Annotated in this window: 107 protein-coding genes, 2 tRNA genes and 3 pseudogenes (1 of these 112 cut by a window edge); 30 read left to right on the top strand and 82 right to left on the bottom strand. The window is 40.2% G+C overall.

The genetic code is table 11. The annotated features are described in order from the left end of the window. Window positions 1-252 precede the first annotated feature (252 nt). Window positions 253-823: pseudogene (locus ACTJJH_RS14210) on the bottom strand (TetR/AcrR family transcriptional regulator). An 87-nt stretch (window positions 824-910) separates the two neighbouring features. On the opposite strand from ACTJJH_RS14210, the gene ACTJJH_RS14205 reads away from it, so the two are divergent. Next, the gene (locus ACTJJH_RS14205) at window positions 911-2,125 is read left to right on the top strand and encodes an oxygenase MpaB family protein (protein WP_440601317.1); all 1,215 of its coding nucleotides are present in this window, start codon (window positions 911-913) and stop codon (window positions 2,123-2,125) included. 67 nt (window positions 2,126-2,192) lie between these two features. Here the strand turns inward: ACTJJH_RS14205 and ACTJJH_RS14200 are convergent, their stop codons facing one another. The 4 genes from ACTJJH_RS14200 to def all read right to left on the bottom strand — a co-directional run bounded on the left by ACTJJH_RS14200 (window position 2,193) and on the right by def (window position 5,635). Next, window positions 2,193-2,399 carry a hypothetical protein gene (locus ACTJJH_RS14200; RefSeq protein WP_039766350.1) on the bottom strand — a complete coding sequence of 69 codons (207 nt, stop codon included), beginning with the start codon at window positions 2,397-2,399 and terminating at the stop codon, window positions 2,193-2,195. Window positions 2,400-2,448: 49 nt separating this feature from the next. Continuing rightward, window positions 2,449-4,563 (bottom strand): TonB-dependent copper receptor, encoded by a 2,115-nt coding sequence (locus tag ACTJJH_RS14195; RefSeq protein ID WP_440601316.1) that lies wholly within the window; start codon window positions 4,561-4,563, stop codon window positions 2,449-2,451. Between the two features lie 72 nt (window positions 4,564-4,635). After that, on the bottom strand, window positions 4,636-5,061 hold the full coding sequence (locus tag ACTJJH_RS14190) for a DUF2946 family protein (RefSeq protein WP_002114087.1): 426 nt from the start codon (window positions 5,059-5,061) through the stop codon (window positions 4,636-4,638). Window positions 5,062-5,104: 43 nt separating this feature from the next. Further along, entirely contained in the window at window positions 5,105-5,635 is a 531-nt protein-coding gene (gene def / locus ACTJJH_RS14185; RefSeq protein WP_078225483.1) for a peptide deformylase, read from the bottom strand. A gap of 122 nt (window positions 5,636-5,757) precedes the next feature. On the opposite strand from def, the gene ACTJJH_RS14180 reads away from it, so the two are divergent. Genes ACTJJH_RS14180 through ACTJJH_RS14170 form a run of 3 tightly spaced genes read left to right on the top strand, consistent with a single transcriptional unit; the run spans window position 5,758 to window position 8,687 of the window. Next, the gene (locus ACTJJH_RS14180) at window positions 5,758-6,912 is read left to right on the top strand and encodes a LysM peptidoglycan-binding domain-containing protein (protein WP_440601315.1); all 1,155 of its coding nucleotides are present in this window, start codon (window positions 5,758-5,760) and stop codon (window positions 6,910-6,912) included. 20 nt (window positions 6,913-6,932) lie between these two features. Continuing rightward, a complete protein-coding gene (gene dprA, locus ACTJJH_RS14175; protein WP_440601314.1) occupies window positions 6,933-8,066 on the top strand; it encodes a DNA-processing protein DprA in 1,134 nt (377 codons plus the stop codon). Window positions 8,067-8,117: 51 nt separating this feature from the next. Next, a complete protein-coding gene (locus ACTJJH_RS14170) occupies window positions 8,118-8,687 on the top strand; it encodes an L-threonylcarbamoyladenylate synthase (RefSeq protein WP_032005616.1) in 570 nt (189 codons plus the stop codon). Between the two features lie 392 nt (window positions 8,688-9,079). Here the strand turns inward: ACTJJH_RS14170 and ACTJJH_RS14165 are convergent, their stop codons facing one another. Further along, window positions 9,080-10,000 (bottom strand): DMT family transporter, encoded by a 921-nt coding sequence (locus tag ACTJJH_RS14165; protein WP_440601313.1) that lies wholly within the window; start codon window positions 9,998-10,000, stop codon window positions 9,080-9,082. A gap of 103 nt (window positions 10,001-10,103) precedes the next feature. Then, window positions 10,104-10,757 carry a TetR/AcrR family transcriptional regulator gene (locus ACTJJH_RS14160; RefSeq protein ID WP_440601312.1) on the bottom strand — a complete coding sequence of 218 codons (654 nt, stop codon included), beginning with the start codon at window positions 10,755-10,757 and terminating at the stop codon, window positions 10,104-10,106. 135 nt (window positions 10,758-10,892) lie between these two features. On the opposite strand from ACTJJH_RS14160, the gene ACTJJH_RS14155 reads away from it, so the two are divergent. The 4 genes from ACTJJH_RS14155 to ACTJJH_RS14140 all read left to right on the top strand — a co-directional run bounded on the left by ACTJJH_RS14155 (window position 10,893) and on the right by ACTJJH_RS14140 (window position 14,297). Further along, on the top strand, window positions 10,893-12,107 hold the full coding sequence (locus ACTJJH_RS14155) for an MFS transporter (RefSeq protein ID WP_104080469.1): 1,215 nt from the start codon (window positions 10,893-10,895) through the stop codon (window positions 12,105-12,107). Between the two features lie 21 nt (window positions 12,108-12,128). After that, entirely contained in the window at window positions 12,129-12,893 is a 765-nt protein-coding gene (locus tag ACTJJH_RS14150; protein ID WP_104080468.1) for an AraC family transcriptional regulator, read from the top strand. A gap of 120 nt (window positions 12,894-13,013) precedes the next feature. Further along, on the top strand, window positions 13,014-13,559 hold the full coding sequence (locus ACTJJH_RS14145; RefSeq protein ID WP_440601311.1) for a glutathione peroxidase: 546 nt from the start codon (window positions 13,014-13,016) through the stop codon (window positions 13,557-13,559). 141 nt (window positions 13,560-13,700) lie between these two features. Beyond that, window positions 13,701-14,297, top strand: coding sequence for a hypothetical protein (locus tag ACTJJH_RS14140; RefSeq protein ID WP_087090527.1), 597 nt, complete (start codon window positions 13,701-13,703; stop codon window positions 14,295-14,297). Between the two features lie 46 nt (window positions 14,298-14,343). Here the strand turns inward: ACTJJH_RS14140 and ACTJJH_RS14135 are convergent, their stop codons facing one another. The 11 genes from ACTJJH_RS14135 to ACTJJH_RS14085 all read right to left on the bottom strand — a co-directional run bounded on the left by ACTJJH_RS14135 (window position 14,344) and on the right by ACTJJH_RS14085 (window position 23,153). Then, window positions 14,344-14,826, bottom strand: a complete 483-nt coding sequence (locus ACTJJH_RS14135; RefSeq protein ID WP_069141671.1) for a DUF2846 domain-containing protein — start codon at window positions 14,824-14,826, stop codon at window positions 14,344-14,346. A 150-nt stretch (window positions 14,827-14,976) separates the two neighbouring features. Beyond that, window positions 14,977-15,396: a F0F1 ATP synthase subunit epsilon gene (locus tag ACTJJH_RS14130; protein ID WP_002114076.1), complete on the bottom strand. Its 420-nt coding sequence runs from the start codon at window positions 15,394-15,396 to the stop codon at window positions 14,977-14,979. Window positions 15,397-15,413: 17 nt separating this feature from the next. After that, entirely contained in the window at window positions 15,414-16,808 is a 1,395-nt protein-coding gene (gene atpD / locus ACTJJH_RS14125) for a F0F1 ATP synthase subunit beta (RefSeq protein WP_002114045.1), read from the bottom strand. Between the two features lie 30 nt (window positions 16,809-16,838). Beyond that, window positions 16,839-17,708: a F0F1 ATP synthase subunit gamma gene (gene atpG / locus ACTJJH_RS14120; protein ID WP_002114131.1), complete on the bottom strand. Its 870-nt coding sequence runs from the start codon at window positions 17,706-17,708 to the stop codon at window positions 16,839-16,841. Window positions 17,709-17,785: 77 nt separating this feature from the next. Further along, entirely contained in the window at window positions 17,786-19,330 is a 1,545-nt protein-coding gene (atpA, locus tag ACTJJH_RS14115) for a F0F1 ATP synthase subunit alpha (protein WP_002114049.1), read from the bottom strand. A 46-nt stretch (window positions 19,331-19,376) separates the two neighbouring features. Then, entirely contained in the window at window positions 19,377-19,913 is a 537-nt protein-coding gene (locus ACTJJH_RS14110; RefSeq protein ID WP_002114070.1) for a F0F1 ATP synthase subunit delta, read from the bottom strand. 12 nt (window positions 19,914-19,925) lie between these two features. Then, window positions 19,926-20,396: a F0F1 ATP synthase subunit B gene (locus ACTJJH_RS14105; protein ID WP_001024691.1), complete on the bottom strand. Its 471-nt coding sequence runs from the start codon at window positions 20,394-20,396 to the stop codon at window positions 19,926-19,928. Window positions 20,397-20,434: 38 nt separating this feature from the next. Continuing rightward, a complete protein-coding gene (gene atpE / locus ACTJJH_RS14100) occupies window positions 20,435-20,680 on the bottom strand; it encodes a F0F1 ATP synthase subunit C (protein ID WP_000424060.1) in 246 nt (81 codons plus the stop codon). 84 nt (window positions 20,681-20,764) lie between these two features. Further along, entirely contained in the window at window positions 20,765-21,640 is an 876-nt protein-coding gene (atpB, locus tag ACTJJH_RS14095; RefSeq protein ID WP_002114072.1) for a F0F1 ATP synthase subunit A, read from the bottom strand. Window positions 21,641-21,744: 104 nt separating this feature from the next. After that, a complete protein-coding gene (locus ACTJJH_RS14090) occupies window positions 21,745-22,143 on the bottom strand; it encodes an ATP synthase subunit I (protein ID WP_005072004.1) in 399 nt (132 codons plus the stop codon). A 170-nt stretch (window positions 22,144-22,313) separates the two neighbouring features. After that, window positions 22,314-23,153, bottom strand: a complete 840-nt coding sequence (locus ACTJJH_RS14085; protein ID WP_057086148.1) for a metal ABC transporter solute-binding protein, Zn/Mn family — start codon at window positions 23,151-23,153, stop codon at window positions 22,314-22,316. Between the two features lie 127 nt (window positions 23,154-23,280). On the opposite strand from ACTJJH_RS14085, the gene ACTJJH_RS14080 reads away from it, so the two are divergent. The 3 genes from ACTJJH_RS14080 to znuB are packed head-to-tail and all read left to right on the top strand — an operon-like array spanning window position 23,281 to window position 25,352. Further along, window positions 23,281-23,778, top strand: a complete 498-nt coding sequence (locus ACTJJH_RS14080) for a transcriptional repressor (protein ID WP_002114130.1) — start codon at window positions 23,281-23,283, stop codon at window positions 23,776-23,778. Further along, window positions 23,751-24,539, top strand: coding sequence for a zinc ABC transporter ATP-binding protein ZnuC (gene znuC / locus ACTJJH_RS14075; RefSeq protein WP_320539514.1), 789 nt, complete (start codon window positions 23,751-23,753; stop codon window positions 24,537-24,539). Before ACTJJH_RS14080 ends, znuC begins: the two co-directional genes overlap by 28 nt. Before the next feature lie 3 nt (window positions 24,540-24,542). Beyond that, complete coding sequence (gene znuB / locus ACTJJH_RS14070) at window positions 24,543-25,352, top strand: zinc ABC transporter permease subunit ZnuB (RefSeq protein ID WP_017401863.1); 810 nt, start codon at window positions 24,543-24,545, stop codon at window positions 25,350-25,352. 1 nt (window position 25,353) lies between these two features. On the opposite strand, the gene ACTJJH_RS14065 is transcribed toward znuB, so the two are convergent. Further along, window positions 25,354-25,980: a LysE family transporter gene (locus tag ACTJJH_RS14065; protein ID WP_002114069.1), complete on the bottom strand. Its 627-nt coding sequence runs from the start codon at window positions 25,978-25,980 to the stop codon at window positions 25,354-25,356. Between the two features lie 158 nt (window positions 25,981-26,138). Here ACTJJH_RS14065 and ACTJJH_RS14060 point away from each other — a divergent pair, with 158 nt between their 5' ends. Next, window positions 26,139-27,059, top strand: coding sequence for a Dyp-type peroxidase (locus ACTJJH_RS14060; RefSeq protein WP_161283079.1), 921 nt, complete (start codon window positions 26,139-26,141; stop codon window positions 27,057-27,059). A 100-nt stretch (window positions 27,060-27,159) separates the two neighbouring features. Here the strand turns inward: ACTJJH_RS14060 and ACTJJH_RS14055 are convergent, their stop codons facing one another. Both ACTJJH_RS14055 and ACTJJH_RS14050 read right to left on the bottom strand, forming a co-directional pair. Next, the gene (locus tag ACTJJH_RS14055) at window positions 27,160-27,612 is read right to left on the bottom strand and encodes a hypothetical protein (protein WP_262440736.1); all 453 of its coding nucleotides are present in this window, start codon (window positions 27,610-27,612) and stop codon (window positions 27,160-27,162) included. Window positions 27,613-27,701: 89 nt separating this feature from the next. Further along, the gene (locus tag ACTJJH_RS14050) at window positions 27,702-29,399 is read right to left on the bottom strand and encodes an NAD-dependent malic enzyme (RefSeq protein WP_002114135.1); all 1,698 of its coding nucleotides are present in this window, start codon (window positions 29,397-29,399) and stop codon (window positions 27,702-27,704) included. Window positions 29,400-29,893: 494 nt separating this feature from the next. Between ACTJJH_RS14050 and argS the strand changes: the two genes are divergently transcribed. Both argS and ACTJJH_RS14040 read left to right on the top strand, forming a co-directional pair. Continuing rightward, window positions 29,894-31,684: an arginine--tRNA ligase gene (gene argS / locus ACTJJH_RS14045; protein WP_017387379.1), complete on the top strand. Its 1,791-nt coding sequence runs from the start codon at window positions 29,894-29,896 to the stop codon at window positions 31,682-31,684. Window positions 31,685-31,841: 157 nt separating this feature from the next. Next, window positions 31,842-32,456 (top strand): SPOR domain-containing protein, encoded by a 615-nt coding sequence (locus ACTJJH_RS14040; protein ID WP_032063709.1) that lies wholly within the window; start codon window positions 31,842-31,844, stop codon window positions 32,454-32,456. Window positions 32,457-32,496: 40 nt separating this feature from the next. Here ACTJJH_RS14040 and ACTJJH_RS14035 read toward each other — a convergent pair whose 3' ends face one another. From ACTJJH_RS14035 to guaA, 7 genes are all read right to left on the bottom strand, one after another. After that, a complete protein-coding gene (locus ACTJJH_RS14035; RefSeq protein WP_440601310.1) occupies window positions 32,497-33,165 on the bottom strand; it encodes a glutathione S-transferase in 669 nt (222 codons plus the stop codon). Window positions 33,166-33,278: 113 nt separating this feature from the next. Next, window positions 33,279-33,686 carry an OsmC family protein gene (locus ACTJJH_RS14030; protein ID WP_002114081.1) on the bottom strand — a complete coding sequence of 136 codons (408 nt, stop codon included), beginning with the start codon at window positions 33,684-33,686 and terminating at the stop codon, window positions 33,279-33,281. Continuing rightward, complete coding sequence (locus tag ACTJJH_RS14025) at window positions 33,683-34,630, bottom strand: pirin family protein (protein ID WP_039766218.1); 948 nt, start codon at window positions 34,628-34,630, stop codon at window positions 33,683-33,685. The genes ACTJJH_RS14030 and ACTJJH_RS14025 overlap by 4 nt, the downstream gene beginning before the upstream one ends. Before the next feature lie 158 nt (window positions 34,631-34,788). Further along, complete coding sequence (locus tag ACTJJH_RS14020) at window positions 34,789-35,094, bottom strand: DUF3861 domain-containing protein (protein ID WP_039766217.1); 306 nt, start codon at window positions 35,092-35,094, stop codon at window positions 34,789-34,791. A gap of 60 nt (window positions 35,095-35,154) precedes the next feature. Continuing rightward, on the bottom strand, window positions 35,155-35,661 hold the full coding sequence (locus ACTJJH_RS14015; protein ID WP_017399727.1) for a PadR family transcriptional regulator: 507 nt from the start codon (window positions 35,659-35,661) through the stop codon (window positions 35,155-35,157). A gap of 227 nt (window positions 35,662-35,888) precedes the next feature. After that, complete coding sequence (locus ACTJJH_RS14010) at window positions 35,889-36,233, bottom strand: SMI1/KNR4 family protein (protein ID WP_032005633.1); 345 nt, start codon at window positions 36,231-36,233, stop codon at window positions 35,889-35,891. Window positions 36,234-36,405: 172 nt separating this feature from the next. Next, window positions 36,406-37,974 carry a glutamine-hydrolyzing GMP synthase gene (guaA, locus tag ACTJJH_RS14005; RefSeq protein ID WP_002114136.1) on the bottom strand — a complete coding sequence of 523 codons (1,569 nt, stop codon included), beginning with the start codon at window positions 37,972-37,974 and terminating at the stop codon, window positions 36,406-36,408. Between the two features lie 385 nt (window positions 37,975-38,359). Between guaA and ACTJJH_RS14000 the strand changes: the two genes are divergently transcribed. Continuing rightward, entirely contained in the window at window positions 38,360-39,577 is a 1,218-nt protein-coding gene (locus ACTJJH_RS14000) for a DUF445 domain-containing protein (protein ID WP_014208114.1), read from the top strand. Window positions 39,578-39,641: 64 nt separating this feature from the next. Here ACTJJH_RS14000 and ACTJJH_RS13995 read toward each other — a convergent pair whose 3' ends face one another. Then, the gene (locus ACTJJH_RS13995) at window positions 39,642-40,079 is read right to left on the bottom strand and encodes a DoxX family protein (RefSeq protein WP_039766215.1); all 438 of its coding nucleotides are present in this window, start codon (window positions 40,077-40,079) and stop codon (window positions 39,642-39,644) included. 194 nt (window positions 40,080-40,273) lie between these two features. Between ACTJJH_RS13995 and ACTJJH_RS13990 the strand changes: the two genes are divergently transcribed. Further along, complete coding sequence (locus ACTJJH_RS13990; protein ID WP_005071971.1) at window positions 40,274-40,915, top strand: DedA family protein; 642 nt, start codon at window positions 40,274-40,276, stop codon at window positions 40,913-40,915. 8 nt (window positions 40,916-40,923) lie between these two features. On the opposite strand, the gene ACTJJH_RS13985 is transcribed toward ACTJJH_RS13990, so the two are convergent. The 5 genes from ACTJJH_RS13985 to ACTJJH_RS13965 all read right to left on the bottom strand — a co-directional run bounded on the left by ACTJJH_RS13985 (window position 40,924) and on the right by ACTJJH_RS13965 (window position 43,757). Further along, the gene (locus tag ACTJJH_RS13985; protein WP_017399730.1) at window positions 40,924-41,514 is read right to left on the bottom strand and encodes a LysE family translocator; all 591 of its coding nucleotides are present in this window, start codon (window positions 41,512-41,514) and stop codon (window positions 40,924-40,926) included. 214 nt (window positions 41,515-41,728) lie between these two features. Next, window positions 41,729-42,115: a hypothetical protein gene (locus tag ACTJJH_RS13980; protein ID WP_002114091.1), complete on the bottom strand. Its 387-nt coding sequence runs from the start codon at window positions 42,113-42,115 to the stop codon at window positions 41,729-41,731. A gap of 10 nt (window positions 42,116-42,125) precedes the next feature. Continuing rightward, on the bottom strand, window positions 42,126-42,968 hold the full coding sequence (locus ACTJJH_RS13975) for a ParA family protein (RefSeq protein ID WP_005071966.1): 843 nt from the start codon (window positions 42,966-42,968) through the stop codon (window positions 42,126-42,128). A 76-nt stretch (window positions 42,969-43,044) separates the two neighbouring features. Further along, on the bottom strand, window positions 43,045-43,437 hold the full coding sequence (locus ACTJJH_RS13970) for a SirB2 family protein (protein ID WP_005071964.1): 393 nt from the start codon (window positions 43,435-43,437) through the stop codon (window positions 43,045-43,047). Window positions 43,438-43,448: 11 nt separating this feature from the next. Next, window positions 43,449-43,757 (bottom strand): BolA family protein, encoded by a 309-nt coding sequence (locus tag ACTJJH_RS13965; protein ID WP_032038538.1) that lies wholly within the window; start codon window positions 43,755-43,757, stop codon window positions 43,449-43,451. 230 nt (window positions 43,758-43,987) lie between these two features. Between ACTJJH_RS13965 and ACTJJH_RS13960 the strand changes: the two genes are divergently transcribed. After that, window positions 43,988-44,063 (top strand) — tRNA-Gly (locus tag ACTJJH_RS13960). 45 nt (window positions 44,064-44,108) lie between these two features. Beyond that, a tRNA-Gly gene (locus ACTJJH_RS13955) sits at window positions 44,109-44,184 on the top strand. 163 nt (window positions 44,185-44,347) lie between these two features. Here the strand turns inward: ACTJJH_RS13955 and ACTJJH_RS13950 are convergent. From ACTJJH_RS13950 to abaR, 9 genes are all read right to left on the bottom strand, one after another. After that, window positions 44,348-45,109, bottom strand: a complete 762-nt coding sequence (locus ACTJJH_RS13950) for a 4'-phosphopantetheinyl transferase family protein (protein ID WP_311082236.1) — start codon at window positions 45,107-45,109, stop codon at window positions 44,348-44,350. Further along, window positions 45,102-46,967, bottom strand: a complete 1,866-nt coding sequence (locus ACTJJH_RS13945) for an alpha/beta fold hydrolase (protein WP_130625803.1) — start codon at window positions 46,965-46,967, stop codon at window positions 45,102-45,104. Before ACTJJH_RS13945 ends, ACTJJH_RS13950 begins: the two co-directional genes overlap by 8 nt. Before the next feature lie 55 nt (window positions 46,968-47,022). After that, on the bottom strand, window positions 47,023-48,297 hold the full coding sequence (locus tag ACTJJH_RS13940; protein WP_130625802.1) for a DUF1302 family protein: 1,275 nt from the start codon (window positions 48,295-48,297) through the stop codon (window positions 47,023-47,025). Continuing rightward, complete coding sequence (locus ACTJJH_RS13935) at window positions 48,294-52,040, bottom strand: outer membrane lipoprotein-sorting protein (RefSeq protein ID WP_440601309.1); 3,747 nt, start codon at window positions 52,038-52,040, stop codon at window positions 48,294-48,296. The genes ACTJJH_RS13940 and ACTJJH_RS13935 overlap by 4 nt, the downstream gene beginning before the upstream one ends. Before the next feature lie 24 nt (window positions 52,041-52,064). After that, window positions 52,065-56,024: a non-ribosomal peptide synthetase gene (locus ACTJJH_RS13930; RefSeq protein ID WP_440601308.1), complete on the bottom strand. Its 3,960-nt coding sequence runs from the start codon at window positions 56,022-56,024 to the stop codon at window positions 52,065-52,067. Next, window positions 56,021-56,281, bottom strand: a complete 261-nt coding sequence (locus tag ACTJJH_RS13925) for an acyl carrier protein (RefSeq protein ID WP_002118032.1) — start codon at window positions 56,279-56,281, stop codon at window positions 56,021-56,023. The genes ACTJJH_RS13930 and ACTJJH_RS13925 overlap by 4 nt, the downstream gene beginning before the upstream one ends. After that, a complete protein-coding gene (locus ACTJJH_RS13920) occupies window positions 56,278-58,053 on the bottom strand; it encodes an acyl-CoA dehydrogenase (RefSeq protein WP_440601319.1) in 1,776 nt (591 codons plus the stop codon). Before ACTJJH_RS13920 ends, ACTJJH_RS13925 begins: the two co-directional genes overlap by 4 nt. A 50-nt stretch (window positions 58,054-58,103) precedes the next feature. Beyond that, window positions 58,104-59,993 carry a fatty acyl-AMP ligase gene (locus ACTJJH_RS13915; protein ID WP_440601307.1) on the bottom strand — a complete coding sequence of 630 codons (1,890 nt, stop codon included), beginning with the start codon at window positions 59,991-59,993 and terminating at the stop codon, window positions 58,104-58,106. A gap of 698 nt (window positions 59,994-60,691) precedes the next feature. Beyond that, on the bottom strand, window positions 60,692-61,408 hold the full coding sequence (abaR, locus tag ACTJJH_RS13910) for a LuxR family transcriptional regulator AbaR (RefSeq protein ID WP_057085479.1): 717 nt from the start codon (window positions 61,406-61,408) through the stop codon (window positions 60,692-60,694). Between the two features lie 783 nt (window positions 61,409-62,191). On the opposite strand from abaR, the gene ACTJJH_RS13905 reads away from it, so the two are divergent. Beyond that, window positions 62,192-62,608 (top strand): DUF4902 domain-containing protein, encoded by a 417-nt coding sequence (locus ACTJJH_RS13905; protein WP_311082243.1) that lies wholly within the window; start codon window positions 62,192-62,194, stop codon window positions 62,606-62,608. A gap of 63 nt (window positions 62,609-62,671) precedes the next feature. Beyond that, a complete protein-coding gene (gene abaI / locus ACTJJH_RS13900) occupies window positions 62,672-63,238 on the top strand; it encodes an acyl-homoserine-lactone synthase AbaI (protein WP_311082245.1) in 567 nt (188 codons plus the stop codon). Window positions 63,239-63,328: 90 nt separating this feature from the next. Here abaI and ACTJJH_RS13895 read toward each other — a convergent pair whose 3' ends face one another. The 7 genes from ACTJJH_RS13895 to ACTJJH_RS13865 all read right to left on the bottom strand — a co-directional run bounded on the left by ACTJJH_RS13895 (window position 63,329) and on the right by ACTJJH_RS13865 (window position 71,919). Next, window positions 63,329-64,681 (bottom strand): MFS transporter, encoded by a 1,353-nt coding sequence (locus tag ACTJJH_RS13895; RefSeq protein ID WP_032005649.1) that lies wholly within the window; start codon window positions 64,679-64,681, stop codon window positions 63,329-63,331. Between the two features lie 120 nt (window positions 64,682-64,801). Then, the gene (locus ACTJJH_RS13890) at window positions 64,802-65,827 is read right to left on the bottom strand and encodes an enoyl-CoA hydratase/isomerase family protein (RefSeq protein WP_440601306.1); all 1,026 of its coding nucleotides are present in this window, start codon (window positions 65,825-65,827) and stop codon (window positions 64,802-64,804) included. 12 nt (window positions 65,828-65,839) lie between these two features. Next, window positions 65,840-66,613, bottom strand: coding sequence for an enoyl-CoA hydratase (locus tag ACTJJH_RS13885; protein ID WP_032037171.1), 774 nt, complete (start codon window positions 66,611-66,613; stop codon window positions 65,840-65,842). A gap of 21 nt (window positions 66,614-66,634) precedes the next feature. Further along, the gene (locus ACTJJH_RS13880) at window positions 66,635-67,762 is read right to left on the bottom strand and encodes an acyl-CoA dehydrogenase family protein (protein WP_440601305.1); all 1,128 of its coding nucleotides are present in this window, start codon (window positions 67,760-67,762) and stop codon (window positions 66,635-66,637) included. 11 nt (window positions 67,763-67,773) lie between these two features. Next, the gene (locus tag ACTJJH_RS13875) at window positions 67,774-69,423 is read right to left on the bottom strand and encodes an AMP-binding protein (RefSeq protein WP_440601304.1); all 1,650 of its coding nucleotides are present in this window, start codon (window positions 69,421-69,423) and stop codon (window positions 67,774-67,776) included. A gap of 76 nt (window positions 69,424-69,499) precedes the next feature. Next, window positions 69,500-70,390 (bottom strand): 3-hydroxyisobutyrate dehydrogenase, encoded by an 891-nt coding sequence (mmsB, locus tag ACTJJH_RS13870; protein WP_044102490.1) that lies wholly within the window; start codon window positions 70,388-70,390, stop codon window positions 69,500-69,502. Window positions 70,391-70,401: 11 nt separating this feature from the next. Continuing rightward, window positions 70,402-71,919: a CoA-acylating methylmalonate-semialdehyde dehydrogenase gene (locus ACTJJH_RS13865; RefSeq protein WP_440601303.1), complete on the bottom strand. Its 1,518-nt coding sequence runs from the start codon at window positions 71,917-71,919 to the stop codon at window positions 70,402-70,404. A 165-nt stretch (window positions 71,920-72,084) separates the two neighbouring features. On the opposite strand from ACTJJH_RS13865, the gene ACTJJH_RS13860 reads away from it, so the two are divergent. Beyond that, on the top strand, window positions 72,085-72,966 hold the full coding sequence (locus ACTJJH_RS13860; protein ID WP_057067783.1) for a LysR family transcriptional regulator: 882 nt from the start codon (window positions 72,085-72,087) through the stop codon (window positions 72,964-72,966). 62 nt (window positions 72,967-73,028) lie between these two features. On the opposite strand, the gene ACTJJH_RS13855 is transcribed toward ACTJJH_RS13860, so the two are convergent. The 5 genes from ACTJJH_RS13855 to ACTJJH_RS13835 all read right to left on the bottom strand — a co-directional run bounded on the left by ACTJJH_RS13855 (window position 73,029) and on the right by ACTJJH_RS13835 (window position 79,190). After that, on the bottom strand, window positions 73,029-74,459 hold the full coding sequence (locus ACTJJH_RS13855) for an amino acid permease (RefSeq protein WP_032037163.1): 1,431 nt from the start codon (window positions 74,457-74,459) through the stop codon (window positions 73,029-73,031). A 370-nt stretch (window positions 74,460-74,829) separates the two neighbouring features. Continuing rightward, window positions 74,830-76,269 (bottom strand): amino acid permease, encoded by a 1,440-nt coding sequence (locus ACTJJH_RS13850; protein WP_002118023.1) that lies wholly within the window; start codon window positions 76,267-76,269, stop codon window positions 74,830-74,832. 161 nt (window positions 76,270-76,430) lie between these two features. Further along, on the bottom strand, window positions 76,431-76,790 hold the full coding sequence (locus ACTJJH_RS13845) for a RidA family protein (RefSeq protein WP_202733430.1): 360 nt from the start codon (window positions 76,788-76,790) through the stop codon (window positions 76,431-76,433). A gap of 10 nt (window positions 76,791-76,800) precedes the next feature. Further along, entirely contained in the window at window positions 76,801-77,904 is a 1,104-nt protein-coding gene (gene alr / locus ACTJJH_RS13840; protein ID WP_202733431.1) for an alanine racemase, read from the bottom strand. Between the two features lie 20 nt (window positions 77,905-77,924). Then, on the bottom strand, window positions 77,925-79,190 hold the full coding sequence (locus tag ACTJJH_RS13835) for a D-amino acid dehydrogenase (RefSeq protein ID WP_002118025.1): 1,266 nt from the start codon (window positions 79,188-79,190) through the stop codon (window positions 77,925-77,927). Window positions 79,191-79,326: 136 nt separating this feature from the next. Here ACTJJH_RS13835 and ACTJJH_RS13830 point away from each other — a divergent pair, with 136 nt between their 5' ends. Then, window positions 79,327-79,794 carry an Lrp/AsnC ligand binding domain-containing protein gene (locus ACTJJH_RS13830; protein WP_005804788.1) on the top strand — a complete coding sequence of 156 codons (468 nt, stop codon included), beginning with the start codon at window positions 79,327-79,329 and terminating at the stop codon, window positions 79,792-79,794. A gap of 41 nt (window positions 79,795-79,835) precedes the next feature. On the opposite strand, the gene ACTJJH_RS13825 is transcribed toward ACTJJH_RS13830, so the two are convergent. Next, window positions 79,836-80,981, bottom strand: a complete 1,146-nt coding sequence (locus tag ACTJJH_RS13825) for a DUF1624 domain-containing protein (protein WP_440601302.1) — start codon at window positions 80,979-80,981, stop codon at window positions 79,836-79,838. Between the two features lie 75 nt (window positions 80,982-81,056). Here ACTJJH_RS13825 and ACTJJH_RS13820 point away from each other — a divergent pair, with 75 nt between their 5' ends. Beyond that, window positions 81,057-83,147 (top strand): TonB-dependent receptor, encoded by a 2,091-nt coding sequence (locus ACTJJH_RS13820; RefSeq protein ID WP_440601301.1) that lies wholly within the window; start codon window positions 81,057-81,059, stop codon window positions 83,145-83,147. A 43-nt stretch (window positions 83,148-83,190) separates the two neighbouring features. Here ACTJJH_RS13820 and ACTJJH_RS13815 read toward each other — a convergent pair whose 3' ends face one another. The 5 genes from ACTJJH_RS13815 to ACTJJH_RS13795 form a co-directional block, all read right to left on the bottom strand. Beyond that, window positions 83,191-83,568, bottom strand: a complete 378-nt coding sequence (locus ACTJJH_RS13815; RefSeq protein ID WP_032037154.1) for a nuclear transport factor 2 family protein — start codon at window positions 83,566-83,568, stop codon at window positions 83,191-83,193. A 28-nt stretch (window positions 83,569-83,596) separates the two neighbouring features. Next, entirely contained in the window at window positions 83,597-83,974 is a 378-nt protein-coding gene (locus ACTJJH_RS13810) for a ribonuclease E inhibitor RraB (RefSeq protein WP_017399750.1), read from the bottom strand. 127 nt (window positions 83,975-84,101) lie between these two features. Further along, complete coding sequence (locus ACTJJH_RS13805) at window positions 84,102-84,767, bottom strand: RluA family pseudouridine synthase (RefSeq protein WP_057067791.1); 666 nt, start codon at window positions 84,765-84,767, stop codon at window positions 84,102-84,104. Between the two features lie 111 nt (window positions 84,768-84,878). Then, window positions 84,879-85,580 (bottom strand): DUF1003 domain-containing protein, encoded by a 702-nt coding sequence (locus ACTJJH_RS13800; protein ID WP_440601300.1) that lies wholly within the window; start codon window positions 85,578-85,580, stop codon window positions 84,879-84,881. 80 nt (window positions 85,581-85,660) lie between these two features. Further along, complete coding sequence (locus ACTJJH_RS13795) at window positions 85,661-86,164, bottom strand: DUF2867 domain-containing protein (RefSeq protein WP_320124774.1); 504 nt, start codon at window positions 86,162-86,164, stop codon at window positions 85,661-85,663. Window positions 86,165-86,773: 609 nt separating this feature from the next. Between ACTJJH_RS13795 and ACTJJH_RS13790 the strand changes: the two genes are divergently transcribed. Beyond that, a complete protein-coding gene (locus ACTJJH_RS13790) occupies window positions 86,774-87,475 on the top strand; it encodes an SDR family NAD(P)-dependent oxidoreductase (RefSeq protein ID WP_440601299.1) in 702 nt (233 codons plus the stop codon). A gap of 88 nt (window positions 87,476-87,563) precedes the next feature. Here ACTJJH_RS13790 and ACTJJH_RS13785 read toward each other — a convergent pair whose 3' ends face one another. The 6 genes from ACTJJH_RS13785 to ACTJJH_RS13760 are packed head-to-tail and all read right to left on the bottom strand — an operon-like array spanning window position 87,564 to window position 90,058. Next, complete coding sequence (locus ACTJJH_RS13785) at window positions 87,564-88,040, bottom strand: hypothetical protein (RefSeq protein WP_280586455.1); 477 nt, start codon at window positions 88,038-88,040, stop codon at window positions 87,564-87,566. Between the two features lie 28 nt (window positions 88,041-88,068). Continuing rightward, complete coding sequence (locus ACTJJH_RS13780; RefSeq protein ID WP_032064044.1) at window positions 88,069-88,407, bottom strand: hypothetical protein; 339 nt, start codon at window positions 88,405-88,407, stop codon at window positions 88,069-88,071. Between the two features lie 28 nt (window positions 88,408-88,435). Then, window positions 88,436-88,846 carry a hypothetical protein gene (locus tag ACTJJH_RS13775; RefSeq protein ID WP_440601298.1) on the bottom strand — a complete coding sequence of 137 codons (411 nt, stop codon included), beginning with the start codon at window positions 88,844-88,846 and terminating at the stop codon, window positions 88,436-88,438. Window positions 88,847-88,854: 8 nt separating this feature from the next. Further along, window positions 88,855-89,343: a hypothetical protein gene (locus tag ACTJJH_RS13770; protein ID WP_057067802.1), complete on the bottom strand. Its 489-nt coding sequence runs from the start codon at window positions 89,341-89,343 to the stop codon at window positions 88,855-88,857. A 4-nt stretch (window positions 89,344-89,347) separates the two neighbouring features. Beyond that, window positions 89,348-89,689 carry a hypothetical protein gene (locus ACTJJH_RS13765; RefSeq protein WP_032005690.1) on the bottom strand — a complete coding sequence of 114 codons (342 nt, stop codon included), beginning with the start codon at window positions 89,687-89,689 and terminating at the stop codon, window positions 89,348-89,350. A gap of 6 nt (window positions 89,690-89,695) precedes the next feature. After that, complete coding sequence (locus ACTJJH_RS13760) at window positions 89,696-90,058, bottom strand: hypothetical protein (protein ID WP_032005692.1); 363 nt, start codon at window positions 90,056-90,058, stop codon at window positions 89,696-89,698. Between the two features lie 15 nt (window positions 90,059-90,073). On the opposite strand from ACTJJH_RS13760, the pseudogene ACTJJH_RS13755 reads away from it, so the two are divergent. After that, window positions 90,074-90,193, top strand: a pseudogene (locus ACTJJH_RS13755) (4Fe-4S dicluster domain-containing protein); the annotation flags it as partial. An 88-nt stretch (window positions 90,194-90,281) separates the two neighbouring features. Here the strand turns inward: ACTJJH_RS13755 and ACTJJH_RS13750 are convergent. Genes ACTJJH_RS13750 through ACTJJH_RS13740 form a run of 3 tightly spaced genes read right to left on the bottom strand, consistent with a single transcriptional unit; the run spans window position 90,282 to window position 94,376 of the window. Next, a complete protein-coding gene (locus ACTJJH_RS13750; protein ID WP_262728405.1) occupies window positions 90,282-90,725 on the bottom strand; it encodes a hypothetical protein in 444 nt (147 codons plus the stop codon). After that, window positions 90,722-91,612, bottom strand: a complete 891-nt coding sequence (locus tag ACTJJH_RS13745; protein WP_032005696.1) for a hypothetical protein — start codon at window positions 91,610-91,612, stop codon at window positions 90,722-90,724. Before ACTJJH_RS13745 ends, ACTJJH_RS13750 begins: the two co-directional genes overlap by 4 nt. Continuing rightward, a complete protein-coding gene (locus tag ACTJJH_RS13740) occupies window positions 91,602-94,376 on the bottom strand; it encodes a type VI secretion system Vgr family protein (protein ID WP_440601297.1) in 2,775 nt (924 codons plus the stop codon). The genes ACTJJH_RS13745 and ACTJJH_RS13740 overlap by 11 nt, the downstream gene beginning before the upstream one ends. Window positions 94,377-94,637: 261 nt before the next feature. Here ACTJJH_RS13740 and ACTJJH_RS13735 point away from each other — a divergent pair, with 261 nt between their 5' ends. Next, window positions 94,638-95,330, top strand: a complete 693-nt coding sequence (locus ACTJJH_RS13735; protein ID WP_440601296.1) for a tetratricopeptide repeat protein — start codon at window positions 94,638-94,640, stop codon at window positions 95,328-95,330. An 11-nt stretch (window positions 95,331-95,341) separates the two neighbouring features. Here the strand turns inward: ACTJJH_RS13735 and ACTJJH_RS13730 are convergent, their stop codons facing one another. After that, on the bottom strand, window positions 95,342-95,815 hold the full coding sequence (locus tag ACTJJH_RS13730; protein WP_440601295.1) for a DUF4844 domain-containing protein: 474 nt from the start codon (window positions 95,813-95,815) through the stop codon (window positions 95,342-95,344). Between the two features lie 670 nt (window positions 95,816-96,485). Between ACTJJH_RS13730 and ACTJJH_RS13725 the strand changes: the two are divergent. Beyond that, window positions 96,486-96,738, top strand: a pseudogene (locus ACTJJH_RS13725) (hypothetical protein). A 221-nt stretch (window positions 96,739-96,959) separates the two neighbouring features. Continuing rightward, on the top strand, window positions 96,960-97,310 hold the full coding sequence (locus ACTJJH_RS13720) for a hypothetical protein (protein ID WP_013199238.1): 351 nt from the start codon (window positions 96,960-96,962) through the stop codon (window positions 97,308-97,310). Window positions 97,311-97,570: 260 nt separating this feature from the next. Here ACTJJH_RS13720 and ACTJJH_RS13715 read toward each other — a convergent pair whose 3' ends face one another. The 7 genes from ACTJJH_RS13715 to ACTJJH_RS13685 form a co-directional block, all read right to left on the bottom strand. Beyond that, complete coding sequence (locus ACTJJH_RS13715) at window positions 97,571-98,146, bottom strand: DUF4126 domain-containing protein (RefSeq protein WP_440601294.1); 576 nt, start codon at window positions 98,144-98,146, stop codon at window positions 97,571-97,573. Window positions 98,147-98,268: 122 nt separating this feature from the next. Then, window positions 98,269-98,403 (bottom strand): zinc ribbon-containing protein, encoded by a 135-nt coding sequence (locus ACTJJH_RS13710; RefSeq protein ID WP_001983336.1) that lies wholly within the window; start codon window positions 98,401-98,403, stop codon window positions 98,269-98,271. Window positions 98,404-98,858: 455 nt separating this feature from the next. Further along, window positions 98,859-99,611 carry a hypothetical protein gene (locus ACTJJH_RS13705; RefSeq protein ID WP_440601293.1) on the bottom strand — a complete coding sequence of 251 codons (753 nt, stop codon included), beginning with the start codon at window positions 99,609-99,611 and terminating at the stop codon, window positions 98,859-98,861. 155 nt (window positions 99,612-99,766) lie between these two features. Beyond that, complete coding sequence (gene acnD, locus ACTJJH_RS13700; protein WP_440601292.1) at window positions 99,767-102,373, bottom strand: Fe/S-dependent 2-methylisocitrate dehydratase AcnD; 2,607 nt, start codon at window positions 102,371-102,373, stop codon at window positions 99,767-99,769. Continuing rightward, window positions 102,373-103,530 carry a bifunctional 2-methylcitrate synthase/citrate synthase gene (prpC, locus tag ACTJJH_RS13695; protein WP_004795430.1) on the bottom strand — a complete coding sequence of 386 codons (1,158 nt, stop codon included), beginning with the start codon at window positions 103,528-103,530 and terminating at the stop codon, window positions 102,373-102,375. Before prpC ends, acnD begins: the two co-directional genes overlap by 1 nt. Before the next feature lie 66 nt (window positions 103,531-103,596). Continuing rightward, the gene (prpB, locus tag ACTJJH_RS13690) at window positions 103,597-104,481 is read right to left on the bottom strand and encodes a methylisocitrate lyase (RefSeq protein ID WP_004706036.1); all 885 of its coding nucleotides are present in this window, start codon (window positions 104,479-104,481) and stop codon (window positions 103,597-103,599) included. After that, window positions 104,474-105,184, bottom strand: coding sequence for a GntR family transcriptional regulator (locus tag ACTJJH_RS13685; RefSeq protein WP_014208068.1), 711 nt, complete (start codon window positions 105,182-105,184; stop codon window positions 104,474-104,476). Before ACTJJH_RS13685 ends, prpB begins: the two co-directional genes overlap by 8 nt. A 45-nt stretch (window positions 105,185-105,229) precedes the next feature. Between ACTJJH_RS13685 and ACTJJH_RS13680 the strand changes: the two genes are divergently transcribed. Together ACTJJH_RS13680 and ACTJJH_RS13675 are read left to right on the top strand one after the other, a co-directional pair. Next, window positions 105,230-105,364, top strand: a complete 135-nt coding sequence (locus ACTJJH_RS13680) for a hypothetical protein (protein WP_206224409.1) — start codon at window positions 105,230-105,232, stop codon at window positions 105,362-105,364. Between the two features lie 335 nt (window positions 105,365-105,699). Further along, window positions 105,700-106,914, top strand: a complete 1,215-nt coding sequence (locus ACTJJH_RS13675; protein ID WP_013199242.1) for an amino acid aminotransferase — start codon at window positions 105,700-105,702, stop codon at window positions 106,912-106,914. 48 nt (window positions 106,915-106,962) lie between these two features. Here ACTJJH_RS13675 and dld read toward each other — a convergent pair whose 3' ends face one another. From dld to lldP, 4 genes are all read right to left on the bottom strand, one after another. Beyond that, window positions 106,963-108,669, bottom strand: coding sequence for a D-lactate dehydrogenase (dld, locus tag ACTJJH_RS13670; RefSeq protein WP_440601291.1), 1,707 nt, complete (start codon window positions 108,667-108,669; stop codon window positions 106,963-106,965). A 292-nt stretch (window positions 108,670-108,961) separates the two neighbouring features. Further along, entirely contained in the window at window positions 108,962-110,107 is a 1,146-nt protein-coding gene (gene lldD, locus ACTJJH_RS13665; protein WP_182004447.1) for an FMN-dependent L-lactate dehydrogenase LldD, read from the bottom strand. Further along, entirely contained in the window at window positions 110,104-110,856 is a 753-nt protein-coding gene (gene lldR, locus ACTJJH_RS13660) for a transcriptional regulator LldR (protein WP_001222772.1), read from the bottom strand. Before lldR ends, lldD begins: the two co-directional genes overlap by 4 nt. A 19-nt stretch (window positions 110,857-110,875) precedes the next feature. Further along, window positions 110,876-111,255, bottom strand: partial view of an L-lactate permease gene (lldP, locus tag ACTJJH_RS13655; RefSeq protein WP_170832242.1) — the final stretch only. It continues 1,288 nt past the right edge of the window; only the last 380 of its 1,668 coding nucleotides appear in the window; the start codon falls outside the window, past its right edge; it ends in the stop codon at window positions 110,876-110,878.

The following is a 111,255-nucleotide window of genomic DNA, read 5'->3' as shown; positions in this document are numbered from 1 at the left end:
TCTCTCAAACCAACTTACCATCAAATTCATCACTTAAAGCAACCAACTCAATTCCAAGTAACTGTTTTTCAACAAGTTTCTATCTGCATCACCGCCGATGGATGTGCATTATAGACCATCTCATTCCCTTTGCAAGCGAAAATTAAAAATTAATGACTTGAGCGTTTACTTTTAAACCACCACACGAATTAAGCTATTGTTTTATATTGATAATTATTTTAATTTTTTATTTTTGACTTAAATAAGCCAGTATCATGCTCGATAATTCGCGTTTAAGTTGTTGTTCTGAGATAAGAAAATTGTTCTGACTTACATATCGCATCATCGTAAAAAGCGTACTATTAATAATTACAAAGGATTTATGCTTTACCTGTTCGAAGTCCCACTGATGAGGATTTCTACTGAATGTATATAGCCCTACTTCAAAAAAATGCTTTTCTAAAATCTGAGCAGCTTGCGAATGACTATAGTCATGCCAGTGTTTCAGCACTTCTATAAAAAATCCATGATCGGCTTTTAATGCATTAAATCCCAACTCTATTGCTAAGGGAATGAGCAGCTCTAAAGGAATATTTCCTTGTCGCACAACTAATTCTTTAAGTTGTTGCCCCAGCAATTCGCTTTTACGGCGCAATAGTTCTTCTATGATTTGATCTTTATTCTCAAAGTATTGGTAAATCGACCCAACACTTACTCCAGATTTCTCTGCAATTTTAGGCGTCGTCGTATGTAGTAATCCATACTGGGCGATACACTGCTGTGTCGCCTCTAAAATATGGTCAACAATAATTTTTGAACGCTGTTGCTGTGGGGCTTTTCTCATCGTTTTTTATTCGTTAAATGCGAATTGAATGCGAATAATTATTCATATTAGCCTATTTATTATTCAGTTCAATAAGTAAGTAACGATATGCAAATGATTAGCCCGACTCGACTTGCTTCTTTTAATGACATGCAAGACAGCAATTTTTTTACTCAGTTTTTAAATATCTGTTGTGAAAAACCTGTACAACCAAACTATACGGAATATATGTCTTTACAACATGCTCTTTATGAAGGGGATATTGAAATGGATAAGGTGATTGATTGGGTTATGCAAAATCCCAAAGATCACCGCATGATTTTTGAGAAGATATTATTTCAAGGCCGCGATAATCTATCTGAGCCTATACCTACTGAGTTAGAAAATTTCTTTAATTACATTGAGCAAAAGCCTGAATGGCTAGATCAGCGTCAAGTTGATGAGGCTGTTAAATTTACTCATCGTTTAGGAATAAATAATGGTTTTATTCTTAGAGATTTATCCTTAATGGCGGGATATTTATATCCAGGATTTAATCAGCCGCTAATTTTAACGGGTGCATTAAAGAAACAGGCAGGTACTCGTTTAGCTGAAACCACTAAATGGTGGGTTGATATTACTGAACCTCAAGGACTTGAGCGTCTAAGCGCAGGTTTTACATCAACGATTTATGTTCGCTTTATTCATGCATTCGTTCGCCGACAATTAAAAAAGTCTGATCGTTGGGATAGTGAAGTTTGGGGAATTCCACTTAATCAATTTGATTTAGCCATGACTAATTTGGCTTTTAGCAGTGTAGTTTTACTCGGTATTAGGGCTTTAGGTGTATGGCCGACCAAACAAGAAGCCAAGAGTTTTCTACATTTTTGGCGTTATGTTGGCTGGTTGATGGGTATTGATGAAAAATGGCTTATTCAATCTGAATCTGAGGGTTGGAGGTTACTTTACTGGATGCAGTTTGCTCACCCTCGCTCCGACCACAGCAGTGTTGAGTTAGGATCAAGCTTATCTAAAGAGCCTTTTGAGAGAAAATATCTGCATTTACGCTCTTTGCAGCAGAAGCTTGCTTATCGACAACATTTAGAACTTACCCAATTTTTTATTGGGAAGAAGAGAATGAAACTACTCGGATTGCCTCAGCAGTCTGCCTCATGGTTTGCTTATTATCTAATTGTGCGTAATTCACTACTTTATAATGGTGCAAAGCTTTCACCAAAAGTTGAAAAGTTTTTATCTAAATCAGGCCGTAATATACAAAAACTTGGCTTAACGCTTTATCAGAATCAAGGTAAGGCAAAAACCTTAGCGAGTATGCATCAATAACTTTTAAAACTTAAAAACAAAAATGGAAGCCCGTTAATTAGACTTCCATTTTCAAATATTAAGGAACTTATTGAGCTGATGAACTGTGCATTTCAGCGTGATTCATTTGCTCGTGTGACTCCGTCATCTGCTTCTTTTTTTGACTTGGCATGTAGTCAGGCTCATTATTGATGGCCAAGTAAAAAATAATCATAAACAATACACTCAAGATAGAAGCCACAATAAGTAACTTCCATCCCCACCAAGACTGTTCAGGTGATAATTTATCAGTCATTTCATTTCTCTCTTTAAATTAATATTTTCAGTTCATTCGCTACGGCTTATTAAAACTTCATGCTCATACGAACCCAGTAATTTCTTCCGATATTGTTAAACTGCTCTTCGCTCGCAAATCCAAAGCCAGCACTACCCGCTTTATTTAAGTGTTCGGTATAGGTCTTATCTAATACGTTATCGATGCCAACAGAGACATCGATATCTTTACGAAGGTTGTAACTTCCGTTTAGAGAAAGAGTCGAGAAACCTTTACTTGGTTTTAAGTCATATCCTACGATATTACCTTGATGTAGACTCACACGGTTTTGCTCAGCCACAGCTCGCCACAAAAGACCTAAATTATATTTGTCAGCCACATAGCGAATATTTAAACGACCTTCTAAAGGGGAAATTTGAGGTAGCGGTTTGTCATCTGTGGTGTTTTTACCCCATGCATACATCGCACTCAAATCTGCCTGAATATGGTCGGTAAATTGATATCCAATACCAGCTTCCGCGCCTGCGATGGTTGCATCGACATTTTTGGCACCCGCAGTAATATCATGGCTCATGTCATGCCCATCCATTCCCATACTTGGATGATGGTGGTAACTCATTAAAATGTAGTCATCCACCAAACCAGCATAAGCAGAAACCCATGTATTTAAAGCGCCATGTTGTTGCTGGAAACCCAGATCCAACTGTAATGTTTTCTCAGGATTCACACCGTTAAAAGTATTGGTTGAGCCCGCATTACCATGTTTAGGCGAGAAAAGTTCCCAATAATCAGGCATACGCTCTACATAACCTAAACCAATATAGCTTTTTAGGTCATGCTCAGGATGTTGATTTTCCCAACGCACAAATGCACTCGGTAAAGTCTTTTCAAGTTTAGTATTAAAACCTTTTGCTTGAGAATCAGCACGCTCATCTTCAACTGTGACTCGATCTAAACGTGCACCTGTAACCAGTTTGTTGAAATCGTTCCATTGATAGCCCAGTTCGCCAAAAGCACCATAAGATTGAAAACGCATATCTTGACGATATGGAATATTCATAGAAGGCATTGTTGGCGATGACATGCTACCGCCATGTTTATTAAATTGAGAGTCAACGCCTGTGATCAAACTCCATTTGTTCCATTCAGAAGTCATTGCCAAACGTGAGTTTAATGTGCGGCGTGTCACTTGCATTGCCATTGGATTCGGCATCAGCATGGTCATACCACCATGATTCATTTCAACTAATGGCGGTGTGCGCAAACTAAAGTTATCCATAACATGGTCGTTATAGCTATAGTTCACCTGCCCTTCAATTTTCTTAATGACATCGGTGATATTTTTCTTTTCGAAACGTAGCCCTAAGCTTTCACGCGCAAATTGAGATCCGTCCATTGAACGTCCAGCATAAAGCGATTCACCATCAGATTTTCCACCAGTGAGTTCCACCCACGTGTTTTCATCTGGAGTAAAGCCAAGTGCTACATCAGCATTCCACTTTTTCCATGCTGACGGCACAGTATTTCCATCACCATCTTGATAACTATTCGATTCTGAACGATTGGCATTTAAACGGATATATTTCTTTTCATCACCAATTGCCGCCTCAACGTTATGGTCAATACGTCCATATGAACCTAATAAGACACTCGCTTGCCCACGATAAGGTTTTTCAGAGGTGAGTTTCTCAGGCTGACGTTCAAAAAGGACTGTTGCAGCAGAACCTGTATTGGCATATTGAACTGTTTGCGGACCTTTAATGACAGAAATACGATCATAACTTTCTGGTGAAATATAAGAAGTTGGAGCATCCATACGGTTTGGGCATGCACCTAAATTTTCAGTTCCATCAGTTAGAATTTTGATGCGTGAACCAAACATACCTCGGAATGTTACATCACCATTGGTTCCACCGCTTTGTATTGAGTTAAAACCCATAATACTTTGTAGGTAGTCTGCACCATCTGTAGCAGGCACTGGCTGAATTGGCTGTTTCGGGTCTGCATGTACAATCAAGCCATTTGCATCGTTGCCTTGTTGTGCTGTAACAACAATAGGTGCTAATGAGTGAAGCGCTTGGGTATCGGCATCATTTTTTTCTGAATTAGCAAAAACTAGTCCCGAATGAGAGACAGCAAACATCGCAACCCATAAAGGTTGTAGTAAAAATTTAGAATGTGGCATTTTTATACGCTCTAAAACATAAATAAAGTGATATCGAAGTCAGTTAAGACCCCAACAAAAAATTGCTTTTATTTATGCAAATAGAGGTGGTGCACGCCCTTGCGGGAGTAGAAAAAGTCGCTGTAGTGCAAAGTAGACATGTCTAAATGCTTGTTGATAAGCGACTAAGCGGACTTGTATACGGACTAAAACTTCTTTTACACCAAATTCAGGTGGCAAAACCAGATTGGCATAGACGGTACAATATTGACACTGGTGATTTGCATCATGATGATCATGTTGCCCAGAGGCTTGTGCCTGTTCAATATGATGTTCATGATGTGAATGCATGGCATGTGACATGGTTTCCATCTGTGCTTTAGGTTTAAGCAAAGCGAGGGTAATAGTTTCACAGACCGGAGCAATTTGATACTGCTTCGGTAATAGCGGCTGTAGAAATACCGCGACCTGTAAAAATACTGCTGCACATGCAAGCAGTAAACCACTACGAAAAACCAAAAATCACATCCACACTACATTAATGTTTCAAGAATAGAAATTTTTAACGTTTTACTGCAATTTTTTCACGTTCACGTTGACGAACAACTTTTTCGACTTTTTCTCGAGCACGCTGACGTTTAAGTGGCGACAAATAATCCACAAATAATTTGCCATTTAAGTGATCCATTTCATGTTGGATACAAACAGCGAGAAGTCCATCAGCTTCTATCTCAAATGCTTGACCTTCAAGGTTAATTGCCTCAATTTTCACACGTGACGGGCGCTCAACTTTGTCGTATATTTGTGGCACCGATAGGCAGCCTTCTTCGTACTGCTGCTTATCTTCTGTCAGTGGAGTTATTTTGGGGTTAATGAAAACCATAGGGTCATCTTTAGATTCAGACAAATCTATGACGATAAGCTGAATATGACGATCGACCTGAGAAGCTGCTAAACCAATACCGGGTGCCGCATACATGGTTTCAAGCATATCTGCTGCAAGTTGACGAATTTCATCAGTAACTTCTTCAACAGGCTTAGCAATGGTACGAAGACGGGGATCAGGAAAACTTAAAATAGGTAATAAGGCCATACTGACGTCCTCACTTATGCCATTGATTGAAAAACCAAATGAAGGAAATACTTCATCGAAAAATTGTGTGTTAGCCGCCTATTATAACGCATCTGCACGCATAATTTTTAGGAATTATCATAATGAAAAAGGTTTTTGACGGCATGGTTCAATTTCATGCTTTGGGGATAAAAAAGCATTTACTTGCTTTAGCACTTTTTACAGGGGTTGCTTTCGGTACGATAGCAGAGACTTATGCTGCTAGTCCGAACCATAATCCACCCTCTCTTAGAAGTAATGCACCACATGTCTACGTTGTAAAACGAGGAGATACGCTATGGGATATTTCTGGTCACTTTCTGAGTAAACCTTGGCGCTGGCCTGAAATTTGGGCAAGCAATCAGCATGTCAAAAATCCACACTGGATTTATCCTGGTGATCGATTACTGCTGTGTAGTTTAGATGGCCGTCCATTGGTTGGAAAAGATGAAGGAGATGGCTGTGTCGGCATTATTCGCCGTTACACAGGCCAAATGACAAATTTACAACCTCAAGTTCGTGTGGAGTCACTTAACAATAACGTACCTGTTATTCCTCTTGAACATATCAAACAATGGTTAGAACACAGCACTATTCTACCTATCGATGCAATTCAACATACTCCTTATGTAGTCGGTACTGCCGATCAACGTGTACTGGCGGCAAAAGGTCAAACTATTTACGCGCGCGGACAAGGTTTAATTGATGGTCAACGTTATGCAGTTTATCGTGAAGGTGAACCTTATTATTTCACCGATAATAAAGGCAAAAAGCACAGTCTAGGTATTGAGCTACAACAAGTTGCCTCAGGGATTGCTATCTCTTCTGAAAAAGACATTACCACGCTTGAGTTAACTGATAGCTACAATTCTGAAGTACGTCGTGGTGATCGGGTAATGCCAGAAGAAGAAGCAACATTGCCTACTTTGTTTTATCCGGTAGATGCCACTCAGGTGACGGACGGCGGCAAAATTATTCGTGTAATGGGATCAATTGGTACTGCTGCCAAAAATAGTGTGGTGACTTTAGATCGCGGTACGGCACAAGGTATTCAAGTAGGACAAGTTTTTGATATTACACAACAAGGTGAAACCATTCGAGATCCTAAAACCAAAGAATCAATACAGTTACCAGGACAACAAATTGGTAGTCTGATGGTCTTTAGAACTTTTGATCAGTTGAGTTATGCCTACGTATTAGAAAGCGATTTACCAGTTAAAGTTGGTTCAAGCATTCAGCCACCCCGCTTTAATGATTAATGCTGGATATACCTTTTACAATGCTTACTCAACTTTCTCCACACCATTACCACACGCTTAAAGTGTGGTATTTGGTGCAACACTCTTTAGTCAGCTTTAAAAAAATTGTCGATTATTTTGGTAGCTGTGAAAAGGCAGTCCAACCTGCTGGATTATCTCAATGGCGCAATCTCGGGTTACATGCTAATCATTTAAAACGCGTAGATGAATTTCAAACTGCTCAGGGTCAAGCTCAGTTTGAAAAACTAACTGAGCAGATCCAGCAATATACCGACTTTATTTTAACGGCAGATGACTCAGGTTATCCCACTCAGTTATTACCTTATACAGATCACCCACCTATCATTTTTGGAAAAGGCCAAGCTCAAGCTTTGTTGCAACCACAAATTGCGATTGTAGGTAGCCGAAAACCAAGCCCACATGGTCGTCAGGTTGCTTATGATTTTGCCTATTACTTAAGTGAAAAAGGTTTTTATGTGAGTAGTGGCTTGGCATATGGGATTGATGAAGCTGCTCACCAAGGAGCATCAGCACATCAACGTACAATTGCAGTAACAGGAACTGGTTTAGACAGTACCTACCCTGCTCAAAATAAAAAACTTGCAGAACATATTTTGGCTCAAAATGGCGCGATTATTACTGAATTTTTGCCTGGAACACCCCCATTACAACAGCATTTCCCACGTAGAAACCGAATTGTGAGCGGTTTGAGTTTAGGCGTGTTAGTGGTAGAAGCTACCTTAAAAAGTGGTTCTCTCATCACTGCAAACAAAGCTGCCGAACAAGGTAAAACTGTATTTGCCATTCCTGGTCATATTTACAGTGAGTTTCATCAAGGTTGCCATCAACTTATTCGTGAGGGAGCAATTTTAGTCGATCATCCTGAACAAATTATTGAAGACCTTGCTTTACCTACTCAATGGCAAAGTCAGCAACAAAACTCCACCGAGGAGGCTATAGTTTCTAGTACCCCAGAAATTCCTGAGCATTTAATTAACCTTTATCAATCTTTAGACTGGGTCGGACAAAATATTGATCAGCTTGTCTTACATCACTCTCAGCCTGTTGCAGAACTCACCTCTTCACTGATGGAACTAGAACTACTTGGTTTATGTATGCAACAATCAGGATTGTATTTACGTTGTCGTTCTTAGTATTGGAGCGCACAATAGCAATTCTGTCTGATTGAAAGGAAGAGTATTACCATGATTACCACCTCAGTTACCGAAGCAGCCGAATGTTTACAACAAGGTCAAGTTTTGGCATATCCAACTGAGGCAGTTTGGGGGCTAGGTTGCGACCCTTTTAATGAGCAAGCTTTTCAAAAGATTCTTGAATTAAAGCAAAGGCCTATTGAAAAGGGTGTAATTTTATTAGCAGGTCATATTAGCCAAGTTGAGCACCTGCTAACTTCTTTATCTCAAACAACCCAACAAGAAATTATTGATTGTTGGACTAATCATCAACCTTCAGAAAGAGCAACAACTTGGCTATTACCTGCTGGCGAACATATTCCTTCATGGATTAAAGGTGAGCATCCTCTTGTCGCTGTTCGAGTCACTACACATCCTTTATGTGTGGCATTATGCAATGCTTTTCATGGCTTTATTGTCTCGACTAGTGCGAACCCAAGTGGACAAGAACCTGCACACTCATTACAGGATGCCTGCCAATACTTTGGTTCACAATTAAACTATCTGAATGGTGACTTAGGCCAGAGCCAACAACCAAGCAGAATCATTAACGCTCTTACCAGAGAGATTATTCGCGCCTAATTTCAAACAAAAAAAAGCTCAGTTATATAGGGATAACTGAGCATAAAAAAGGATGGGTATATACCACATCCAGAGGGTTTGGATATCTGGGGAACGAAAGATAATTTACAAAGAAAAGAGCACCTTTCGTAGTGGCCGCTATTATGTGGCAAGAGGTTCAATGAGAGAAATATATTATTTCTCTAAAAAAAGCATGAAAAGTGTAGGGAATTTGCGGTTTTTTGCCTATAAATTAAAATTATATTAATATTTTTACTCGGCTTTTTTAATATTTATATTACAACCTATTTTTATAAACTATTTATAAATCATATAGAAAAACTTTAACTAAGAAAAAATTGGCATATTTTTATGAGTTTTTTTCAAAATATGCCATAGTTTTTTTACCAACTTTAGTTTTGTTCTTGCACTAATTCGCTCTTTTTAGGACTCACCTTCTTCTGAGCCATAATGATACCAATTAAAATAACAATCCCACCTAGTGTGTGATAAATGGTCCACTGCTCAGACAACCAGACGCTTGCAATAACTGCTGTAAAGACAGGTACCAAGTTCATAAAAATACTTGTTCTATTAGGACCGAGTTGTTGAACAGCTAACATCCAAACTAACGGCGCAATGAGTGAAGCAAATACTCCTGCATAAATAGCACTTGGTGCATTTTCAACATTTAAAGCATCAAGTCCAAACCAGAGAATTAAAGGAATATGAAATATTACAGAAAACCCAATCTGAACATATAAGCTTGTCATAATTGGTAGAGGCAACTGCCATTTTTTAAGAAAGACACCATAAAATGCGTAGAAGAATACGGCAATAATCATCAATGCATCACCAAGATGTCCGCCACCACTTAAAAGCTTATTAATATTTCCTTGGGACATGACATATAGCAAACCTGCAAAAGACAAAATACTGCCAAAAACTGCAAAGCGATTAGGCACATCTTTTAAAATGGCAAGCGAAACAAAGATCGTGAATATAGGAATAAATGCATTCACAATCCCCATATTGGTTGCACTTGTATAATGGGCAGCCGTATAAGCTAAGCCTTGATAAAGTACCATCCCAAATGCACTTAACACAGCAAGCTTAGGTAAATATGGTATTACTAGTCGTCTTTGTCTCCACGCAGACATAAACATAAATGGAGTCAAAATAATAAAAGCGATTAACCACCGATAAAAGCTAATGCTTACTGGTGAGATATAATCCGAGACATAGCGGGTGACTACAATATTTAAAGACCAAATCAATACTGCCAAAATGGGAAAAATAAACGCCCATTTGTGATATTTCATGACCTGACTCATAGCAATACACCATCTACAAAAGAGATTTTATTTTGAAGAATGTCTTAATAAATTGAAATATCGTATTTCCGACATTGATATCGAACTTAGGACATTATCCTTTTTAGAATAATGTCCAAGCTTTCATGGCATGTTCTACAACTTTATGTAATTGATCAGTACTGGCACCGTCTCTTGCCTGAATGGTAAGGCCTTGAATGACAGTGGCATAAAAGTCCGTCATTTCTTGTAGAGGAGCATTAGATAGCAAATCACCATGCTCAACACCTTGTTTGAGACGCTCCAATAATTTTTCTTTGGTTTTTATGCGCTTGTCTAATAGGTTCTGCTGCACATCTTGAGTTGCATCAGAACAATTCATGGCAGCAACCACCAACATACAACCAGCTGGTTTATTGGGTTGAACCAGTCGTTTTACGTTGTCATAAAGATATAACTCAAACGCAATTTTTGCAGTTTTTGCTTCTAAAAAGATGGTCTCAATAGGGCAGGCTTCATGAGCCAAATAGTAATCAATACTTTTATAAAACAGCCCTGCCTTATCACCAAAAGCACTATATAGGCTAGGTGCTGTAATTTCCAAAGCTTGTGTTAAATCACTAATAGACGTTGCTTCATAGCCATGCTCCCAAAAGAGCAACATTGCTTTTTGCAAAACCTCTTGTTCATCAAAGCATTTAGGACGTCCGCGCTTTTTTTTCAGCGTATCTTCTGTAACAGCTAAATTCGTTTCATGCCTATTTGTCATAAAGATCACATCTATTTTTATAACAATCGTTATTAAATTAATTGACGTTCGATTTTTTATCAACTATTTTATTTTCATAATGATCGTTAGTTAATTAATAAATTGCCTTTCTTTACTCCAAATTTAGCCAAGTAAGGATTTCCTATGGACCAATCGTCTATCTCTAAAGCGCGACCCACGACCTCCACTCAAGGAAGCTGGTTTGCCATTTTGGCCGTTTCTATCGCAGCATTTGCCTTAGTTACAAGTGAATTTTTACCCGTTGGCGTTCTAAATAGTGTCGCAACAGATTTAAATATTTCTGTAGGTACAGCAGGCCTGATTATTACAGTACCCGGCATTATGGCAGCAATTGCAGCCCCTCTATTGCCTGTATCAGTGAAACAACTTGATCGGCGTTATGTGCTTATCTTGCTGACAGCTATTATGGTTATTGCCAATACCATTACCGCATTTGCTGAAAACTTCCATGTTCTATTGTTAAGCCGCTTAATTTTAGGTATTTCAATTGGTGGTTTCTGGGCGACCGCCATTGCTCTAAGTGGAAAATTAGCTCCCTCACACCTTCCTATTGCTAAAGCAACTGCGGTCGTGATGGCAGGTGTGACTTTTGCTACAGTTCTAGGTGTACCTATTGGAACTTGGTTAAGCGAGTTTTATGGCTGGCGTAGTGCTTTTGGAATTACTGCAGGCATTGGCTTAGTTGTTTTAATCTTACAATTAATCTTTTTACCTAAACTTGTACCAGATTCGGCAATTCACATGAAAGATTTGCCAGCACTATTACGCACTCCTAAAGCACGTAGTGGCATGTTGATTGTTTTATTGATCGGACTCGCTCACTTTTGTGCCTATAGCTATTTAGCACCTTTCTTTAAAAATGTTGCTGGTTTTAATGGGACAACCATTAGTTCATTATTATTGCTCTATGGAATTGCTGGTATTTTCGGAAATGCTTTTGCCGGATATAGTGGCAATATAAATGTCCGTTATACATTAGCTTTTGTGGGTACATGCTTTGCAATCGTATTCTTTGGATTTCCTCTTTTTGCCGTTCATGAGTTTGGTGCTATTGTCTTAACCGCGTTATGGGGATTTGCATTTGGTGCCTTCCCTACCTCAGCGAATATTTGGATGTTTGTACATGCGCCAAATGCAGTTGAAAAAGGTATGCCGCTTTTTGTAGGTATGTTTCAGGTGATGATTGCGACAGGTTCATTATTAGGGGGATATGTGGTTGATCATTTCAATGAAAATACTTTAATTTATGGTGTATTAAGCTTTGTTGCCCTAGCATTACTGAGTACATTTACCTTAGCGAAAGGTCTTAATAACCCTAAAGCTACTTGTGAAAATTAAAATATGAGTCAGAGCATATAGATGAACAATGAGGATCAGCAATTTTCATTATTAAACAGTATAGAAGTTCATGAATTTCTATACCAAAAAGAAGATATTGTTCGTCCTCATGCATCTCTTTGGGGAGATTTTAATTTCAGTTTAAATGGCATATTAGAAATGGAGATTGAAGAACAGCTATATCTTTCTCCACCTAGCTATGGTCTTTGGATTCCACCTCAAACTGTTCATCAGTCAACCCATATCGACCATGAAATTCATTATATCTGTATTCGACTGCACCCTCGCCTATGCTCTATTTTAGGAAATACCTGTCGATGCTTTAGTATTCAGCCTTTTTTTCGCACTTTAGTTTTACAAATTCTAGAGCAGCAAAAACAAACCGAACAACCTGAATATTTAGAACATCTTTTACAAGTTTTATTCGATCAACTCAAACAAGCTCCTGCATATTCGCATTATTTACCGCAAACACGGCATCCTGTTTTATTGCCTATTTTAGAAAAACTTTCAGATCCATTACTTTTTGATCACTCTTTACAGCAGTTGCTACAAAACTTTTCGGTCAGTGATCGCCACTTATTACGTTTGAGTCAACAAGAGCTTCAGCTTTCGTTGTCCGAATGGCGTAACCGAGCCAAAATTGTTTATGCCATTCATCAGATTCGCCAAGGGACGTCTATCAAGCGTTTAGCATACGATTTAGGTTATCAACATAGCTCAAGTTTTATTGAATTTTTTAAACGTTACACTGGGCAAACACCTATCCAAATCAGAAATAACTAGAATTCAGCTTATCTTTAAAAACTTTTTCTTTTTTGAACACGAATATTATTGCACTACCCCTCAATAGCAGTTAAAACAAATGCGTTACTTGATATCAATTACAATCTTTAGGAAAGACTCATGACACAATCTGTATATCACATTCCAGTAAAAGCTATTTCAGGCGAAACGGTTGACCTCGAACAATACAAAGGTAAAGTTCTAATTATCGTAAATACCGCTTCTAAATGTGGTTTAACTCCACAATACGAAGGCTTAGAAAAACTTTACCAAGCAAAAAAAGACCAAGGTCTTGAAATTTTAGGTTTCCCAGCAAATAACTTTAAAGAGCAAGAACCAGGTTCTGATGAAGAAATTCAGCAATTTTGTTCATTAAATTATGATGTTCATTTCCCTTTATTTTCTAAGGTTTCTGTAGTCGGCGAAGATAAGCACCCACTTTACCAAACTTTGACAGCAGCTCAACCAGAACGTACTGGTGAAGGTCCTTTCCGTGAGCGTTTAGAAGGCTTAGGTATTCCAACCAACCCTGCTCCAGAAGTTTTATGGAACTTCGAAAAGTTTTTAATTAATAAAAATGGTGAAGTCGTAGCTCGCTTTGCTCCGAACCTAACAGCAGACGATGAACAAATCGTTAAAGCAGTTGAAGCAGAGTTAGCAAAATAATATTTTAAAATGTGAGAAAGGGCGTTTTATACGCTCTTTTTTATGTTCGCCTCAAAGTGTTGTTCGTTTGCAAAAATACAATCTTTCTTCATATTTTATGCCTATAGTATCTATTTGCTTTATTTGATGTTGTTTGTAGTTATGAAAAAAATTTTACAGGGCGCATTTCTTCCTTTTGTAATTTTTGCCTCAGGCATGCTTTTACTCGGGTGTGATCAGGCACAAGACCATGCTACCGAACAAGAAAAAACTGAAATAGCTGAACAGGCATCTGACCAAAACATTGAACAACAAGAGTCAGAAATTGCACCCAACAAAGCCGAACTTAAAAGCGGCAATATTTTTTATATGGTCCGCGACGCTGCTAATTTACAGCTTAAAGCTGGTGACTATGTTGAACAGCTTAAAGATACTCAGCTTGATGTTGAACAAGCCATCCAAGATAAGAATCAGAATGAACTAAAAACTACTGTCACTACGTTAAAACAGCAACTAGAAGGTTTAAATCAAGCACTTTTGACTTTAGATATCAAAAGTCAGGAAATTGAGAATATTCGCCAAAGTTTATTACATGCCAACCAACAAGCTCTTAGCATGCCATTACTCAATGGGAAATTAGATCAAATCAATTTTGACCAAATTGAAAAACAGCTTAATACCATTCAAATGGATATGGTGAAGCTTGCTGCCATGATTATGGCAGGAGATGAAAAGTCAGATTCAAAAACTGAATCTTAAAATCACCTTATAAAAAAAGCCACCTTACGGTGGCTTTTTCATTTGTTTAATTAGTAAGTGCTATAGTTGCTTTACTACATTTACCTGCCTCAGCTAAATGATATTCACTAATCGCTTTCTGGCCTTGTGTATCATCTACTAATTTCAGGTTGGCTCCACCGACAAAAACACCAGGTTTAATGTACTGCTGTACAAAATAATTTTTCCCAGCTTCAGTTCTAAATTTCAAATGATTTGGAGAAAACTCTGATTCAGTTGAAACTATATGTTCTTGATTACCAGAAACCTCTTTATAAAAGAATATGCCACGTGCAGTTTCCCCTAAACATTCTCCGTCAACCCACACATCTTTTTTCAAAGCACTACCAACTACATTATTAGAACGGTATACATAAATTACCGCATTTCCATTTGTTGGGGTTGTCAGTTGTTTTGCTTGCTGGGCTAATTGTGGATTGGCCTGCGGCACTGATGCACATCCCACAAAAGCAATAGACATCAGAAGTGGTAACCAATATTTAAATTTCATTTTAAGTATCTCTTATTTATGATGATTTAAGTTTTGAGACGCAAATTTACATTAAAAACATATTATTTTAAATAAAAATACTATTCTGACACCTAAAATTTATAATAAAAAAGCCACCTTACGGTGGCTTTTTCAATCTCAAACCGGCAATTATAGTGCGCGGTTTTTGATTTTACGGATAGTTTCAAGCTGTGCAGCTGTTTCTGCCAAGGCAGCCAACGCAGCAGCCGAGTCCAAATCACTCTTTTGGTTTGCAAGCAATTGTTCAGCATTTTTACGTGCTTCTAAAATTGCCGCTTCATCCAAGTTGTCAGCACGGATTGCAGTATCTGCAAGAACCGTCACAACATGAGGTTGAACTTCTAAAACACCGCCAGATACATAGACGATTTCTTCTGTACCATTTTCCAACTGAACACGAATCGGGCCCGGTTGAAGCAAGGTTACAAGTGGAGCATGTCCTGGCAAAATACCAAGCTCACCACCAGCACCTTTCGCGATTAACATCGTTACTGCGCCAGAGTAAATAGACTCTTTAACACTTACGACATCACATTGCATAGTCGCCATGAGATGATCTCCTTAAATTAGAGTTTCTCAGCTTTAGCAATCACTTCGTCAATACCACCAACCATATAGAACGCTTGTTCTGGGATGTGATCGTATTCACCAGCTAATAGACCTTTAAAGCCACGAATCGTTTCTTTAAGTGGTACTAATTTACCAGGAGCACCAGTAAACACTTCAGCTACGTGGAATGGTTGAGAGAAGAAACGTTGGATTTTACGCGCACGGTAAACAACCAATTTATCTTCTTCAGCTAATTCATCCATACCCAAGATTGCGATGATGTCTTTAAGCTCTTTATAACGTTGCAATACGTTTTGTACTGCACGCGCAATTTCATAGTGCTCTTGACCAACAACTAATGGGTCTAACTGACGTGAAGTTGAGTCAAGTGGATCGATCGCTGGATAGATACCAGAAGATGCGATGTCACGGCTCAATACTACTGTTGCATCTAAGTGAGCAAATGTAGTTGCAGGAGATGGATCTGTTAAGTCATCGGCAGGTACATATACTGCTTGGATCGATGTGATCGAACCAGATTTAGTAGATGTAATACGCTCTTGAAGAACACCCATTTCTTCTGCAAGTGTAGGTTGGTAACCTACCGCAGACGGCATACGACCTAACAATGCTGATACTTCAGTACCTGCAAGTGTATAACGGTAGATGTTGTCGACGAATAATAATACGTCACGACCTTTACCATTTTCGTCTTTTTGATCACGGAAGTATTCAGCCATAGTCAAACCAGTTAACGCTACGCGTAAACGGTTACCTGGTGGCTCGTTCATCTGACCGTAGACCATTGCTACTTTGTCAAGAACGTTAGAATCTTTCATTTCGTGATAGAAGTCGTTACCTTCACGAGTACGCTCACCAACACCAGCAAACACAGATAAACCTGAGTGAGCTTTCGCGATGTTGTTGATCAACTCCATCATGTTAACGGTTTTACCAACACCAGCACCACCGAATAGACCAACTTTACCACCTTTTGCGAACGGGCAAAGTAAGTCAATTACTTTAATACCAGTTTCTAAAAGATCAGTAGAAGCTGCTTGTTCAGCATAAGAAGGTGCTTGACGGTGAATCGGCAAACGCTCTTCAGTCGCTACAGGACCTGCTTCATCAATTGGGCGACCCAAAACGTCCATAATACGACCAAGCGTAGCTGGACCTACTGGAACAGAAATCGGTGCATTTGTGCTAGTTACATTAAGGCCACGTTTAAGACCTTCTGTAGAACCCATTGCGATGGTACGAACAACACCATCGCCAAGCTGTTGCTGAACTTCTAATGTAGTTTCAGTACCGTCAACTTGGAGAGCGTCATAGATCTTAGGAACGCTATTGCGCTCAAACTCGACGTCGATAACCGCGCCGATGATCTGAATGATACGACCGCTACTCATTGCTGTCTCCTCAATTCAAACTTAATAATGTTAAACGGCAGCGGCACCGCCAACGATCTCGGAAATTTCCTGAGTAATCGCGGCTTGACGCAGCTTGTTGTAAATGAGTTGTAGGTCTTTAATCAATTGTCCTGCGTTGTCTGTCGCTGCTTTCATCGCGACCATACGAGCTGACTGCTCACATGCAACGTTTTCAATCACACCTTGATAAACCATAGACTCGATATAGCGAACCAACAAACCATTTAACAATTCTTCTGCTTCTGGTTCGTAGATATAGTCCCAACCATAAGTACGGTTGAGATCATCGCCTTCTTCTGCTGGTGCTAAAGGAACAAGTTGTTCTACTTTAGGCTGCTGAGTCATTGCATTAACGAAGCCATTTGATACGAGATAGATACGATCTAATTCGCCTTTATCAAATGCATCAAGCATAACTTGGACTGAGCCAGTTAACTGTTCCAAACTCGGCGCATCGCCAAGTTGGGTAGTTGCACCGAGCACTTTACCGCCGTAATTCTTAAAAAACGAAACCGCTTTTTGACCAATTAAAGCAAATTCAACTTCAATTGACTGCTGTTGTTGTGCTTTGACATGCTGCACAACTTTCTTGAACAAGTTAATGTTCAAGCCACCTGCCAAACCACGATCTGAAGACACTACGATATAGCCAACACGCTTAACTGGGCGGTCAACCATATAACGGTGTTTGTATTCAGGGTTTGCTTGTACCAAGTGAGCAATTACACGGCGCATATTATCGGCATACGGACGGCCCTGAGCCATGCGCTCTTGCGCACGACGCATTTTAGAAGCAGCTACCATTTGCATCGCGCGAGTAATCTTTTGCGTGCTCTTGATACTAGCTACTTTGGCGCGAATTTCTTTTAAATTTGCCATACGCTTAACCTAGTATTCGAAAGCTCTTTCGAGCTTCCGAAGGTTGATCCGTGAACCAAACTTAACTAAAACTAAACTTAGTAAGTTTGAGTCGCTTTAAAGCTTTCAATACCTGCTTTGATTGCTGCTTCGATGTCTTTGTTGTAATCACCAGTTTCATCGATTTGTTTCATCAACGGAGCATATTCTGAGCGGAAGTAAGAAATTAACGCAGCATCAAAGTCTACGATTTTCTTAACTTCTACGTCAGCCATGTAGCCTTCGTTAGATGCATAAACAGAAACAGCTTGGTCAGCAATTGAGTAAGGAGCATATTGTTTTTGCTTCATTAACTCAGTTACACGTTGACCATGTTCAAGTTGCTTACGAGTTGCTTCGTCAAGGTCAGAAGCGAACTGAGCAAACGCAGCCAATTCACGGTATTGTGCTAAAGCAGTACGGATACCACCAGACAATTTTTTGATGATCTTAGTTTGAGCAGAACCACCAACACGAGATACAGAGATACCCGCGTTCACAGCAGGACGAATACCTGCGTTGAATAATGATGTTTCTAAGAAGATCTGACCGTCAGTAATCGAAATTACGTTCGTTGGTACGAATGCAGATACGTCACCTGCTTGAGTTTCAATAATTGGCAATGCAGTTAAAGAACCAGTTTGACCAGTTACTGCGCCATTAGTGAATTTCTCAACGTAGTCAGCAGATACACGAGAAGCACGTTCAAGAAGACGTGAGTGAAGATAGAATACGTCACCTGGATACGCTTCACGACCTGGTGGACGACGTAAAAGTAATGAAATTTGACGGTAAGCAACAGCTTGCTTAGACAAATCATCATAAATAATAAGAGCGTCTTCACCGCGGTCACGGAAGTATTCACCCATTGTACAGCCAGAGTACGGAGCTAAGTACTGCATTGCAGCAGGATCAGCAGCCGCAGCAGCGACAACAGTGGTATACGCCATAGCGCCAGTTTCTTCTAGCTTACGTACAACGTTTGCAATTGTTGATTGTTTTTGACCAATCGCAACGTATACACATTTAATGCCAGAGTTTTTCTGAGCGATAATCGCATCGATCGCCATCGCTGTTTTACCAGTTTGACGGTCACCGATGATCAACTCACGTTGGCCACGGCCAACAGGAATCATTGTATCAACTGATTTATAACCAGTTTGAACAGGTTCATCTACAGATTGACGCCAAATTACGCCTGGTGCTACTTTTTCAACAGCATCAGTTAATTTTGCATCAATTGGGCCTTTACCATCAATTGGGTTACCCAAAGCGTCGACAACACGGCCAAGAAGTTCAGGACCAACTGGAACTTCTAATACACGACCTGTACAACGAGCTTTTTGACCTTCTTGAAGGCTTAGGTAGTTACCTAAAACAACGGCACCCACTGAATCCTGTTCTAGGTTCAGTGCCATACCAAATAAGCCGCCGTCGAATTCGATCATTTCACCGTACATTGCATCAGCAAGACCGTGAATGCGCACGATACCGTCGGATACCATAACAATGGTACCTTCGTTTTTAGCGGTCGCGCTGGTGTCCAGATCTCCGATACGCTGTTTAATGAGCGCACTGATCTCGGATGGATTCAGTTGTTGCATTGCGCTATTCCTCAATCTTTTATTAGTTCAGTCTTCATCATTTGCATTATGCAAGAAGACGAGTACGCATTTTTTCAAGCTTGTTAAGCGCAGAATCATCTATCACTTGATCGCCTGCACGAATTACAACACCTGCAATAAGCTCAGGTTTAACTTCAACTGAAACAGTTACTGTGCTGTTAAAACGCTTTTCTAAAGCAGATTTCAACAGTTGCTCTTGTTCAGCAGTTAACGGGAAAGCCGATTCAATCACGACATCCACATTGTTGTTATTCTGTGATTTAAGCTGTTCATATTCTGCTTCAATTTCAGGTAACAGCATTAAACGATCGTTATCTGCAAGAAGTGTCAAAAAGTTAGACACTGCTTGAGATTGATCTTCACCTAAAACTTTAGCAAAAAGCTTCACTTGCTCCGCAGGAGTAAGTTCAGGGCGATTTAAATAAGCGGAAAATGCTTCGTCTTGCACCGCAGCACTGAGCACTTGTAACGCATTCGACCAATTGTCTGTTGCACCTTGCTCAGAAGCATAAGCAAATGCTGCTTTGGCATACGGACGTGCCAACGTCAAGAGTTCAGCCATAATTCGCCTCGCTTAAAGTTTAGCAGCCAGCTGAGACAGCATGGCGTTATGAGCTTCTGCATCAACTTGCTGGTTCAGGATTTTTTCTGCACCAGTTACTGCCAAAGCAGCTACTTGTTGACGTAATTCTTCGCGAGCAGAATTGATTTCTTGATCAACAGCTTCTTTAGCCTGTTGACGAATACGCTCACCTTCAGCCGCAGCTTGAGTACGAGCTTCTTCGATCAATTGCGCTGCACGACGGTTCGCTTGTTCGATCAATTGAGCCGCTTGTGCTTTAGCTGCATCAAGTTCTTGCTTAACTTGCGCTTGTGCATCGGCAAGGTCAGCTTTCGCTTTTTCTGCTGCATTTAAGCCATCAGCGATTTTACGCTGACGCTCACTAATCGCATTGATTAGTGGTGGCCAAACAAACTTCATGCAGAATGCAACAAAGAATGCAAACGCAATCGCTTGACCAATCAATGTGAGGTTGATATTCATTGCAATTCCTCAAATAGTGGATTTAGGAATTAAGATGATTAACCTACAAATGGATTAGCGAAGATGAAGAACAAGCCAATACCAACACCGATCATAGGCACAGCATCAAGAAGACCCGCGATTAAGAACATACGAGTTTGAAGTTGTGGAGCCAATTCTGGTTGACGAGCAACAGCTTCTAAAAAGCGACCACCCAAAAGACCAAAACCAATCGCAGTACCCAAAGCACCGAAAGCGATCAAGATAGCAGATGCAATTGCAACTAGACCTAAAGTGAGTTCCATGAAAAATTCCTCAGAGGTTAGGTTATTACCAAATTAAATTAAAAAAATTCAGCCCAACCATCATTTGATAGTTAGGCAATACCATTAATGTTTTTCGCTTGCCATGCTCAAGTAAACGATGGTAAGCATCATAAAGATGAATGCCTGCAACGTGATTACAAGAATGTGGAAGATCGCCCAAGGCACAGACAACGCCCATTGAATCCAGAACGGCAATAAAGCAATTAGGATAAAGATCAACTCACCGGCATACATGTTACCGAATAGTCGGAGAGCTAATGAAATCGGACGAGCAAGGAATGTTACCAATTCCAAAATCAAGTTCACTGGAATAAGCAACGCTTTTGCAACTGGATTACTTGGGTTAAATGGGTTAAGTGCCAACTCGCCAACGAAACCACCAACACCCTTTTCGCGGATGCTGTAGAACAAGATAAGTACAAATACAGATAAAGACATACCTAAAGTAATGTTTGGATCTGTAGATGGAACGATCTTGAAGTAAACGTGGTGAGGGTCCATACCAAATACGTTTGCACCTACAAACGCTGCAACTTGAGGAATCCAGTCAACTGGGATCAAGTCCATTAAGTTCATGAGGAAAATCCACACGAAAATAGTGAGTGCAAGCGGAGCGATTAAACGTGATTTGCCATGAAAAGTATCACGGACACTTGAGTCAACAAACTCAATGATCATTTCGATTGCTGACTGGAATTTAGTTGGAACACCTGCATTTGCAGCTTTCGCAACGATCCAGAACATCAGACAGAAAATCACACCAAGGCCAATTGACCAACCCATTGAATCCAAGTGAATTGCAGTGAACCCCATCGAATGAGCTTCTTCAGCAGTCTCAGCCAATTTCCATGTACCGTCTGGCATTTTGCCATAGGTCATATTGGTCAAGTGATGCTTGATATACTCTGTCGAAGTGAGGGCATGTTCTTCAGCAGCCATAAATCACACCTGGTCAATGTCAATTACTAAAAAGAAGGGAAACGAACATCGGCGTACTGTCGATATCTCGCCACCCTCCAAAAAATCTTCAATTCTTCTTGTTTCTACACCCGTTTTTGTAGACGTGACACCCAAAACGGAGCGACCCACGACATTGCCTGAACGAGAATAAAACCAAACAGCAATGCTAACGGTGATAAAGGTTTAACATTGCTCAAAATCAAAATAAATCCAACGATCATGATTGCAAATTTGCCTAACATGCCCCTATACATGTTAGACAGCACTTGTTTTGATGCTCGTGCACCTGCTGTTCTGAAGGATTGCCACGAAAAATAACCCGTAGCAAGCCAGCAGACCAACGCACCAAGTGCCGCACTTAATGCTGCTGTCATGTCTTTTATGCTCCACGCCACAAGTGCGGAAACAGGGATCATACATGCTTGTAAGAAGACCAAAGCTTTTGCTAATCGTCGGTCAATCAAGCGACTAGTTTGGCTCATTATTTATCCACTCACAGCATAAATGCTTGACAAGTTTAGCTGATGATCGCTTTTAATCGCAGGCATTATAGAGTTACACCCCTGAACATGCAATCTTTTCCCGACTTTAGTCGGGGTTTTTCATGACAGGTGGTGCTGACGCTACAGTCAGCCTTTGTTTACTTTTTATCTTACTTTTGCGTACTTAATACACATTTATCTGTTTTTATAGCCAGTTTCTTCCATGCAGTGACGAAATCATCCTCATTATTCATGCTCTCGTCTACTGGCTGAAAAGTAATGTTACCTAATTTTTGGTATTGACCCTTAGTGGTAAAACTCTCTGCCAACAAACACATCTGATTTTTTGGTCGACTATCATTAAGATACTTAATTTGAGCTGCTGTTGGTGCAACATGAGGGTCATCTGTTAAAGCACCAGCGAATTTTAAGTTTAGTGAACGCTCTAAATATTGATAGGCATCATGATATGCCCAATACGGTTTGCCATTACTTGAACTATCGTAAGCTTGTGCTGCCTGCAACATTTTACGAGCAAATACATTGGCATTATTCCAATACTTTGCCTTATTTTCAGGGTGTTGCTGAGAGCGCAAAGCAGCAATAAAGAAACCAATTCGAACTGCATTGTTGGGCTCTAACCATACATGTGTATCTACTGTATTAGGTAAAGCTGCACCGCGTGTACTTCGCTGGGGTAAAACAGAAACAATGCCACTATCTAATAGTGCAATCGCCTTTTTATTATTACCTAGTAATTTATTTAAGGGCGCTTCATGCGCTTTACCCAACCAAATCACCAAAGATGCATCATTAATTGCTTTACGATGCGCTGGGGTTAATTGTACGTCATGCCCCGTTTGTCCCTTTAATAAGAGTTGTGGTTCTTCAACCCCTTGAGTGACTTCTTTTGCAATCAGATAAATCGGGTGTGTAGAAACCACCAAACCCTGACTCCACCCTAACGTACTCAAAAGTGAGAACATACTGAAAACAAAAAAACGGAACATGACAGACCATCAATTTAAATTAGCTCGAAGCATGTTATAATATAACAAAGTTACAAAAATACCTAAGATTAATCGAATGAAGCATCGCTTCATGCTAATATTCCGTTAAAAATTCGAGGTTATCCTTATGAGTTCCTGCTCGCATGAACATCATGATTCTTTGCATGGTGTGCATGATCACCATAATGTCGCAAGCCGTTTAGCTGAAGCAGAAAGTTTATGTTCTGCGACTGGCGCACGCCTTACACCTTTGCGCAAAGAAGTTCTGGAACTCATTTTAAATGCGTCGGGTCCAATGGGTGCCTATGACTTATTGGCACGTATAAAAAGTCAAACCGATCGCCCTGCTGCGCCTCCAACTGTATATAGAACTTTAGATTTCTTATTAGAAAAAGGCCTCATTCACCGCCTAACTTCTATTAATGCGTATATTCCTTGCTGCCACCCGCGTGAAGGTCATCAAGCAGCGTTCCTGATTTGTACCGAATGCCATATGGTTAAAGAAGCCTCTTCTCAAGGCCTCACACACCAGCTTGACCAGCTTGCAGCTTCAGATGACTTCGTGGCTCAACACAGCATTATTGAAATTTCGGGGAAATGCCAACAGTGCCGCACAACTCCTTAAATCCTGTATTAATTCAGCTTGAGCAGGTTTCTGTTCGTCGTGATGATCGGAATATATTAAAAAAAGTTGATTTTGCCCTACATCAAAATGAGATTGTGTCTTTAATTGGACCCAATGGTGCAGGCAAATCAACACTAATTAAAGTTCTACTCGGTATTCTTCAACCAAGTAGCGGGCGTGTTATTAATCATAAAAAACTTAAAATGGCTTATGTGCCACAAAAGTTTAATCCTTCACACAGCCTTCCTTTACGTGTTCAGGACCTTCTTGATTTAGAAAAATGCAGCCCTGCCCTGCGTCAGGAAATTATTCAAGACACAGGTATTTCAAAGTTACAACAATCAAAAGTACAACAACTTTCAGGTGGAGAACGCCAAAGAGTACTATTGGCTCGTGCACTGCTTCGTCAGCCAGATATTTTAGTTCTTGATGAACCCATGCAAGGCCTAGATATTCAGTCAGAAGCAGAACTTTATGATTATGTTCGTAGCCTACCAGAACGATATGGTTGCGCGATCTTAATTGTTTCTCATGACTTACAATGGGTGATGCAAGGAACACACCGTGTGGTGTGTTTAAATAAACATATTTGCTGTAGCGGGCTGCCCGAAAATATCCAACAACATCCTGAATATCAGGCAATATTTGGAACTCAAAGGGTTTTCTATCAACATCATCATGACCATTGTGCTCACGGTGATGCTGCACACCCCTGCCCTCATAATGACCGTCCTCATATTCACCCAGAACCGGAAGCTTAAGCCATGATGGAATGGTTACAATTATTGTTACCCGCATGGATTATGGGATCTCTGCTAGTATTTTTAACTGCACCTCTGGGTTGTTTAATGCTTTGGAGACGCATGTCTTTTTTTGCTGACACGATGGCGCACGGAACACTACTTGGGGTTGCTATTGCGGGAGCTTTAAGTCTTCCATTATGGCTTGGTGTTGCAGGTACAGCGGTTTTACTGGTAGGCGTTTTATGGGCTTTACATGACAACCGTTTACCCAATGATGCTCTGCTAGCCTTATGTTCAGCAACATTACTCTGTAGTGGCCTGTTGTTTATTCAACATGTTCCAAGTTTAAGACCCGAGCTTTTAAGTTATTTGTTTGGCGATTTACTTAGTATTGATTGGCCAGATCTTCCTGTTTTCACTTTAATTATTGCAATATCACTCGCAATTCTTTACCGCTTTTGGCAGCCACAAATACAGTTTGCAATTGATCCGGATATCGCAATTAGTGAAGGGGTGAATGCAAACTGGCAACGCCTTATTTTTATGCTGTTATTAGCTTTATTTACAGTTTTAGCTTTGCGTGCTGTAGGTTCTTTGCTAATGGGTGCATTACTAGTAATACCAGCTTTAAGCGCTCGTCTATTGGCAAATTCACCAAAGCAAATGGTTATTTGGGCATTCGTGTTAGCCCAGCTTGGTGTTAGTGTCGGCTTATGGTCAAGTGCAGCACTTAATATCTCTACAGGTCTTAGTATTGTTTTATGTATGGCATTAAGTTTTGCCGTTATTTTTATAACTCAAAAACTAAAAAATCAGACACAGGCGTCCTAAACTAGGCCGCCTGATGAACTGTGCTCAATAATAAAGCCGCACAGCTAAACATCACAGCAAAGCCCCGATTTAAATATTTTTGCTGTCTAGGGGATCGAAGTAATCTTAAAACCTTGGATGCCAGCCCCGTATATCCAGCCATTACAATCAAATCGATCGTAATCATAGTGGCCGCCATAATTAGGTACTGTATCCATTGAGGCTTACTTAAATCTAAGAACTGCGGTAAAACCGCCAATAAAAATACGATCGCTTTAGGATTGCTAATATTAACCACAAAACCATTTAATAGCAGAGCTAAAGCAGACTTATCTCTTTTTTCTTGTTGAATTTCTATATCTTTTACAGGTGCTGTCCACTGCAAATAGGCCAAATACAATAAATAAGCTACGCCAAACCACTTAACGGCCTGAAAAGCTAAAGGAGTTGTGGCAAATAAGACCCCAACACCTGCTGCCACCACCATAATTTGAAGCACCAAGGCAACTTGCAAACCGATTGCATTCCAATAACCATGTCTAAATCCATAGTTTAGACCACTCGACATTGAGGCAATAGCTCCCGCACCCGGAGAGATACTAATGACCCAACAGGCCAACATATAGGCAAACCAAACTTGCAAAGACATAGTAAAAATAGACAATAAAAGTGGAATTATACTGTTTTATAAAACTATATTGATGAGAATTCAAACAATAAAATCAAGAAATAGACTACTAACCGCTCTTCGCATCAGGCACAATAATTAAAGCTCATACTAAATTATAATTGAGGAGATACCTTCCAATGACTGCTCAATCTGTCATTTTGCCGTTGCCATCAGATCATGCCCGATTTATTGTTCTTCGTTTAAAAGACTTATCAATTGATGAATTAAAAGAACAACTCGAAGCGTTGTTTGAAACACGCGACCGTCTCATTACTCAGCATTCAGACGCGCAAATTAAAACAGCAGTCGCTTTTGGTCCAGAACTTTGGAAGCAACTTTACAGTCAATCTCCTGCTGGCTTTAAACAACTTGAACCAGAAAACGGCGCATTCAACATGCCAGCCGTTCCCGCTGATGTCCTCATCCATATTGCTAGTATGCGTTCTGATATTTGTTTTGCATTAAGCCAAGCATTTTTTGAAGGTATTAAAGATAAAGTTGAAGTTCTTGATGAGCGTGTTTGCTTCCGTTATTTCGATGGTCGCGATATTACTGGCTTTATAGATGGTACTGAAAATCCTCAATTTCCAGATGACCGCGCGGAAACAGCCCTACTCCCAGAAAGTGCTGGAGTATTTGCAGATGGTAGTTTCATATTTGCACAGCGCTATGCACACGACTTAGAAAAATGGAAAAAACTAAAAGTTGATGCTCAAGAAAATGTCATGGGTCGTACTAAGCTTGAGTCAATTGAACTTGATGATGACGTTAAACCAGAAAATGCCCATGTCGCCCGTACTGTTGTTGAAGATGAAGAAGGCGAAGAAATGGAAATCTTGCGCCATAGTCTGCCTTATGGTGACGGCCGAGGTGATCAAGGTTTATTTTTCATTGCCTACACCAAGGACCTGAACATTATTGATGCCATGCTAAAACGTATGTTCGGTACAAGTGGAGATGGTATCCATGATCGCCTATTGCATTTCGTGACACCACTAGACGGCGCATATTACTTTGCACCTAGCGAAGAGTTATTAGAAGAAGTTTTAGAAGGTTAAATTTTTAAAAAAGTAGCTATCATGATAGCTACTTTTTTATTTTATAAAGATCGTATGCTTTACTGATATAAGTTAATAAAAAATATTCTTAAGTAGTAATCTATGGTGCGTTAGAATTTCTTATTTCCAGAATTTCATTACAATCTTTAGAAGTTGAATAAACAAAAATTCGTTTGTCTTGATTTTCTAATAAAATAGCATCTTTATCGGCACCAAAGGCATTCTTAGAAATATCACACTTATAAGCTGACAATTTAAAGCTGTTTACGACTTCACACTTTGGTTCAGTAGCAGCCTCATCAAAACCATACCATTGTGTAATATTCGGATTTGAACAAGAAATTTGAGCTATTTGATCAGCTTCTTTTGTTTTAACCGTATTCTCTTTCTTTGTACTTGCCGGTAAAGCTTCACTTACAACAGAATATGATTTATTCGCCTCCGCCTGTATCACCCCAGATTCATGATTAGAATCATTTTGTGTTTTATGCGGACTTTTATCACTACAAGCCATTAAAGCGCCTATAAAAATTAAAATATAAATATTTTTCATGAAAAAGTGCTCATAATTATGTGTTATTTAAACCAAGATATATTAATAAAAAAGAGGAGCTTAAGCTCCTCTTTTTTATTTTCTGAACCTTAGAAAGGAATACGCTTATATTTGCGATATTCAGGTTTCCAGAATGATTGATCAATTTTTTGCTGTAGTAAGTCATCACTAATCGTTACAGCCACGCCATCTGCCATGGCAGCTTTCGCAACTTCAAACGCAATAACCTTAGAAACTTGCTGAATTTCCCCTAAAGGTGGTAATAAATCAGCTTGCGGATCTTTTAGTAATGGCGAGCAATTCGCTAAAGCACTACTTGAAGCCATTAACATATTTTCAGTAACGCGTTTAGCACCCGATGCCACCACCCCCAAGCCAATGCCCGGGAAAATGTACGAGTTATTACACTGAGAAATATTATAAAGCTTACCGTGATGATTCACAGGAGCAAACGGGCTACCTGTTGCAATTAACGCTCTACCTTCAGTCCACTCCACAATATCTGCTGGCACAGCTTCAACACGTGAAGTTGGGTTAGACAATGGCATGACAATTGGGCGCTCACAATTCGCCGCCATGGTCTTGATAATCTCTTCTGTGAACAGACCCGGTTGACCAGAAACGCCAATTAACACTGTAGGCTTAGCATTTTTAACAACATCAAGGAGTGAAATCACTTCTTCAATATTGCCCCATTGATCAACCACCTCAGCTTTTTGCGCCAATTTGCGTTGGAAGTCCAATAAGTTTGGCTGATTTTCGGTAATCAAGCCAAAACGATCAACCATATAAACGCGTGCACGTGCTTCAGAATCAGTCAGACCTTCAGCAACCATTTGCGCAACAATTTGCTCTGCAATACCGCATCCCGCAGAGCCCGCGCCTAAGAAAGCAATTGTTTGATCTTTTAATTGCTTGCCTGCTGCACGACTTGCAGCAATCAAACTACCTACAGATACCGCTGCTGTTCCTTGAATATCATCGTTAAAACAACAAATTTTATCTCGATACTTTTCTAAAAGCGGCATCGCATTTTTTTGTGCGAAATCTTCAAACTGAATTAACGCTTTTGGCCAACGACGCTTCACAGCCTCAATCACCATATCGACAAATGCGTAATATTCATCGCCACTAATACGTGGCTGACGCCAACCCATATAGATCGGATCATTTAACAATTGTGGATTATTCGTCCCTACATCAATTGTGATTGGTAATGTATAAGCTGGACTAATCCCACCACAAGCGGTGTAAAGTGAAAGTTTTCCAATAGGGATACCCATACCACCAATACCTTGGTCACCAAGACCTAGGATACGTTCACCATCAGTAATCACGATGACTTTTACATTATTTTTATTTACGTTCTGCAAAATATCATCAATCACATCACGATCTGGATATGAAATAAAAACACCACGATGACGACGATAGATATCAGAGAAACGCTGACATGCCTCACCCACTGTTGGGGTATAAATAATCGGCATCATTTCTTCAAGATGATTTTCGATTAAATGATAGAACAAGGTTTCGTTGGTATCTTGGATATTACGCAAATAGATATGTCGATTGATATCATCAGTAAAAGCGCAATATTGTTGATAAGAGCGCTGGCTCTGCTCTTCAATAGTTTCAATAATATGGGGGAGTAAACCGTGTAAGTTAAAGTTACTTCTTTCTTCTTCAGTGAAAGCCGAACCTTTATTTAAGAGTGGTAACTCTAAAAGTGTAAAACCTGCATATGGAATATAAAGGGGATGTTTACTTGGGTGTCCTGATATCATTGCCTATCTCATTTTCCAGCTTAGAGTAGAGAAAAACACGTTTTGTATGGTCTCTAAAACTCTTTGTGCGTATAAGCTTAAGCCTAATTCGATCAAAATAGATATTTTAAACCGTGATGTTAAAATTAAACACTATTTAGTTACAACATGTTTAAAAATAATTAATATAAATCAGTATCTTAATATTTCTATAATTTTAAAAACCTCTTTTATTTTCTCAATTTTAAAAGCCATAATTATATGAGTTAGTGGCAATAGGTATTTCCTCAGGAAATAATATTAAATTAAACACGTAATTTACTCACAAAAACTGCCCAGAAGGCTTGTAATTATTTATTTTCAGAATAGTAAGGCGATTCATCAACCAACATTCATTTAAAAAATAATCATCAGTAATTTGCATAAAGAATTATTGAAATATTAAATCCCCTCCCCTAAGTCATCGGAAATTTGCTATATTTGACGTTTTTCTGCGACATCTATTTTCGATTGATATGAATACGGCAATACAAGCAGCTCTCGACCATGCAGTGCAAACTCTTCAACAAGAAGGGGTGCTTCCTTCCGACTGGAAAAACACAAGCAATTTAACACGCACCAAAGACCGAAGCCATGGCGACTTTGCTTCTAATATTGCCATGATCGGCTCGAAAGCTGCTGGTATGAAACCACGTGATTTAGCTGAGAAAGTTCTAGCTGCATTACCAGAAGTGGCAGATATCAGTAAAGCTGAAATCGCAGGGCCCGGATTTATTAACTTCTTTTTAAATGCAGATCAGCGTTTTGCTATTCTTGATCAAATTCAAGCACAAAAAGAAATTTTTGGTCGTAGCCAAGCAAATGCAGCGAAAAAGATTCAAGTCGAATTTGTTTCTGCAAACCCTACGTCTAGCCTACACGTAGGTCATGGACGTGGTGCGGCATACGGTATGACTGTTGCTAATTTACTTGAAGCAACGGGTGCTAAAGTTGACCGTGAGTACTATGTGAATGATGCTGGCCGTCAAATGGATATTTTGGCGACTTCTACTTATTTACGTTATTTGGAACTACTTGGACAAAACCTTGTATTCCCTAAAAATGCATATCAAGGCGATTACGTTAAAGAAATCGCACAAGGCATTATTGATAAAGATGGCGATGCTTACGTTCGTGAAGTTGCGAATGTTTATAAAGATGTACCAGAAGATGTGCAATATGCTGAAGAGCTAGATAGCGAAGGCAACAAAGTTGTGTTATCTGGTGATAAAGAAAAGCATATTGATGGCCTTATTGCCAACTCACAACAATTGTTAGGTGAAGGTTACCGTGTATTCCACCAAGCTGCTCTTCACGCCATTTTAGATGATATTAAAGATGACCTTGCTGACTTTGGTGTAACGTTCAACCAATGGTTTAGTGAAGCATCTCTTAGTGCAAAAATTGATGAAGCTTTAGAAACTCTTGATCAACGTGGCTTCCTTTATGAAAAAGATGGCAACATCTGGTTCAAGTCGACTGAATTTGGTGATGAAAAAGACCGTGTTGTTAAGCGTCGTAATGGTCAAACGACTTACTTTGCATCTGACATTGCATACCACTTAAATAAACTACAACGTGGTTATACTGACCTAATCGATATTTGGGGTTCTGACCACCATGGCTATATTTCTCGCGTAAAAGCGGCGATTGATGCAATGGGTTACGACTCTAAGAAATTGACTGTTCTTTTAGTTCAGTTTGTAAGTTTATGGCGTGGCGGCGAGATGGTTCAAATGTCTTCTCGTTCAGGTCAATTCGTGACTTTACGTGACTTACGTAAAGAAGTGGGCAATGACGCAGCTCGTTTCTACTACGTAATGCGTAAGAGTGAACAACACATCGACTTTGACCTTGACCTTGCTGTTTCACAAAGTAAAGACAATGCTGTGTACTATATTCAATATGCACACGCACGTATTTGTCGTATGTTAGAAAAAGCAGTAAGCACAGATTTACAATTCGATGTAAACGCTGCTCGTCCACATGCAGCTCGCTTGTCTCTTGATGCAGAAACTGAGATTCTTGCTAAACTGGCAGCATACCCAGACGCGGTATTACGTGCTGCAAATGCATATGAACCTCATCAGGTTGGTAATTACTTAAAAGAGTTAGCTGCCCTGTTCCACGGTTGGTACAATGAACATAAAGTATTAAGCGATGATGCAGAGCTTACACAAGCCCGTTTATTGCTTTCAATCAATGTACAACAAGTGCTTCGTAATGGTTTAGAATTACTTGGTGTATCTGCACCAGAATCTATGTAATAAATATATTGCATGACAGCAAATTAAAGGTCATGCAATATATAGTAAGCGGTGGTTTGTATATTTAAAATATCGATACAAACCACTGTTTTTAGCATCGTAAGACGAGACTCAAACTCGAATTAAAAAACAATCAAAATACAGAGGAATAATCCACGTGTTTGGCAAAACGCAACGCGGTGTATCTGAAAGACCTAATAAGCCTAAAAAGCCCATAATTCCCAAATGGTTAGGGACACTTGTCGCTATTTTGGCGGTCTTATGTATCGCTGTAATGCTTATGCTTTGGAAACCTTGGCAACCTGTTCCTGCGAAAAATCAGATTACTTCTGAACATTATCAAGAAGAAGATACTAATAAAGACTATCGCTTCTACGACCTATTGCCTCAACAACAGGTTACCCCTATTCCTGAACAAGCGATCCCTGAAAGTAAAAATCAAGGCACTGCTATGATCGTTGAAGCACCAAGTACCACTCAACCAGCCGCCTCTGAAAGTGTAGGAATTGACCCGAATCAGTCAGCTACAACTCCTCAGCAACCTACATATATTTTACAAGTTCGTAGTTATAACGATCCTGATCAGGCTGATGCCCGCCGTGCAGAAATCATTTTAAATGGCTTATCTGCGGATGTAGTCAAAAGTACTGAAAACGGACAAACATGGTATCGCGTTATTTCCGGACCGTATGATACTCAAGACGCTGCCTTGGCTGCTCAGCAGACCTTACAACATAGTGGCATTGATTCTATCGTGATCAAACGCAAGTAAAGTGAAAATAAAGAAGGAACAAATATTTGTTCCTTTTCTTTTAAATATCTGCACAATTCCTTTCATTAGAACCAATTCCCTTTTGTCTCGCTTTTTGAAACGCAGGTCTTTCCTGAATACGGTGTAAAAAAGCTTGAATATGAGGGTATTTACCCTGTAAGCGAGATTGTAAAGCTTCCAAAGGAAAGCTCATTTGAATATCAGCGAATGAAAAATCACCTGCAAAATATTCATGCTCTGCCAAATAGTTTTCTAAAAAACTAATATGATCTTTCATGCGTGGGCGAACAAAATTTGCCTTCACCCCTTCTGTGATTTTTTTAGCTACTGGTTGAATTAACCATGGTACATGCTTGTTTACACTATTCATGACCAAAGTCATGACTAATAACGGCATAAGTGAACCTTCTGCATAGTGCATCCAGTAAATATACTGCTGTAAATCTTGTGTCTCTGTAGGTTTAAATTGTTGCTTCTGATCATAACGCTGCTGTAAATATTCTAAAATCACAGCAGATTCTGCGATGACTTGTTCATCATCAGTCAAAATCGGAGCTTTACCTAAAGGATGAATACATTTCAATGTTTCTGGAGCGGAATAGTTAGGTAGACGTTGATAATAATGAATATCATAATCTAAGCCCAACTCTTCTAAAGCCCATAGAATTCGAAACGATCGCGAACATTCCAGGTGGTGTACACTAATCATGTTATTGCCTGCTTTTATTTTTCTTTTTTACATAAAAAACAGCATGTGAACATGCTGTTTTATTCCATTTGTGGGATGGATATAAAATCATCCACCTCAACAAAATAGCATTTTTACGCTGTAACAAGCACAGTATGAATGTCTAAACTACGTAACAAAGTTTTAGTGACTGGGGTTTTACCGCATACCGCTAAGATTTTTTGTTGAAGCTCTTCGTTTGGCAAGTCTTTAAAAACAATACGACGTTCTATATGTTCTTCATGTTCTCTATTGGTATGAAAATCGATTTCAACTGAAAACTCACCAAAATCATAACCCTTATGCTTTGCGTACATTCTTAAAGTAATGAGCGTACACGCGGCTAAACTTCCAGTGAGCAAATCATATGGCGCTGGGCCTTGATCTTGCCCTTCTAACTTTTCTGGCTCATCACAAAAATATTGGTGACGACCACTGGTGATTTCGCCCTTCCATTGTTCAGCAAGGGGCTTTGCTTTACTGCTTGCGATTACTGCTGTCATTTTGATGCTCTCATTTGATCTGGAAGAACAGGGGCTTCTAAACGTGCACCAACATAATCTGGAATTTCACCAAAACGTGCATCATGGTTAATCCATTGCTCACGGGCTTCTTTTAAATCATCCATTGTACGTGCAACAAAGTTCCACCAGAGTAAAATTGGTGTTTCAAACGGTTCACCGCCAATCAAAAGAATACGGTTACCTTTTTTTACTTCAATCTCAATTTCACTAAGACCCGTATCTAATACCACCATGTTGTCAGCAGTTAACTCATGGCCATTTACATGAGCACTACCCTCAAGCGCCATAAAACCATATTCATAATTAGGATTTAATGGAATGCGGGTTTTCGTATCTTCGGTAGCAATGAGGTCAACACCCACTAACGGTGTATGTACAACTACTGGAGAAGTAGTTGCCAAATATTCACCCACAAGCACGGTAAACTCTAGACCGTCTTTCTCAACAACAGGCAGTTCAGGATAATGTTCAAATTTCGGATCCATGTTGCGCTTAGCATCTGGTAAGGCAATCCAGAGCTGAGCAGCGTGCATTTGAGTTTCAGTATCAGGTGCAACTTCTGTATGTGAAATTCCGTGACCTGCCGTCATTAAATTAACTTGTTTAGGTCGAATCAGTTGTTTTGAGCCTAGACTATCGGTATGCATCATGGTGCCTTCAATCATCCACGTGAAGGTTTGCAAACCAATATGAGGATGAGGACCAACATCTAAACCATCACCCGCCGGAAAAGTTACTGGGCCCGCATGATCTAGGAAACACCACGCACCAATCATTCGTTTTTGTCGGCTAGGTAAAGCCCGCTTAATGACTGTCCCCTGTCCAATTTCAGCAGAGCGAATTGGAAATTCCTGAATAAACTGATTGGCAAATTTTTCACAATCCTTTGAATCAGAAATATCGTAATCATTATTATTGCTCATGATATTACTCTCTTTTACCTATGCTTTTGCAATGAGTCGTTGTAATGATCTTAACAATACACTCATTATTCAATATAGTCTTTTAGTAATACACAGGGTGCTATGAATGAGACAATCCATTTTTTAATTATAGAAAAATAAAAGCTGCACTGAGCAGCTTAAGTTGATTGAGTTTTAACGAGCTGTTTTAGGTTTTTCATAAATTGACCAAATTGCGGGAGAAACTCTTGAAATAGTGGATGGTCTCGATTTTCTAACATGACTTCACTAAATAACTTTAAGCCAACACCAAAAGATTTTGTAGTTTCATCATCAAAAAAATCTGCTTTTTTTAAGCGTTCAACAATTTCAAAAATATCGTCATGATTTCCCGCATAGAATTCAAGGCGTTCAGTATAAGTTGAAGCTTCTCCTTTTGCATTTTTTAAGTGTTGTACCGTGACATGATATTGATGTTGTTTCATATATAAATTCTCTCTTAAAAGTTAATAACTTTGAAAAATTTCAAATTGTTTAAGGTCGATTTATAGCCGCCCAATAGCAACAGCAGCCTGATCAATTTTTTCGGCAATTTGATAAATCTGCTCTTGCTGTAAACCTGCCGAGTTCAACTTCAACCGTAAGGCTGTTTTTAGGTTTTCCATGGCACGATGAATTTCGATTAATTCATCATTACTGTGGATTTCTCGTCTTAAACGTAGTTTTTCTAATAACTCTTTCAACTTGTCTTGTTGTTCAGCTAAGTAAGCTTTCCCAAATTCCGTGATTTGATATTGCTTACGCTCTATATCCAGCAAATTAATCAAATTCATTTCTTCAAGACTGGTTAATGTTGGATAAATTGTTCCTGCGCTTGGCGTATAGCCATCGCCTACCAAATCACTTATTTCTTTAATGATTTCATAGCCATGCTTTGGGCTTTGCTGAATAAGGTGGAGTACCAAAAGTTTCATGCGTCCAGCTTCAAAAAGTCTTCCACGGCGTCCCGAACGATGATGTTCAGCATGATGCTGTTCTGATTGTTGTTTCATCTTTTAAGATCCAAAATGATCAATTTATAATTATTAAGATATATCTTAATATATCTTTGATCAAGTAAAAGTAATAAGAGTTGTTCTATTGGTTTGATAGTTATCAAAATTAATTTTGAGCTTTAAAAACTAAGTAATAAAAAAAGAGTGCTTAAGCACTCTTAAAAATTATTCTCATCAAACCAACCTTGGTTCATTTATCCCATTTAAAATTCATTTGCCAAAAGCTAAATTTGGCATCCAGCTTTAAACCAGTTCATTAAGGAATCACTAATTTTACTCATGTCATTAGTATCCATGCTGCCTTGATCTACAGTAAAAACACCTGTTCCTAGAAATGGTATAAGAATTGATATTCCACCACTATCATCACCTATAGCTAAATAATCTCCAGCATACTTTTGCACTTCAAAAGTTTGATTTCTTTCAAAAACCTCATCAGAAGAATAAATAACTACGCCACTTTCAAATAAAAAACCATTTGAAAATTTTAATAATTCAAAATATATATCTGGTAGTTGTCTATGGAAATCTCTTTCAATTTTGGCTCTTATTTCATTTAATAGGGGCATAACCTTTAGACCTTAAAATTAGGTAAAACCAATCCAGCATATAAAATTATAAAATATTATATTCAACCCTCTATATACAGTTCCTTGAGCTAATAAATTTACTCTTATTAAAATCGTTAAGTAATAAAAAAGGACGCTAATGCGTCCTTTTTTAACAACAACTAGAGGAAAATTATTCCCACTCAATCGTTGCTGGTGGTTTAGATGACACGTCGTATACAACACGTGATACATCTTTAATTTCATTCATAATACGCGTTGAGATTTTATCAACCAATTCGTATGGTAAATGTGCAAAACGAGCTGTCATAAAGTCAACCGTTTCAACTGCACGAAGCGCAATTACCCATGCATAACGACGACCATCACCTACTACACCAACTGACTTAACAGGTTGGAATACGGCAAACGCTTGAGCAGTTTTATCATACCAACCGCTGTCACGAAGCTCTTGCATGAAGATGTCATCAGCAAGACGAAGAATATCAGCATATTCTTTCTTCACTTCACCCAAAATACGAACACCTAAACCAGGGCCCGGGAATGGATGACGGTAAATCATGCTATGTGGCAAACCAAGTGTAGTACCTAACTTACGAACTTCGTCTTTGAACAAGTCACGTAAAGGCTCTACCAATTCAAATGCTAAATCTTCTGGTAAACCACCCACGTTGTGGTGTGATTTAATTACGTGTGCTTTACCTTGTTTGCTTGCAGCAGATTCGATTACGTCTGGGTAAATCGTACCTTGTGCCAAGAATTTCACGCCATCAAGTTTACGTGCTTCTTCAGCAAATACCTCAATGAATTCACGACCAATGATTTTACGTTTTTTCTCTGGATCAACTTCACCAGCCAATGCAGTTAAGAAACGTTGTTCAGCATCTGCACGAATAACACGGATACCCATGTTTTCAGCAAACATTTGCATCACTTGATCGCCTTCGTTTAAACGAAGTAAACCATTATCAACGAATACGCATGTTAACTGGTCGCCAATTGCTTTGTGTAAAAGCGCAGCAACTACAGATGAGTCAACACCACCAGAAAGACCTAAAAGAACTTTTTCATTACCGATTTGTTCACGTAATTGTTCTACACGTAAATCGATGATGTGTTCAGGTGTCCAAAGGCCACCACATCCACAAATTTTATGAACGAAGTTTGCAAGTAACTCTTCACCTTTTGCCGTGTGTGTTACTTCTGGGTGGAATTGCACGCCATAGAAACGACGCGCTTCATCACTTACAGCAGCAACTGGACAGCTTGGTGTGCTTGCAGTAATGGTAAAGCCTTCTGGAATCTGGCTAACTTTGTCACCATGACTCATCCAAACATGAAGTTGGTTTTCACGGTCTTGTAAGTTACCAATCAGTTGGTCGCGTTTAACGATATCAACTTCGGCATAACCAAACTCATGTACAGTACCCGGCTCAACTTTACCGCCTAACTGTTCAGACATGGTTTGCAAGCCATAGCAAATACCCAATACTGGAACACCTAACTCAAACACTACTTGTGGTGCACGAGGGCTGCCTTCTTCATGCACACTCTCAGGTCCACCTGACAAAATAATGCCATTTGGCTTAAAAGCACGAATGTCTTCTTCAGACATATCAAAAGCATACATTTCAGAGTAAACACCAGCTTCACGTACACGACGTGCAATGAGCTGACTATATTGAGAGCCGAAATCCAGAATCAGGATACGATCTTCAGTAATTTGAGTATTGGTAGTCATGACAAACCACTAAATGGCAAAAGAATTAAGCGCGCCATTTTAACATTTTTCGCGCTTCGGCGCACCGCAAATCATCATATATCTTATTTTTTTCATATCAGAATCATTTCTATAATTGGATTGTTTGATATAAATCAAAATTTACTTATATTTATCAACTGTATGGGTTACGCTTAAAAACTCCATGTGTATTGATAAATTCATCACATTCTATGCAACATCGTCTTGGATTTGATGTTAAGATGAGCCGATAAAACAGGCATTACCATGGAAAGGTAAATACCATAAGCGATATTTGTCTGTGCTTAAACAATTATCCATTTTTATGGCTTGTTGCCCCCTATCAAAATCAATAGAAATCTAAGGAACAACAATGCTTCAAACTATGATTGCAGATTTCCAGCAACATTTTTGGTTGTATGTCTCTATTCCTTTTATGAGTGGTTTAATTGGCTATATCACCAAGGTGGTTGCCATCCAGATGATGTTTTCACCACTTGAATTTAAAGGTATTAAACCATTTTTGGGTTGGCAAGGCATTGTGCCTCGCAAAGCAGAGAAAATGGCAACCATTGCTGTTGAGCTCATGACAGCAAAGCTGATTAAACCTGAAGAAATTTTTGCACGCCTAGATCCTAAACGTATTGCCAAAGAAATAGAAAAACCTCTACTTGCAGCGGCTGAAGATATTACCCGTGACGTTGCTCAAGAGTATCAGCCCGGTTTATGGGAAGGCATGCCAGAATTTGCTCGCCAAAGACTCATCCGTCGTGTGCAATCCAAAGCACCCGAAATTGTTGAACACATCATGAGCGAAGTACAACGTGATGTGAATCGATACTTTGATATTAAACATCTTGTTATCAGCAACTTGCTTAAAGATAAACGTTTGCTCAACAATATTTTTAAACGTGTAGGGAAACAAGAATTTAAATTTTTCAGTAATGTAGGTTTCGTATTTGGCTTCGGTATCGGTGTGATTCAGATGCTGTGCTGGATTGTCACTCAAGGAAAATATCCTTGGATGCTACCTTTGTTTGGTGGCTTTGTGGGTTTCTTTAGTGACTGGATTGCACTGCAAATGATGTTTAGACCACTTTATCCTAAAAAGATATTGGGTTACACATGGCAAGGTCTGTTTATTAAACGTCAAAATGAAGTTGCAGCTGACTATGCAGCTTTAATTTCTAAACAGCTTTTAACTTCACGTCACATGATGGAAGAGTTATTTTCGGGTACACATTCTGCGCGTGTTATTGATCTGGTTAACCGCCATGTCAAACAAGAAATTGATATGCAAGCTGGGGTTATTCGTCCGTTAGTTGTATATGCAATTGGCGGAGAAAAATATCAGAATATGAAATCACAAGTTGCTGAACGTATTATGCAACAGCTTCCAGAGACGATGAAATATGTAGAGTCTTATGCAGAAGATGCAATGAATATTCGTAGCACACTCATTGAGCGTATGCAAAAATTAACACCTTCTGAATTTGAAGGGATGTTACGTCCTGCATTTAAAGAAGATGAGTGGGCCTTGATTGCAGTCGGCGCAGTTCTTGGTTTCGTGGTTGGGGAATTGCAAATCCAATTTATGCTTTAATTTTTAAAATAAAGAAATAAAAAACCGGATGAATTGCTCATCCGGTTTTCTTTTGTCTTATATCTTATTTTTCGATTACATGATCCAGACTAATACGGCCAGCACCATGAAGCATTAGGAAGAATAAACCACCTGCCATTGCTAAGTTTTTCATAAAATGGATGCCATTATTGTATTGTGCTGCTGCGTCAGCCCCACCTTGGTGGAACAAGAATGCAGTTAAAATACTAAAGATACCAAGACCGAAAGCTGCAAAGCGTGCTTGGAAACCAAATAACAAGGCTAAACCACCACCAAACTCAACCAAGATCACTAAAGGAAGAATCCCACCTGGTACACCCATTGCTTCCATATATCCTGCAGTTGCTGCATAACCAGTAATTTTCCCCCAACCAGCAACAAGGAAGATATAAGCCATAAGAAGACGAGCAATAAGGCTAATAAAACTGTCCGCGCCTGATTGCGTTACGATATTTTTGACCACTACATTTGGATTAAACATTTTGCCACCTTTATTTAAATGCTTATTTATTGATGAGCTCATTCTAGGTTTGGGACATTGATAATTAAATACTCAAAATCCATATATATCGTTGCACAAACAGGATGATCAATTTGTATATTTTTGATGTTTTATACTGACTTTCTATAGGGTCACTGCTAGGATTTGAGCACGGTTTACCACTTAATCATCTCATGGAACTTCTTGATTTTATTCTACACGTTGATCAACATCTCGCCGAGTTTATTACAAATTACGGGACGTGGATTTATGGCATTTTATTTTTAATTATCTTTGTCGAAACCGGTTTAGTGGTTATGCCGTTTTTACCAGGAGATAGTTTACTATTTGCAGCTGGTGCTTTAGCAGCATCTACAGGTGCGATGGATCCATGGTTATTGGGTGCTCTACTCTTCATTGCTGCCGTTTTAGGCGATACAGTGAACTACCATATTGGTCGTTTTATCGGTCCACGTGTATTTGAAATGAATTCACGATTCATTAATAAGCAGCATTTAATTAAAACTCAAGAATTCTTTGCTCGTCATGGTGGCAAAACAATTATTTTTGCTCGCTTTGTTCCATTTGCCCGTACTTTTGCCCCTTTTGTTGCGGGTGCTGGCAGCATGAACTATAAGTTTTTCTTAACTTATAATGTGATTGGGGCATTTTGTTGGGTCGCTTCTTTTGTGGCGTTGGGCTATCTATTTGGAAATATGCCAATCGTTAAAGATAACTTCACTCATCTTATTTTTGGCATCATTATTATTAGTGTTTTACCAGGCATCATCGGCTTTATACGTGAAAAGCTAAAAAGCCGTAAAACCAATGCTTAAGGCTTAATTTAGAAGAAACGGAATACCACTGGAAGCATACATAAAATAAGCAACATAGCCGATCCTTTATATAAATGATCGGCTTTTATTTTTTGTACTGGGCCCGTTAATAGTGCACGTCCAAAAATCATCCAGAAACTCGCAGCTGGAATGAGCGTCAATGTAAAAACACCAAATACCATTAGACAATTTTCAGGCGAATTCCATGTTTCGGCAGGGAAAATACCTGCAGCAAAAAGTAAAGATTTCGGATTTTTTAAGGTTGAGAAGAATAATTGACGTGGGCGAATGTTACGGTGAGTTTGACTAAATTGTTGTAAATGGGTGGTTTTCCATAATCGGAATGCCATCCAGAACACATACGCCACACTTGTAATATGTAAAATGAGCAATAACGCCGGCCAAACTGGTGCTGCCAAATGAATAAACACAGCCCAAAAGCTAATACCGTAGGCATAGCCTAACCATTCCATAGGAATAAGCCAAAACGCTTTAGATAAACCTTGAGAATGAGCAGCGGTTGCAAGTAAAGCATTTGTCGGCCCAGGAATGAGCAAAACAGCCAACATTGCCAATACAAAAAACCAACTCTCAATCATAAAGTTTCCATAATATCCAAGATGGGGCCACCTTAAACGAAACAGGCAAAATATAGCAAGTTTATGAGGCTTTTTGATTACAGAAAATACAGAATTTTAGAAGCTTAAAAATTGATAAACCACTTATTTATATTAATTTTATTATGAAACATTTTGCTAAACTTTATTCATCACAACATGCCTTAATTAGCATATTGTGATGCAAAGTTGACTATTAATTGGTCTTTTTACGGACAATAATTGGACAATTCTTGAACTGGGCAGCCTGAACAATTGCTTCTTGTTGGCCTAAAACACGTGAAAGTTCGGTATTTTTCGTTGAAGAAGACTGTCCCATGTTTACAGAAATAGATGGACCGAATCCCCAACCACCTCGTCCCCAGCCACCACCGAGTCCAAGGCCAACACCCATACCTGTACTTTTTGGAGTTTGCACGCCATTGTCGATATATTGCTGAATACGGTTATATTCACTTTGAAGCTGTTGGCAGCTCAAAGATTGATATTGTGTCGGAGACACATAAGTCGGTTTTACCGTTGTAGCACAAGCGCCAAGGAGTAAAGTGGCTGCCACTAAAGGCGCAATATATAAGCCTTTCATCATTTTTCTCTTATCGTTTTGGCTCAATCTCACCAAACAATGTCTCATAAGCTTGAGTCAATTTATGTTCGGGTGCTAAATGGGCCAAAGGTAAATTTTTCTGATGCGATTCTTTCATCAAAATCGAAGGCGGTAACATGCTATTGAGTACAGGCAACCCTTCATCTTTTAACTGCTGAACCACTTCCCGAGGTAATTTTGCTTGGGATTGGAATTGATTCACCACAATTCCTTCAATTTCCAAGCGATCATTATGATCATCTTGCGTTTCGAGAACATTTTCAATCAATGTTTGTAACGCACGCTTTGAAAAAACATCACAGTCGAAAGGAATGAGTACTTTATCTGCCGCAATCAGAGCAGAGAGAGTAAAAAAGTTAAACGCTGGTGGTGTGTCTATATAGATACGGTCATATCGCCCAACTAAGTTTTGAATAGAGTCACGCAATTTATAAATTTTATGTTTACTTTCAAGCGCATGTTCAAGCGCGCCAAGTGTAGGACTTGCTGGAAGCACATCTAATTTTGCAAAAGGAGTTGAATGAACAAAACTGTCGAGATCTTTATTTCTTGGAGCTTTTAAAATTGAACCTAATGCGTTACCGATTAAACCCTTTTGTTGATTGTTGCCCAACACATCATCAAAGAAATTTTCGATATTTGGCTCTAAAATTGATTTTTCAGCAGAATAGGTTGCTTCGTCACCTAAAAGATACTGACTAGAATTGGCTTGAGGATCAAGATCGATCACCAATGTTCTTAAGCCATGTTTGGCACTAATTGCAGCCAAATTTACAGTAATACTTGATTTCCCTACACCGCCTTTTTGGTTAAACACCACACGAGTTAACATGTTTCCCTCTGCATATTATTTTACTGTACGCAGTTTAACCTAGAGCTTAATCAAAAAGGCAAAGAATGTAGAACAATTAAGCAAAAACAGGTTTCACAATCACTAAGATAATAATAGCAATAAATGCAATCGCACTAATGACCAAACCTGCACGACGCTGTGCCAACAAAAGAGTGTCATCTTTTTTAAAGGCTTTCATCAGGGAAGATAACAACACTAAAAATAGAATAATTTTAGCGTAAAACCACGGTTGTACTTGAAAGTCTTTCATGACTAACAAAATTGCACCCGTAATGAAAACCACGGTAAATGACAAATGTTGTAAGGCAACTAATACTTTACGCCCTGCTGGATTGGGTTGTTCACCTTGAACACCTATAAACAGAGTTGAAGCGCGTAAAACAAAGACCATAAGTGCAGCAGCTACCGCAGTCATATGAATAATTTTAGTGAGTAAATGTGCATCCATGAAATTAACCCTTAGCTTTTAGGTGCATGTGCACATTCTGGGCTAGCAGGAGCTTGACCTTGCCACTCACTTGGCAAATAAGCATGAATCGCTAAAGCATGAATTTGGCCTGGATTCATCAAATCAGAAGCTAACGCGTATACTTTTTGATGACGTTGAACTAAACGCAATCCATTAAATTCGTCGCTCACTATAATCACTTTAAAATGAGATTCCTTACCTGGAAAATAACCACCGTGCCCGGCAGACTCATTGAGCACTTCCAAATGGCTAGGTGCAAGTGTTTGTAACCGTTCAATCAACTGTTGTTCAAGGCTCATAGCTTTTCCTTTTACGATTATTCGTATATTTGAAACTAGTATACCCTGTCTACACACAAACAAAAGTTGCTCTTGTATGCTTTGACTTCAAACAAAATGTCTATTTATTCGGCAACTTAACAATAAAAATACCGCTAAATACTCATTTCTGTTTTTATTTTATGCAATCAGCATAATTATTTGCATAAAGTTGTTGACCCTTGTTTTGCTTAATGTATTATAAGCGGCACGCGGGAATAGCTCAGTTGGTAGAGCATAACCTTGCCAAGGTTGGGGTCGCGAGTTCGAGTCTCGTTTCCCGCTCCAAATTGGTTTTTTTTGAGAAAGTTTTAGTAAAAACTGCTTATATATGCGGGAATAGCTCAGTTGGTAGAGCATAACCTTGCCAAGGTTGGGGTCGCGAGTTCGAGTCTCGTTTCCCGCTCCAAATTTAAAAGGCCCTAGTCGAAAGACTGGGGCTTTTTTCTTTTTATCGATCCATGATTTTACGTTCTATCGATTCACAACATATTTTGAGAATAGCTCGACTCAAGCCCGAGTGTTTCATTAATAGACTCAGATTTTTAAACCACTAATTGTATCGAGTTAATCTAGTTATATTTGCACGGTACTGGCGTTATGCGATGCGTAGATATACATGGTACTAATTGAAAACAATCCAAGTTAAAGCGCTCTAGACTACATCTTTGTTGTAAACAGATCGAAAAGATAAAGTTATGATCATAGACATAGCTTTGGAAATAATATTCTTCTGCCTTTTGAATATCACGAGTTGAATCGAGAAAATCTATATGTTCAGCTAACACATGAAAGTTGAGCTTCTTTAAATGACGACTCATTCCTTCGCCAGTACATTTAATATAGGATTCTTTTAAGGTCCATATTTGAAAAAACCGTTGATATACAGTGGATGGATCAATCCTTTCATTTTCCTGAATCCATTCAATTTCACTTGGCGCTAACACGCTATCGACACGCATCCAATCGAACTCACGGTCCACCCGTTCAACATCGACTCCTATTTCCCCTTCTTCAGTCACCGCAAGAACAATAACGTCTGCTGAATGACTAAGATTGAAATAAACAGCTTTATTGCCTTGTATAAAAGGTTTGCCGTTAGGTTGTAATTGAATGTTGACCTCATGGGGTGAAATACCTAACTTATCTGCTAAAACAGACTTCGTTAAGACACGAGAAATTAAGAAAAGACGTGCAGCATGAGGATGATATTGATCATATCTCAACTTTTCTGCCGCATTGAGAAAGCTGAGATAATGACTCAATATGAGATGGTTTTGTGGCACCCGTGAAACTGGGCAGACATAAACCTGTACTTTGGAAATATCAGACATCACTGAGCTGTACTGTGGTGCTGATGTATTTAGTTAGAACTGGTGTGAGATAATCATAAACCGCTTCTACATGAGTAACGTGCGGATTATGGCCTGCGCCAGCAATGATATGTACAGGGATATTAGGACTTATTGTAGTAACAATTGGGTCCTTCTCTCCAACAATGATTTCAACTTTAGAGCCAAGTTCGTTTAACAAAGCTGTTTGAGATACTCTCTGCTGAGGCAAACTAATACGATGCATATACTCACTAATATGCTTGGCTACCGACACTCGGCGTAATGAATCCATCGCATAACCAACAGATAGATTTTTTTGCCCATCTGGATGCAGATTTTTAGCAATCTTATCTTTCGATACAAAACGGAAAATTAGATTAGAGATCGTTTGTATTTGAAGTATTTTTGCGGCCTGTGCCTGCACGAAATAAGGAGATATAAGGATAAGACGTGCAACTTTATTTGGATATTTCTGTGCAAGACTCAATGCAAATAAACATCCTAACGAGTGAGCAATAACAACACTATTTGGTGCTAAAAGCTTTGCAGCATTATCAATAAACTGATGATTGTTATCTTCCATCACCCCATAACTACCTGAACGCCCAAGTCCAGGTAGGTCCATCATAGCAACCTGATCATAGGTGATTTTATTAATTATTGGGAACCAACATGTGCTATCGAATGGAATGCCGTGTAAAAACAATGCAGAAGATTTTTCTGAACCAACTGGTTGTTTAGTGTAGATTTCTGTCCAATATCGATTCTGATAGCTGAAACAGCTAGGTGTTGGTGCTTGCATACGACCAAAACGTGTAAGCACCAGACGATCAATCCAACGAGAAAAATAAGGACTGGTATTGATTAGGTCTGCGATACCCATCTTAACAGCCATCTTTTCTGTCTCAGCGACATGATAGTTTTCATTAGAAATGAAAGCGAGCTGCTCTTTTGAGCCACCCAGCAATACCTCAGGTAATTTCTCGAGCAGAACTTTAGGTATTTGCAAATGTGGTGCGATAACCCCTAAGTGCTCAGCAGCTAGGTTAACTAGATGATGACATTTAGGTGTCGCAGGATCAAGTAATACATACTCCTGAGCAATGGTCTCAGGAAAAGATATCGTTCGGATGAGAAAGCTCACGATATATTGCATATTGCAGAGTGGTAGGAATGTATCACTCCCACCAGGCAGCGCCAGCAGACGTCCTTGATATAACTTATCAATCATTTCGGCAATACCAATATATTGCATATCGCCATAAGTATAAAAACCATCAATGACTGTCGCCGGATTTATTGCGGTCCATGGCACATTTAAACGCTTACATGTCTCAATAAAAGCTTGATGCCCTAAAATTTTCGAAGCTTCGTAACCACCATATTTATAATACAAATCATCAGCAGACTCTTGCGGCGGAGTAGCGACACGATATCCACCAATCCAGATAAATCGCTCAAGCTGCTTCAATGTCGCAGCCCATTCAATTAGAGCAAGTCCTGATTTAACATTCGTACGCTGAGCTTCAGCTTTGCTAATGCCCCAATTAAATGATGCTGCAAGATGATAAACAACATGGATCTTTTTTTGAGCATCCGTTAGTAGAGAGTCCAACTTAAAGTCATGACTTAAATCATACTCAACAAAAGAAATAGATGGATCTGTCAGCCCTTGTGTTGCAATGAAACCTAATAGCTTGTCTTTCTTAGTTGCCGCATTGCGTAGTGCAGCAATCACCTGATGACCTTCTCGTAGAAGTTCAACGATCAATCTGCTGCCAATAAAACCTGCTGCACCTGTTACTAATATGGTCTTCCGTGAAAAATTATCTTTTTTTGCATTATTTAAATTATTCATAAATCACCTTAATTAGGGACTGCAAACTCCAGCATTGTTTTTGGAGCGAATTATCTTAAAAGTTATATCGAACCTGGGCATACACCAGACTGTTATCTCTAAATTGTCCTAACACCGTATCATTTCTGCCCCAGAACCGATCACCACCTGCATTCAATTGCCAGTGATCATTAAGGTTGTAATTAATACGAACTCTCAGCATCTCATTGGGCTCTGGTGCAAAATAGAAACCTGTTACTTCTAACTTTAGATTGTCATTCAGGAGGTTAAGTGCATAGCGCAGCATAGCTCCATATTGATCACGCTCATATTGGTTACTGATGGTTTGCTGATAACGGTAAACTTCTCTCAATAATGGATTTGTTAGACTATCGGCAGATCTTAAGTCCTCCGTATGTTTATAGACACCTACTAAACTCACGGTGGAATTCTTCAATGCTAATTCTGGACCCATGACCACGGTCAGATTATTTTTTTTGTGCGTAAGATCTTCACTACCATTCGAGTCAGTTTTTGTATAGGCAGCTTCACCGCGCCATACGATATCGTTATGGTTATAACTGAAATCAAATCCATAGACGGACATAGAATTATTTTTCAGCTGCAATGTTGCCTCCCCTGTTGGAGATGCAGAAATAATTGACAGATCGGGCATGTGGTCCAAACCTGAGAAATACGATGCACCCACATCTAGACCATCTACAGAATAATCCCAGCGCATTGCAAATGCAGGACGGCTCTTCTTATCTATTTCATACTGGACACCAGAAATCTGACGCAATGGAATCACATCTGAACGACTACGCGGATACCACAATGCTGTCCATTTATTGGTTCCTGATTCAGGAATATATGTCAATTTAATTGTATCATTTCCAAGACGTTGATCTGTCTCATCGGGCACTAGGCGCGTATAGTCACGGGGTGATATATTATCTGTTGGATTAATCCCATCAGCTCTCCCCCAGACGACAATCTGGCGGCCAACATCAAGATAGAACGTCTGATCCCAGTTGTAAGAGGCGTACAACTCACGTAAGTTGCGATTCACCTTACTCACCTGATCTGGGTTTACAGTATGGTCCGTTTCGTCTCCAATATTTATGTCGTAATGGATCTTAAACTCAGGGTTAAACTTGAGCGTACCATTGGACCAGAAACTTGCTTGCCCAATGTTTTTTAACGAACTTAGATCACGATCTGATGACCAGACATCGAGTCTGGCTGAGTTCTGGCTCACAAAACTCATTTCGCTGTCATCTGCATAAGCATGCTGCAGTAGCATAAAGCTACTGCAGCATGCAAATACCCAATAGGCACCTTGCGTCATTTTTCAAGACTCTGAGGTGAGAAAAGCTTATCCGATAAGGTTTTTTCTGCGACAAAATCATTGACGATCACTTGTGTCATATGCTGAGTTTGCAGATTCTTCGCCATAGATTTCATGGCTTGCCATCTTGGTTTCACTTTGCCGTAAGGACGGATATCCGTGAACTCAATATGCTTTAACGGTTTGCCTGCTGTGTCCCATATATCGATGGTTGCTGTAACAAAGTTGTCTTTGAGTATGCACATGCGACGTTTGCTATAACCAAAGTCACTCTTCACCGTATTATTGATTGGCGTTGCTTCGATCATATAGCAATCTTTGCCATTAAATTTGCCATCTGCAAGTTTGGTGTACTTCCAGTCACTTAACTTATAGCCAAGTACATCACCATAACTAAAGTCCGTACCAATAAAAGCATCACCCTTATTCGCTGATGCAAGACGGCGTACTTTTTTCAATGCAGGCAAATAGACAAACATGCTATCACTGCCTTTTGAGTTCTCAATCAATAACGTCGTGGTTCCCTGTACATCTGCAGGCGAGATAAACTCGGTCAAACGCATATTGTTCTGAGTATTTCCAGCAAGCTTGGTCATATTTTTAGTCAAGCGCACACGTTGCTCGCCATTTTTAGAAGTCAAAATAAATTTGGCACTAGCACTTGAAGTCAAGAATTTAGAGGCATCATCACTACGATTAACAATATCTTGAACTTCATCTGCATGAGATGTTTTAGGTAATGGAAAGGTGAGCGCAGTACCTAACAAAAGGCTTGTCACAACAGTTTGTGCAACGGGGATGCTTTTCTTATTTGAGGAAAAGATGAAACGAGGTTTTAATATTAGAATCATTGTAGGTACCATAATTAAGGTTGCAAACACACTGAATAGCATCGCAATCACAATAAACATCGCCAGCCATTGATGTACGTGGAAGCCTTGCGACAACGACAATACGCCATACCCGCCAGCGACCGCAGTCGCGACAAAAAGAGAAGCCTTACCAGCAGTACTTAATGTTTTACGAATAGCATCTTTGATATCTCCCCCTTCTTCGCGCAAGATTTCACGCAAACGATAGAGGAAATAAATTGCATAATCAGCACCAATACCTACAGCCATGGCCGAGATAAGGGAATTTGGAATATTGAGCGGAATGTCGAGCCAGCCCATCACACCAAAGATGGCAAGAATTGAGAACAAAAGTGGTGTCAGAACAATCAGTCCAGCTGAAATCGAACGGAAGACCAGTGCTGAAATAAAGAATACGGCAAATGAAATTTGTAGAATGTTCATAAGCTTACCGTGAACCATTGTCTCAGTCAAAGCAATGGTTTGCGTTACGTCACCACCAAAACTCACTACAGCCTTGTCACCCAATTGAGCCGCCATATACGTTTTTAGCGACTCAAGGATTTCTTTGATACGGTGGTTGCTGCCCGTTTTCATAAGAATCGTGATCTTGGCATAGCGCTGAGTAGTATCAATGTAGGATTCAAAATCAGTCGGCTCACCAGACATTGAATACAACAGCAGATATTGAGCAACAACATCTTTGGTTGCAGGAACCTGAAATGCCTGTGGCTGATCGGCATTCATTGCCTGATTCATTCTTTTGATATAGTCCACAATAGAGATTGTTTTACCAACCTCTGGAATTGAATTCGCGAACTTCTCTGTATTATCAATCGCTTTTAGGATCTCTGGGTTTTCAATACCGTCACGAACCTTCGTATCGACCATAATATAAAGGCTGTTTGTGCCACCAAGTGACTGATTTAAGAACCTGTCATCCTGCTGCATCGGTAGATCACGTGAGAAGAAATTCCGACTATCGTTATCTACCACAATACGGCTCGTGCCGATCGCAAGAAAAACACCAATTGCCGCAATCACAGTCATTAATATCATTCGTGGACGAACTGACAAAATGGCATCGCCAATACGATTTGGAATCCAATCCCAGATCGGTAGCCCTTTGCGTTTGACCTTCGTAACCGAAGGCGGTGGCAACATTGAGCGTAGTGCTGGAATAAAAGTCATCTCAATGATCAGCGTACTGATGATCCCGATTCCAGTAAAAATACCGAATGAACGAATAGTTGGAATATTGAAGGTCAATAGAGAGAAGAATCCAGCCGCCGCAATTCCACCAGCCAGCACCATAACTGGACCAACACGAACTAAAGACTGCACCACAGCTTCGCTATTGGCAGCTTTAGGTTGCATCCCTTGAGCAATCAGACGATCAAAATCTTCATAGTAGCGTTTGAGCAACTGCACGGCGTGCCCTGCTGCAATAGCTAAAATCAGAATTGGCGTAGGTGAGTTGAAGATATCCATCGGCTGTTTGAACAGCCCCATCATGCCCATACCCCATGCCACAGCAAGCAAAGCTGTAACGAGTGGCAGAATCAAACCCTGCTTACTGCGGAATGCTTCAAAGTGCAACAATCCAATCACCAGTACGGCAATCGGGAACAAGATATTGATACGCTTAGAGTAATCTTCAGCTTTATCTAGATAGACAGGATTACCGCCGACACTGAGCGTCATATCTTTAGATTGTTCGCTTTCTACAATTTTGTTGATTGGAGCCATCATCTTCTGGAAGCCCTCTGGACTTTCCTCAAGCTCAAGCAAAATCGCAGCAGTTCTTTGATCTTTAGACACCACTGAATTCATATAAGTTGGATTCATTGCCAACACTTTTTTCAGTTGATCGATATCATCCTGAGTGACTGAACTGGTCGGCAATAATTTTTTGGCATCAAACCCTTCCGAATTAGCCATGATCCCTTTCGCTTGACGTGCAGCCAAACTCATCATAGTTGATCGAACAACGCCGGGGGCGTTGTCCACTTCTTCGGTAATACGTTTGACTTTTTCCAACACTTGCGGCTGATAAATATCACCTTGCTTCGGTGTAATACCGATCACGACCATATACTTGGAGCCGAATTTTTTTTCGATCAGCTTGGTCGAGGTGATATAAGGATGCCCATTCGGTGCAAGTGCACCTGGATCAATAATAATTTTTACGCCAGATGCAAGATATGCCAAAGCAATCGTCAAGAGCATGACCACTGTCAGTACAATACGGCGATGTCTGAGAATCCATCGCGCATATTGCTCCATCACTAGATGAGTCTTTTGAAGTGGTTTTTCGATCTCTTGCGATGATTCTTTGATCTCCTGCAATGGTTTTTTGATCTCTGGCGATGGTTCTTCAATCTTCTCCGATGTTTTTTCGACCTCTACCGATGGCTCTTCAATCTCTTGCATTTGCGTACTCACTGCCTCATAGGTTCCGCCCTTCTGAGCCAGCGCCTGAAGATTAGCAAGATCTTTCTTGAACTGGGCAAGAACCATTTTTTTTAGCAGTGCATTAGGAAATACACCAAAAAAGCCGCCCGGCTCTGCCTCAAACAACCACTCAATCCATGTACCTTCTGGATGCGGTTTGAAGCGATAAGTACCTTTGTAATAAAACGGTCCTTCTAGCACTTGGAAGGCATACAATTCGTTCGGTACCAGATGTGTAATTTCACCTTTAAAGGCCAACTCACGACTAGCAAAGCTCAAATTGAGTTCATACTTGCTGCCCACTCGCGGAGTTGTGTCTAGTAGCTCTGAATGCTTACATGACAATTGCCAGCTTGCATCATTGCCCGGGTTTGCAAGATATTTAAAAACCTTATCAATCTCGGCCGGTATAAGGAAAGCATGTTCTATGGTCACCATAGTGGTTCTACCTTCTTGTATTTCTTATGCAGGAATTGGATACATCTGATCAATTGCCTTGGCCACAGCCGCAACGTTCTCAGCGAACATAATCGATGAATGGTCACCAGGTAGATCCACTTGTGTAAGCGTATCTTTGATCAAATGATCCCAGCCGAGACTTTCCCCAAAATCTTCAGACTCATCTTTGGCTTTAACCAAGAGGATCGGAAAATCTTCAGGCTCTGGGAAATAGGTCTGTAGTGCGACGCCATTAGCCAAATAGGTATCAAAGTAAAGTCGGAAATCTGATGGGTTAGCATCCAGAGGTATGACATTGATGGCCTTAGCTTCTTTAAGAACATGATCAAACATGTGATCTGGACTCAATTCACGCAAGTATTGCGCTGATATCGTCAGCTTTTTGCCATAAGGCACAGCCAAATCACGAGCAAACCAAGACAAAAGCATGGCATCATCAGCATCTTCAGGCACATTCTCGGGAATTGGAGCACGTGTATCGATCATGACAATCCCTGTGACCTGCTGCCCCATTTGATGCAACTGACGACTGATCTCGTATGCAATCGCACCACCGAAACACCAGCCACCGAGGAAATAAGGTCCTTGAGGCTGCATTTTTTGCATTTCAGCAATATAGAGTGTCGCCATTTCTTCAATCGCCACTTCAGCAGCGTCTGCTTCAATCAGACCCGGAGACTGAATAGCACGTAAAGTACGATTCGGGTTGAGATGACGCGAAAGTTCCATATAACAGAAGGTACTGCCACCAATCGGATGGAAGAGCCATAGCGGCTGTTCATAAGTTCCGCGGCGCAGTTCGATTACGATTGAAGGCTTGATTTCTTTATTTTCACGGATGATCTCCCCTAAACTCTCAACAGTTGAGTACTGTGCAAGTAACGCAACTGATAATTCGGTACCAAATACCTTCTTGAGATGATTGACAAGTTTCACAGCCAGTAATGAATGCCCACCTAATTCAAAGAAATCATCATGTATACCAACTCGCTTGACTGACAAAATCTGCTCAAAGGTAGTACATAACTCGATTTCGATCGAATCGCGTGGAGCAACATAATCGTTGCTCTGCTCAAACACTGGCTCAGGGAATGCCTTACGATCTAACTTATTGTTAGCCGTCATTGGAAACTCATCCAATCGGATAAACGTACTTGGCACCATATAAGCCGGAAGATGGATTTGTAGAGTCTTTTTTAAACCAGCCATTTCAATATCATGTCCAGTCACATAAGCCACCAGTTTCTGATCATTGTCGGCTGTGGTCTTAACCAAGACTACTGCATCTGTAATACCATCGATCTGTTTGAGGACATTCTCGATTTCGCCTAGCTCAATACGGAATCCACGGATTTTGACCTGAAAATCCAGACGTCCGTGATGAGTCAAACGCCCATCCATTCGCAGACAGACTTTATCTCCGGTGCGATAGAGTCGACCAGCATTTGGTAGGGATGGTAAAGTTCTAAATTGTGCATCTGTCAACTCAGGTCGATGCCAGTAATCGACTGCAAGACCATCGCCTCCAATCCAGAGCTCTCCCATAACGCCTCGTGGAACCAATCGCTGCTGTTCATCAAGAACATAAAGCTGGGTGTTCGCCATTGGTTCGCCTAAATCAATATATTTGGCATCGGTGATGTGGGCTGCACTGGACCACACAGTTGTCTCGGTCGGACCATAGACGTTCCAAAGACAGCTGACTTTACCCAGTAGTTTTTCTGCGAGTACAGGATCTAGCGCTTCGCCTCCGCTAAGTGCAGTTAGATGTGGGATACCTTTCCACTCACTGTCCAAGAGCATTTTCCAAGAGGACGGCGTTGCCTGCATAACATTGATCGACTTCGCCTGCATATACTCAACCAGCAGGTTCCCATCTAGAGATATCTCACGTGGGCACACATGTACCACACCGCCATACATCAGTGGAATCAATAGTTCAACAACAGAAATATCAAACGCATAAGTAGTGATTGCTAATAACTGCATATCAGCAGTTGCTTGCAGCCTATCGTTTACAGACAACAAGAAATTAGCTATTGAAGGATGCCCAATACGCACGCCTTTAGGTTTACCTGTCGAGCCGGAGGTGTACATCACATAAGCGGTATCACCAAAGGCAAGCGTCTCACGTACTTGCTCAAGGGGCACAACACCAGCTTGATTGATATCTAGACGTGGTACAGAGACTGTAAGAGCATCCATCAAGTCAGTTTGGGTCAAGATGACTTTAGGTTCAGCATCTTCTACGATGTTATGCAAACGTTCTCTTGGGAAACTAGGATCCAACGGTACATATGCTGCTCCTGTCGCCCAGATTCCGAGGACTGCCGCGGGCAATAGCACAGTGCGGTCTACCATCAGACCTACACGATCCCCATTGGTAATACCATGTGCACGTAAATATTCAGCAATCCCAGCAATATGCTGACCTAACTCATGATAGCTGACAGCATGATCTCTAGAGGTCATAGCATGATTGTGACCACGCTCATCGATCTGCTTTAGAATCATTCCCAGTAGATCATGTCGAGGATAATCAGTCACCTGACCACGTAGATAGCCTAGCTGAATGCCATTCGCATAATCAGGTGCGATATCTAACTCAACGATCTTACGTTCAGGATGAGCCACCATTTCCGATAGTACAACTTGCAGTAGTTGCACCATATTCTCGGCAGACTCCGCAGAAAATATTTCAGAGTTATATTTCAGTACACCAACCAGTTCACCCTGATATTCACCGCCCATTTCTAGCATAATATCTAGTTGGCCTTCTTGTTGGCGGACTGGAAAGCTTCCTAGCGTCAAGTCTTGACCAGCTAAAGTAGCTGGATTCTGGATTGGTAAGAGTAATTCTTTAAACTCATCCAAACCACCTAGACGCTCCCAAAACATTCCAACTTGAGCCAATGGGTTGATACTGCCATCACGCTTTGGTGAAACAGCTTCAACCACTCTGGAAAAAGCAACTTTTTGATGTTTAAGACTCTGTTTTAATTGTTCCTGCACCTGCTGTGTAAATTGACGTAAAGTCTGATCAGTATCGATGTCTATGTTGAGAGCAATTGTATTGACAAACTGTCCTAGTGCATTGCGCAAAGAGCGTTCAAGTCGACCTGCTACTGCTGTGGCAACGACTAGATTATTTTCATTCGATAGTTTGTTCAGCAGGATATAGAAACCCGATAGTACAAGACCGAACAAGGTAATTTCATAATCTTTCGCCAAGTTTACAAGACCAGACGATACTGACTCAGGTACACGGAAAATTACCGAGCTACCTTTATGTTGTTGCACAGCTGGACGTGGATAATCAAGTGGAATGCTATGCACATGTGGAGCATGCTTTAACGCATTTTTCCAAAACAATAAGCTTTCATCAGCATCACCGATCACGTTGCTCTTCTGCTTATCTGCATATTGAGCGAACTCGATTCCGTTCACTACATTTGACTCTGTTACCAGTCCAAAACGCTTGCAGACATCACGCAACAACAGACCAATCGACCAGAAATCCATTAAGGCATGATGAATCACAACTGCAATCACATAGTGATTCTGACCACGCTCATAGCAATGGATACGCCACAACGGTGGCTGAGTCAGGTCAAACGGCTGCTTGGTGTCCTGTTCAACCAATTGTGTTAAATCAGAAGCTTCAACATGACGAGCATCAGAGAGAATGATATTAGGATATACACGATCCCAAATGATTTGCTCGATACCCTGATCATTGGCAGGCATGCTTACACGTAGTAACGGATAATCATGTAACACTGCTTCCAAAATTTCCATCGGCTTATTGCCTAATGGCTGGTTGACCTTCACATCAAAAGCCACCACCATATTGTAGGCACTGCAAGTTGGCTCAAGACGCTGGATATACCAAATACCAAGCTGTTCTGCAGAAATCGCATGACGCGACAGAATTTTTGGTTCTAGGCTCGCAATGTTATTCATGAAGCAACCCCCTGTTGCAACTCAGAAACCAGATATTCAGCCAATGCATTGATTGTTGGGTAATCCCATAGCAGTGTCGGCTCAAGTTCCAATTTTGTCAGATCTTCCAAGTCCCCAGACACAGACAAAGCAACGATCGAATCAAGACCATAACTGGTAAATTTTTGCTCTGGATCAATCGTCTCAGGCTCTACACGCATCTCTTTAGCTACTAGCGTACGAATGATCGCGCTCCAGTAAACTTTATCCTTATTCATGGGGTAATCTCCTCTTTAACTGGTTTGGCATCACGCGGTGCCAATGCGAAATCGATAACAGATAACATGTGGTTGGTTAAAATTCGGTCTAGCAAATCTGCTAATGTGCTTTCACGTAATGACGTAATAGGGGGAGATGTCTGCCCTTCCGCAGCATTTAGGAAAATGATCAACCATGCTCCATCCTTTAAAGCAGTCCTTAAGCCATGACGGTTAAAGACCCAGAAACCCAGCACAGCAATGCGGGCAAATAGCTCGGCGTAGCCTCGAGCGAGACTAAAACGCAACGTTTCAAACTCTTTGCTTTCCTCAGAGCTTGAAAAGTAATTCTGAATTTTTTGATCTAATGTACGCTGTTCAACCAGAAGCCGATCTGCATGCTCACGTAGCGTAGATAGCATTTCAGTAGACAACCCTACTGTGGCTTCGGCATCGTTGAGCATTTCAATGATTGTCTCCAGTGACTCCATCACCAAATCGCCATCTCGGTTGAAAATCTCAAGCCCACGGAAATCAATAGCGTCTGTCTCCACTTGTAAGTCATACAACTGGCGATAGCGTGCTTTAGCTTCAACTTGGTTGAGATGGTCGGCTTTTTTGCTACGACCTTTATTGGCAGATTTGAGCTGGAAACTCAGACTGTCTAGACAAACGGTGCTACTTCCGTCAAACACACTAACAATCAGATGGTCTCTGAATGCTTTCTGGTACATTCCATCTGCATATGCATTTCTTAAGAAGAAACGTGACCCAAGCACTGAAGAAGTGATCTTGGCAAGTGACTCTACATACTCAGGCACCAGTACCTTGACGATTGGCGACCATGTACTGAACTGATTAATACAAACGTGTAATCCGCGCGCGCCAACGAGTGATAACACCTCCGCTGCTAATAGATAGACATAGGCTGTAGCAAGTTGCTCACGCACCAGTGGAATGCTTATTACTTTTTTGTTATATAACTCGCGTTCGATAGCAAACTCGGTCGCGATTCGTAGCATCGTATCGCCAGCCCCCAGCGAGAAACTACTGCAATATGCACGCGTTACCTGTAGCGTCTTAAGCCCAAGCTCTAACCCTTGGCCCTCTTCACCGATCAAAGCATCTTTGTGAATTTCAGCGTTGTTAAAGCCAATACCACTAATATCTAAACCACGCATGCCCACTGTTGGTAGGCGATTCAGACTATAGGTTCCTTTAGAAGCCATATGACGCTTATCAAGCCAGAATGCGCTCAAACTACGTGGTCCACGATCGTTCGATGTTTTAGCGATCAGGCTTAAAGAGTCTCCTAAAGTGGCGCGGTTAATTGACCATTTTTCGCCATTTAAGATGTATTTACTCTCGGCAGGCTGTGCTGTCACTTCACTAGATAGTAGGTCAGCACCATGCGCTTTCTCGCTATAAGCCAATGCTGGAGCAGCACCACTCAAAATTCGGCTAGCAATGCTTTGGCATTGATTCACATTACCGCCGATCCACACAATCACAGACCAAGCATTCGTGCTATAAGTCGAATTGATGGTTAGATCACGTCGTGCCAACACACGATGCAGATATAGCAACTCTTCACCAATTTCCATACGACCTCCGAGCTCTGAAGGTACATAGAAACGGTTCATACCCACCGCATTCAGAAAATCAACAGCACGCTGAGGATATTGTTCCTTCTCATCACGCTCGATGGCAGCGGACCAAGAAAAATCGTTGTTGTTATCATGTACGGAGCCTAAAATTTGCTCCAGACGAGCAGCAGACTGAAACTGCCGCAAATTGGATGTCAGTGACATGGATTTTCACTCAAATGATTAAAGGGTAAGGGTTAAAACAAAGCACTTTTCAGACGATTAAAAATCAGCGTACGTACTTCACGTTCCTTGATCATTGAGTTGAGAAGATTGGAGCTATAACGAATCAGCTGCCCCCGCTGCTCACGATCACGGATGACTTCTAAGCCGTTTTTGACATAGTTTCGAGCAATCACCGTTCTACGGTTTGGATGGGTTAAACAGACCAATTGACCGCGTTCGATCTGCTCTTTAATTTTTCTTCTTCTAATTTTGCCGCTAGTAGTTTTGTTAATTCGGCCTTGATGTAGTAAATAGACGCCTTCTACAGGCAAACCAATATCAGCCGCCACTTGTTCTTTAACTTGAGTTCTGATGGTTTCAAAATTAAGTGTCTTATCTAAGGACTTTTTCTTAATCTCAAGTACAACCGTAACCCCTTCAGAATCAGCAAAGTTCACTGCCGCAACACAACCTTTACGAACAGCAGGATGTGCCATTTCAACAGAGCACTCGATATCTTGCGGGTAATAATTCTTGCCACGGATGATAATCACATCCTTAAGGCGGCCAGTTACATATAGGTCTCCGTCTTTGACAAAGCCCATATCACCCGTTCTCAAGTAGTGCACTTGACTCGGCTGACCCTCGTCATCAATGATAGTCGCCGCAAAAGTTTCCTGATTGACCTCTGGCTTCTGCCAGTAACCTGCTGTAACGCTCTCACCTGCTAGCCAGATTTCACCAACTTCATGAGCTGCTACTTCTTGACGGGTATGCGGATTGACAATACGGCAATCAATATGTGCCGAGATCTTGCCACAGCTCACCACTTGCACGGCGGTCGGATCTTGACTGGCCTGTATTAGATTGGCATTTAACTTGTCACGATCGATTGAAATTGCATTGAGAGGACCAGTCACACCACTAACTAAAAGCGTAACTTCTGCCAATCCATAGCATGGCAAGAAAGTATCTAGTTTCAGTTCCGACTGAGTATTAAACTTTTCCATGAAGCGTTGCATGACATGAGCTTTGATCGGCTCAGCACCATTAAACAGCACACGTAAACGGCTCAGATCAAGCGATGCAGCCTGCTCATCAGAGATACGGTGCAGACATAATTCATAAGCAAAGTTTGGTCCACCAGTAATCGTGACACCTTTTTCACTGATAAATTGCAGCCATTTTAGAGGCTTACGAATAAAATCTAGCGGTGACATGACATAGCAAGTCAGGCCCACATACACAGTTTGCAAAACTGAACCAATCAACCCCATATCGTGGTAAACAGGTAGCCATGTAAGACCAATATCTTCAGGTTGTGTGCCAAAAGCTTCAGCAATCATGACTTCATTTGCCATAATATTCTTATGGGTAACAATTACCCCTTTAGGCCAACCTGTTGAGCCTGAGGTATATTGAAGAAAGCAGATATCTTTTTCAGTAATAAGCGGAAAATCCTTTTCCACCAAGTCACGCTGCAATTCAGCATCAACGGCATGTAATATTAAGCTTTCATTTTGAGCTTTTAATGTGATCAAACCTGATAGCTCAAGAATTTTTTTGGTGGTGAGTACTATTTTTGGCTCACAGTCATTCATAATATTCAAAATATTAGAAAAACCATTACGATTAAAAGGTAGGCTGACGGGTACCGCGATAATTTTAGCTTTTAGACAGGCAAAGAACGATACGATAAAGTCCAACCCAGGTTCAAATAGCAACACAGCGCGATCGCCACTGTCTACAAGATTCATTAATACCTGAGCTTGATGTTGAACCAGAGCGTTCAAATCTTTATACGTAAGAGACTGAATACCACCCGATTGACGCCCTAAGTACTCGAAAGCAACCTTACTTCCATTTAAATTTGCGTGGGATTCCAATGTTGCAATGATATTATCCGTATCCATTACAGCCATAACTTACTCCGATTAATTATAATGCACCCTTAAAATTCGCTAATTTAGAAATTACATTTCTCGTCGGGGCTTTTAATAAAAATGAATATACTTTTTGTTTAAAATATAAATTCACATTATATTTTATGTGTGGGTGCCATTTATTACACCTGTAAGTGCTTACAGGTTGGCCTATATTTATAAAAATCGAGAAGCTGGACACCTTTTATAAATTGTCTTACTCATTTCTATTTTTTATTTTTGCAATTAGATTAAAAATTAAATTCATTTTTATCTTTACTTTTTTAGTATTAAACAAGTATCTAAAAGCTTTCAATCCATAAGCGAATTCTTAGCTCGTATAATTCTTTTATTGATATTTTAGTTTTTGATTTTTTGAGATTTAATTTCTTATAGCAATAAGCCATTTAAGTATAGATTAACAATCCACCTATATTATTCATTTAAAAATAAATCACACTTCAACATTATAATTTCTTACAAACAATATATAATTTTACAAATCAATATAATTAACTTTGACTTTCATATAAGATCATGAATAACAAAATAATATAGAACTAAATTTTCCCATTCGGTTTAATTTCAAAATAAAATTTAGATAAATAACTTTTATAATAAGTCGTGGTAACAATTAATTTAAAATATAAATATTACAAGCATTTACTTTATTCAGATGTATTATTTATACATATACTTTATAAAAGTCCTAACATCACAGCTCGGATAGCTGCTGAAATTTTATTATTCACATTTAACTTCTGCATTGAATTTCCGAGGTGAAAATTTACTGTTCTTTCCGTCACCCCTAGAATCTGGGCAATTTCTGCTGACGTTTTACCCTCAGCAGTCCAACGCAGTGCCTCTTTTTCTCGGTTCGTTAAATAAAGATTAAACTGAGCGAATTCCACCTCATTTACAACTTTAGCAATGCTAGAATGCACTGTCTGAGACAACCAATACATATTTGTATATTGTGCCTTTTGCTCTTTTTCCGACAATTGGTCACTGGATCTTGCGAGTGTTAACATCCCTCTGGTTCCAATAAAGTCACGACTTGACTGAGCCCAACCGACATTAAGGCCATAAGAGCGCGCCTCCTCCCAGAAATCTTTTTCTTCTTGTGTCTTTGCAGATTGGCTCGACCAGACAAGAGGTTGAAGTGATACCATACAATGCTGCACAGTTGGATCTACCTTCACATAATGCTGTTCCAAATAACGCTTTTGCCATGCTTCTGGATAATTATTCAACATAATCGTTTTTGGTTCAGCAATAGATAATGGCGACTGCATACCATAAGCACAATAATCAAATCCAAGCTTTGAAGCTGTAGATTTAACGATCTCAAACAGCTGGTATTCATTTTTTACGATCAGAAATTCTGATAATAAATCCTCTTGCCAATTTTCCATTTACTCTCATTAGACTCCATTCACAAATCATTTTTTGTTCAGTTGCATATTGTGAATTCAAACAATCCAATTGAAGCGTAGGTCTCTTCGTTTACCTTTATTTCAACAAAGCTTTTAAATACCTAATTTTATTTATCTGATTTCTCAATTTCAGATTTTGAATTCATCATCTAATTAACAACTCTTTTAAGCCAGATATGGTTGCAAATTATTCAGACAAACTAAATTTATGAGAGCTTCTAAGGTTGTTATATTCCATGTGCGGATTATGCTTGAAAAATTAAATTTTACAGGATGCATTTTATTCCAAAAAATAAGTATTTTAAAAAAAGATTAGAAGATCTATTAATTATTATTAATATTCAGTTTTCATTAATTTAATTAAACAATATTTTCTATCAACTATCTAGCCGGTATAATTTTACTAATTATTATGTAAAGAAACTAAATACACCTTTAATAATTTAATAAATCAAGCAATTACATTACAACTCACCTTGCTTAGGATTATTATTTTAACAATGAGACTTGATGCATACTAAAAGATCTACAACAACTCCAATCTATCTAGCATTTTTTAAAAGGCAGTTTGCATATTAAAACTACAAAATTCTCGTTTTTTCATAAGTAAGCCTTAATATCTGAATAACTCTCTAGTAAGAACAGCTTAACGGTGTATGCCATACAATTACATTTAACCTGTTAAACATAACAGTATTTTATTGGCAATAATTTATGTTATTTATCCATTGAACCCCAATTCAAGTCACTTGAACAGGTAGCATGGTCACCATCCCCCCTCATTTCTCAATATCAGCAGATGGTTTTATTCGACTGAATGAAAACCAGCTTATGAACTATCCACTCCAACATCTCATATCTATTGTTGAATCAACACAAATTGAAGATTCTCAAATTCTCTATTATGGTTTTACTGAATGGGCAACATCACTGCCCCCAGCTTTAAGTACGGGATGGGATTGGGAATTTATTGAGTACAATGGCATCACGAGTATAAAAAGAATTGGACTGCCTCGAAGCAATATTATGCTTGTTGATGTATCTGGTACAGATATTGGATTTGAAGTTACTGAAACACTAATTGAAAAGAAAATCGATACTTTGTTCTGGGAACAGTTCATTTATGCCCAAATCAATACAACCCAAACAATGGCTAAATTAACTCCATATTTCTCTTAGAAACCTGTAAATTCTTACAGTTACCGCTTCCCCACCTGTTAAGTAAAGTCACTTGAAAAATAAGTGGAAGCACTTGTAATGAATGTTATTGCTGGATTTCAAAATAATTTTTCAGAAGGCCTATATACTAAATTTAAAAATTACCGCTATAGGGTATTTGTTGAATATTTAGGTTGGGAGTTGAACTGTCCTAATAATGAAGAACTAGATCAGTTTGACAAAATCGATACCGCCTATGTCGTCGCTCAAGATAGAGAATCTAATATTATTGGTTGTGCCAGATTACTACCGACTACTCAACCTTATTTACTTGGTGAGATATTTCCTCAATTACTTAATGGAATGCCTATTCCTTGCTCACCAGAAATTTGGGAGTTATCAAGATTCTCAGCCGTAGATTTCTCGAATCCGCCATCTTCAGCTAGTCAAGCTGTGTCATCGCCCGTCTCTATTGCAATTCTGCAAGAATCTATCAACTTTGCAAGAGAACAAGGTGCAAAACAACTCATAACCACCTCTCCTCTGGGGGTAGAACGGTTATTACGTGCTGCGGGTTTTCGTGCTCATCGTGCAGGCCCACCCATGGTTATTGATGGATATGCAATGTTTGCATGCTTGATTGATATTTAATTTCTTATTTGGGACTCATACCTATTTTTGGCATGAGTCCCAATTTTTATATAGTCAGGTAGCAATACGATTAAGAAACATTAATACCTATTAATCAATTTTGGTTTTTAAATTTAAATTCGACTTTTTATAATAAGTTTCATCCGTTTTAGCACTCCAATCGCGCGGCATAAATGACGTCGATATAATTGCGACTACAGCCATACTTCCAATATAAAGCATAATTAGATATGGATTACCCTGCCCGACACTCAATAATTTAGTAGCAATCATCGGTGCCAAACCACCACCTAATACACCAGCCAACTGTACCGAAATCGAGATTCCGCTATATCGAATTTCTGCCGGAAATTGACGGGCAAAAAGCTGAGCTTGTGGTGCGTACATAATTGGGAACACAACGCCAATTGCTAAAACAATTGCTGTCCACACTAATACCGGATCTTTTGTATTGAGCATGGTAAAAAATGGATAGCAGTAAAGCGCCAGTATGCATAGGCCAAACATAAACATATTGCGTTGGCCGACTTTATCTGACAAATGTCCACATAACGGCGTCATAAATAAAATCACGGCTGCGCCGCAAATGGTGGCAAATAAAATGTCTTGGCGTGGAATTCCAAGTTGTGCAGTGGTATAAGCCAATGTAAATGTTGAGGCAATATAGAACCATGCATTCTCGGCAGCGCGAGCCAAAATAATAGTGATGAGTTGCTTTGGATGGTTTTTAAAAACCTGTAAAGCAGGAACTTTGACTTCTTCAGACTGTTGTTTTACTTTTTCGAAATCTGGTGACTCTGGCACTTTTACACGAATATACCAACCTACTGCCAGTAAAATAATACTGGCAAGAAATGGTAAACGCCAACCCCAGCTAAACAGCGCTTCTTCAGGTAATAACGACACCAGACCCAACGCGATTGAGGCTAGCATTAAGCCACCACCTGTACTAGCTTGAGGCAAGCTTCCCCAAAACCCTTTACCGCCTTCGGGTGCATGTTCAACGGCCATCAGTACAGCACCGCCCCATTCACCGCCCATTGCCATACCTTGAATGAATCGCAAGACAACCAAGCCAATCGCAGCCCAATATCCAATTGATTCATAAGTCGGTAATAAGCCAATCAGTACGGTTGGGATCCCCATGAGCATCAAGGTCAGTAGCAACATCGATTTACGGCCAATCTTGTCACCAAAGTGACCAAAGACTAAGCCGCCTAATGGTCTTCCAATAAATCCAACGGCATAGGTGGCAAATGCAGCAAGCACGCCGGTAAGTGCATCTAAGTTAGGGAAAAATAGCTTATTAAAAATGAGCGCGGCTGCCGCACCGTAAATAAAAAAGTCATACCATTCAATGGTGGTGCCGACCATGCTAGAGATACCTGCTAATCGATGTGACGACTTTTTAGTATTTGAACCGTTTCCATGTATTGATTGCATCGTAATATCCTTTTTAGATTTTCTTGTTTTATCTTTTTTATGCTTATGACCAACCCTGACCATAAGCATTTTCAGGTCTCGCTTTATCTCCTTAAGCTTTTTATATTTTTGTAATTCGGTTTAGCTCAATTTTTCTAAAATTGGCTCAAATTTCGAATTACGTTCTTGCCACTGTGGTTGTTTGTCTTTATCGACAATGAGAGCACGCACACCTTCAATAAAGTCACCATGCTCAAACCAGATATCCTGTAAATCACGTTCAAGCTGCATGCACTGAGGTAAAGAGAGCCCTCGACCTAAATGTTGCAGTTTTAAACTGGTTTGTTTGGCAATAAATGAGCGCTGCTGCAAAATGCTGAACATCTTACTTGCCCAAGTTTTTAAGCTTTCATCTTGTTCATTTTCAAGACTTTGCTCGATTTCATCTAAATGCTGATATCCGAAGTGTTTACGGATACCTTCCGCCAATTGTTTGAGTTCACTTTCGGCAGGGCGAGTAATAAATCGGGTAATGATGCGTTCAATTCCCTCTTTGCTTAAACTTGGCGCGTCAACGAAAGCATCTTGCAAAGCTTGTAACTGCTCGCTTGGCACATGGTAGTCAATTAAATCGAGGTAAAGCGCATCACTACTGCTGATCTGCTCACCCGTAATGGCCATATAAACACCAATATCATCAAGGCGAGAAAGGAAATGAGTTGCACCAACATCTGGGAAAAAGCCAATCGCTGTTTCAGGCATGGCAAATCTGGACTTTTCACTGCTCACCACAATGTGGCAAGCCTGAGCCAAGCCAAAACCACCACCTAATACATAGCCATCAAGCACAACAATGATTGGCTTTTCATATTCACGCAGTATATTTAGCATTTTATATTCGGCACTAAAGTAGCCTTTGTAATCGGCCGTGCCATTTTTATAACTGTCATAGAGATAGCGGATATCTCCACCTGCACAGAAGGCTTTTGGGCTATTTGACTTAATTAATACTGCCTGAACAGCCGCATCATTTCGCCACAGTTCCAATTGGGCACCAATACTTTTAATCATATCTAGCGACAATGCATTGAGATGAGTCACACGGTCTAAGGTAATCATGCCCAACTTACCTTGTTGCTCAATCATTAAGTGATTTTCTGTATTCATTTTATTGATCTCTTATTGATTTTTAAAATTTGGTTTTCGTTTTTCAACGAACGCCTGCATTCCTTCTTTTTGGTCAAATGTTGCAAATATTGAATGGAACATACGTCTTTCAAAACGTAAGCCTTCAGTGAGGTTCACCTCAAAAGCGCGGTTAATGGTTTCTTTAAGCATCATGTTTGCAGTTAAAGAGCGTGCTGCGATTTTTTCAGCGGCTTGCAAGGTTTGTTCAAGTAATTCTTCTTTACTAAACACACGTGCAACTAAACCACTTTGCTCTGCTTCTACAGCGCCCATTTGACGAGCGGTAAGGCACATTTCCATTGCTTTGGCTTTACCAATGGCATGGGTTAAACGCTGTGTACCGCCAATGCCCGGAATTACGCCTAAAGTCACTTCAGGCAAACCAAACTTGGCGTTGTCAGCACAATAAATAAAGTCACACATCAGTGCTAATTCGCAGCCACCACCCAATGCATAGCCACTCACCGCTGCAATTAGAGGTTTACGGCGCTGTGCAATACGGTCTGCAAGATGAAAAAAGTCATCAAAATAAATATCAGGAAATGCCAAATCAGCCATTTCTTTAATGTCGGCACCTGCGGCAAAAGCTTTTTCAGAACCTGCCAATACGATGCAACCAATTTCACGGTCTTTTTCGAGCTGATCTAATGCCTGATTAATTTCACTAATTAATTCGCTGTTTAAAGCATTGAGCGCTTGAGGGCGATTTAATGTAATCAGTCCAACCCCATTACGCTTTTCTAATAAAATACCTTGCCACTGCATTATTCATTCCTTGTTCTGATTTTATAGACTACGTGCAATCACTAAACGCTGGATATCACTCGTACCTTCGTAAATTTGGCAAATACGTGCATCACGATAGATACGTTCAATTGGGAAGTCTCTGAGATAGCCATAACCACCAAACACTTGTAGCGCACTCGAGCACACACGTTCAGTCATTTCTGAAGCAAATAACTTGGCCATTGAAGCTTCATGGAGACATGGTTGACCTGCTTCTTTTAAACGCGCAGCGTAGTGAACCAGTTGTCTCGCTGCTTCAATTTCAGTTGCCATGCTAGCAAGGCGAAACGCGATGGTTTGATGCTCAAAAATTGGTTTTCCAAAAGTAATACGTTCTTTGGCATAACGGGTCGCTTCTTCAAGTGCCGCACGTGCTAAACCGACTGCTTGTGCAGCAATACCAATACGTCCACCTTCTAAATTGGCGAGAGCAATTTTCAGACCTTCACCTTCTTTACCCAGCATGAGACTTTTATGGATGCGTACATCTGTCAGCGCAATTTGGCAGGTATCCGACGCATGCAGACCCAGTTTTTCTTCAACACGAATCACTTCGTAACCCGGTGACTCGCGTGGGACTAAAAATGCACTAATACCCTTTTTACCTGCACTCGGGTCGGTCACCGCAAACACAATAATGACACCAGCATTATTACCAGAGGTAATAAACTGCTTAGCACCATTTAAAATATAATCGTCGCCATCTTTCAACGCTCGGGTTTTAATGGCTCCCGCATCTGAGCCAGTATGTGGTTCAGTTAAAGCAAAAGCACCGATCATTTCACCTTGCGCCAAAGGCTTTAAAAAACGCTCTTTTTGCTCGTCGGTACCAAATTTTAAAATAGGCACACAGCCAACCGAGTTGTGTACGCTCATAATGGTTGAGGTTGCGCCATCTGCTGCCGCTACTTCTTCAAGAGCCAATACATAGGCTAAGTTACCCGTATCTGAACCGCCCCATTGCTCTGAAACAAGCATACCCATAAAACCCAGTTGCCCCATTTGAGTCAGCGTTTCTTTTGGGAAAGTTCCATCTCGGTCCCAATCGCTGGCATTAGGCTTAATTTGTTCTTGGGCGAAACTTTTCGCCATATCACGAATGAGTAATTGTTCTTCGGTAAATTGCATTATTATTTCCTTTACCCTGCTTTAGCTTGTTGTTTAGCAATTTCTTGATTACGCAATAAAAAGCGCTGAATTTTACCACTTGGAGTTTTAGGTAATTCACTCACAAATTCAACTAAACGTGGGTAAGCATGTGCAGAAAGTCGTTTTTTCACAAATTGGCTGAGTTGTTCAGCAAGTGTATCGGAAGGTTGAGCATCCGCAGCTAAAATTACAAATGCCTTAACCACTTCGGTACGGTCTGGGTCAGGCACACCAATCACTGCGGCCTCAACCACTGCATCATGTTCGAGTAAAGCGCTTTCTACATCGAAAGGCCCAATCCGATAGCCCGATGTAGTGATTACATCATCACTGCGACCTACAAAGCTCATGCTGCCATCGGCATGAAGCTCAGCAGTGTCGCCAGTTAAATAGTAGTGACCAATGAAGGGCGATTTGCGACTTTCTTTATAGCCGCCGAACCACATCATTGGAGACTGGCTAATGTCGACTGCTAAAATTCCCGGTGTATCTGGCGGAAGTTCTTCACCTTGTTCATTGACAATAGCAACGCGATAGCCCGGACTTGGGAAACCTGCTGAACCAGCATGAATTTCATGTTTTAAACCATGATGATTACACACCACCATGCCCACTTCAGTTTGTCCGTAATGGTCATAAATCGGAGCATCAAGCATTTGTTTAAACCAACGTATTACTTCTGGATTCAGTGGTTCGCCTGCACTGCTCACTACACGGAACTGCCCTTTTAACGGCGTCATTTGTGCTGGATCAGCCGCCATCATCATACGGTAAGCCGTTGGTGCACCTGCCAAGTTGTTAACTTTATAATCTTTCACAATTTGGCATAAGCTATCTGTGCTGAAACCACCTTCATAAAACAAAGTAGCGTGACCCAAGAATAACGGCCCAGTAATCGCATAGTACAGACCATACGCCCAACCCGGATCGGCAATATTCCAAAACGAATCTTCTTCGGTTAAACCAATGGCATCTTGCATATATCGACCAAAGGCAATTAGTGCTTTTAATGGCACTTCCAATGGTTTAGCTGGCCCTGTAGTGCCTGAAGTAAACATCAATAAGAAAGGATCTTGGATGCTACGCATAACCAAATCACATTGATCAGACTGCTGTTTTACTTCATTCCAAAAGTTAAAATCGCCTGCTTTAAGGGGAGTACCTTGTGCGTCGGCGACAGTCACAATTGCAGGGCAATTTTCAATTTCATCAAGCTTGCTACGGTTGCCCATATCGGTCACCACCAGCTTACTTTGTGCAAGCTGAATACGGTGCTCAATCGCTTTTGGGCCAAACGCAGTAAAGAGTGGTTGATAGACTGCACCAATTCGCCAAGCTGCAAAAATAGTCACGATCAATTCAGGTGTTCTTGGTAATAGACCTGAAATACGGTCGCCTGCTTTTACACCTTGTGATTTTAGAAAGTTGGCAAACTGACTTGACCACTCTTTTAATTCACGGAAGGTATATTGCTCTTTTCGTCCATCTTTTCCTTGCCAATACAGTGCAATTTTGTCGCCATCTGCGTGTCGATCACAGCATTCATAACAAGCATTTAAGGCATCAAGTGAACCTGATAACATCTGTTTTGCAGTGCTTTCCAAATCGAAAGTCTGTGCAGCATTTTGATAATCCATCATATCTTTTCCCTCAGTCCGGATTTGTTGTTATTCACGACAGGGTTTATGTGTTTAAAGCCATCCTTTGGCTTTACCGTTATGCCTCTTGTGGCAGGTATTGCTGAATAATGCTCGAAAAATCGAGATTGGCATTACCGCGCATGCACATTTGCTGATACAGCTGTTGCACCATGCCACCTAATACGACTGGCTGTTTGACTTGGCCTGCCGCTTCGACAGCGAGTCCTAAATCTTTTAGCATCAGCTGAGTTGCAAAGCCGTCTTGGTAACCTCGAGATGCTGGCGCATTTTCATTAATATGCGGCCATGGGTTACATACGTCCGAGCTCCAGCAACGACCGCTTGAAGTATTAATGACGCCTGCCAATGCTTGTGGGTCAATACCTAGCTTCACACCCAGCGCCATACCTTCGGCAACAGCAGCCATTGAAATACCTAAAATCAGGTTATTGCAGATTTTGGCAATTTGACCTGCGCCGACATCACCACAATGAACTATATTTTTACCCATGTGGCTAAGTACAGGTTTTACTTCATTAAAGGTTTGATCATCGGCACCCACCATAAAGGTTAAGGTTCCTGCTTGAGCACCAATGGTTCCACCAGAGACGGGTGCATCACAGATTTTAATATTTTTACTATGCGCAGCAGCAGCAATGTCTTTAATGGTTTGTGGGTCAATGGTACTGCTATCAATGCATAAGCTACCTGCTTTTAGTACTTCTAAAACACCATTTTCACCTAAGTAAACTTCTTTAACATGCTTTGCCGCAGGCAACATGGTAATGACCACATCTGCTTGTTTAGCTGCATCCTGTGGGCTATCACACACCACCCCACCTGCCTCGGCGAAGTGCTGAATCGCAACTTCACTGAGGTCATATCCATAAACATTGAGTCCGGCTTTAAGTAGGTTATGGGCCATTTTGCCGCCCATATTGCCTAGACCGATAAAGGCGATATTCATCCGTGATCCCCTTAACGTAAACTAATTGTTGTATTTACACCGCCAACTTCATGGCTATCTTCAAACCAGCGACTGGTAATGGTTTTGGTTTGAGTATAGAACTGCACAGCTTGTTTGCCGTATGGCCCCAAATCACCCAGTTTCGAACCTCTTGAACCGGTAAAACTAAAGAAAGGCACTGGCACAGGAATTGGAATATTGATACCAACTTGACCAATATCAATTAAGTTTTGGAAAGTACGTGCAATCGCACCGCTTTGTGTAAATAGACCTACACCGTTACCAAATGGGTTGGCGTTGATAAGCGCAATCGCTTCATCAAGTGTGTCTACACAAATAATTGAAAGGACAGGACCAAAGATTTCTTCTTTATAAATACGCATGTCGGTATTTACGCCACTAAAAATCGTTGCACCCACGAAGTTGCCCGATTCATAGCCTTGAACTTGAACATCGCGACCATCGAGTAGCAACTCTGCACCTTGCTCAACACCGCTATTAATTAAGTCTAGCACTCGCGCTTTAGCACGTTTTGAAATCACTGGACCAATGTCAGTATTTGGCTCATGGCCTGCATTTACTTTTAAAGTCTTCGCTTTTTCGACTAGCTCTTGAATCCACTGTTTGCTGTCGCCAACCAGGACTGCAACAGACAATGCCATACAACGTTGCCCAGCCGCACCAAACGCTGCACCCACCAAAGCATTTAAGGTTTGTTCTTTATTGGCATCAGGCATGACCACAACATGGTTTTTTGCACCCATCATCGACTGCACGCGTTTACCATGTTGTCCTGCAAGGTTATAAACATGTGTGCCAACCGCAGTTGAACCTACAAATGAAATCGCTTTAATATCTTTATGGGTACACAAACGGTCAACCACTTCTTTACCGCCGTGCACAACGTTCAGCACACCTGCCGGAATACCTGCTTGAATCGCAAGTTCAACCAGCATCATGGTTGATAACGGATCTTGTTCTGATGGTTTTAAAACAAATGTATTGCCGCACACGATTGCCATTGGGAACATCCAAAGCGGAATCATGGCTGGGAAATTAAACGGCGTAATACCCGCACAAACACCCAAAGGTTGCTGCAATGTGTAAGTGTCTACACCACGCGCAACACCTTCAACATATTCACCCATTTGCAAAGTGCCGACCGAACAGGCATGTTCAACCACTTCTAAACCACGTTGAATATCGCCTTCAGCATCGGCCAAAGTTTTGCCTTGTTCAGCCGTTAGTACTTGTGCAATTTCTTTCATGTTGGCACGAATCAAGTCTTGTAACTTAAGCATGATGCGCATACGTGCCTGAATTGGAGTCTGACGCCAAGAAGCAAAAGCATCTTGTGCAGCTTGAATAGCAGCGTCAACTTCTTTAACCGTTGCAAATGGTACGCGACCAATCACTTCCTGAGTCGCAGGATTAACAATGTCTTGCCATTCCTGTGTTTCAGATTCGATAAAATTTCCGTTAATGAGTAATTTAGCGGTTTCCAATTCGATTTTTTGGATTGTGTTCATAACCTCTCCGTAGGCCATATTTTTATTGTGTTCAATTATTAGAAAATACTTATCTATGTATTTTCTTTATTCCAGTTTCAATTGAGACTAGCAAAGAAAACTTTGACCACCAACGGAAATTCATGCACGATTGTTGTGCAAATATGCACAAGGATGACAACAAAAATGAAAGTGGATTGGGATCATCTACATTTTTTTCTGGTTTTAGCTCGGACTAAAACCTTGACCAATGCTGCACGTATTATTGGTGTCGAGCACAGTACGGTGGCTAGACGGATTCAGGCCCTAGAACTTGCTTTGGGTACAACGCTGTTTAAGCGTGAAGCGACGGGTTATGAGCTGACACTCGAAGGAATGGCACTTGTTCCTCGAGTTGAGCAAATGGAACAAGCTTTCTTACAAATTGAAAAACCACATCAACCTTTGCAAGGTCGTGTGCGAATTGGCACACCTGAAGGTTTTGGTACTGCGTTTTTAGCTCGCTTACTGGCTGAGTTCTCGATTCAATACCCACTACTCACCATCGACCTAATTCCAGTGCCAAAAATGATTAAGCTTTCACACCGTGAGGCAGATATTGTGGTGTCAATTGATCGTCCTACGTCTGGCCCTTACATCATTACGCGATTATCAGATTATTGTTTAAAAATTTATGGTAGCAAAAACTATCTGGCCCAAAACCCGCCTATCCGAGCCTTAGAAGATTTAACCCAACATCGCTTTGTGAACTATATTGATGATCTGGTGTATAGCCCTGAGCTGTACTGTTTAGAACGTTTACCTTTGAAGCTGAATGCCAACTTCCGTAGCAGCAGTATTTTGGCCCAGCAAATTGCGGTAAGTGCGGGTGCAGGACTTGCGATTTTGCCCAAGTTTTTGGCAGATGATAAACAGGAACTTGAAGAGGTGCTAGAGCAACAAGTTCGCTTTACCCATACGTTTTGGATGCTGACCTTTGTTGATTTACAACATGAACCGCGCATTAAGTTAGTTTGGGACTATTTGCGTAAACAAGCCGATAAATATCAGCATTTGTTGGTTGATTAAAAAGCCTAAATAAAAAAGCCAATCACTTATGATTGGCTTTTTTTGAAATCATTTATAGTTCATTAAACGAGTTCTTGGTCTAATTTTTTGATACGTGGCTTATAGAACACAAAATACGTAACGCTTAAAACTACCAACCATACTGGACTCACGTATACCGCTTTTAATGTATCTGGCTCTAGTGCCAAAATCACTAAAGTGAACAAGAAGAATGCAATGACAACATACGCCATCAACACCCCACCCGGCATTTTAAAGGTCGATTTAGCATGTAACTCTGGACTTAACTTACGGTAACGTAAATAGCATGCCATGATCAGAAGCCATACACTAATAAAGAGAATCACACAGAGTGAACTTGCCAAAGTAAATGCTTCCATCGTGTTTGGAACAAAGTACTGAAGCACTGCCCCACCCATAATGAAAATACATGAGAAGATTAAACCATTTGAAGGTACGGCACGTTTTGATAAACGCCCCAATGCACTTGGCGCCTGACCATCTTTCGATAAACCGAACAGCATACGACTGGTTGAAAACACACCGCTGTTCATTGAAGACATCACCGAAGACAGTACAACCAAGTTCATGATGATGGCTGAAATAGGAATACCTGCATTTAAGAACAACTCAACAAACGGGCTCTTATCTGCACGAATGTGATCCCAAGGAGTTACAGACATCACCACAAAGAGTGCCAACACATAGAATAAAATAATACGTACAGGAATCGCGTTAATTGCCTTCGGTAGATTTTTCTCTGGATCTTTCGTTTCAGCAGCCGTTGTACCAATCAATTCAACGCCAATGAAGGCAAACACGGCAATCTGAAAACCTGCCAAAAATCCGCTTACGCCTTTTGGAAATATGCCGCCATGAGACCACACGTTACTTACACTCACAACCTCACCATGCGGAGCTTGGAAATGAGTAAAAATCATGTAGCCACCTACTCCGATTAGGCCAATAATGGCTAAAATCTTAATGAGTGCGAACCAAAATTCAACTTCACCAAATAGCTTAACGGTAAGAAGGTTAAGCCCTAAAATGAATAGTACACAGCCTGAACTAATCATGGCTTGTTGCATGGGTGAGAAACTGGCACCTTCGGGCAGCCAGAAACTTAAATAGTTAATGACCGCAGACAAATCAGCAATACCGACCAGTACCCAGCCTAACCAATAAGTCCAGCCTATATAATAGCCAGCCCATGGTCCGATCAAATCATAAGCCATATCGACAAATGATTTGTAATGTAAGTTGGCAAGCAGTAGTTCACCCAATGCACGCATCAGAAAAAAGAACATGCCACCAATTATCATGTAGATAACGAGGATTGAAGGACCTGCGAGGGAGATGGTTTTGCCCGAGCCCATAAATAAGCCGGTTCCAATTGCACCGCCAATTGCAATCATTTGTAGATGGCGATTATTTAATTTCCGTTGTAAATGATCAGGGGAGCTTGCCTCATCAGAATGATGAACCATTGTCATATTAGAAGTCCTTTTTATATTTTGCTTAACTTAAATCAGCAACCTATAGGGAGAAAAACGAACCGTATATCGTGGGTTGCTGAGTCTATACCTCAGGACAAGATGTTCAAGTATATTTTTTCCTTAATTGATAAATCGTTTGTCCTGATTTTTTTAAGTCACATTATTTATGTACTGCCTTCACGGCAATTTTAATTAATCAATCTGGGTTTCCAGATTAGCCGAAGTGTAGCATGTGATCCTGCTATATGTACTTTTTCAATACTCTCCAAACTGCTCTATTGATCCAAAAATAAACAATATTATTCCGATAAAAAATCTAATAAAAATAAAAAAAGCCAATCATGATTGATTGGCTTTTTAATAAAACTTAATGATCGTTGACGAGTTCACGTCCTAGTTTTTTCATACGTGGTTTATAGAGCACATGATAGGTAACACCTAAAATGACCAGCCATACTGGACTGACATATAGAGCTTTCAATGTATCTGGCTCTAATGCCAAAATAACTAAAGTGAAAAGCATGAATGCCAAAACAACATAACTCATCCAAACGCCACCTGGCATTTTGAATGTTGATTTTTCATGTAATTCAGGACGTAATTTACGGTAGCGTAAATAGCACACCATGATGAGACTCCAGACACTAATGAATAGAATCACACAAAGTGAACTTGCCAAAGTAAATGCTTCCATCGTGTTTGGAACAAAGTACTGAAGCACCGCTCCGCCCATGATAAAGGTACAAGAGAAAATCAAACCATTTGAAGGAACTGCGCGTTTTGATAAACGACCAAATGCACCCGGTGCCTGACCGTCTTTTGATAAACCAAACAACATACGGCTAGTTGAAAACACGCCGCTGTTCATTGAAGACATCACCGAAGAAAGTACAACTAAGTTCATGATGATGGCTGAAACAGGGATACCCGCATTTAAGAACAACTCAACAAACGGACTTTTGTCTGCACGAATATGGTCCCACGGTGTTACTGACATCACAATAAACAGTGCCAACACATAGAACAAAATAATACGTACCGGAATCGCATTAATCGCTTTCGGTAAGTTCTTCTGCGGGTCTTTGGTTTCAGCAGCCGTTGTACCTACAAGTTCAACCCCGACAAAAGCAAATACAGCAATCTGGAATCCTGCCAAGAAGCCTTCTGTACCTTTCGGGAATAAACCGCCATGCGACCAAACATTACTAATGCTTGCAACAGCGCCTTGCGGAGCTTGGAAATGGCTGAAAATCATGTAGCCGCCCACTCCGATCAGACCAATAATCGCCAAGATCTTAATCAGCGCAAACCAGAATTCGATTTCACCAAATAGGCGTACTGTCAGTAGATTAAGGCCCATCACAAACAACACACAACCTGCGCTAATCATGGCTTGCTGTATTGGTGAGAAACTTGCGCCATCTGGTAGCCAGAAACCTAAATAGTTAATGACTGCTGAAAGGTCCGCAATACCCACCAGCACCCAACCTAACCAATAAGTCCAGCCCAAATAGTAACCAGCCCAAGGACCAATTAAGTCATGAGCCATATCAACAAAAGATTTGTAATGCAGATTTGCAAGGAGCAACTCGCCCATTGCACGCATTAAGAAAAAGAACATTCCTCCAATAATCATATAGATCAAAAGGATTGAAGGACCTGCGAGGGAGATAGTTTTGCCCGAACCCATAAATAGGCCGGTTCCAATTGCACCGCCAATTGCAATCAGTTGTAAATGACGGTTAGACAGTTTTCGTTGCAGATGATCAGGAGAATTTTCCGTATCTGAATGACGAGCCGTTGTCATATTAAAATTCCTTTTTGAATTCCTTTGTTAAGATCAGCAACCTACGGCGAAAATTGAACCGTATGCCATAGGTCACTGAATCTGTTCACCAAAAATGACTGGTTAAACCGTATCTATCTTCCTTCTGTTAGATACATCATCATTTTTGGAGTAAAAACGAATTACTTTTGTGCTGCCGTCACGGCAATTTCAATTAACCAATCTGGATTGACCAAATCGGCCTGAATTGTGGCACGCGATGGAGCAACACACCCTTTTAACCAGTCAACCCAAATTGCATTTACGGCTGAAAAGTCAGAAAGATTTTTCAAATAGAGCTGTGCAGAGAGCAAGCGAGATTTGTCGGTATTGGCTAATGCCAAAAGTTCATCAATCGTTGCAAGAATTTCACGAGTTTGGCCTGCCACGTCTTGCTCGGTATTTTTAGGCACCTGACCTGATAGATAAACCACTTTGTTAAAGACAGTCACGGCACTCATGACTTCGTTAGTATTGATCTTTTGTATATCTGAATTAGACATTCGGATTTCCTTATACCTGATTAATAAATTGAACACGGGCGGTGACGGCACACATCAATTCATAGCCCACCGTACCGGATGAAATTGCGACATCATCAATAGGTAAAACGACGCCTTTACTTGATTGGCCCCAGAGCACGACTTCACTGCCAACTTTGGCACTGTCAATACCCGTTAAATCGACTGCCAACATATCCATGCTGACGCGACCAATTGTACGAGTGCGGACAGAGTCCACTAAAACAGGCGTACCTGTTGGTGAAATACGTTGATAACCATCGGCATAGCCGCAAGCAACAATCCCAATCGTCATGGGCTGCTCTGCGACAAAGTTTGAGCCATAACCTACGCTTTCATTCGGCTCTAAATACTGAACGGAAATAATTTCACTGCGTAAGCTCATGGTCGGTTGTAAGCCCCAGTCTGCAATACTATGCGTCGGGTAGTCTGGCGAGCTGCCATAGAGCATGATGCCGCTACGGGCATAATCTGATTTGAGCTGGTCTTGATAACGCAGAATTGCCGCACTATTACTTACCGACCTTTCACCCGGTAAATCTTTAATAATTTCTTCAAATGCAGTGATTTGATAATCAATGCCTTGCTGGCCAAAACGCTCGCCATCTGCATCAGAAAAATGCATCATGTGCGTAATCTTGGACACATTTGCCAAGTTATTTAACCGTTCCCAAGCCTGCACATAATGCTGTGGTTTAAAACCAAGACGGTTCATTCCACTATTCATTTTCAAGAAAACATCAAATTGAGCTGGATAAGGATGCTTTTCTACCCACTCAATTTGCGCTTCACTATGAATGGTGAAACTGAGTTGATATTGCACACAATCAAATAAATCTTGAGGAGAGAAAATTCCTTCGAGCAATAAAATTGGACCTGTCCAACCTAAAGCACGAATGCGTTTTGCTTCATCAAGATCAAGTAAGGCAAAGCCATCTGCTGCTTTAAACGCTTCATAAACACGTTCAATTCCGTGTCCATAAGCATTGGCTTTTACAACGGCAAAGACCTTACTGTTTGGCATAGCCTTGCGTACCACCGCCAAGTTGTTTTGTAAGGCTTGACGGTGGATGACTGCGGTAATAGGACGAGGCATGATTACTTTCCTAACGTCCGTTATGCAGCATGCGCGTGTGAATAACGCTGAATTGAAAGGCCATCGGTACTGATATCAGTCTTGTGATTCAATACGATGTCACTGATTAATTTTCCTGAACCACACGCCATCGTCCAGCCTAGAGTACCGTGACCTGTATTCAAGAACAGATTTTTAAAGCGAGTTGCGCCAATAATCGGTGTACTGTCTGGTGTCATTGGACGTAAACCAGTCCAAAAAGACGCCTGTGCCATATCGCCGCCCGGGAACAAGTCCTGAGTCACCATTTGCAATGTTGCACGGCGGTCTTCATTCAGGCCTAAGTTAAAGCCACTTAACTCAGCCATACCACCTACGCGAATACGTTGGTCAAAACGAGTAATCGCAATTTTGTAGGTTTCATCAAGCACTGTAGATTGTGGAGCAAAAGCAGGGTCAACAATTGGAATTGTCAACGAATAACCTTTCACAGGATATACAGGTAACTGTAGATCAAGTGGTTTCAAGAAATCACGTGAATAGCTACCAAATGCTAAGACATAACGATCTGCAGTTAAAACTTTACCATTGACCTGAACGCCCTTAATTTCATCGCCTTCAACAATCAATTTTTCTACATTCTGGTTGAACTGGAAGTTAACACCCAACTCCTTAGCAATTTGAGCTAAAGCATTGGTAAATAAATAACAGTCACCTGTTTCATCATTTGGTAAATGTAAACCACCAACCAGTTTATCTTGTGCATTTGCCAGCGCTGGTTCTACACGACCAAGTTCATTGCCATTTAATAATTCGTAGCTTACGCCGCATTCTTGTAGCACGCTAATGTCACGTTGAACCGCTTCCATTTGTGCTTCTTTACGGAATAACTGCAACGTGCCTTTTGCACGGTTTTCGTAATTAATGCCTGTATCTTTTCTAAGTTCACGTAAGCAGTCACGGCTATATTCAGCCACGCGCATCATACGTTCTTTGTTCACAGCATAACTTTGCGGATTACAGTTTTTTAGCATTTGAGCCATCCACTGTAATTGCCACATGCTGCCATCTAAATTAATCGCAAGCGGTGCATGGTGTTGGAACATCCATTTCACAGCTTTAAAAGGGATTCCTGGTGCTGCCCAAGGAGTAGAATACCCAGGCGAAATTTGACCTGCATTACCAAAGCTTGTTTCTTCAGCAGGACCTGACTGGCGATCGAGAACAGTAACCTCAGCTCCTTGTTGAGCTAGATAATAGGCACTTGCCACTCCAATAACGCCGCTACCTAAAACAATTACGCGCATTTCCATTCCCTCACGCACACCAGTTTATTTAACTAGTATATTTCTGCTTCAATAGTTTATTTCACTGTTTTTCAGGCTATAATCTAGGTAAATTTATGTTTTTCTCGCGAGAATTTAAAAAAAAGAGGAAATATCTATGCGCCCCTTAGATCGTATAGATCGCATGATTCTGGACATTTTGCAGCGTGAAGGACGAATTGCGATTAGTGAATTGGCATCGAGAGTTAACCTGTCGACCACCCCTTGTTCAGAGCGTGTAAAACGCCTAGAACGCGATGGCATTATCATGGGTTATTACGCTCGGCTAAACCCAGCCTTTGTGGACCGTAACCTGCTTGTCTTTTTAGAAATTAAGTTATCTGCCAAATCTGGCGATGTGTTTGATCAGGTGGCTAGAGATTTAGTCGAGATTCCTGAAGTGCTCGAATGTCACCTTATTTCTGGCGAATTTGACTACCTTGTAAAAGCGCGTTTAAAAGAAATGAGTGCATACCGCCGCTTATTAGGAGATCTGCTAAAGAAACTCCCTGCTTCGGCATCGTCACACAGTTATGTGGTTATGGAAGAAGTCAAAGAAACTCTATATCTCGATGTAAGCAAGTAAAGCGAAGCTTCATTGAATTCGCTTTACTCACGTTTTGAAAATTAGAAATATTTTAAAATCGAAATATGTTTGTTTTGATGTTTGAACTTCGAGAACCATTTAACCGCTGGGTAGAGTGCAAAAGACAACACAATCGTGATTAACCATAGCATCCACACATGATTGACCGACAAATAGTTTCCGTAGTTAGCTCCCCACACACTGAGTGCAAACACATACATGAGTTTCAACACATATAAATGCAGTAAGTAAAAGAACATAGGCACCGAGCCAAACACCACCAAGGGTTTTAGGAATGAATATTGCTGCATACGCTCAAAAGCAACAAGCGCAAGCAAGCCAATTCCAACATTCAGCAAAATAAATAATAAAGACGGTGGATACTTAGTGAGGTTAAAAAAGCTCATAAGGCTAAGTTGTAATGACTCAAAATGTTGCCACGGCTGGTCGCCATAGACATTGATAAAACGCAGTAAAACAAACAATCCAATACTTACTAAACCAAGGCTAAGTAAAGTGCGGCTTCTTTGCTTTGCTGAATATTTTGAACTAAAGAACTGACCTAGCGCATAGCCCAATAAAATCACGCCAATCCAAGGTAAAACAGGATAGCTTGTGCGAAGCTTGATGCCTGCAAACTCAAGCCAACCACGGTCATGTAAAACAAACCATATATTTTGTAAGATGCCTTGAGAGAAATGTACTGAATCTAATAAATTGTGCCCAAAAACAATAACCAAACCTGCGCCCGCAAGAACAGGCAAAGGCAAACTTACACAGCACGCTAGCACCACCATGCTAATACCAATCGCCCAGATCACTTGTAAATAAATGACTTCGGGTGGAAAAGTTGCTGTCCATGCAAAGTTCACCAGCGTGAGCTCTAGTACAATCAAAAATAAGCCACGTTTTAATAAAAAAGCACGTGTTTGCTGTAAGTCTTGTTTTTTTGACTGAAATAAAAAAGCAGAAATACCGGTTAAAAGTACAAAAACCGGAGCACAAATATGGGCCAATAAACGACTGCCAAATAAAGCCGGTTCTGTTACTGTTACGTCCATTGGATCAGTAACCTGTTTATGTAAATAGAAAGTTTCTCTTACATGGTCGAGCAACATAATAATGATGACCAGACCACGTAAAGCATCAATCGACTGTAAACGTTCAATATTTTTTTCTATAGACATAGCGGTAATCAACAAAATAATGTAACGTTATACTATTACATTTAATTCCTTTTGTCTTTTTATGGCTGATTATTTATGCGACACAAATTAGGATTGCTGTCTTCGTTAGGTCTATCATTTATATCGACACTCACTTGGGGAGAGGGAACATCAACAGTACTTGAAACCATACGTGTTCAGGCCGAAAGCACCCGAGAAGATGTGAGCCAAAATAGCTCAGCGACTAAATTTTCTCACGATGTTTTGGACGTCCCTTTTAACCGTGCTTATGTTTCAAAACAAATGATGGAACAACAAGACGTTCAACGGATTGATGACGCATTAAGCTTAGTGAGCGGGGTTTTTCATCAAAATAGTTTTGGTGGTGGCTTTTGGGATAATTACTCTTTCCGCGGTTTTAGTACCGATCCCAATTTAGGTGCCTCAATGATCCGTAACGGCTTGAGTGTCAACAGAGGTATTAGTGCTCCAAAAGATGTCGTAAATATTGAATCTTTAGAGTTTTTAAAAGGACCGATGGCAGCTTTATATGGTCGCGGCGAAGCAGGTGGTTTGCTTAACCTCAACAGTAAAAAGCCACAATGGGAAAGTGAAAGTGAAGTTAACCTACGTGCCAATACTCAAGAACAATATCGAATTAGTCTGGAGCATACCGCACCTATTAACGATGAACTGGCCTATCGCGTAGCCGTGGCTCACGAAGATAATCAAAGCTTTCGTGATCATGTCAGTAGTGAACGCTGGTTCTTTTCACCGCAGCTCACATGGAAAATTTCAGACCAAACGCAACTCGACTTTGACAGTGAATTTACTGAGCATAAAGGAACGTTTGACCGTGGGGTCAGCACAGTCAATCACCAGTTTGTGATGGACCCGAAAACATTTACAGGTGAACCTGACGACGGCGATTTAAAAATAAAAGATTACTTTTACCAATTACGTCTGAGTCACGAGTTTAACCCTGACTGGAAGCTAAATAGTGCAGTCAGCTATAAAGACGCGAAAATGGTCGGCTTTGCAACCGAACCACGGCGTATGCAAGCCGATGGTCGTACTTTAGAGCGCCAACGTCGCTATCGTGATTATACAAGTGAAGATGTGCTGGCTCAGACAGAATTACTTGGCAAGCTTGATACGTCTTGGGCTCGTCATGAAATTTTACTTTCAACCGAGCTTGGTCAACTTGACTATAAGCAAAACCAGCTTCGTCGTAATCACAGTGCTGGTATGCCAAACACAATTGATATTTACCAACCCGAATATGGTAAATATTTACCTAGCTTAGATCCATTTACCAACACCAAAGAGCGCCAACGCTATTTTGCGCTTAATGTACAAGATCAGATCTTTTTCAATGACCAATGGAGTGTACTATTCGGCAATCGTTTTGATCAGGTCGAACAAGACTTTAAAAATCATTTGACTCAGACTGAAAGCAACCAAACGCTTCACCAGAATAGTCCACGTTTCGGAGTAAACTTTAAAGCCTCTGATCAGTGGGCTTTTTATAGCAATTATGGCCGCTCATTTGCCATGAATAGCGGCATGAATCGAAATGGTCAGACTTTTGCTCCTGAAAAAGGAGAAAGTTATGAAGTCGGCACCAAATATAAAATAAACGACCAAAGTGTACTTAGTCTCGCTTTGTTTAAAATGAAAAAACAGAATGTACTGACGACAGACCCTATCGATAGTAATTTTCAAATCGCGGCAGGTGAAGTGAGCAGTAAAGGAATTGAGTTTGACTTAAATAGTCAAATCACTGACCGCTGGTTCGTCAATGCCAACTATAGTTATACCGATGCTCAAATTGAAAAAGACCAAGACTTGGCAAAAGGCGCTCGTCTAAGCAATGTTCCAAAACACCAAGGTGCTATAAGCACTAACTATGAGTTTCTACAAGAAGGTCCACGAAAAGCAGGCGTAGGTGCCAACCTTACTTATGTAGGCGAACGCAGCGGGCATAACCTAGACAATGGCTTTAATTTACCAAGTTATACGCTGGTCAATTTAAATGGCTACTATGCCCCATCTGATCGTTTACGTTATCAGCTCAATGTAAATAACCTGTTTGATAAAACCTACTATGTCTCAAGCTATAACGATTTATGGGTTCAACCAGGTGAACCCCTGAACGCCTCAATTTCGGCACAGTGGAAGTTTTAATTCATCCATAAATAGAAAAGCCCGAAAACTTTCGGGCTTTTGATTAGAACATACCATTTTCATTGACGAGTGGGTCGGGCTGTACTTGCCCAATATCCCAAAACTCAGCAATTTTACCCTTTTCAAAACGGCAAATATGGACCACAGCCAAGGTGGTTAACCCATTCATTTGCATTTCAAGTTTTGAATGCACAGCAACCAAATCACCCTCTTCAATGACATGTTGAACATCAAAGACTTTGTTGGGAGTTTCAATTGCACTTTCACGCATCCCTTCCTTCAAAGAAGTCGCATCACCCGCATAATAAGGGTTGTGATGCTTGAAGTTCGGCGCAGTGTAATTGCTGTAAGCTTCATCAACTTCACCAACTGCAGCAAGCTCTAAAAACCGTACTGCAATTTGTTTTTGAGATAAGTTCATGATTATCTCCTACTCTTTATTTTAGACCTTACTGCAACAGGTCATCTTCTTCGTCTTCCTCAAAGACATAGGCCATACAGCCCCATCCATCATATTCGCCCTGAAATTTCTCAGCGATGCTGGCAAACCATTGTTCCAAGTCAACAATATCTGAATACTCAGGTTCCATGTTAACGAAGATAGTAATTACCCATTCATTTGGCTCAACAGAATCATCTTGGAAAAGTGAAACTTTTTGTTCTTGGTAAAGCAAATAGAGTGCGCATTGCTCTGCATTTTTCTGATCTTGAAAAGCGATAGAAAATTCAATTTCATGCAGCTCGGTTAAATCATCCCCATCTTCAGCCATTTGCCAAAGTACATTGCCGTTATCGTCATCTGGAAATTGTTCGTAGTCACGAGTCATAAAATGATCCTTGTTGTTGTCGCAGTATTAATATTATTCAACATCAAGAATACCCGACTTTTATTGCAGTTTGGGTATATATTCGGTTCCCAATTGCATCAAATTAATTCTTTTAATTATATAAATTTTAAAAAGGCACTTGTGATTCAATGACTACATCTGTTCCTTTCAATGGATGCTGAAAAGCCAAATATGCGGCATGTAAGGCCATACGGTTTAAGTGAAAACGTTTAGGCTCAGGGTGATATAACTTGTCCCCCATAATCGGATGTCCTATATGCATCATGTGTACACGTAACTGATGCGAACGTCCTGTTACTGGTTCAAGTAATACTCGACTTTGATTGTTCTTTTCATCATAGATGAGCGGTTGAAACAAGGTTTTAGCATGTTTGCCTAATTCAAAATGTACAATTTGTCTTGGACGATTTTCCCAGTCAGTAATGAGAGGAACTTCTACGCTGCCCTCTTGTGTGACTTGGCCTTGCACCAAAGCAATATAATGCTTTTTAACTGTTCTGGCCTGAAACATTTTACTTACCGCTACTTCTGCATCGCGATGCTTGGCAAACATGAGTAAGCCTGATGTCGCCATATCTAAACGATGTGTGACCTTCGCTAAAGGGAACTTTTCTAGCACCCTTAAATAAGCACTGTCATGATGCTCAGGTAACCGTCCCATTACCGACAACAGGCCCGCAGGTTTATCAACCACAATTAAATCATCATCTTCAAATAGAATTGAAAGTGGATCTTGTGGTGGAGCGTAAACAAAGTTGTCGTTTAAAGGCATGGTTGTAGAAGCAGCAATGGAGCATGGCGGCAAATCATAAAGAAATTTCGGTTCTACCGCAAAATAATCTATAACGCTCTACTCATGTTCCACGTGAAACTCAGAAAATCTTTATCGTTTTTTATTCATTTCAGCCAAAAGATTGAGCTGAATTTCTTGAATATGCGCGAGTCTTTCCCATTGATGCGACAAAAGATGATCCATTTTTTCATGCAAATGGCGAATCTCAAGCTCGGCTTTTAAATTAATCTGATAGTCATGTTGAGAACGTAAGCGGTCTTTTGCTTCTTGGCGATTTTGGCTCATCATAATAATAGGCGCCTGAATTGCAGCTAAACATGACAATACTAAATTCAGCAAAATAAAGGGATAAGGGTCGACGGGACGTACAACCATCACCACCGTATTTAGAATAATCCAGCCTGTCAAAAATAGAGCAAAGCAAATGAGAAAAGCCCAGCTACCACCAAATGTCGCGATCTTATCTGCTAACTTTTCTCCAAATGTCCAATTCTGATCAAAATCCGACTCTGTATTTCGGCTAATCAACTCATGGCGTTGCATACTGCCGATCACTTCATTTTCTAAATTAGAGAGTTCACCCTTTTCCGAGCGTAATAGCGACTGCACATATTTAATTCGATAATCTGCCAGATCAGCCCGACAAATAAAACTTGAGTAATTCCAATCTGGATAGTCTTTTAAAATTTCGTCGCTAATCACATTACGGATGACTTCACCAGACACTAGATCTTTTAAAGGAAAATTTTTCCCACAAACGGCGCACTGCCGACACTGATTTTTATTCTCCATATTATTCAGCTCTTTATTATGATATTAAGATTATTATATAAACAATTTTGGCTGATCACATCGTAAATAAAAATAGTAATCTAACCTAAAATCTGTAAAGTCGCTGGTACGATTTTTCGATGGGCAGGAATTACAGGCGCCATATAGAATCTTCCAAGCCAATTTTTAATATGCACCACTGTAGTTATGGTGAGTACTTGAGTCTTTTCATTCTTGTATATAGATAACGTCACATTTAAGTGCTTGTCATCATCTCCAATCACTAACTCATTTTCGGTACGCTGCAAAAAAGTAAAAATTCCAATTCGGTCGCCTGCCACATATTCACTTTCTTTTTTATTTGAATCAATTTGCTGAAAACTTCCTAAATCTTTAAGCCCAATCTTTGAAGTAATTTTATTACGCATATTCATGCTCCACTCTACCCACTGCGGAGTGTGCTGGAATAGCTTAATAAGTTGCCCAAATACATTTAGGTCGGGTTGACCCAGCACAATACTCCACGAGTCGTGGAAGTAAGCATTTTTCAATTGAGATGAGATTTGACTGTCGGTAGGTAAAGCAGAAAGATAAGGCTTATTCATTAAATTATATTCTTGTAAAGTATCGTTTTTATTATAGAGAATTTTTTAGGGTGTCAAGGGAAAACATCTATGGTTTACTTCAACAATCATAACTTTGTAAGTTATAACCTTGTGCCTATAAACTTTTGATCTATAGCGTCCTAAGCCGAATCGAGACCTTTTGGGTGAGTACACACTAACGTTATACGTTTTGGTGCATGCTACTCTTTTCGATCCCCATCACACCCTTGAGATATAGTTTAGCCAGCACCCTGCGGGATTGTTTTTCTAAGAAAAGCGAATTTTTAATATTTTTGGGAATTTTTACGCCATTAGACAAATTTAAAAGAATTTATTCCCATTTACCTATAATTAGTTATATTTAAATTCCACTTTATTTGTATTTTTCGGTTTATTTTACCAAGAAAAATTTTTAAGCCAAATTGGAAGTTCGTTCAACAGCCTATGTTTAGCCGAATAACTCATGTAAAGCTGACTCCCTAATCCCCACTTTTAAGCATTTTTATTCTTTGGGCACTATTCTTAGAGATAACTTTTGCGCTTGAATACATTATAAAAACATATTATAAACTATTGCTAACCAAATAATTGGTTTTTTGGAACTTTATAATGAACAACAATATTATAATTTTTGGTTATGGAACAGGTATTTCCAAAGCCTTAGCACATAAGTTTGGTAAAGAAGGCTATAAAATCGGGTTAGTGGCACGAAACGCCCAAAAACTCGAAAAAGCCATTTTAGAACTTAAAACACAAGGTATTGAAGCTTACGCTTTTGCATGTGATTTAGCGGTTCTTGAAGATATACCAAATCTTATTAATCGTATTAAAGACCGATTAGGAGAGATTAAAAATATTCATTGGAATGCTTTCCATGATATTGAAGGAAATATCTTAGAAACCCCTCCACTAGAGCTTACCAAAAGCTTTCATATTCGTGTTTCGAGCTATATTGCGACGGTACAAGCTTGCTTAAGCGATTTAGAGAAGAACCACGGTAGCATTTTATCGACAAATGGAATTTTCGCTTTCGATGCAGTGGGTATCGACTTGATTGCTAAAGAGTACTCATCCTTAGCAACTACCGCTGCCGCTCAATACAAAACCACCAACTTACTTGCTCATAGTCTAGCGGACTCAAATGTTTATGTGAGCCAAGTGATTGTGAATGGTTTCGTTGATGGAACATCTGGAGCACAAGATAAGACCTACACTGTACATCCTGAAATGATTGCAGGGCAGTTCTGGTATTTACACCAGCATAAACAAGAGACTGTCTCCTTTTGTGGTGAAGCCATTCAAGCTGCTTAAATAATTTTCTTATGAGAGGAGAAGCGTAATTAATTACGCTTCTCTGAACTTTTTTAATTTTATGTTTCTATGCCCCAGAAATATTTAATTATTTTTCATACTCTGAAGTATCAATTTTGTATTCTTTGAATAAAATTGAACGCACAGAGTCTTTTATACGTTCATCATGTTTAATAATTAAATAAATATCTTTTTTAGTCAGAGGAATTTCTTTTAGTAAATCAGGCAAGTCCTTCGACCTTATACCACTGACTTCACTAGGTTGTTTTAAGATATCTGGGTCTTGTTCTTCGAATTTAAAATCTACGCCTTGTAAATTGAAATAAACCATAACCCTTCTGTTCAAAGAGTCACTATCATCATATAAAACTGTACCTTCTGGCAAAATATAATATTCTGGTAAAGTACTATTTTTCGAATATTTACCTTCAAACGAATATATCTTTAAAGGTTTTTCTAAAACATGAATTTCGGGTGTTTTTGTACGGTTCCAGAAGTAATAATTTAATAAGGACTGTATGATGAAAATTGAAATTAGTACGGTAATTAATAAATTCTTTTTCATATCCTCTTCTTATTAAAAAGATCTTTTATTATTTAACTACAAATTCATAGGTTTTAGTTAGCTTATCATCGCCTCGCCCATAAAAATATGTATTAATTACAATTTTGTATTTTCCTTTATATTTAGGAATACCTTCTATTTTTATGTGATTGTATCCATCTATATCATCTACGGGAGTAATTTTAACTCCCTGATTTTCCGGAATATTAGAAGTTAATTCAAAATGTTGTTCAGAGACTTTTCCACCTGTAATTTTTAATTGTTGGGTATATGTTTGCCCTACGTAAGCAACTGGAAGACTTTCAGGTTCAACCGTATATTTATCCTGACATCCGCCCGTAAGTAAAAATGGAATTACGCAAACTATCCAGAAAAATTTTATAGTCTTAATCAAATTATTGTTCTTCCCATACAATTGGAAATTTTTGTGATTTAGAGATATTACCAATCATTGCAGAGAAAACCGCTTGGCATTCTAAATTAATTTTTTTAACTGAACTTATATGTATAGGCTCACAGCTTCCATTATCATTATTTGAACAAAATTCTACAGATACATCAATTTGGTTATTCTCAAATCTATCGATATCCACATCTAATGTTTGCTGAGGATCAATCATACTTTCACAAATAAACTTTTTTGATGATGATTTTTTTATTTTATTTAAAACTTCCTTACCTTCAATTTTCATAGCAAAATTTAATTTTTCATTGCTTTTCATAATATGATCTATTGTGAAATTTGAAATTCTTTCACTACATCCAGTTAAAAAAATTAGCCCTGATAGGTAAAGAATTTTTTTCATTTAAAACTCTATTGGAAATTGGATTTTCTTATAGCTTCTTTTGATATTAAAATATTATCTGCCATAACTTTACTGCTTTGTAATAAGCCACCAAAGACTACTCTACACGACATATTGCTTGTTAATAATTTTTCCAATTGGTTCTTAGCGATACATACATTCATTGATTCATCTTCGCAAACTTTGAAGTATCCAGATAAAGTATGTTTTCCATTCTTTAACTTTTCTCCTTCAACTGAGATAGCACCTACAATAAGATAATTTTTAATATTATCGCACTTAAAATGTGAATATTTATAATTCCCGTTTTGATAAACATTCTTTAAATCATCAGTTATTTCTAAATTAAATTTAAAAATATCACCACTCATACCATCCATATGAGAATAAGTTAAATTCTTAAGGGCTATATCCTTAAAATTTTCTTTCTCATTTTTGGCTAAAGGATTACAACCCGACAATAAAATGGATAAAATAATTAAAAAATATTTATGCATCTATTCATTCTACAATAATTAATTTATATTTCTTATTTAGCTCATCACTACCACGGCCATAAAACCCTGTTGAAATATTTATTATATATTCACCTTTATGTTTGGGAATACCTTTAATTGAAAAGTTATTAAAACCGCTAGTGTCATTGTTCGGTTGAATTTTTAATCCTAAATCATCAGGCATATCAGTATCTATTTCAAAATACTTATCCACTACTTTACCGCCACTAATTTTTATATTCTGGGAATATGCTTCATTGACATGAGCTACAGCGAGTTCCTTTGGTTGTACATCATAGTTGCTACAACTATTAAGGGTCATTGCCAATAGAATATATCGAAACATGTCTTTTTATTCTTTAACTACAAATTCATAGGTTTTATTTAACTTATCATCACCACCAGCATAAAAACTGGCATATATATTAATAGTAAAAGTTCCCTTATGTTTTGGAACTCCAGAAATTTTTAAATTATTATAAGCATCCGCTTCATTTTGGTCTATTGGCTCAATAGAGATATTCATATCACTTGGAAAATTATCTTTTACCTCAAAAGACTGTGGTATCACTCTTCCACCAGTAATTTTTAATGTCTGATTATATTCTTTGCCAATATATGCTATCGGAAGCTTATTTGGTTCAATATTATAATCCTTACTACAGCCACAAAGACTCAAAGTTAAAAATATTACAGCCAATTTATTAAATTTCATTAGAAAAACTCCCTTTTTAATATTAACGCAGCGAACTATGTTCACTGTAAGACCTGTGATATTAGAGACCCATCTCAAAACATAACATGGGTAACACCTAAAGGCAGCGGTGGTCCAAACTACTCGAACATGTAAATAAATAAACCCGCTTTAGCGGGTTTATTACATTTCTAGTTCTCAACTTAATAAATTAAAGATCAACTTCAGCACCAACAACTTGATTTTATTCAAAATTAGCATTCGTCAACTTTGCTTTATTTGATTGATAAGCATCATTTGAGTAATTTTTCCTTAATTCAATTCTGCATTCAGTATCAATTTTTGCTTTTTTAATATCGACTGAACAATCATCATTTTTACATATTTCGACATGTGCTATATATTTATATAATTGATTATTAATTTCTTCTGAATCTAAGTCTACTCCACCTCTTACCATAAACTGATTTTCCAAACAATTTAGCTTAGAAATAGGAAATGCATTTTTTTCAGAAATTTCTTTTAAAGAAGAAGAGCTTGTAACAGAACCTTGGTATGTTTTTTCTCCACTATACATAGATTGGAAATATTTAAATTTTCCAAAATTAATATCGGCAGATTGAGAATCTATGTTTTTAGAAGTACAACCAAATAATAAAAATATCCATACACATGATAAAAACTTCATTTTATTTGAACCTTTTTTAATTCGGCTTGCAATATTTGCTCTGGTGATTTAGATATACTAGGTATTGTTTCACGCATCATTTTGCTAAACCAAGCATGACTAAATTTAGTTTCATGAAATGTATTGCTGTGTTCTTTTGGATAACTATCCCATTGCCCTCCAGCATCAGCAATTACATCATCTGTTGTATAACTAGTAGGGCTAGGATTATATCCTTTCCATTTGGGTTTATAGCCCTCCCATTGCACCGTATTCTTTAGATCAGTGACAACATTATTATTTGGTTTACAAAAAATATTTATCCAATTATCTGCAACAGGTCGTGGCGCTAGTAAATAAATTTGTGCTCTTACTGCTGGAGTAGCTAATATATTTGGAGTTGCTTTTGATAATAAAACTCCAACAGGGTCAATAGTAATTAATAAATTGACTGGCACCCCTGCTTTGTGTAGTTCTGCAACTAAACCTGATGAATTCCAACCACCTAGACTATGACCTATAATATTAATTTGAGTTTGTGGATTCTTTGTATAAACATCAAGAATATCTTTAAAAGCATTTCTTTTACCTGAGGCTGCAGGAGCAGCTACTTTTCTATTATTATAAGCCTCTTCATAGCCATAATATTGTTTTAAATTTTTTGCATTCCCCGTATTAAAGTTCTTTGCATAATTTCCAACAATTTCTGTAGGCCCTAAAGAATCTCCCACGCCTGGTGGTTTAACATCTCCATATATAAAAGGATATTTATCAGCAGCCCCGCCAACAAAGGCTGTAAAACTTTGGGTATAAACTTTAAGTTGAACTGGTACAACTGCTGGCACAGGATTAACCGTTCCCATTGTTGTCTTAACCAAATTAGCATAAGCCTGTACTTCAGTGCCCATCGTTTATCACCACATGTATTTTATATTGCTTATTCGGCTCTTCAGTTTCTAACTTAACCAAGCCTGTTCTATCTAACTTACCGCGCTCAATTTCTTTATCATGTTCATCAAAAATAATATATTCCGTACCAGGTTTTAGTTTATTTCCTTGTTTATCCATTACATCAAACCATAAACCATATTTTTGTTTTCCTTGTTCTGGTAGATACGGTAATGAACTATTCACACTCCCGCCCCCCATAAACAAATGCTGTCCAGCCTTCACCTCAAACTTGCCGCTCGTAGTCATAAAAATGCCTGAACCGGTAATTTTGACTTGAGAGCCGCCTGCGGTGAGTACAATTTCTTTGGCTGCTGTGGCCTCAATTTTGTCTTCAGTCGAAATTACCTGAACAGCTTTACGGGCAATTAAATCTGCTCCATCGCCTTGTGCTTGTATCTCGACTTTGCCTTTGCCTGCATAAAGTCTTGCCCCTTCTTGAGCCGCAAAAAGGCTAATTTTATTTTGGGCATGCGCAATTAAATTCTTTTGGCTAGACAGGTTAATACTGTCTCCAGCAGTTTGGTTTAGCTGCCCATCTGCGCTTAAATGAATGTCTTCGTTACTGCTCAGCGCGATGCTATTTGGACTCGCCAACAACATAATCGCCTCTTTAAAGGTTTTGGCTTTTGCGTTGTCTTGCTGCTCAAGTTTTTCAATAAAAGATTTTAGGTTTTCTAAATTTTCTAACGGGTCAGTTTGCTGATTTTTGGCAACTTCACTGAGTGCCTTGGCATTGTTAAGGCCACCGTCGATTTGTTGCTTGGCCTCATTTGCATCAAGGTGTACGCCTTGAGCTTGGTCCTGTTTATGGGTACTAACGAGTAAACCACTGCCTGCTCTGACTGCACCCCACTGGTCTGTTCGTAGCTCAAAACCCTCCCCACGACCATCACTTTCCGCCTTGTCTTTTGGATGGCTTAAGTTACCTAAGTTGAGCTGGCTTGCCGCATGGCTGCTTTGTAGCTGGGCACTGATTTGGCCTGTCGTGTCATCAAAGCGTAGTTGGTTAAAGCCTTTGCCGTCGACTTCCTCAGAGCGGATACCGCTCAGTTTTTTAGTGTCAGGTAGCTGGCCTTTTTGGTCGAACTGGGTTGGATGTCGTTCAGCTTCATGAATACGGCCCACCACAAATGGGCGGTCAACATTGCCGTCAAAGAAGTCGATGACCACGATCTCGCCGACACGTGGCAAGAAGCGTGCGCCATAACCTGCACCGGCCCAAGGAGTGAGGACATCAACCCAAGCGGAGTCAGTGTCATTGTCGTTACTTCCCGCTCCACCGTCATGGCTATGGTCGTCAGTTCGGGTAAACAGGAAGCGGACTTTAATGCGCCCCCACTGGTCGACATGAATGCTTTCGCCCTCTAATCCAACCACTCTAGCGCGCTGCGGGTGAGCTGCTGGTCGGTGCTCTAGTGGGTTATATTCAGGCACAGCTTTAATGTTGCGTCGAACGACATTGAGTTCAGCAAAGTGGCGCTGCTCAGGGTTTTGACTGTCGAGTTGAGCGGCCTTGAGCTTGTCTTTTGGCAACAGACGCTCAAGTTGCTGTTGTAATTCTTTCGGTAAATTATTCTGGTTATAGTAGTACTTACTTAAGATTAAGAACTCTTTGTCCGCACTATCATGTTGGTCGAGTTCTGGGTGGTCATTCAGTTCAAACCAGTAACCGACCTGTGCATCACGGACATTACCCGAAACGGTAAACTGTTTCGAACTTAGGTGATGGTAAGCATTGATGTGCTGGTTAAGCTGTTCAATCTGGCTATTGCCTGAAGCTGTGGCTTGGTCTTCACCCTTTAAGTCCTGCATCCACGCGGGGCTGACATGCCATGCATCTTCAAGATTCAAGCTGGCATTGTCATAGTGTTCGCTGTGCTGCTGTTTACCTTGTACGCTGCCACTGCCTTCTTCTTGTTGCAGCGCATCGGCTTGCCAACGTTGCACATGAACCGAAGTTGGTTGTAAGCGGCGCTCAGCTTTAACTTGGGTAATGGTATCAAACTGTTCTGTCGCACTGCTGCGTTGGTAGCACAGGCTACGACGTTCAAGTGCCTGATAGTTTTGGTTATCGTCAATCAAACGTAGTACTTGTGGCTGAATAGAAGCATTCGGGTCAGCGATAAAAAGCTGTGACTCATCGACCAGCCAGTTAATGCCTTCACTACGCCACAAACGGGTTAAAAAGTCATAATCGCTTTCGTTAGACTGCATTACAAATGGACGCACATCGTAATCTTTGGTTAACCCAGATGTGTCGAGTGTTAGGCTTGCGGCAAATAACGGGCTTTTCCCCTGCCATTCTTTAAACAGAATTTCGCTAATATCCCGCACACTTTTATTCATAAACACGCGGCTATTACGGCGTTTATGCCAGAGTGCAGTTGGGTCTTTTAAAGTTAAATTATAAATGGTGAGTGAGCCGTCACTTTGCCCTTGGCTCGCTTCGGTAATAATACCTGTTGTTCTAAAAAACTGCCCCATGTCAGTGACTTGATCGACGGCAACCTGACAGCCAATAAATTGTTTTAATGCAATATGTGCGTTTGTCGACAGACACAGTAACCCAGCAACGCTGCCTTGGTTGAGCGTATGTTCGCCCTCGATGCGTTGCAAGAAGACTTGCTGATTTAAAGACTGATTTGAGAATTGGATATGAACAGCGCGATTTTGTGAAACAAGGCCTAAACGCTCCAATATACTCGACACACTCATCTGCATTTTTATTATCAATCAAACTTATATTTAGGCCGCATTTTAATTAAAAAAAGACTAATCTGTCTATCTATACTCATTTTCAAAATGTAACTAGTCTAAATATGCATTTTTAGGTTAATTTCTTATTAAATAGGTATTTAAACCGTAAAATCAGATCATTTTAAAATGCTATAAACCACCCAAATAAATTCAATATTTTTCTTTTATATTCAAATAGATATTTAAGAAAGCAACCACTCAAATTAATAAAATTCAGGATGAGATATGAAAATAAAAAAGTCTGCTTTTTATATATTTACGATGATTTTCTCTCTTCATTCTTCAGCATTTGCTGAACCGAGTGTGGCTGATATTCAATATCGTGCAGAGCAAGGGCAATCCGTTGCTCAATATCATCTTGGCATGATGCTTTTAAGCGGCGAACAAGGCGTTGTTAAAAATTATGAGCAAGCGTTTAAATGGCTAACTGTGGCTGATCAAAATGGAAGTATGGGGGCAAAATATAGTTTAGGGATGATGTATTACACAGGCACGGGCGTCGAAAAAGATGCCAAGCGTGCTTTTGATTATTTTACTAAGGCTGCGGCCAAGGGTCATGCTAAAGCGCAATATAACTTAGGGGTGTTATACGACAGAGGTGAAGGAACTGCGCAAAATTATGTGCAGGCGTTTGAGTGGTTTAGTCGTGCTGCCAAGCAAGGCTACCCACCCGCAGAATATAATTTAGCTCATCTATATAAAAAAGGTCACGGCGTTTCACAAAGTGATGAGCAAGCGCTTAAGTGGTACACCAAAGCGGCTGAGCACAATGAAAGCGATGCCCAATACAACTTGGCCCAGATGTATTTAAATGGTGAAGGCACGCCGAAAAACCTATCACTGGCAAAGAAATGGTTTCAGCAAGCTGCCGATGCAGGCGATGTAGATGCTAAAGAAATGCTTAAAAGTTTAGAATAAGGTATTAAAACTTAATATTTATCTAGCTCTAATAACTCACTAATTTCTTCACCATATAGCCATTTATTTAAAATACCTTCCGAACTTTCTAGGCCTACAATATCTAGAAAACTTTCAAATGTAGTTGCCACTTGTTCTCGATCTTCTGTATCAAGCTTGTCAGGATCGATTTGACTAATTCCATGAGCAAGAACATGTAAAAGTTCTGCCTTAGTTGGTTCATTCTTTTGTTGATAGAGTGCAATAAAAGCTTGTGCAGCATCAGCCACTTTTTGGTTCAAACTCATACGTAATGCAGGATTTTGAACCCCTGTATATAGTTGTCCATCTCCAGCAAAATGATCTTGAGCTTTAAACTTTTCTAATTGTTGAATAACAATAGAGTTGGAATTTTGAATACTCATTTCCGTTTTATTGTCAGTTTTTTGGGCACAACCAACTTGTGAACTTAAGATGGCCATGACTAAAACTAAAAGCTTTTTCATGATTTTATTACTTTTATATTTGTCTGCATCAAATATAAACTAAATTAATTATAATTTTCCATACCCATGAAAATTTATTTTATTATTTATTTTTTCTAATTAAATATAAATTCTATTACTTTAAAAACAAATTTAGTTTTATTATTAAATAAAAAATATTTTAAATATTAAATTGACGTAATTAAAATCACCAATTATTATCTCGTTGCTGGCCTACATTGCCAGACGGTTTTGACAGACCGTAACTCGTAGCGGGTTATAGTTCTACTATAATTCGTTAGACCCTTGCGTCCCCTTTTCTTTGCGGTAGGACGGGAGGGGGACGCCCCGTGCGTGCTGGTTCTACGAGTCCAGTCTGTCAACCCCCTTTCGTTCTACCACCATAAATTAATTCGCGGTAATCTGGTGGTAGGACTCCATAAATTATAAGGAGTTGACCATGACATTTTTCAAACTTATTTCCTCTTCTGCTTAATTATTTTATTTATTTAAAATTTAGGTTTTCTATTGCCTAGCTTTTTAAATTTATAAATTATTTTTATTTTAAAATTTCAATTATTATATTTTCCTATTTTTATGGGAGGATTAATTATTACCTAAAATTATTTTAAATCTTAAAACTAATTATATTTTTATTCTACTCATAGATATAAATTATTATGAGAATAATATGACAATTTATAAACCTATTTTGGCTTTAAGTTTGGTTGTAGCGAGCTTGGGAATTTCGGGTTGTAACTTACACACCCAACAGGAGTTTGAAAAAATTTGCCTGTCGGGTGGGCACAGCAAAAACCAGTTGCGACTGTATTTACCAGCGACTTGAACAAGCTTACTCCCCTAAGCTCATGCAACGCCTAGAACATTTCAGTTTGCAAAGTGCTGTTCTCCCACAGGACTTTGCCCCTACTTTTTTCAGCTAAGCGGTTGGCTTATTTCCTCTATCTCTGTGTTGCAATGGTTTATTACTTTAAATCAGCGCAAAAAATTAAAGTCTGTTGTGGCACAGAGGCCTAAAGAAGAATATTTTTAAGAAATTTGAACTCTTATAGTTTAGATATTTCTATACTCAGCTCGTTTTTAACGATAAAGTCATGTTTAATAAGTAGTATTTTTTAACATTAATATCATACAGCTAATAAAAATGAGTTTTTATACAGAACTACAAGTCCGTTATACAGATTTTGACACGATTGATTTATCTACTGAAAAGCAAAAAATTCTAGAAATATTAACTATGTTAGCTGAAGGTGCAACTCATGAGGATCTCTATAATGACTTAGTGAGTGCCTTTGCTAATGGACAGGCTGACCTTAATATTGACCCTATTTATTGCGAAATAATAATAGAAAAAATTACCGCCCTATTTCCACATGCAAATTTTGAATGTCGAGGGTTAGGAGAAGAGTATTTTTATACATGGATTCTTTGTGTTGAAAATGGGCAGATTATTTTTAGCAGCAAGCCTTGGGAAACTGAAAATCCTTTTATATAAGAATAATCATACGTTCATATTGTTTTGTACGTTTTAACCTACAAACTTTTAGGGATTTTGCGGATTGGCGATACCCTGCTTTTTTCCTATGATGAGTTCATACAGGAACAGGATGTTCCGGAACACAAAACAACAATAATAGGTTCATGCATCAGGAGCGTGAGATACGACAGGAGTCATATCTAGTACCCAAATACGAAAAAGCCCAACAGGATGTTGGGCTTTTTTTATGGTCATTTAAAAATGATATTAAAGCTAACCTATAGCGGACTATGTGCCTGTTCTTGCTTTTTATGACGTATCCAACGTATTCCCAAAATAACAGCAATAACCACCACAATCGCAACAAGCGCAGGAACTAACAAAGCTGAAACCGAAAGTAAGATTGCCCCAATCCACTCCCCTGTAGCAACAACAAAATTTCCTAAGCCACCTGTGGTTGCAGTTGAAACACCGCGCGCAGCGACTGTACTCATTTGCACCACACCTGCCGTACCACCGCCTACAATAATCGCTGCCGCCCAACTGGCAAACTGAGACATTTCTCCACTACTAACCGCCATGGTCGCTAATGTACCCGCGATCATGGCCGCAGGAGTTGCGACTGTGTCTAAGGCATTATCGACCCACGGAATATAGTAAGCCGCAACTTCACACACCGTTGCCACGCCCAAAGCTAAACACACCGATGGCAGAGCTAACCATTCAAAACCTCTCGATGGCTCAAACCATCCCATCATAGTGGCAATGCTCATGACCAGTAGCGGTACAAACACGCGAAAACCGCAGGCAGCGCTCAGGCCCACGCCAATACATAAACCCAATATTGTTTCCATAACGGTTTCCTTTTCATGCCCATCACGGGTCTTGTTATGTAAGTCTTATTTTTAAATTAGCAAAAAGCCCCATCGGGTGACAGGGCTTTTTGTTAAATGCGAACGCAAATATTATTTCATTCTTAACGTTTAAATTGTGTGCAGTAGCATTTCGTGCAAGGTGGTAAAGGGTCGGTATTAATTTCTAAAAACACTCTATGTCCGCACTGAGCACAGAAGTAGAAGCCTGTTCCGGGTTTTTCGCCAGCTGTTACCATGATTACATTCCTATAATCGTATATATATTAAACAGGAATATAACCCACTTAAAGTGAATGTCAATTGTCCATTTCGCCCGATGATGATGGCATAAATGCAAAAAATGTTATTTGTACGATTTATCTTACACAGATTTAGGGATTTAGCGGATTGGCTACCCTCTGCTTTTTTTCTAATATGAACTCATACAGGAACAGGATGTTCCGGAACACAAAACAACAATAATAGGTTCATGCATCAGGATCGTGAGATACGACAGGAGTCATATTTAGCAACCAAATACGAAAAAGCCCGACAGGATGTCGGGCTTTTTTTATATTCTTATTTTTCTATTACAGATAACCTTATACTTACCTCATTCAATAAGACCATTGAATTAGTCAAAATTTATAAATAACTTCTGACTCTTTTAAACCCAATTATTATTTTTTACAAAAACTTATGTATCTTCAATTCAAGTATCTTTTCTTGTTAATAATCTTATTAATTCATTTAATGAACATACTTTAATGTCAAATCTCTGTATAACTTTATTTATATTAGCAGGGAACATAACAGAATTTTTTCCAGCATTTTTCCCTCTGTCCTCTGTACAAAAAAAGTCATTTCCAATTGCATAATGTGCAGACAATATATCTCCATCTACCCACTCAGCGATTGCTTCTGAAAATTCTTTTTCGCTAAATTGCCTTTTACTATTCATATATAAAGCTTTTTTCAATAAAAAATAAGTAAAACTTCCACATCCCATCTCAGCAATAAAGTTACTACATTCATATAATTTTTCCGCAAAACTCCAAAAATCCTCAATTTCCACTTTCATTTTATTAGGAATTTCAGGGCTACGCACGGTTCCCAAATTAGTCATAGGAATAACTTTAAAACCTAATTGTTCAGCTAACTCTAATGATTCTTTAAGCCTAGGATGCAAACCTAGATGTGAGTCTAGATTTGGACTAATACTCATTCTTCCATGAATTTTGCTGTCTAAAGCTTTATCTAACTCTTCAAATTCAAATTTTGGGCTATACCCCTTCATAAACTCTAAACGTTTCTTTTTTTGTAACGACTCTAATGAAATAGCAATCTCAGAAATATAAGGCTGTATATTGCCCAGTAATATTTGATTATTAATATATTCATGCTCAGATGTTTCCTTTCGAACCACCTTTTCCCAAATATTTGAATCGAAAGTTACCTTAAACATTTTCTCAACATACTTTAAATTTACTATAGCTATCAGTAATTACTACACCTAGAAAGGTTATAAACAATTACCACTGAGTTACTTCCTAAAAGTAAAAACCCCATCATCAAGATAGGGTCTTTTAGAATAAATTTCAATCAGTTATAGACTAAATATTAAGCTACTTGGCCTTCTAAAAAGTCTTGCGCAAAACGCTGTAATACACCGCCCGCTTCATATACAGAAACTTCTTCTTCTGTATCTAAACGGCAAGTCACAGGTACTTCAAGAATCTCTTCTTTACCATCCGCTGTAGCACGTTCAATCACTAAAGTTAAAGTCGAACGCGGCGCAATATTACCAATCACGCTATAAAGCTCTGTACCATCTAGATTTAAAGTCTTGCGGTTTACACCTGGTTTAAACTCAAGTGGTAACACGCCCATACCTACCAAGTTAGTACGGTGAATACGCTCAAAACCTTCTGCTACAATTGCTTCAACACCTGCAAGGCGAACACCTTTCGCAGCCCAGTCACGGCTTGAACCCTGACCGTAGTCAGCACCCGCAATAATGATTAACGGTTGCTTACGGTTCATGTAGGTTTCAATCGCTTCCCACATACGCATCACTTCGCCTTCTGGCTCTACACGCGCTTTTGAACCTTGCTTAATAGTACCGTCTGAACGAACCACCATTTCGTTATAGAGTTTCGGGTTGGCAAATGTTGCACGTTGTGCAGTCAAATGGTCACCACGGTGCGTTGCGTATGAGTTGAAGTCTTCTTCTGGTACGCCCATTTTGTGAAGGTATTCACCCGCAGCCGAGTCCATCAAAATCGCATTTGAAGGCGACAAGTGGTCGGTGGTGATGTTGTCACCCAAAATCGCAAGTGGACGCATGTTCGCCAAAGTACGTGGTGCAGCCAAAGCCCCTTCCCAGTATGGTGGACGGCGGATGTAAGTACTTTGTGGACGCCAGTCGTAAAGTGGGCTTTTCGCTTGCTCAACTTCGCCCAAGTCAAACATTGGAATGTAGACTTTACGGAACTGTTCAGGTTTCACGGCTTGCTTAACTAACGCATCAATTTCAGCGTCAGATGGCCAAATGTCTTTGAGATAAATCGGGTTACCGTCTTTGTCATGACCTAACGCATCTTTTTCGATGTCAAAACGAATCGTACCTGCAATTGCATACGCCACGACAAGCGGTGGAGATGCCAAGAACGCTTGTTTTGCATAAGGATGGATACGACCATCGAAGTTACGGTTACCAGAGAGTACTGCTGTTGCGTACAAGTCACGGTCAATAATTTCTTGTTGAATGACTGGATCTAACGCGCCCGACATACCATTACACGTCGTACAAGCGTAAGCCACAATACCAAAACCAAGTTGTTCTAAGTCTTTTAGAACACCCGCTTCTTCAAGGTAAAGTGCAGCCGCTTTTGAACCCGGTGCAAATGATGATTTCACCCAAGGTTTACGAACTAAACCTAGCTCATTTGCCTTACGTGCCAACAAACCTGCCGCCACGGTGTTACGTGGGTTTGAGGTGTTAGTACATGAAGTAATTGCAGCAATGATGATTGCGCCATCTGGCATTAAGCCATCGTCGCGGTTTTCAACAACACCTGCAATGCCTTTTTCTTTAAGGTCAGCAGTAGAAACGCGTGCATGTGGGTTTGATGGACCAGCAATATTACGCGTTACTTTTGATAGATCAAAACGAAGTACACGTGGGTATTCCGCTTTGGTCATATCAGATGCCCATAGGCCGATTTCTTTTGCGTACTGTTCAACCAATGCCACTTGAGCATCTTCACGGCCTGTTAGGCGTAAGTAGTCGATTGTGTTTTGGTCGATGTAGAACATCGCAGCCGTAGCGCCATATTCTGGTGTCATGTTCGAAATGGTTGCACGGTCGCCTACAGACATGCTGTCAGCACCTTCACCAAAGAACTCAAGGTAAGCACCAACCACACGCTCTTTACGCAAGAACTCTGTTAGAGCAAGTACGATATCTGTTGCGGTAATGCCTGCCTGACGCTGACCTACAAACTCAACACCAATAATGTCTGGTAGACGCATCCAAGATGCACGGCCCAACATCACGTTTTCAGCTTCTAAGCCACCCACACCCACAGAAATTACGCCCAAAGCGTCTGTATGTGGTGTATGTGAGTCGGTACCTACGCATGTGTCTGGGAATGCCACGCCATCACGCGCCTGAATCACCGGAGACATTTTCTCTAGGTTAATCTGGTGCATAATGCCGTTCCCCGCAGGGATTACATCGACATTTTTAAATGCTGTTTTAGTCCACTCAATAAAGTGAAAACGGTCTTCGTTACGGCGGTCTTCAACAGCACGGTTTTTTGCAAAAGCGTCTGGGTCAGCACCACCGTATTCCACTGCTAAAGAGTGGTCGACAATCAGCTGAGTCGGTACAACTGGGTTAACTTTAGATGGGTCGCCACCTTTGTCAGCAATCGCATCACGTAAGCCTGCAAGGTCAACCAATGCAGTTTGACCCAAGATGTCATGACACACCACGCGCGCTGGATACCAAGGAAAGTCCAAGTCCTGACGGCGTTCAATCAACTGCGTTAAATAAGCAGCTAAGTTCTCGGCATCGGCACGGCGTACCAATTGCTCAGCGAGTACTTTAGAGGTGTAAGGCAGTTTTTCGTATGCGCCTGGCTGAATATCTTCAACGGCTTGACGCACGTCGTAATATTCAAGCTGGGTTCCTGCCAGCGGTTTACGGTATTTTGTGTTCATTAACCACGCTCCGCCAATGGTTTAAATTCGAGGTTTTCAGGGCCTGTGTAGTTCGCGCTTGGACGAATGATTTTGCCGTCTTGACGTTGTTCAATCACGTGTGCTGACCAGCCTGCTGTACGTGCAATCACGAACAATGGTGTGAACATTGCAGTTGGAACACCCATTAAGTGATAGCTCACCGCACTGAACCAGTCGAGGTTCGGGAACATATTTTTCACTTCTTTCATCACTGCTTCTAAACGCTCAGCGATGAGGTACATTTTGGTGTTCTCTTGCGCTTCTGCTAAGTCATGCGCCACTTTCTTGATCACTTCGTTACGTGGGTCAGAAACTGTATATACAGGGTGACCAAAACCGATCACAACTTCTTTATTTTCAACACGTTTACGGATGTCAGCTTCCGCTTCATCTGCGTTGTCGTAACGTTGTTGAATCACGAATGCAACTTCGTTCGCACCACCGTGCTTAGGTCCACGAAGTGCGCCAATACCGCCAGTAATTGCCGAGTACATGTCTGAGCCTGTACCTGCAACTACACGTGATGTAAATGTTGATGCGTTGAACTCATGCTCAGCATACAAAATAAGAGATGTATGCATTGCTTGAATCCATTCTTCAGATGGTTTTTCGCCATGAAGTAAATGTAAGAAATGCGCTGCAATTGAGTCGTCATCAGTTTCAACTTCAATGCGACGACCATTGTTGCTGAAGTGGTACCAATAAAGCAGCATTGAGCCTAGGCTTGCCATTAATTTATCAGCAATATCTTTTGCGCCAGCTTCGTTGTGGTCTTCATGTTCTGGTGTTAAACAACCTAGCACTGAAACACCTGTACGCATCACGTCCATTGGGTGTGCAGACGGTGGTAATTGTTCAAGTGCTGTTTTAAGCGCTGCTGGTAAGCCACGAAGTGCTTTTAATTTTGCTTTATAGGCTTTGAGTTCAGCTTTGTTTGGTAATTTGCCATGTACGAGCAAGTGAGCAACTTCTTCAAACTGGCTACCCGCCGCAAGGTCAAGAATGTCATAACCACGATAGTGCAAGTCGTTACCGCTACGTCCTACGGTACACAGTGCTGTGTTGCCTGCAACTTGTCCGCTAAGTGCAACTGATTTTTTTGGTTTGAAGCCTGTTGTTGTTTCATTTGAGCTCATAAGATTGTCCTTTCCTATCTATTTAAATTATTTGGGGAACACGGCATATGTACCGTGTTTTACTTCTTATTTCTTTTTAGCAAATGCGTTGTCTAAGTAGTCTTCAAACGCATAGTAGTTAATGCGTTCATATAACTCTTTACGCGTTTGCATAATATCAACCACGTTCTTTTGTGTACCTTCTTTACGTAAGGTTTCATACACAGTTTCGGCTGCTTTGTTCATGGCACGGAAAGCAGAAAGCGGATAAAGCGCAAGGCTTACATCGGCAGATGCTAACTCTTCTGTAGTAAACAGTGGTGTAGAACCAAACTCTGTGATGTTTGCCAAAATTGGAGCGCCAGTCTTCTGAGCAAATTGCTTGTACATATCAAGCTCAGTAATTGCTTCAGGGAACAACATGTCTGCACCCGCTTCAATGTAGGCACCTGCACGGTCAATTGCAGCTTGTAAGCCATCTACGGCTAAGGCATCGGTACGTGCCATAATCACGAAGCTGTCATCACCACGCGCATCAACCGCTGCTTTAATACGGTCAACCATTTCTTCTTGAGTCACAATGGCTTTGTTCGGACGGTGACCACAACGTTTTGCGCCCACTTGGTCTTCAATGTGCATTGCCGCAGCACCAAACTTGATGAGTGCTTTTGTAGTACGGGCAATGTTAAATGCAGAAGCACCAAAACCTGTGTCGGCATCAACCAATAATGGAAGATCACATACATCGGTAATACGGCGTACATCAGTCAACACATCATCAAGGTTACTAATTCCCAAATCAGGTAAGCCTAAAGAACCAGCGGCTACACCACCACCTGATAAGTAAATCGCTTTATAACCTGCACGTTTTGCCAAAAGTGCATGATTGGCGTTGATGGTTCCAACCACTTGTAATGGCTTTTCTTGGGCTACTGCATCGCGAAATAGCTGACCTGCGGATTGTTTAGCCATTGTTATGTTCTCCTTGTGCTTGTAGCAGTGTTTGCTCAATAATTTTGTAAGAAGCATTGATATGTCGATGCATGAGCAGCTCGGCAAGTTCACCATCGCCTTCTGCAATTGCATCTAAAATACGGATGTGTTCGTCCCAAGCTTTGCTCGGTCGATCGGGTGTGTTTGAAAATTGAATTCGGTACATGCGGATGAGATGATAAAGCTCATCACATAGCATTTTTTCTAGGGTTTTATTGCCACTACTTTTGATAATGCAGTAGTGAAAATCGTCCTGCCCTTCTTGCAAGTAATATCCTTTACCTGCTTTAAAGTTTTCATCTTCGGCATGCATACGCAATACATCACGCAGCGCCAAGATTTGCTTTTTATCAATATGCTGTGCAGCAAGTTTGCAGGCCAAACCTTCTAAAGACGCACGAATCTGGTAAAGCTCTTTGAACTGTTGCAGTGAGAGCGAAACCACGCGCGCGCCCACATGTGCAGTACGCTCAACCAAACGTTGCCCTTCAAGGCGATGAATCGCTTCACGTAAAGGCCCACGACTAATGCCATAAGTACGTGCTAGCTCAGGCTCAGAAATCTTGCTACCTGCCGGAATTTGACCCAAAACAATCGCCGTCTGTATTTGTTTAAATACATTCTCGGTCAGTGTTCTTCCCTGACTTTGTAATGGCTCTGGTGCGTAGGTCAAATCTTGCATATTGTCGACAATTTTTAATCAATTATGAGTTTTATAGCGGCATGAATGAAAAAAATCAAGGTGATTGTTGACACTTTACAGAACGCATCAGGTCAATTTTTATCGTTAGACCTGTTATCTCACCTTATATTTAAACCATTAAACCACTTGCCAATTAGTATTTATAAAACAGTTATTTAATATTATTTTACCTATAGATGTATGGCACTTTTTTAGCTGCTTTTCGACCGCTAATCTTTTGTTTCAAACTTTAGTCTACAACCAATGTATTACAGCAAGATTGTAGACAATCTGCTTGAATGAAAGCATGAGTTATAAATTAGTATCTATTTACCGTAATTTCTTTTAAATCTTTTTATCATTTTCATCCAGAAAATATCGATATTAGTGAAATTATCAGGTGCTTCACGGTAGCTTTATTGATACATTATTGAACATCGACATAGTTGTGGCGTATTTTTCGAGACAGAAAAAACCGAGCACTATGCATATTGTTGAATGAAAGGACTTTTTTGATGTTTCAACATATCCCCCCATACGCAGGCGATCCAATTCTCTCTTTAATGGAACAGTTCAACGCTGATACTCGTTCTGGAAAAGTAAACTTGAGTATTGGTCTTTATTATAACGAAGACAGTATTGTTCCTCAGTTAGAGACCATTATTGAAGCGCAAAAGCGTATCGAGCCTAAAAACGGTAAAACCAAACTTTATTTGCCAATGGAAGGCTTCAAACCTTACCGTGAAGCAATTCAAGCACTTTTATTTGGTGCAAACAGCCCAGCAGTTAAAGCTGGCCGTGCTGTAACCATCCAAACGCTTGGTGGTTCAGGTGCATTGAAAGTTGGTGCAGATTTCTTAAAAACTTATTTCCCAAATTCTGACGTTTGGGTAAGCCAACCAACTTGGGATAACCACGTTGCGATTTTCAATGGCGCTGGCATCAAAACTCATTTCTACCCATACTTCGACAACGAAACGCGTGGTGTAGATTTTGACGGTATGTTGTCTACACTTAAAACTTTGCCTGAGCAAAGCATTGTGTTATTGCACCCATGCTGCCACAACCCAACGGGTGCTGACTTAAACCCAGCACAATGGGACCAAGTGATTGCAGTATTAAAAGACCGTAACCTTATTCCATTCCTAGACATCGCTTACCAAGGTTTTGGTGACGGTATGGAAGAAGATGCGTATGCAATCCGTGCTTTAGACCAAGCGGGTCTAAACTTCATTGTGAGCAACTCTTTCTCTAAAATCTTCTCTTTATATGGCGAGCGCGTTGGCGGCTTAACTTTCGTATGTGACGATGCAGAAGCTGCTCAGTGCACATTCGGTCAGTTAAAAGCGACTGTACGCCGTATTTACTCTAGCCCTCCTACTACAGGCGCTTGGTTAGTTGATGAAGTGTTAAATGACGCTGAACTTAACCAACAATGGCAAGGCGAAGTAAAAGAGATGCGTGAGCGTATTATTAAAATGCGTAGCATCTTGAAAGACGAACTTACTAAAGCATTACCAGACCGTGACTTTAGCTACCTTGTAAACCAAAAAGGTATGTTCAGTTACACAGGTTTAACTGCTGAGCAAGTTGATATCTTGCGTGAAGAATATGCAATCTACTTAGTACGTAGTGGCCGTATTTGTGTAGCAGGTTTAAACATGAATAATGTTTACACTGTTGCTAAAGCAGTTGCAGAAGTGCTTGCTAAATCAACAGAAGCAGCATAATACATCTATTAAAAAAGGCGCTTCGGCGCCTTTTTTTATGTCTCGGTATTAAGATTTAGCCTTGCCCCAATATTTCAGTTTTGAGGTATTTCCAATACCTACATTAAAACTGTTGCTTGGATCGAGTTTTTGATAGAAATTTGCTAAGGCAGGCTTGGCAATGTAGAGATGCCCAACATTATGCTCTGCCGGATACTCAGCACGGCGCGCATCGAGTAGCTTCCACATTTGATGTTCCATTTCTAAAGGGTCATGGCCCTTTTTAAGAATATAGTCCTGATGGAAAACATGACAAAAGAAATGCCCATAATAGAGTTTATGGATGATTTTCTTTTCCATATCGGCTGGTAGTTGCTCTACCCACTCGCGGTCATTACGACGTAACGCAATATCAAGCGCCACAATATCTTCAACTTCACTACGGTGTGTATCGCGGTAACGAATTGCCGCCCCTGCAATCGCAAAACGGTGTAAGAATGCCTTTCGTCCTTCTTCTTCGCTACATATGAAATAGCTACCTGAATGATGCACTGCAAAATATTCTTTTAAAAACTGCTCGGTCTGAGCTTTTGAATTATTTTCAACACGTAGCACTAAATGATGCTCATAACGATCTCGATATTCGGTCATACGCTTCGGTAAATGACTCGGTAAAAAGAAGGTAATGGCCTGTAAAATATGATCCGTTAAGCCTTTAATTTTAAATCGTTCTAAGAAGCCATCGACTTTGTCTTTCATCGCGAAGGCTTTTGGAACATTAGCTGTACCAAATTTCTCAATAAATAAGAATGTGTCTTTTCCGTACTTTTCACCAATCAAATAAGCATCTCGGTGAATATATTCACCTGCAATTGGTAAACTTGGCAGTGAGGTTAGTAAGTAACGACGAATGGCTGTTAAGTCATCGGCATCATTCGTACCAATATAAAAGACATTGCTCTCTACTTTTTCATAGGTATCAAGACGTACCGCAAACACACAAACTTTACCTGCCGAACCCGATGCCTCAAACAAGCGTGATGGGTCTGCATTAAAACGAGCAGGCGTATCTTCATCAACTTGCGTCACATCATGCGCATAACGATGGTCCGATGCCTGCTTTTCGCCATCATCTAAAATATCTACGGCTTGATATTTCTGCTTCTCTAAACGAGTCAAAATTTCTTCAGGAGTCGAACCTAAATTCACTCCTAAATGGTTTACCAGTTCTAGTTGACCAGCAGCATTGACCTGAGCATATAACGCCAGTTCAGTATACGCAGGGCCACGGCGTACCAATGCACCGCCCGAGTTATTACACACACCACCAAGTACTGATGCACCTATACAGGATGAACCAATTACTGAATGTGGCTCACGGTCATAACCTTTTAAAATTTGCTCCAAATTATCTAAGGTCGCACCCGGTAAACAAATCACTTGCTTACCCTCGTGAATGACCTGAATGCCCTTTAATCGGCGGGTACTCATGACCAAAACAGGACGATCATAATCATCGCCATATGGGGTTGAACCGCCAGTGAGTCCTGTATTGGCCGCCTGCATAATCACAATACAGTCTGCCTCAATTGCAGCTTGGAGCACCTGCCATTGCTCTAGTAATGTGCCCGGTACCACCACAGCCAGCACTTTCCCCTCACCAAAACGACGACCTTGGCGGTACTGACGTGTGCTTTGATCATCGGTCAAAACATAAGAGCGCCCTACAATATTTTGTATGCGTTCGATCACTGCTTGAGGAGAAAATGTTTGCATGATGGTTTCCTTTTGGTCATCCATTTATCAAATTAGACCAACACGGCGGTATCTTACCGTTTGTAATTTATAATTTAATTAGCTCATTCTCTAATGTGAATCAGCCCTATATTTACTATCGTGGTTGGCGGCATGGATGCCGCCGTTTCGATGCGGTAGCAAGGACGTACCGTCATCGAAACTAAAGTTTTTGGTTACTTTTTTAAAAAAGTAACGTCAATTAACTACTTACATTGAACCTTTTCCGATAAGACTCTGTCGTGCCAATATCATCAAAGTTAATAAAAAAATGTTAGAGCTTCATCGCCTGTACTAAACAATCCGCATTAATATCCGAAATCGATTTCGCACCCGTGAGCGTCATCGCAACACGCATTTCTTTATCGATCAAATCAAGTAAGTTCGAGACCCCTTGTCCACCTGCTGCTGCCAAGGCATAAACAAACGCACGGCCAAGTAAAACCGTATCGGCCCCAAGTGCCAACATACGCACCACGTCTAAACCATTACGAATGCCTGAGTCAGCCAAAATCGCCAAATCACCTTTAACGGCCTCGGCAATTGCAGGCAACGCACGAGCAGACGACATCACACCATCTAACTGACGACCACCATGATTCGACACCACAATACCGTCAGCACCAAAACGCACCGCATCTTTGGCATCTTCAGGATCTAAAATGCCCTTAATCACCATTGGGCCATCCCAAAATTCACGAATCCACTCAAGGTCTTTCCATGAAATCGATGGGTCAAAGTTCGAGCCTAACCAACCAATATAGTCTTCAAGCCCAGTCGGTTTACCTAAATATTTAGAGATATTGCCCAAGTCGTGCGGACGGCCCATTAAGCCGACATTCCATGACCAATGTGGGTGGAACATAGACTGCATATAACGGCGCATCGCAGCATTTGGCCCACTCATACCCGAATGAGCATCACGGTAACGTGCACCTGGCACAGGCATATCTACGGTAAATACCAGTGTTGAGCAGCCTGCTGCTTTTGCACGTTCCAAAGCATTACGCATAAAACCACGGTCACGTAATACATAAAGCTGGAACCACATTGGACGGTTAATTGCAGGTGCAACTTCTTCAATCGGACACACCGAAACCGTTGAAAGTGTAAATGGAATGCCCTTTTTATCGGCTGCCATTGCGGCTTGCACTTCACCACGGCGTGCATACATACCTGTTAAACCCACAGGCGCTAATGCAACCGGCATCGACAGCGTTTCATTAAACAGTTTTGTCTCTAAACTTAACGCTGACATGTCATTGAGTACACGTTGACGCAATGCAATTTCTGACAAATCTTGTACGTTACGCTTTAAGGTATATTCCGAATACGCTCCACCATCGATGTAGTGAAATAAAAATGGAGGTAAGCGACGTTGTGCCGCAGCACGATAATCATTGCCAGAAGAAATAATCATTTTGAATCAACTCTATTTAAACGATTTGCACGTTTCTGGCGAGCTTCATCTTCATCCAGAGAACGCACATGATTAATCACAAATTCAATATGACCGCAGACAGCTTGGCGTGCGGCCTCGGGATCTTTACGATCAATAGCATCCATCACCTGAAAATGTTGCTCGCTTAGCAAGTCACCATTTACGGGGTCGTTATAAACTTTTTTACGTCCTAACAAGACGTTGTATTGCAGCAAATCAAATAGACTTCGCATCATTTGGATCAGCACCACATTGTGAGATGCTTCAGCAATCGCTAAGTGGAATTCAGCATCGGCCACCGCAGCCTGTGCTGAGTCACCTGCATTTTGATGGCGACTAATTTCATTAAAATAATGATGAATTTTGGCACGATCCTCAGGCGTTGAACGTAATGCGGCATACCATGCAGTCCCCCCTTCAAGTACCAAACGCGCCTCTTGCACATCAAAACGGTATAACGGATCTTCTTCAATCAGGTTGCTGATTGGGTTCACAATCAGTTGCTGGGGCCATTGTTCAGGTAATTGCTGAATATAAGTTCCATCGCCACGGCGACTAATCAGTACACCTTGACTATTGAGCTGTTGAATTGCTTCACGTAAGGATGGACGAGAAACTCCTAAACTAGTTGCAAGCTGGCGCTCGGCAGGCAAACGATCACCTTTTTTCATGTGACGCTCTTCAATTAATGCCTGCAATTTCATGACCACTTGATCGGAGATTCTCATCGCGTTTCCTTCACTGGAGTTATGGAATCATCCACGGAACCAGATAAGCCTGAACCGTAATAATGATGCCAACAAAGACAGTGAATATGATGCTATGTTTTACCGTGAAACGGAACAAGTCAGACTCTTTTCCAACTAACCCTACTGCGGCACAAGCAATCGCAATCGACTGAGGGGAAATCATCTTACCAGTTACACCACCGCTGGTATTAGCAGCGACCAATAACACTTCCGGAATACCAATTTGCTGAGCTGTAGTTGCCTGTAGTGCCGAGAACAAAGCATTTGAAGAAGTGTCTGAACCAGTAAGGAACACACCAAGCCAACCCAAAAACGGTGAGAAGAAAGTAAACGCATGACCCGTATGCGATAGAGCCAAAGCCAAAGTTGCAGATAAAC

Origin of the sequence: Acinetobacter sp. 22301 (assembly GCF_052045285.1) — a bacterium.
Classification (GTDB): domain Bacteria; phylum Pseudomonadota; class Gammaproteobacteria; order Pseudomonadales; family Moraxellaceae; genus Acinetobacter; species Acinetobacter pittii.
Note: the sequence above shows the minus strand (reverse complement) of the source record. Positions and strands in the feature narration are given on the sequence as shown.

Bases quoted from the DNA above. Each gene is read 5' to 3' on its own strand.
- ACTJJH_RS13970 (WP_005071964.1), bottom strand. From the start codon at position 43,437: ATGGATGCACATTTACTCACTAAAATTATTCATATGACTGCGGTAGCT.
- ACTJJH_RS13945 (WP_130625803.1), bottom strand. From the start codon at position 46,967: ATGAATAATTTAAATAATGCAAAAAAAGATAATTTTTCACGGAAGACC.
- ACTJJH_RS14055 (WP_262440736.1), bottom strand. From the start codon at position 27,612: ATGAAAAATATTTATATTTTAATTTTTATAGGCGCTTTAATGGCTTGT.
- ACTJJH_RS13975 (WP_005071966.1), bottom strand. From the start codon at position 42,968: ATGTTAACTCGTGTGGTGTTTAACCAAAAAGGCGGTGTAGGGAAATCA.
- atpA (WP_002114049.1), bottom strand. From the start codon at position 19,330: ATGCAACAACTGAATCCATCCGAGATCAGTGCGCTCATTAAACAGCGT.
- ACTJJH_RS13915 (WP_440601307.1), bottom strand. From the start codon at position 59,993: ATGGCTGTAATGGATACGGATAATATCATTGCAACATTGGAATCCCAC.
- ACTJJH_RS13980 (WP_002114091.1), bottom strand. From the start codon at position 42,115: ATGAAAGGCTTATATATTGCGCCTTTAGTGGCAGCCACTTTACTCCTT.
- atpE (WP_000424060.1), bottom strand. From the start codon at position 20,680: ATGGAACTCACTTTAGGTCTAGTTGCAATTGCATCTGCTATCTTGATC.
- ACTJJH_RS13685 (WP_014208068.1), bottom strand. From the start codon at position 105,184: ATGCAAGATTTGACCTACGCACCAGAGCCATTACAAAGTCAGGGAAGA.
- ACTJJH_RS13810 (WP_017399750.1), bottom strand. From the start codon at position 83,974: ATGACTCGTGACTACGAACAATTTCCAGATGACGATAACGGCAATGTA.
- ACTJJH_RS13750 (WP_262728405.1), bottom strand. From the start codon at position 90,725: ATGAAGTTTTTATCATGTGTATGGATATTTTTATTATTTGGTTGTACT.
- znuC (WP_320539514.1), top strand. From the start codon at position 23,751: ATGCCAACAGTGCCGCACAACTCCTTAAATCCTGTATTAATTCAGCTT.
- ACTJJH_RS13845 (WP_202733430.1), bottom strand. From the start codon at position 76,790: ATGTCTAATTCAGATATACAAAAGATCAATACTAACGAAGTCATGAGT.
- ACTJJH_RS14135 (WP_069141671.1), bottom strand. From the start codon at position 14,826: ATGAAATTTAAATATTGGTTACCACTTCTGATGTCTATTGCTTTTGTG.
- ACTJJH_RS13935 (WP_440601309.1), bottom strand. From the start codon at position 52,040: ATGGTGACCATAGAACATGCTTTCCTTATACCGGCCGAGATTGATAAG.
- ACTJJH_RS14025 (WP_039766218.1), bottom strand. From the start codon at position 34,630: ATGAGCAATAATAATGATTACGATATTTCTGATTCAAAGGATTGTGAA.
- ACTJJH_RS14065 (WP_002114069.1), bottom strand. From the start codon at position 25,980: ATGTCTTTGCAAGTTTGGTTTGCCTATATGTTGGCCTGTTGGGTCATT.
- ACTJJH_RS14165 (WP_440601313.1), bottom strand. From the start codon at position 10,000: ATGAGTCAGGTCATGAAATATCACAAATGGGCGTTTATTTTTCCCATT.
- ACTJJH_RS13800 (WP_440601300.1), bottom strand. From the start codon at position 85,580: ATGGAGAATAAAAATCAGTGTCGGCAGTGCGCCGTTTGTGGGAAAAAT.
- ACTJJH_RS14205 (WP_440601317.1), top strand. From the start codon at position 911: ATGCAAATGATTAGCCCGACTCGACTTGCTTCTTTTAATGACATGCAA.
- ACTJJH_RS13835 (WP_002118025.1), bottom strand. From the start codon at position 79,190: ATGCGCGTAATTGTTTTAGGTAGCGGCGTTATTGGAGTGGCAAGTGCC.
- ACTJJH_RS13905 (WP_311082243.1), top strand. From the start codon at position 62,192: ATGGTCACCATCCCCCCTCATTTCTCAATATCAGCAGATGGTTTTATT.
- abaR (WP_057085479.1), bottom strand. From the start codon at position 61,408: ATGGAAAATTGGCAAGAGGATTTATTATCAGAATTTCTGATCGTAAAA.
- ACTJJH_RS14170 (WP_032005616.1), top strand. From the start codon at position 8,118: ATGATTACCACCTCAGTTACCGAAGCAGCCGAATGTTTACAACAAGGT.
- ACTJJH_RS13965 (WP_032038538.1), bottom strand. From the start codon at position 43,757: ATGAGCCTTGAACAACAGTTGATTGAACGGTTACAAACACTTGCACCT.
- lldR (WP_001222772.1), bottom strand. From the start codon at position 110,856: ATGAGAATCTCCGATCAAGTGGTCATGAAATTGCAGGCATTAATTGAA.
- ACTJJH_RS13740 (WP_440601297.1), bottom strand. From the start codon at position 94,376: ATGCAGATGAGTGTGTCGAGTATATTGGAGCGTTTAGGCCTTGTTTCA.
- alr (WP_202733431.1), bottom strand. From the start codon at position 77,904: ATGCCTCGTCCTATTACCGCAGTCATCCACCGTCAAGCCTTACAAAAC.
- ACTJJH_RS13950 (WP_311082236.1), bottom strand. From the start codon at position 45,109: ATGTCTGATATTTCCAAAGTACAGGTTTATGTCTGCCCAGTTTCACGG.
- ACTJJH_RS13990 (WP_005071971.1), top strand. From the start codon at position 40,274: ATGGAACTTCTTGATTTTATTCTACACGTTGATCAACATCTCGCCGAG.
- ACTJJH_RS14015 (WP_017399727.1), bottom strand. From the start codon at position 35,661: ATGAAACAACAATCAGAACAGCATCATGCTGAACATCATCGTTCGGGA.
- ACTJJH_RS13825 (WP_440601302.1), bottom strand. From the start codon at position 80,981: ATGTCTATAGAAAAAAATATTGAACGTTTACAGTCGATTGATGCTTTA.
- ACTJJH_RS14000 (WP_014208114.1), top strand. From the start codon at position 38,360: ATGATTGCAGATTTCCAGCAACATTTTTGGTTGTATGTCTCTATTCCT.
- ACTJJH_RS13795 (WP_320124774.1), bottom strand. From the start codon at position 86,164: ATGAATAAGCCTTATCTTTCTGCTTTACCTACCGACAGTCAAATCTCA.
- atpG (WP_002114131.1), bottom strand. From the start codon at position 17,708: ATGGCAAATTTAAAAGAAATTCGCGCCAAAGTAGCTAGTATCAAGAGC.
- ACTJJH_RS13895 (WP_032005649.1), bottom strand. From the start codon at position 64,681: ATGCAATCAATACATGGAAACGGTTCAAATACTAAAAAGTCGTCACAT.
- dprA (WP_440601314.1), top strand. From the start codon at position 6,933: ATGCTTACTCAACTTTCTCCACACCATTACCACACGCTTAAAGTGTGG.
- prpC (WP_004795430.1), bottom strand. From the start codon at position 103,530: ATGAGCTCAAATGAAACAACAACAGGCTTCAAACCAAAAAAATCAGTT.
- ACTJJH_RS13925 (WP_002118032.1), bottom strand. From the start codon at position 56,281: ATGAATAAGGATAAAGTTTACTGGAGCGCGATCATTCGTACGCTAGTA.
- ACTJJH_RS13775 (WP_440601298.1), bottom strand. From the start codon at position 88,846: ATGAAAAAAATTCTTTACCTATCAGGGCTAATTTTTTTAACTGGATGT.
- ACTJJH_RS14060 (WP_161283079.1), top strand. From the start codon at position 26,139: ATGACTGCTCAATCTGTCATTTTGCCGTTGCCATCAGATCATGCCCGA.
- acnD (WP_440601292.1), bottom strand. From the start codon at position 102,373: ATGAACACAAAATACCGTAAACCGCTGGCAGGAACCCAGCTTGAATAT.
- ACTJJH_RS13745 (WP_032005696.1), bottom strand. From the start codon at position 91,612: ATGGGCACTGAAGTACAGGCTTATGCTAATTTGGTTAAGACAACAATG.
- ACTJJH_RS14130 (WP_002114076.1), bottom strand. From the start codon at position 15,396: ATGGCGACTATGCAATGTGATGTCGTAAGTGTTAAAGAGTCTATTTAC.
- argS (WP_017387379.1), top strand. From the start codon at position 29,894: ATGAATACGGCAATACAAGCAGCTCTCGACCATGCAGTGCAAACTCTT.
- ACTJJH_RS14140 (WP_087090527.1), top strand. From the start codon at position 13,701: ATGAAAAAAATTTTACAGGGCGCATTTCTTCCTTTTGTAATTTTTGCC.
- ACTJJH_RS13890 (WP_440601306.1), bottom strand. From the start codon at position 65,827: ATGAATACAGAAAATCACTTAATGATTGAGCAACAAGGTAAGTTGGGC.
- ACTJJH_RS14195 (WP_440601316.1), bottom strand. From the start codon at position 4,563: ATGCCACATTCTAAATTTTTACTACAACCTTTATGGGTTGCGATGTTT.
- ACTJJH_RS13885 (WP_032037171.1), bottom strand. From the start codon at position 66,613: ATGCAGTGGCAAGGTATTTTATTAGAAAAGCGTAATGGGGTTGGACTG.
- lldD (WP_182004447.1), bottom strand. From the start codon at position 110,107: ATGATTATTTCTTCTGGCAATGATTATCGTGCTGCGGCACAACGTCGC.
- ACTJJH_RS14085 (WP_057086148.1), bottom strand. From the start codon at position 23,153: ATGTTCCGTTTTTTTGTTTTCAGTATGTTCTCACTTTTGAGTACGTTA.
- ACTJJH_RS14200 (WP_039766350.1), bottom strand. From the start codon at position 2,399: ATGACTGATAAATTATCACCTGAACAGTCTTGGTGGGGATGGAAGTTA.
- ACTJJH_RS14150 (WP_104080468.1), top strand. From the start codon at position 12,129: ATGAACAATGAGGATCAGCAATTTTCATTATTAAACAGTATAGAAGTT.
- ACTJJH_RS13805 (WP_057067791.1), bottom strand. From the start codon at position 84,767: ATGCCTTTAAACGACAACTTTGTTTACGCTCCACCACAAGATCCACTT.
- ACTJJH_RS13875 (WP_440601304.1), bottom strand. From the start codon at position 69,423: ATGATGGATTATCAAAATGCTGCACAGACTTTCGATTTGGAAAGCACT.
- dld (WP_440601291.1), bottom strand. From the start codon at position 108,669: ATGCAAACATTTTCTCCTCAAGCAGTGATCGAACGCATACAAAATATT.
- znuB (WP_017401863.1), top strand. From the start codon at position 24,543: ATGATGGAATGGTTACAATTATTGTTACCCGCATGGATTATGGGATCT.
- guaA (WP_002114136.1), bottom strand. From the start codon at position 37,974: ATGACTACCAATACTCAAATTACTGAAGATCGTATCCTGATTCTGGAT.
- ACTJJH_RS13785 (WP_280586455.1), bottom strand. From the start codon at position 88,040: ATGAAAAAGAATTTATTAATTACCGTACTAATTTCAATTTTCATCATA.
- ACTJJH_RS13680 (WP_206224409.1), top strand. From the start codon at position 105,230: ATGAAAAAAATCAAGGTGATTGTTGACACTTTACAGAACGCATCAGGT.
- ACTJJH_RS13855 (WP_032037163.1), bottom strand. From the start codon at position 74,459: ATGACAATGGTTCATCATTCTGATGAGGCAAGCTCCCCTGATCATTTA.
- ACTJJH_RS14050 (WP_002114135.1), bottom strand. From the start codon at position 29,399: ATGATATCAGGACACCCAAGTAAACATCCCCTTTATATTCCATATGCA.
- ACTJJH_RS13830 (WP_005804788.1), top strand. From the start codon at position 79,327: ATGCGCCCCTTAGATCGTATAGATCGCATGATTCTGGACATTTTGCAG.
- atpB (WP_002114072.1), bottom strand. From the start codon at position 21,640: ATGGCTGCTGAAGAACATGCCCTCACTTCGACAGAGTATATCAAGCAT.
- ACTJJH_RS13730 (WP_440601295.1), bottom strand. From the start codon at position 95,815: ATGAAAAAGCTTTTAGTTTTAGTCATGGCCATCTTAAGTTCACAAGTT.
- ACTJJH_RS14155 (WP_104080469.1), top strand. From the start codon at position 10,893: ATGGACCAATCGTCTATCTCTAAAGCGCGACCCACGACCTCCACTCAA.
- ACTJJH_RS14080 (WP_002114130.1), top strand. From the start codon at position 23,281: ATGAGTTCCTGCTCGCATGAACATCATGATTCTTTGCATGGTGTGCAT.
- ACTJJH_RS13865 (WP_440601303.1), bottom strand. From the start codon at position 71,919: ATGAACACAATCCAAAAAATCGAATTGGAAACCGCTAAATTACTCATT.
- mmsB (WP_044102490.1), bottom strand. From the start codon at position 70,390: ATGAATATCGCCTTTATCGGTCTAGGCAATATGGGCGGCAAAATGGCC.
- ACTJJH_RS13710 (WP_001983336.1), bottom strand. From the start codon at position 98,403: ATGGTAACAGCTGGCGAAAAACCCGGAACAGGCTTCTACTTCTGTGCT.
- ACTJJH_RS14030 (WP_002114081.1), bottom strand. From the start codon at position 33,686: ATGACAGCAGTAATCGCAAGCAGTAAAGCAAAGCCCCTTGCTGAACAA.
- ACTJJH_RS13850 (WP_002118023.1), bottom strand. From the start codon at position 76,269: ATGACAACGGCTCGTCATTCAGATACGGAAAATTCTCCTGATCATCTG.
- ACTJJH_RS13880 (WP_440601305.1), bottom strand. From the start codon at position 67,762: ATGCAATTTACCGAAGAACAATTACTCATTCGTGATATGGCGAAAAGT.
- ACTJJH_RS14010 (WP_032005633.1), bottom strand. From the start codon at position 36,233: ATGCCCCTATTAAATGAAATAAGAGCCAAAATTGAAAGAGATTTCCAT.
- ACTJJH_RS13760 (WP_032005692.1), bottom strand. From the start codon at position 90,058: ATGAAATTTAATAAATTGGCTGTAATATTTTTAACTTTGAGTCTTTGT.
- prpB (WP_004706036.1), bottom strand. From the start codon at position 104,481: ATGGCTAAACAATCCGCAGGTCAGCTATTTCGCGATGCAGTAGCCCAA.
- ACTJJH_RS13715 (WP_440601294.1), bottom strand. From the start codon at position 98,146: ATGGAAACAATATTGGGTTTATGTATTGGCGTGGGCCTGAGCGCTGCC.
- ACTJJH_RS13930 (WP_440601308.1), bottom strand. From the start codon at position 56,024: ATGAATAACATTGCGAGCCTAGAACCAAAAATTCTGTCGCGTCATGCG.
- ACTJJH_RS14090 (WP_005072004.1), bottom strand. From the start codon at position 22,143: ATGAGCCAAACTAGTCGCTTGATTGACCGACGATTAGCAAAAGCTTTG.
- ACTJJH_RS13675 (WP_013199242.1), top strand. From the start codon at position 105,700: ATGTTTCAACATATCCCCCCATACGCAGGCGATCCAATTCTCTCTTTA.
- ACTJJH_RS13770 (WP_057067802.1), bottom strand. From the start codon at position 89,343: ATGCATAAATATTTTTTAATTATTTTATCCATTTTATTGTCGGGTTGT.
- ACTJJH_RS14035 (WP_440601310.1), bottom strand. From the start codon at position 33,165: ATGATTAGTGTACACCACCTGGAATGTTCGCGATCGTTTCGAATTCTA.
- def (WP_078225483.1), bottom strand. From the start codon at position 5,635: ATGGCCTTATTACCTATTTTAAGTTTTCCTGATCCCCGTCTTCGTACC.
- ACTJJH_RS14180 (WP_440601315.1), top strand. From the start codon at position 5,758: ATGAAAAAGGTTTTTGACGGCATGGTTCAATTTCATGCTTTGGGGATA.
- ACTJJH_RS13735 (WP_440601296.1), top strand. From the start codon at position 94,638: ATGAAAATAAAAAAGTCTGCTTTTTATATATTTACGATGATTTTCTCT.
- ACTJJH_RS13860 (WP_057067783.1), top strand. From the start codon at position 72,085: ATGAAAGTGGATTGGGATCATCTACATTTTTTTCTGGTTTTAGCTCGG.
- ACTJJH_RS13940 (WP_130625802.1), bottom strand. From the start codon at position 48,297: ATGACGCAAGGTGCCTATTGGGTATTTGCATGCTGCAGTAGCTTTATG.
- ACTJJH_RS13815 (WP_032037154.1), bottom strand. From the start codon at position 83,568: ATGAACTTATCTCAAAAACAAATTGCAGTACGGTTTTTAGAGCTTGCT.
- atpD (WP_002114045.1), bottom strand. From the start codon at position 16,808: ATGAGTAGCGGTCGTATCATTCAGATCATCGGCGCGGTTATCGACGTC.
- ACTJJH_RS14105 (WP_001024691.1), bottom strand. From the start codon at position 20,396: ATGAATATCAACCTCACATTGATTGGTCAAGCGATTGCGTTTGCATTC.
- ACTJJH_RS14020 (WP_039766217.1), bottom strand. From the start codon at position 35,094: ATGAAACAACATCAATATCATGTCACGGTACAACACTTAAAAAATGCA.
- ACTJJH_RS14110 (WP_002114070.1), bottom strand. From the start codon at position 19,913: ATGGCTGAACTCTTGACGTTGGCACGTCCGTATGCCAAAGCAGCATTT.
- ACTJJH_RS13720 (WP_013199238.1), top strand. From the start codon at position 96,960: ATGAGTTTTTATACAGAACTACAAGTCCGTTATACAGATTTTGACACG.
- ACTJJH_RS14145 (WP_440601311.1), top strand. From the start codon at position 13,014: ATGACACAATCTGTATATCACATTCCAGTAAAAGCTATTTCAGGCGAA.
- ACTJJH_RS13765 (WP_032005690.1), bottom strand. From the start codon at position 89,689: ATGTTTCGATATATTCTATTGGCAATGACCCTTAATAGTTGTAGCAAC.
- ACTJJH_RS13995 (WP_039766215.1), bottom strand. From the start codon at position 40,079: ATGTTTAATCCAAATGTAGTGGTCAAAAATATCGTAACGCAATCAGGC.
- ACTJJH_RS13820 (WP_440601301.1), top strand. From the start codon at position 81,057: ATGCGACACAAATTAGGATTGCTGTCTTCGTTAGGTCTATCATTTATA.
- ACTJJH_RS13985 (WP_017399730.1), bottom strand. From the start codon at position 41,514: ATGATTGAGAGTTGGTTTTTTGTATTGGCAATGTTGGCTGTTTTGCTC.
- ACTJJH_RS13790 (WP_440601299.1), top strand. From the start codon at position 86,774: ATGAACAACAATATTATAATTTTTGGTTATGGAACAGGTATTTCCAAA.
- ACTJJH_RS13705 (WP_440601293.1), bottom strand. From the start codon at position 99,611: ATGTTTAAGGTAACTTTCGATTCAAATATTTGGGAAAAGGTGGTTCGA.